The organism is Chromatiales bacterium (assembly GCA_014762505.1).
Classification (GTDB): Bacteria; Pseudomonadota; Gammaproteobacteria; order SpSt-1174; family SpSt-1174; genus SpSt-1174.
In genome coordinates this window covers 52,004-162,519 of record JABURS010000032.1, presented here as the reverse complement: position 1 = coordinate 162,519, position 110,516 = coordinate 52,004, and the positions used below count along the sequence as shown (strand labels likewise).

At 68.3% G+C, this 110,516-nt stretch carries 110 protein-coding genes and 1 tRNA gene (2 of these 111 running past the window's edge); 48 read left to right on the top strand and 63 right to left on the bottom strand.

Going from position 1 to position 110,516, the window contains the following annotated elements; genetic code table 11:
• The 6 genes from thiO to HUJ28_05695 all read right to left on the bottom strand — a co-directional run.
• Positions 1–871, bottom strand: partial view of a glycine oxidase ThiO gene (gene thiO, locus HUJ28_05720; protein ID MBD3618951.1) — the 5' portion only. The gene continues 224 nt to the left of window position 1, outside the view; 871 of the gene's 1,095 nt are visible here — the first part of the coding sequence; the start codon lies at positions 869–871; its stop codon lies off the left edge, out of view.
• A gap of 29 nt (positions 872–900) precedes the next feature.
• Positions 901–974, bottom strand: a tRNA-Gly gene (locus HUJ28_05715).
• 60 nt (positions 975–1,034) lie between these two features.
• Positions 1,035–1,796, bottom strand: coding sequence for a metal ABC transporter permease (locus tag HUJ28_05710; GenBank protein MBD3618950.1), 762 nt, complete (start codon positions 1,794–1,796; stop codon positions 1,035–1,037).
• Positions 1,793–2,692 carry a zinc ABC transporter substrate-binding protein gene (locus tag HUJ28_05705; protein MBD3618949.1) on the bottom strand — a complete coding sequence of 300 codons (900 nt, stop codon included), beginning with the start codon at positions 2,690–2,692 and terminating at the stop codon, positions 1,793–1,795. Before HUJ28_05705 ends, HUJ28_05710 begins: the two co-directional genes overlap by 4 nt.
• A 9-nt stretch (positions 2,693–2,701) precedes the next feature.
• Positions 2,702–4,054 carry a hypothetical protein gene (locus HUJ28_05700; GenBank protein MBD3618948.1) on the bottom strand — a complete coding sequence of 451 codons (1,353 nt, stop codon included), beginning with the start codon at positions 4,052–4,054 and terminating at the stop codon, positions 2,702–2,704.
• A gap of 85 nt (positions 4,055–4,139) precedes the next feature.
• Complete coding sequence (locus tag HUJ28_05695) at positions 4,140–4,424, bottom strand: hypothetical protein (GenBank protein MBD3618947.1); 285 nt, start codon at positions 4,422–4,424, stop codon at positions 4,140–4,142.
• Positions 4,425–4,551: 127 nt separating this feature from the next.
• Between HUJ28_05695 and thiS the strand changes: the two genes are divergently transcribed.
• The 3 genes from thiS to trmB are packed head-to-tail and all read left to right on the top strand — an operon-like array spanning position 4,552 to position 6,318.
• The gene (thiS, locus tag HUJ28_05690) at positions 4,552–4,752 is read left to right on the top strand and encodes a sulfur carrier protein ThiS (GenBank protein MBD3618946.1); all 201 of its coding nucleotides are present in this window, start codon (positions 4,552–4,554) and stop codon (positions 4,750–4,752) included.
• A gap of 43 nt (positions 4,753–4,795) precedes the next feature.
• Positions 4,796–5,608: a thiazole synthase gene (locus tag HUJ28_05685; GenBank protein MBD3618945.1), complete on the top strand. Its 813-nt coding sequence runs from the start codon at positions 4,796–4,798 to the stop codon at positions 5,606–5,608.
• A gap of 20 nt (positions 5,609–5,628) precedes the next feature.
• A complete protein-coding gene (gene trmB / locus HUJ28_05680; protein MBD3618944.1) occupies positions 5,629–6,318 on the top strand; it encodes a tRNA (guanosine(46)-N7)-methyltransferase TrmB in 690 nt (229 codons plus the stop codon).
• 106 nt (positions 6,319–6,424) lie between these two features.
• On the opposite strand, the gene nhaD is transcribed toward trmB, so the two are convergent.
• Positions 6,425–7,882 carry a sodium:proton antiporter NhaD gene (gene nhaD / locus HUJ28_05675; protein ID MBD3618943.1) on the bottom strand — a complete coding sequence of 486 codons (1,458 nt, stop codon included), beginning with the start codon at positions 7,880–7,882 and terminating at the stop codon, positions 6,425–6,427.
• Between the two features lie 230 nt (positions 7,883–8,112).
• Here nhaD and HUJ28_05670 point away from each other — a divergent pair, with 230 nt between their 5' ends.
• Positions 8,113–9,972, top strand: a complete 1,860-nt coding sequence (locus HUJ28_05670; GenBank protein ID MBD3618942.1) for an SLC13 family permease — start codon at positions 8,113–8,115, stop codon at positions 9,970–9,972.
• A 104-nt stretch (positions 9,973–10,076) separates the two neighbouring features.
• Positions 10,077–10,964 carry a phosphoribulokinase gene (locus tag HUJ28_05665; GenBank protein ID MBD3618941.1) on the top strand — a complete coding sequence of 296 codons (888 nt, stop codon included), beginning with the start codon at positions 10,077–10,079 and terminating at the stop codon, positions 10,962–10,964.
• A gap of 89 nt (positions 10,965–11,053) precedes the next feature.
• Here HUJ28_05665 and HUJ28_05660 read toward each other — a convergent pair whose 3' ends face one another.
• A complete protein-coding gene (locus HUJ28_05660; GenBank protein MBD3618940.1) occupies positions 11,054–12,058 on the bottom strand; it encodes an MBL fold metallo-hydrolase in 1,005 nt (334 codons plus the stop codon).
• Positions 12,059–12,284: 226 nt separating this feature from the next.
• Positions 12,285–12,587, bottom strand: a complete 303-nt coding sequence (locus HUJ28_05655) for a DUF3817 domain-containing protein (protein ID MBD3618939.1) — start codon at positions 12,585–12,587, stop codon at positions 12,285–12,287.
• Positions 12,588–12,774: 187 nt separating this feature from the next.
• Here HUJ28_05655 and HUJ28_05650 point away from each other — a divergent pair, with 187 nt between their 5' ends.
• The 12 genes from HUJ28_05650 (at position 12,775) to HUJ28_05595 (ending at position 25,805) form a co-directional block, all read left to right on the top strand.
• Positions 12,775–13,227: a hypothetical protein gene (locus tag HUJ28_05650; GenBank protein MBD3618938.1), complete on the top strand. Its 453-nt coding sequence runs from the start codon at positions 12,775–12,777 to the stop codon at positions 13,225–13,227.
• Complete coding sequence (locus tag HUJ28_05645; GenBank protein MBD3618937.1) at positions 13,224–14,321, top strand: FIST C-terminal domain-containing protein; 1,098 nt, start codon at positions 13,224–13,226, stop codon at positions 14,319–14,321. The genes HUJ28_05650 and HUJ28_05645 overlap by 4 nt, the downstream gene beginning before the upstream one ends.
• 119 nt (positions 14,322–14,440) lie before the next feature.
• Positions 14,441–15,673 carry a TolC family protein gene (locus HUJ28_05640; GenBank protein MBD3618936.1) on the top strand — a complete coding sequence of 411 codons (1,233 nt, stop codon included), beginning with the start codon at positions 14,441–14,443 and terminating at the stop codon, positions 15,671–15,673.
• Positions 15,670–16,836 carry an efflux RND transporter periplasmic adaptor subunit gene (locus HUJ28_05635; GenBank protein MBD3618935.1) on the top strand — a complete coding sequence of 389 codons (1,167 nt, stop codon included), beginning with the start codon at positions 15,670–15,672 and terminating at the stop codon, positions 16,834–16,836. Before HUJ28_05640 ends, HUJ28_05635 begins: the two co-directional genes overlap by 4 nt.
• On the top strand, positions 16,836–19,919 hold the full coding sequence (locus tag HUJ28_05630) for an efflux RND transporter permease subunit (GenBank protein MBD3618934.1): 3,084 nt from the start codon (positions 16,836–16,838) through the stop codon (positions 19,917–19,919). The genes HUJ28_05635 and HUJ28_05630 overlap by 1 nt, the downstream gene beginning before the upstream one ends.
• A complete protein-coding gene (locus HUJ28_05625) occupies positions 19,916–20,218 on the top strand; it encodes a DUF3240 family protein (GenBank protein ID MBD3618933.1) in 303 nt (100 codons plus the stop codon). The genes HUJ28_05630 and HUJ28_05625 overlap by 4 nt, the downstream gene beginning before the upstream one ends.
• Positions 20,219–20,305: 87 nt before the next feature.
• Positions 20,306–21,343, top strand: a complete 1,038-nt coding sequence (locus HUJ28_05620; protein MBD3618932.1) for an NADP(H)-dependent aldo-keto reductase — start codon at positions 20,306–20,308, stop codon at positions 21,341–21,343.
• Positions 21,343–21,819, top strand: a complete 477-nt coding sequence (locus tag HUJ28_05615) for a hypothetical protein (GenBank protein MBD3618931.1) — start codon at positions 21,343–21,345, stop codon at positions 21,817–21,819. Before HUJ28_05620 ends, HUJ28_05615 begins: the two co-directional genes overlap by 1 nt.
• On the top strand, positions 21,816–22,604 hold the full coding sequence (locus HUJ28_05610; GenBank protein ID MBD3618930.1) for a TatD family hydrolase: 789 nt from the start codon (positions 21,816–21,818) through the stop codon (positions 22,602–22,604). The genes HUJ28_05615 and HUJ28_05610 overlap by 4 nt, the downstream gene beginning before the upstream one ends.
• Positions 22,601–23,062: a hypothetical protein gene (locus HUJ28_05605; protein MBD3618929.1), complete on the top strand. Its 462-nt coding sequence runs from the start codon at positions 22,601–22,603 to the stop codon at positions 23,060–23,062. Before HUJ28_05610 ends, HUJ28_05605 begins: the two co-directional genes overlap by 4 nt.
• Before the next feature lie 132 nt (positions 23,063–23,194).
• Positions 23,195–23,569: a hypothetical protein gene (locus HUJ28_05600; GenBank protein ID MBD3618928.1), complete on the top strand. Its 375-nt coding sequence runs from the start codon at positions 23,195–23,197 to the stop codon at positions 23,567–23,569.
• A 112-nt stretch (positions 23,570–23,681) separates the two neighbouring features.
• The gene (locus HUJ28_05595; GenBank protein MBD3618927.1) at positions 23,682–25,805 is read left to right on the top strand and encodes an EAL domain-containing protein; all 2,124 of its coding nucleotides are present in this window, start codon (positions 23,682–23,684) and stop codon (positions 25,803–25,805) included.
• A 46-nt stretch (positions 25,806–25,851) separates the two neighbouring features.
• Here HUJ28_05595 and HUJ28_05590 read toward each other — a convergent pair whose 3' ends face one another.
• From HUJ28_05590 to glyQ, 5 genes are all read right to left on the bottom strand, one after another.
• Complete coding sequence (locus HUJ28_05590; protein ID MBD3618926.1) at positions 25,852–26,478, bottom strand: hypothetical protein; 627 nt, start codon at positions 26,476–26,478, stop codon at positions 25,852–25,854.
• Positions 26,479–26,622: 144 nt separating this feature from the next.
• Positions 26,623–27,372, bottom strand: coding sequence for a 1-acyl-sn-glycerol-3-phosphate acyltransferase (locus HUJ28_05585; protein ID MBD3618925.1), 750 nt, complete (start codon positions 27,370–27,372; stop codon positions 26,623–26,625).
• Entirely contained in the window at positions 27,369–27,917 is a 549-nt protein-coding gene (gmhB, locus tag HUJ28_05580; protein ID MBD3618924.1) for a D-glycero-beta-D-manno-heptose 1,7-bisphosphate 7-phosphatase, read from the bottom strand. The genes HUJ28_05585 and gmhB overlap by 4 nt, the downstream gene beginning before the upstream one ends.
• A gap of 11 nt (positions 27,918–27,928) precedes the next feature.
• Positions 27,929–30,004: a glycine--tRNA ligase subunit beta gene (locus tag HUJ28_05575; protein MBD3618923.1), complete on the bottom strand. Its 2,076-nt coding sequence runs from the start codon at positions 30,002–30,004 to the stop codon at positions 27,929–27,931.
• Positions 29,997–30,917, bottom strand: a complete 921-nt coding sequence (gene glyQ, locus HUJ28_05570; GenBank protein MBD3618922.1) for a glycine--tRNA ligase subunit alpha — start codon at positions 30,915–30,917, stop codon at positions 29,997–29,999. Before glyQ ends, HUJ28_05575 begins: the two co-directional genes overlap by 8 nt.
• 160 nt (positions 30,918–31,077) lie before the next feature.
• Here glyQ and HUJ28_05565 point away from each other — a divergent pair, with 160 nt between their 5' ends.
• Both HUJ28_05565 and HUJ28_05560 read left to right on the top strand, forming a co-directional pair.
• A complete protein-coding gene (locus tag HUJ28_05565) occupies positions 31,078–31,659 on the top strand; it encodes a hypothetical protein (GenBank protein MBD3618921.1) in 582 nt (193 codons plus the stop codon).
• 228 nt (positions 31,660–31,887) lie between these two features.
• Entirely contained in the window at positions 31,888–32,937 is a 1,050-nt protein-coding gene (locus tag HUJ28_05560; protein MBD3618920.1) for a tRNA (5-methylaminomethyl-2-thiouridylate)-methyltransferase, read from the top strand.
• A gap of 54 nt (positions 32,938–32,991) precedes the next feature.
• Here HUJ28_05560 and HUJ28_05555 read toward each other — a convergent pair whose 3' ends face one another.
• Both HUJ28_05555 and HUJ28_05550 read right to left on the bottom strand, forming a co-directional pair.
• Positions 32,992–33,543 (bottom strand): porin family protein, encoded by a 552-nt coding sequence (locus tag HUJ28_05555; GenBank protein MBD3618919.1) that lies wholly within the window; start codon positions 33,541–33,543, stop codon positions 32,992–32,994.
• A 204-nt stretch (positions 33,544–33,747) separates the two neighbouring features.
• On the bottom strand, positions 33,748–34,329 hold the full coding sequence (locus HUJ28_05550) for a porin family protein (protein MBD3618918.1): 582 nt from the start codon (positions 34,327–34,329) through the stop codon (positions 33,748–33,750).
• A 130-nt stretch (positions 34,330–34,459) separates the two neighbouring features.
• Here HUJ28_05550 and HUJ28_05545 point away from each other — a divergent pair, with 130 nt between their 5' ends.
• From HUJ28_05545 to HUJ28_05535, 3 genes are all read left to right on the top strand, one after another.
• Complete coding sequence (locus HUJ28_05545) at positions 34,460–35,005, top strand: TRAP transporter small permease subunit (protein MBD3618917.1); 546 nt, start codon at positions 34,460–34,462, stop codon at positions 35,003–35,005.
• The gene (locus tag HUJ28_05540) at positions 35,002–36,387 is read left to right on the top strand and encodes a TRAP transporter large permease subunit (protein MBD3618916.1); all 1,386 of its coding nucleotides are present in this window, start codon (positions 35,002–35,004) and stop codon (positions 36,385–36,387) included. Before HUJ28_05545 ends, HUJ28_05540 begins: the two co-directional genes overlap by 4 nt.
• Positions 36,388–36,708: 321 nt before the next feature.
• On the top strand, positions 36,709–37,587 hold the full coding sequence (locus HUJ28_05535; protein ID MBD3618915.1) for a crotonase/enoyl-CoA hydratase family protein: 879 nt from the start codon (positions 36,709–36,711) through the stop codon (positions 37,585–37,587).
• A gap of 11 nt (positions 37,588–37,598) precedes the next feature.
• On the opposite strand, the gene HUJ28_05530 is transcribed toward HUJ28_05535, so the two are convergent.
• From HUJ28_05530 to HUJ28_05515, 4 genes are all read right to left on the bottom strand, one after another.
• Positions 37,599–40,169, bottom strand: a complete 2,571-nt coding sequence (locus HUJ28_05530) for a response regulator (GenBank protein MBD3618914.1) — start codon at positions 40,167–40,169, stop codon at positions 37,599–37,601.
• A gap of 28 nt (positions 40,170–40,197) precedes the next feature.
• Complete coding sequence (locus HUJ28_05525; GenBank protein ID MBD3618913.1) at positions 40,198–41,301, bottom strand: response regulator; 1,104 nt, start codon at positions 41,299–41,301, stop codon at positions 40,198–40,200.
• A 221-nt stretch (positions 41,302–41,522) separates the two neighbouring features.
• A complete protein-coding gene (locus HUJ28_05520; protein MBD3618912.1) occupies positions 41,523–42,119 on the bottom strand; it encodes a DUF938 domain-containing protein in 597 nt (198 codons plus the stop codon).
• Positions 42,120–42,196: 77 nt separating this feature from the next.
• Positions 42,197–42,766, bottom strand: a complete 570-nt coding sequence (locus HUJ28_05515; protein MBD3618911.1) for a DUF805 domain-containing protein — start codon at positions 42,764–42,766, stop codon at positions 42,197–42,199.
• A 188-nt stretch (positions 42,767–42,954) separates the two neighbouring features.
• On the opposite strand from HUJ28_05515, the gene HUJ28_05510 reads away from it, so the two are divergent.
• Positions 42,955–43,455 (top strand): outer membrane beta-barrel protein, encoded by a 501-nt coding sequence (locus HUJ28_05510; protein ID MBD3618910.1) that lies wholly within the window; start codon positions 42,955–42,957, stop codon positions 43,453–43,455.
• Between the two features lie 62 nt (positions 43,456–43,517).
• On the opposite strand, the gene dctP is transcribed toward HUJ28_05510, so the two are convergent.
• Positions 43,518–44,630 (bottom strand): TRAP transporter substrate-binding protein DctP, encoded by a 1,113-nt coding sequence (gene dctP / locus HUJ28_05505; protein MBD3618909.1) that lies wholly within the window; start codon positions 44,628–44,630, stop codon positions 43,518–43,520.
• 46 nt (positions 44,631–44,676) lie between these two features.
• The gene (gene uvrD, locus HUJ28_05500; protein MBD3618908.1) at positions 44,677–46,845 is read right to left on the bottom strand and encodes a DNA helicase II; all 2,169 of its coding nucleotides are present in this window, start codon (positions 46,843–46,845) and stop codon (positions 44,677–44,679) included.
• A gap of 118 nt (positions 46,846–46,963) precedes the next feature.
• On the opposite strand from uvrD, the gene HUJ28_05495 reads away from it, so the two are divergent.
• From HUJ28_05495 to lpdA, 3 genes are read left to right on the top strand one after another with little or no spacing between them, the layout of a single operon-like run.
• The gene (locus HUJ28_05495; protein MBD3618907.1) at positions 46,964–49,828 is read left to right on the top strand and encodes a 2-oxoglutarate dehydrogenase E1 component; all 2,865 of its coding nucleotides are present in this window, start codon (positions 46,964–46,966) and stop codon (positions 49,826–49,828) included.
• Positions 49,829–49,858: 30 nt separating this feature from the next.
• The gene (odhB, locus tag HUJ28_05490) at positions 49,859–51,079 is read left to right on the top strand and encodes a 2-oxoglutarate dehydrogenase complex dihydrolipoyllysine-residue succinyltransferase (GenBank protein MBD3618906.1); all 1,221 of its coding nucleotides are present in this window, start codon (positions 49,859–49,861) and stop codon (positions 51,077–51,079) included.
• Positions 51,080–51,134: 55 nt separating this feature from the next.
• Positions 51,135–52,586, top strand: coding sequence for a dihydrolipoyl dehydrogenase (gene lpdA / locus HUJ28_05485; GenBank protein MBD3618905.1), 1,452 nt, complete (start codon positions 51,135–51,137; stop codon positions 52,584–52,586).
• 84 nt (positions 52,587–52,670) lie between these two features.
• On the opposite strand, the gene HUJ28_05480 is transcribed toward lpdA, so the two are convergent.
• Entirely contained in the window at positions 52,671–53,162 is a 492-nt protein-coding gene (locus HUJ28_05480) for a DUF2059 domain-containing protein (protein ID MBD3618904.1), read from the bottom strand.
• Positions 53,163–53,251: 89 nt separating this feature from the next.
• Between HUJ28_05480 and HUJ28_05475 the strand changes: the two genes are divergently transcribed.
• Both HUJ28_05475 and HUJ28_05470 read left to right on the top strand, forming a co-directional pair.
• A protein-coding gene (locus tag HUJ28_05475) for an IS3 family transposase (protein MBD3618903.1) occupies positions 53,252–54,363 on the top strand; the annotation gives its coding sequence in 2 pieces (ribosomal slippage) (positions 53,252–53,504 and positions 53,504–54,363; 1,113 coding nt in all).
• 194 nt (positions 54,364–54,557) lie between these two features.
• A complete protein-coding gene (locus tag HUJ28_05470) occupies positions 54,558–54,956 on the top strand; it encodes a GFA family protein (GenBank protein ID MBD3618902.1) in 399 nt (132 codons plus the stop codon).
• A gap of 150 nt (positions 54,957–55,106) precedes the next feature.
• On the opposite strand, the gene HUJ28_05465 is transcribed toward HUJ28_05470, so the two are convergent.
• Positions 55,107–55,544: a hypothetical protein gene (locus tag HUJ28_05465; protein ID MBD3618901.1), complete on the bottom strand. Its 438-nt coding sequence runs from the start codon at positions 55,542–55,544 to the stop codon at positions 55,107–55,109.
• Positions 55,545–55,688: 144 nt separating this feature from the next.
• Here HUJ28_05465 and HUJ28_05460 point away from each other — a divergent pair, with 144 nt between their 5' ends.
• The 4 genes from HUJ28_05460 to HUJ28_05445 all read left to right on the top strand — a co-directional run bounded on the left by HUJ28_05460 (position 55,689) and on the right by HUJ28_05445 (position 58,675).
• Positions 55,689–56,210, top strand: a complete 522-nt coding sequence (locus tag HUJ28_05460) for an N-acetyltransferase (protein ID MBD3618900.1) — start codon at positions 55,689–55,691, stop codon at positions 56,208–56,210.
• 64 nt (positions 56,211–56,274) lie between these two features.
• Positions 56,275–57,483, top strand: a complete 1,209-nt coding sequence (locus tag HUJ28_05455; GenBank protein ID MBD3618899.1) for a methyltransferase — start codon at positions 56,275–56,277, stop codon at positions 57,481–57,483.
• 94 nt (positions 57,484–57,577) lie between these two features.
• Positions 57,578–57,817 (top strand): hypothetical protein, encoded by a 240-nt coding sequence (locus tag HUJ28_05450; protein MBD3618898.1) that lies wholly within the window; start codon positions 57,578–57,580, stop codon positions 57,815–57,817.
• Positions 57,818–57,973: 156 nt separating this feature from the next.
• A complete protein-coding gene (locus HUJ28_05445) occupies positions 57,974–58,675 on the top strand; it encodes a M15 family metallopeptidase (protein ID MBD3618897.1) in 702 nt (233 codons plus the stop codon).
• On the opposite strand, the gene HUJ28_05440 is transcribed toward HUJ28_05445, so the two are convergent.
• From HUJ28_05440 to HUJ28_05405, 8 genes are all read right to left on the bottom strand, one after another.
• Positions 58,672–59,058: a hypothetical protein gene (locus HUJ28_05440; protein ID MBD3618896.1), complete on the bottom strand. Its 387-nt coding sequence runs from the start codon at positions 59,056–59,058 to the stop codon at positions 58,672–58,674. The two genes, HUJ28_05445 and HUJ28_05440, sit on opposite strands and share 4 nt — an antisense overlap.
• A gap of 12 nt (positions 59,059–59,070) precedes the next feature.
• The gene (locus tag HUJ28_05435) at positions 59,071–59,538 is read right to left on the bottom strand and encodes a hypothetical protein (protein ID MBD3618895.1); all 468 of its coding nucleotides are present in this window, start codon (positions 59,536–59,538) and stop codon (positions 59,071–59,073) included.
• A 20-nt stretch (positions 59,539–59,558) separates the two neighbouring features.
• Positions 59,559–60,506, bottom strand: coding sequence for a ceramidase domain-containing protein (locus HUJ28_05430; GenBank protein ID MBD3618894.1), 948 nt, complete (start codon positions 60,504–60,506; stop codon positions 59,559–59,561).
• Positions 60,507–60,629: 123 nt separating this feature from the next.
• Positions 60,630–61,373: a ferredoxin--NADP reductase gene (locus HUJ28_05425; protein ID MBD3618893.1), complete on the bottom strand. Its 744-nt coding sequence runs from the start codon at positions 61,371–61,373 to the stop codon at positions 60,630–60,632.
• A gap of 120 nt (positions 61,374–61,493) precedes the next feature.
• Positions 61,494–62,279 (bottom strand): ABC transporter ATP-binding protein, encoded by a 786-nt coding sequence (locus tag HUJ28_05420; GenBank protein MBD3618892.1) that lies wholly within the window; start codon positions 62,277–62,279, stop codon positions 61,494–61,496.
• A complete protein-coding gene (locus tag HUJ28_05415) occupies positions 62,266–62,823 on the bottom strand; it encodes an ABC transporter permease (protein ID MBD3618891.1) in 558 nt (185 codons plus the stop codon). The genes HUJ28_05420 and HUJ28_05415 overlap by 14 nt, the downstream gene beginning before the upstream one ends.
• On the bottom strand, positions 62,820–63,464 hold the full coding sequence (locus tag HUJ28_05410; protein ID MBD3618890.1) for an energy-coupling factor ABC transporter permease: 645 nt from the start codon (positions 63,462–63,464) through the stop codon (positions 62,820–62,822). The genes HUJ28_05415 and HUJ28_05410 overlap by 4 nt, the downstream gene beginning before the upstream one ends.
• 3 nt (positions 63,465–63,467) lie before the next feature.
• Complete coding sequence (locus HUJ28_05405; protein ID MBD3618889.1) at positions 63,468–63,620, bottom strand: hypothetical protein; 153 nt, start codon at positions 63,618–63,620, stop codon at positions 63,468–63,470.
• 3 nt (positions 63,621–63,623) lie between these two features.
• On the opposite strand from HUJ28_05405, the gene HUJ28_05400 reads away from it, so the two are divergent.
• Positions 63,624–64,349, top strand: a complete 726-nt coding sequence (locus HUJ28_05400; GenBank protein MBD3618888.1) for a DUF2784 domain-containing protein — start codon at positions 63,624–63,626, stop codon at positions 64,347–64,349.
• Here the strand turns inward: HUJ28_05400 and HUJ28_05395 are convergent.
• Positions 64,337–64,738, bottom strand: a complete 402-nt coding sequence (locus tag HUJ28_05395) for a hypothetical protein (protein ID MBD3618887.1) — start codon at positions 64,736–64,738, stop codon at positions 64,337–64,339. The two genes, HUJ28_05400 and HUJ28_05395, sit on opposite strands and share 13 nt — an antisense overlap.
• Before the next feature lie 82 nt (positions 64,739–64,820).
• On the opposite strand from HUJ28_05395, the gene HUJ28_05390 reads away from it, so the two are divergent.
• Together HUJ28_05390 and HUJ28_05385 are read left to right on the top strand one after the other, a co-directional pair.
• Positions 64,821–67,022 carry a transglycosylase domain-containing protein gene (locus HUJ28_05390; protein ID MBD3618886.1) on the top strand — a complete coding sequence of 734 codons (2,202 nt, stop codon included), beginning with the start codon at positions 64,821–64,823 and terminating at the stop codon, positions 67,020–67,022.
• A gap of 111 nt (positions 67,023–67,133) precedes the next feature.
• Positions 67,134–67,409, top strand: a complete 276-nt coding sequence (locus HUJ28_05385; protein ID MBD3618885.1) for a cupin domain-containing protein — start codon at positions 67,134–67,136, stop codon at positions 67,407–67,409.
• Positions 67,410–67,489: 80 nt separating this feature from the next.
• Here the strand turns inward: HUJ28_05385 and HUJ28_05380 are convergent, their stop codons facing one another.
• The 4 genes from HUJ28_05380 to HUJ28_05365 all read right to left on the bottom strand — a co-directional run bounded on the left by HUJ28_05380 (position 67,490) and on the right by HUJ28_05365 (position 73,283).
• Positions 67,490–67,885: an SCP-2 sterol transfer family protein gene (locus tag HUJ28_05380; GenBank protein MBD3618884.1), complete on the bottom strand. Its 396-nt coding sequence runs from the start codon at positions 67,883–67,885 to the stop codon at positions 67,490–67,492.
• A 568-nt stretch (positions 67,886–68,453) separates the two neighbouring features.
• Complete coding sequence (locus HUJ28_05375; GenBank protein MBD3618883.1) at positions 68,454–69,044, bottom strand: SPOR domain-containing protein; 591 nt, start codon at positions 69,042–69,044, stop codon at positions 68,454–68,456.
• Positions 69,044–70,804 carry an arginine--tRNA ligase gene (locus tag HUJ28_05370; protein ID MBD3618882.1) on the bottom strand — a complete coding sequence of 587 codons (1,761 nt, stop codon included), beginning with the start codon at positions 70,802–70,804 and terminating at the stop codon, positions 69,044–69,046. The genes HUJ28_05375 and HUJ28_05370 overlap by 1 nt, the downstream gene beginning before the upstream one ends.
• A 259-nt stretch (positions 70,805–71,063) precedes the next feature.
• Entirely contained in the window at positions 71,064–73,283 is a 2,220-nt protein-coding gene (locus HUJ28_05365) for a primosomal protein N' (GenBank protein MBD3618881.1), read from the bottom strand.
• A gap of 494 nt (positions 73,284–73,777) precedes the next feature.
• Between HUJ28_05365 and HUJ28_05360 the strand changes: the two genes are divergently transcribed.
• On the top strand, positions 73,778–74,743 hold the full coding sequence (locus tag HUJ28_05360; GenBank protein MBD3618880.1) for a GGDEF domain-containing protein: 966 nt from the start codon (positions 73,778–73,780) through the stop codon (positions 74,741–74,743).
• Between the two features lie 207 nt (positions 74,744–74,950).
• Here the strand turns inward: HUJ28_05360 and HUJ28_05355 are convergent, their stop codons facing one another.
• The 3 genes from HUJ28_05355 to HUJ28_05345 are packed head-to-tail and all read right to left on the bottom strand — an operon-like array spanning position 74,951 to position 77,766.
• On the bottom strand, positions 74,951–76,348 hold the full coding sequence (locus tag HUJ28_05355; protein ID MBD3618879.1) for an NAD(P)(+) transhydrogenase (Re/Si-specific) subunit beta: 1,398 nt from the start codon (positions 76,346–76,348) through the stop codon (positions 74,951–74,953).
• A complete protein-coding gene (locus tag HUJ28_05350; protein MBD3618878.1) occupies positions 76,348–76,635 on the bottom strand; it encodes an NAD(P) transhydrogenase subunit alpha in 288 nt (95 codons plus the stop codon). Before HUJ28_05350 ends, HUJ28_05355 begins: the two co-directional genes overlap by 1 nt.
• A 3-nt stretch (positions 76,636–76,638) precedes the next feature.
• The gene (locus tag HUJ28_05345) at positions 76,639–77,766 is read right to left on the bottom strand and encodes a Re/Si-specific NAD(P)(+) transhydrogenase subunit alpha (protein MBD3618877.1); all 1,128 of its coding nucleotides are present in this window, start codon (positions 77,764–77,766) and stop codon (positions 76,639–76,641) included.
• Between the two features lie 424 nt (positions 77,767–78,190).
• On the opposite strand from HUJ28_05345, the gene HUJ28_05340 reads away from it, so the two are divergent.
• The 3 genes from HUJ28_05340 to HUJ28_05330 all read left to right on the top strand — a co-directional run bounded on the left by HUJ28_05340 (position 78,191) and on the right by HUJ28_05330 (position 80,665).
• Positions 78,191–78,733, top strand: coding sequence for an HNH endonuclease (locus HUJ28_05340; protein MBD3618876.1), 543 nt, complete (start codon positions 78,191–78,193; stop codon positions 78,731–78,733).
• A gap of 76 nt (positions 78,734–78,809) precedes the next feature.
• Positions 78,810–79,922: a ferrochelatase gene (locus HUJ28_05335; protein MBD3618875.1), complete on the top strand. Its 1,113-nt coding sequence runs from the start codon at positions 78,810–78,812 to the stop codon at positions 79,920–79,922.
• A complete protein-coding gene (locus HUJ28_05330) occupies positions 79,919–80,665 on the top strand; it encodes a competence/damage-inducible protein A (protein MBD3618874.1) in 747 nt (248 codons plus the stop codon). Before HUJ28_05335 ends, HUJ28_05330 begins: the two co-directional genes overlap by 4 nt.
• Positions 80,666–80,882: 217 nt before the next feature.
• Here the strand turns inward: HUJ28_05330 and HUJ28_05325 are convergent, their stop codons facing one another.
• From HUJ28_05325 to HUJ28_05305, 5 genes are all read right to left on the bottom strand, one after another.
• A complete protein-coding gene (locus HUJ28_05325; GenBank protein MBD3618873.1) occupies positions 80,883–82,199 on the bottom strand; it encodes an ATP-binding protein in 1,317 nt (438 codons plus the stop codon).
• Positions 82,196–82,861 carry a response regulator transcription factor gene (locus HUJ28_05320; GenBank protein MBD3618872.1) on the bottom strand — a complete coding sequence of 222 codons (666 nt, stop codon included), beginning with the start codon at positions 82,859–82,861 and terminating at the stop codon, positions 82,196–82,198. The genes HUJ28_05325 and HUJ28_05320 overlap by 4 nt, the downstream gene beginning before the upstream one ends.
• 1 nt (position 82,862) lies before the next feature.
• Positions 82,863–83,162, bottom strand: a complete 300-nt coding sequence (locus tag HUJ28_05315) for a PepSY domain-containing protein (protein ID MBD3618871.1) — start codon at positions 83,160–83,162, stop codon at positions 82,863–82,865.
• Between the two features lie 152 nt (positions 83,163–83,314).
• A complete protein-coding gene (locus HUJ28_05310) occupies positions 83,315–83,653 on the bottom strand; it encodes a hypothetical protein (GenBank protein MBD3618870.1) in 339 nt (112 codons plus the stop codon).
• A 480-nt stretch (positions 83,654–84,133) separates the two neighbouring features.
• Positions 84,134–85,144: a class 1 fructose-bisphosphatase gene (locus HUJ28_05305; protein MBD3618869.1), complete on the bottom strand. Its 1,011-nt coding sequence runs from the start codon at positions 85,142–85,144 to the stop codon at positions 84,134–84,136.
• 182 nt (positions 85,145–85,326) lie between these two features.
• On the opposite strand from HUJ28_05305, the gene HUJ28_05300 reads away from it, so the two are divergent.
• Positions 85,327–86,115, top strand: coding sequence for a TIGR01458 family HAD-type hydrolase (locus HUJ28_05300; protein ID MBD3618868.1), 789 nt, complete (start codon positions 85,327–85,329; stop codon positions 86,113–86,115).
• Here the strand turns inward: HUJ28_05300 and HUJ28_05295 are convergent.
• The gene (locus tag HUJ28_05295; GenBank protein MBD3618867.1) at positions 86,112–87,125 is read right to left on the bottom strand and encodes a PA2778 family cysteine peptidase; all 1,014 of its coding nucleotides are present in this window, start codon (positions 87,123–87,125) and stop codon (positions 86,112–86,114) included. The genes HUJ28_05300 and HUJ28_05295 overlap by 4 nt on opposite strands.
• The gene (locus HUJ28_05290; protein ID MBD3618866.1) at positions 87,112–87,507 is read right to left on the bottom strand and encodes a PA2779 family protein; all 396 of its coding nucleotides are present in this window, start codon (positions 87,505–87,507) and stop codon (positions 87,112–87,114) included. Before HUJ28_05290 ends, HUJ28_05295 begins: the two co-directional genes overlap by 14 nt.
• 109 nt (positions 87,508–87,616) lie before the next feature.
• Between HUJ28_05290 and HUJ28_05285 the strand changes: the two genes are divergently transcribed.
• From HUJ28_05285 to HUJ28_05275, 3 genes are read left to right on the top strand one after another with little or no spacing between them, the layout of a single operon-like run.
• Complete coding sequence (locus HUJ28_05285) at positions 87,617–88,021, top strand: DUF1992 domain-containing protein (GenBank protein ID MBD3618865.1); 405 nt, start codon at positions 87,617–87,619, stop codon at positions 88,019–88,021.
• Positions 88,022–88,030: 9 nt separating this feature from the next.
• A complete protein-coding gene (locus tag HUJ28_05280) occupies positions 88,031–88,816 on the top strand; it encodes an alpha/beta fold hydrolase (protein MBD3618864.1) in 786 nt (261 codons plus the stop codon).
• Between the two features lie 54 nt (positions 88,817–88,870).
• Positions 88,871–89,410, top strand: coding sequence for a hypothetical protein (locus tag HUJ28_05275; GenBank protein MBD3618863.1), 540 nt, complete (start codon positions 88,871–88,873; stop codon positions 89,408–89,410).
• Positions 89,411–89,590: 180 nt separating this feature from the next.
• Here HUJ28_05275 and HUJ28_05270 read toward each other — a convergent pair whose 3' ends face one another.
• Both HUJ28_05270 and HUJ28_05265 read right to left on the bottom strand, forming a co-directional pair.
• Positions 89,591–93,661 (bottom strand): hypothetical protein, encoded by a 4,071-nt coding sequence (locus tag HUJ28_05270; protein MBD3618862.1) that lies wholly within the window; start codon positions 93,659–93,661, stop codon positions 89,591–89,593.
• 55 nt (positions 93,662–93,716) lie between these two features.
• The gene (locus tag HUJ28_05265; protein MBD3618861.1) at positions 93,717–94,613 is read right to left on the bottom strand and encodes a fructosamine kinase family protein; all 897 of its coding nucleotides are present in this window, start codon (positions 94,611–94,613) and stop codon (positions 93,717–93,719) included.
• Between the two features lie 77 nt (positions 94,614–94,690).
• Here HUJ28_05265 and HUJ28_05260 point away from each other — a divergent pair, with 77 nt between their 5' ends.
• The gene (locus HUJ28_05260; GenBank protein MBD3618860.1) at positions 94,691–95,113 is read left to right on the top strand and encodes a group III truncated hemoglobin; all 423 of its coding nucleotides are present in this window, start codon (positions 94,691–94,693) and stop codon (positions 95,111–95,113) included.
• A gap of 95 nt (positions 95,114–95,208) precedes the next feature.
• On the opposite strand, the gene HUJ28_05255 is transcribed toward HUJ28_05260, so the two are convergent.
• The 11 genes from HUJ28_05255 to rpmE all read right to left on the bottom strand — a co-directional run bounded on the left by HUJ28_05255 (position 95,209) and on the right by rpmE (position 105,155).
• A complete protein-coding gene (locus HUJ28_05255; GenBank protein MBD3618859.1) occupies positions 95,209–96,294 on the bottom strand; it encodes a succinylglutamate desuccinylase/aspartoacylase family protein in 1,086 nt (361 codons plus the stop codon).
• The gene (rimK, locus tag HUJ28_05250; GenBank protein MBD3618858.1) at positions 96,263–97,168 is read right to left on the bottom strand and encodes a 30S ribosomal protein S6--L-glutamate ligase; all 906 of its coding nucleotides are present in this window, start codon (positions 97,166–97,168) and stop codon (positions 96,263–96,265) included. Before rimK ends, HUJ28_05255 begins: the two co-directional genes overlap by 32 nt.
• Entirely contained in the window at positions 97,165–97,656 is a 492-nt protein-coding gene (locus tag HUJ28_05245) for an ATP-dependent zinc protease (protein MBD3618857.1), read from the bottom strand. Before HUJ28_05245 ends, rimK begins: the two co-directional genes overlap by 4 nt.
• Positions 97,657–97,721: 65 nt before the next feature.
• Positions 97,722–98,681 (bottom strand): hypothetical protein, encoded by a 960-nt coding sequence (locus HUJ28_05240; GenBank protein MBD3618856.1) that lies wholly within the window; start codon positions 98,679–98,681, stop codon positions 97,722–97,724.
• Positions 98,682–98,739: 58 nt separating this feature from the next.
• The gene (locus HUJ28_05235; GenBank protein MBD3618855.1) at positions 98,740–99,336 is read right to left on the bottom strand and encodes an rRNA large subunit pseudouridine synthase E; all 597 of its coding nucleotides are present in this window, start codon (positions 99,334–99,336) and stop codon (positions 98,740–98,742) included.
• A gap of 41 nt (positions 99,337–99,377) precedes the next feature.
• Positions 99,378–100,277 carry a flap endonuclease gene (locus HUJ28_05230; protein ID MBD3618854.1) on the bottom strand — a complete coding sequence of 300 codons (900 nt, stop codon included), beginning with the start codon at positions 100,275–100,277 and terminating at the stop codon, positions 99,378–99,380.
• A 67-nt stretch (positions 100,278–100,344) separates the two neighbouring features.
• Entirely contained in the window at positions 100,345–101,274 is a 930-nt protein-coding gene (gene mdh / locus HUJ28_05225) for a malate dehydrogenase (protein MBD3618853.1), read from the bottom strand.
• Between the two features lie 82 nt (positions 101,275–101,356).
• Entirely contained in the window at positions 101,357–102,607 is a 1,251-nt protein-coding gene (locus HUJ28_05220) for a malate dehydrogenase (GenBank protein ID MBD3618852.1), read from the bottom strand.
• A gap of 27 nt (positions 102,608–102,634) precedes the next feature.
• Entirely contained in the window at positions 102,635–104,092 is a 1,458-nt protein-coding gene (locus tag HUJ28_05215) for a M48 family metalloprotease (protein MBD3618851.1), read from the bottom strand.
• 49 nt (positions 104,093–104,141) lie between these two features.
• A complete protein-coding gene (locus tag HUJ28_05210) occupies positions 104,142–104,945 on the bottom strand; it encodes a thermonuclease family protein (GenBank protein MBD3618850.1) in 804 nt (267 codons plus the stop codon).
• A gap of 3 nt (positions 104,946–104,948) precedes the next feature.
• Entirely contained in the window at positions 104,949–105,155 is a 207-nt protein-coding gene (gene rpmE / locus HUJ28_05205; protein ID MBD3618849.1) for a 50S ribosomal protein L31, read from the bottom strand.
• A 416-nt stretch (positions 105,156–105,571) separates the two neighbouring features.
• Here rpmE and rimO point away from each other — a divergent pair, with 416 nt between their 5' ends.
• From rimO to HUJ28_05190, 3 genes are read left to right on the top strand one after another with little or no spacing between them, the layout of a single operon-like run.
• The gene (rimO, locus tag HUJ28_05200; protein MBD3618848.1) at positions 105,572–106,897 is read left to right on the top strand and encodes a 30S ribosomal protein S12 methylthiotransferase RimO; all 1,326 of its coding nucleotides are present in this window, start codon (positions 105,572–105,574) and stop codon (positions 106,895–106,897) included.
• Positions 106,894–107,196, top strand: coding sequence for a DUF4124 domain-containing protein (locus HUJ28_05195; GenBank protein MBD3618847.1), 303 nt, complete (start codon positions 106,894–106,896; stop codon positions 107,194–107,196). The genes rimO and HUJ28_05195 overlap by 4 nt, the downstream gene beginning before the upstream one ends.
• Positions 107,196–107,759 carry a hypothetical protein gene (locus tag HUJ28_05190; protein MBD3618846.1) on the top strand — a complete coding sequence of 188 codons (564 nt, stop codon included), beginning with the start codon at positions 107,196–107,198 and terminating at the stop codon, positions 107,757–107,759. Before HUJ28_05195 ends, HUJ28_05190 begins: the two co-directional genes overlap by 1 nt.
• 50 nt (positions 107,760–107,809) lie before the next feature.
• On the opposite strand, the gene HUJ28_05185 is transcribed toward HUJ28_05190, so the two are convergent.
• Genes HUJ28_05185 through HUJ28_05175 form a run of 3 tightly spaced genes read right to left on the bottom strand, consistent with a single transcriptional unit; the run spans position 107,810 to position 109,423 of the window.
• A complete protein-coding gene (locus tag HUJ28_05185) occupies positions 107,810–108,070 on the bottom strand; it encodes a transcriptional antiterminator, Rof (protein MBD3618845.1) in 261 nt (86 codons plus the stop codon).
• Positions 108,067–108,267, bottom strand: a complete 201-nt coding sequence (locus HUJ28_05180; GenBank protein ID MBD3618844.1) for a CPXCG motif-containing cysteine-rich protein — start codon at positions 108,265–108,267, stop codon at positions 108,067–108,069. Before HUJ28_05180 ends, HUJ28_05185 begins: the two co-directional genes overlap by 4 nt.
• A complete protein-coding gene (locus HUJ28_05175; GenBank protein MBD3618843.1) occupies positions 108,257–109,423 on the bottom strand; it encodes an oxygen-independent coproporphyrinogen III oxidase-like protein in 1,167 nt (388 codons plus the stop codon). Before HUJ28_05175 ends, HUJ28_05180 begins: the two co-directional genes overlap by 11 nt.
• Positions 109,424–109,679: 256 nt before the next feature.
• Here HUJ28_05175 and HUJ28_05170 point away from each other — a divergent pair, with 256 nt between their 5' ends.
• Positions 109,680–110,516, top strand: the 5' portion of a protein-coding gene (locus HUJ28_05170; protein MBD3618842.1) for a phosphate/phosphite/phosphonate ABC transporter substrate-binding protein. The gene runs 90 nt beyond the window's last position; the window shows 837 of its 927 coding nt (coding positions 1–837); it begins with the start codon at positions 109,680–109,682; its stop codon lies off the right edge, out of view.

The following is a 110,516-nucleotide window of genomic DNA, read 5'->3' as shown; positions in this document are numbered from 1 at the left end:
CGGCCAGCGCGGGCACGCGCTCGATGGCCGCGGCGTGCAGCTCCTCCATGGCCGCCTGGGTGGTGCCCTTGTCGAAGCCCACGTGTTCCAGGGTGCTGCCGCAGAGGATATGGCCGTCACGGCGCGGGATGAGGTAGCGGTCGTCGGCCAGCACGATGCGGCCGAGCACACCGGGCCGCGCGCCGAACAGGATCATCTGTCCGCGCACGGGCTCGACCGCGATGGCGAGCCCGGCCCCGGCCAGCAGCCCGGCGCTCCAGGCGCCGCTGGCCACCAGCACGCGCTCGGCGCGGATCTCGCCCACCGGCGTCGCCACGCCACGCACGCGACCCTGCTCGATCAGCAGGCGCTCGACCGGCGTCTGCTCGCGGCAGTCGATGCCCCGGCTGGCCAGGCTGCCGCGCAGGGCCTTCACCAGTCGCGGATTGCGAATCTGGGCGACCGCCGGCATCCACAGCCCTTCGTGCCGGCCGTCGGCCAGGGCGGGCTCGATCTCCGCCACGGCCGACGGCGCCACCCGTTCCAGCGCCAGCCCGTGGCGCTTCGCCCAGGCCAGCGCCGTCTCGGCCTCGCCCGCCTCGTCCAGCATCAGCAGGCCGCTTTGCGTCCACTCGGGGTCGACGCCGCCGGATTCCGCGGCCAGGGCCTCGGCCAGGGCGGCATAGTGCTGCTGGCCGTAGGTGGCCAGGGCAGTGACGGGGTCGGGGTAGCGCCAGGGATAGAGGGGCGAGAGGATGCCGCCGCCGGCCCAGGAGGCCTCGTGGCCGGGCACGGACTGGTCGAGCACCAGGACATCGGCGCCGGCGTCGTGCAGGTAACGCGCCGTCAGCATGCCGAGCAAGCCGCCGCCGACGATCAGGCAATCCGTCATGGGGCGTTTCCGATAGGGTAACGATGAAGTGGAGCGGGTGAAGGGAATCGAACCCTCGTATGCAGCTTGGGAAGCTGCCGTTCTACCATTGAACTACACCCGCCGCGGTGCGGCTCATTCTATGCGCGGCCCTGCCGCCGGACAAGTGGCGGACCGCCCGCGGTCACGACTGACCGCGCGTCGCCCGCCCACGCAGCGCCAGCCCCGTGACCAGGGCGGCCGCCGCCAGTGTCCAGACGATCGCCGGCCCCGCCGGCAGATCGGCCAGGGCCGCGATGACCAGACCCGCGATCCATGCCGCCACGCCCAGCGCGGCGGCCAGCCAGGCGCCGCCCCGGCCATGCACGGCCAGCGCCGGGATGATGAGGCTCGCGAACACCAGGTAGACCCCCACCAGCTGTACCGAGGCGGTGATCGCCAGGGCGAACAGCACGTAGAAGCGCGGACCACGGCGCCAGCCCGGCCGGCCGAACCACAGGGCCAGCAGCAGCGCGTACAGCACGGCGACCGGGCCGAGTCGCGACCAGTCCACCCACAGCACCTGCCCCGCCAGCAGGTCACCGACCATGCCGGCGGCATGGGGGTCTTGCGCCACCACCAGCAGGGCGGCGCTGGCCGCCAGCACGAAGGCCGTGCCGATGAAGGCCTCCTGCACGTTCGCCAGCCGCCGCTCGAAGGCCGAGAGCAGCAACGCGCCCAGCACCGCGGCGCCAAAGGCCATGGCCTGCACGGCAAGGCCCCCGCCCCAGCCCAGCACGTGACCGAGCACCACACCCAGGCCCGCGATCTGGGCCACGGCCAGGTCCATGAAGATGATGCCGCGCGCCAGCACCTCGCGCCCCAGCGGGACGTGGGTGGCGAGCACCAGCAGGCCGGCCGCGAAGGCCGGCAGCAGGATGCTCGCATCCAGCCCCTCGAGGCTCATGGCGCAACCCCCTCCAGGGCAGTGATGATGCGCTCGAACAGGGCCTGGAGATCACTCGCCTCGCCGCCCACCGTGTGCGGCAGCGCCAGCACCGGCACACCGGTACGCGCGGCCAGCCAGTCGGCGGGCCTGGAATCCTGGTAAACGGTGCGCAGGATGGCCGCCGGCGGCTGCCCGGCCAGCCCGGCCTCCAGGCGCGCCAGGTGTCCGCTGCTCGGCGGCACCCCGGGCAGCGGCTCGAGCTTGCCGACGATCTCCAGTTCCAGCCAGGCGGCCAGATACAGCCAGTCCTCGTGGTGGGCAACCACGCGCAGGCCGTGCAGCCGTGCGGCGCGCGCCTCCCAGCCGGCCAGGGCCTCGGCCCAGCGGCCCTCGAAGCCGGCCAGCCGCTCCCGGTACTGCGCCGCCCCGTCCGGGTCGAGCGCGGCCAGGCGTTCGGCCAGCACCGGGGCCAGACGGGCGATATGGCGTGGATCGAGCTGCAGATGCGGATTGCCCTCGGCATGGATATGCCCCTGCCCGCGATCGACCTGGTCCGGCGTCCCCAGCAGGGGCACGTGCTCGGCGGTCAGCAGGTGACCGGGCCGGCCCGGCTGTACGGCCGGGTTGTTGGCCCGGCGCAGCAGCATGGGCAGCCAGCCCTCCTCCAGGCCGGCGCCGGTGCAGACCAGCAGGTCCGCCCGCCGCAGCTGACTGATGAGGCTGGGCCGGGCCTGGATGTAATGCACATCCTGTTCGGCGTGGGTGGCGCTGGTGACCACCACCCGCTCGCCGCCGAGCTCGGTGGCGAGCGCCGCCCATTCGGGCTCGCAGGCGAAGACCCGCAACCCGGCCGCCTGGGCCGGGTGCAGGGCCGCCAGGGCGCCGATGAGCAGCCATGGCATGAGTGTCTTCATCGCCCCTCCTCAGAACGCGTGGGCGCCGTGGGCGCCCAGGCTCATCACGTACTGCAGGACCCAGACGTTGTTCACCCTGTCACCCAGCGTCTCGTCGCGATTGTACTGCAGGCGGATGCGGCTGAACTCGCTGGGCGAGTAGTCCACCATGGCGCCCCAGCGCTGGGGGTCGTCGCCGTCCTGCAGGCCGGACTCCTCCAGCACCTCGTCCGGCGTCAGGCCGGCGGTGAGGCCCAGCACCGTCAGGTCGTTGGCCGTCGACAGGCGCTCGTAGCGCAGCCCGGCGCGCCAGCGCGGATTGAAGCCGTACACGCCCTCCACGTACCAGCCGCGCTGGGTGCCGTCGTAGGCCAGATCGGCGCTCTCGCCGCCCTCGGCGAATTCCACCGCACCCTGCTCGTCGCGGTGGAAGTACTCGCCCTGCAGGGTGAAGCTGCGCCGACGGTAGTCACCGTCCGGCGCCCATTTCCAGACGAGATCGGCGATCAGCAGGTCGGAATCGCCGGTGAACTCGACGTCCGGCCCCACGGCGCCGCCATGGGCGTGACCACCGCCCTCGCGGCCGGCCGGACTGGCCCACAGGGCCGACAGCCCCGCCCGCCAGGCATGACTCCGGCCGACGTCGCCGCCGATGCGGGCGAAGGCCGTGGCCACGTCACCGAAGTCGGGGTCGGTCCCGCCGGGGAAGCTGCCGCCCTGGTAGAACTCCGTGCCCAGCTCCAGGTAGAGGTCGGTGGGCGCCACCCAGCTCGCGCGGATGCCGTCGTCGCCGAACTGCCCGCCGAGGAAGGCGATATAGGGCAGGGGCGCGTCGTGAAAATTCCAGGCATGCGGGTGATGCTGGTTGAGGTAGCCGATGCCCGAATAGAAACGGCCGAAACGCAGCCCGGTGCCGCCCGGCAGGCCGAGGGTGTCGAAGAAGGCCTCCTCGATGTCGAGTTCCGTCCCCTCCTCGCCGTCGTGCAGGCCCAGGGTAAGCTGGCCGGAGAACCGCTGGTCGACATTGGCCGAGAGGATGAGCTCGCTCTCGTTCAGGCTCAGGCCCTCGGGCGCGTAGTCGGTCTCCCCGCCCAGCTGGAAGCCGGCCAGCTCGCGTTCCGGCGCGTCGTCGTAGCTTGCGTAAGAGCCCATGACGATGGCCGAGATGGCCGGGTTGAAGGCATTGCTGCCAGGCGAGCGGGTGTTGCCACCCATGGCCGGCAACGCCCGCTCGGCCTCCAGGGCACGCAGCCGTGCCTCGTAATCGGCCTTCATGGCCTCCATCTCGGCCTTCAGGGCGGCCGTATCGGACTCCGCCGCCAGGGCGGTGGAAAGACTCATCACGCCGCCCAGACAGGCGGCGGCAAACAGGACAGGTTTCATACTCAATCCCCAGAAAAATCCACGGTATGGTGCACTCCCGACCAATGGAGTCGGAGTGCGTGTTCAGACAGGCTGGAACAGCAGGTCAGACCGGGGGTGCGCGGGGCGCGTAGGGATGATGGTGCGACGGGAACAGGCCATCGGCGAGGAGAACGACCGGCGCCTCGAAACGGGCATCCGGGAGGACCAGGCCGGGCGGGCTGGACGTCGGTGCGCCACCGAAGTGGGCGAGCAGGCTGGCGTCACAGGACGCGCCGTGGGCATGGGCATCGGCATCCAGGGCATGCGCGAACAGGCCCGCCTGCGCGCTGACGAACAGCAGCAGGACGAGCAGCGGCCAGCGCCAGTGTCGGATGCGGCGTGTGAACACGGGTGTCTCTCCGGACGAAGGCTCCCATCATACCCATTCGCGCGCCGGATGCACGCAATCCGATGCCTGGTTTCGTGTAAAATGCGGGCTTCGTCAATCACCCATACACCGTGCACGACCCGACACCATGCAGATCCTGCTCAACGGCGAACCCCGCGAGATCCCGGACGCGCTCACCGCGGCCGGCCTGATCACGCTCCTCGAGCTCACCGGCAAGCGCCTGGCCATGGAGGTCAACGAGGAGATCCTGCCGCGCAGCCGCTTCGAGAGCCACGTGCTCGCCGCCGGCGACAAGGTCGAGATCGTGCATGCCATCGGTGGCGGCTGAGGCCGCCATCCCGTAGCCACAGGCCCGCATCCACAGGTGACCCATGTCCAGCGTACCCGATACCGCAGCCTCCACCACCCATGACCCGCTCGTCATCGCCGGGGTCGAGTACCGCTCGCGCCTGCTGGTGGGCACCGGCAAGTACAAGGACATGGACGAGACCCGACACGCCATCGAGGCGAGCGGCGCCGAGATCATCACGGTGGCGATCCGCCGCACCAACATCGGCCAGAACCCGGACGAGCCCAACCTGCTCGACGTACTGCCGCCGGACCGGTACACCTACCTGCCGAATACCGCCGGCTGCTACTCGGCGAAGGACGCGGTGCGTACCTGCCAGCTCGCGCGCGAGCTGCTGGACGGCCACGACCTAGTGAAGCTCGAGGTGCTGGGCGACGAGAAGACCCTCTACCCGCACATCACCGAGACCCTGAAGGCGGCCGAGACACTGGTGAAGGATGGCTTCAGGATCATGGTCTACACCAACGACGACCCGATCATGGCCAGGGAACTCGAGCAGATCGGCTGCGTGGCGGTGATGCCGCTGGCCGGCCCCATCGGCTCGGGGCTCGGCATCCAGAACCGCTACAACGTGCTGGAGATCGTCGCCAATGCCTCGGTGCCGATCCTGGTGGACGCCGGCGTGGGCACCGCCTCGGACGCGGCCATCGCCATGGAGATGGGCTGCGACGGCGTGCTCATGAACACGGCGATCGCCGCCGCGCAGAACCCGGTGCTCATGGCCTCGGCCATGAAGAAGGGCATCGAGGCCGGCCGCGAGGCCTTCCTCGCCGGGCGCATGCCGCGCAAGCGCTACGCCTCGGCCTCCTCGCCCATCGACGGCACCTTCTTCTGAGCCGCCCTCCGAGCCGCGCGGTGACCGACGAGACCCCGAGAAGACGCCTCATTCGCAGCTTCGTGCGCCGCGAGGGCCGGCTCACGCCCGGACAGCAGCGCGCGCTGGACACCCTGTGGCCGCGCTTCGGTCTGGACCTGCCGGCGCAGTCCGCTGACCTGAAGGCCCTGCTGGCCGGCGAGCGCCCCGTGACGCTGGAGATCGGCTTCGGCAACGGCGCCTCGCTGGCGCAGATGGCGGCGGCCGACCCGGGGCAGCTCTTCATCGGCATCGAGGTCCACCGCCCGGGCGTCGGCCACCTGCTGCAGCTGGTGGAAAAGGGCGGGCTCGAGAACGTCCGCGTGATCTGCGACGACGCCGTCGAGGTACTGAAGGCCCACATCCCGGACGGGAGCCTCGACCGCCTGCTGCTGTTCTTCGCCGACCCCTGGCCGAAGAAGCGGCACCACAAGCGTCGTATCGTGCAGCCAAACTTCGTTGAACTGGTGGCGAAAAAGCTCAAACCCGGTGGCATCTTCCACGCGGCCACCGACTGGGAGGACTACGCCGAGCACATGCGCGAGGTGCTGGAGGCCGCCCCGGACTTCGAGAACGTGATGGGCCCCGGACAGTACAGCGAGCGCCCGGACTACCGCCCGGTCACCAAGTTCGAGCAACGCGGCCAGCGCCTGGGCCACGGCGTCCGGGACCTGCTCTACCGGCGGCGCTGACGCCTGCCGGACGACTGACACGACGACGCCCGCATGCAGCGGGCGTCGTCGTCTCGGGCGCGGCCGCCCCCTTGCCAGGTCAGGCAGGCGGCTGCATCAGGCGACCCTACATCAAATCGGCATTCACCAGGAAGTGCACCCAGATGCTGGCCGCGTAGCCCAGGGCGATGGCCCAGGTCCACTTCAGATGAGAGAAGAAGGTATAGACGCCGCGCGCCTGACCCATCAGAGCCACCCCGGCGGCGGAGCCCACCGACAGCAGCGAGCCGCCGACCCCGGCGGTGAGCGTCACCAGCAGCCACTGCCCGTCGCTCATGTCCGGCGTCATGCTCAGCACCGCGAACATCACCGGGATGTTGTCCACCACCGCCGAGAGCAGGCCGACCAGCACGTTGGCGTTGGTCGCGCCCAGCCCGTGATACATCCACTCCGAGACCAGGGCGAGGTAGCCCAGGGTGCTCAGGCCGCCCACGCAGAGGATCACGCCGTAGAAGAACATCAGCGTGTCCCACTCCGCGCGCTTCATGGAGATGAAGATGTCGAAGGGTTTCTGGCGCGGCTTGTAGTGGCGGGACAGCTCGGATGCATTGCTCTCGAAGCCCACCTCGTCCGGCCCGGACAGCGTGTCGGCCTCCCGGCCGGCCCGCAGCTCGTGGCGGCGCAGGAAGTAGCCGTACACCTTGAGCACCCCCAGCCCCATCATCATGCCGAGCATCGGCGGCAGGTGCAGCTGGTTGTGGAAGCTCACCGCCGTGGCGATGGTGGCGATGAACAGGAAGATGGTGACGAAGCCGCCCTTCTTCACCCGTACCGCCTCCTTCAGCGGCGCTGGCCGCCCCTTCTCCACCGCCAGCGACATGAACAGCGCGGGCACGAACCAGTTCACCAGGGCCGGCAGGAACAGGTGGAAGAAATCGGCAAAGGGCAGGATGCCCCGCTGCCAGACCATCAGGGTGGTGATGTCGCCAAAGGGGCTGAAGGCGCCGCCGGCATTGGCGCCCACCACGATGTTGATGCAGGCCAGCGCCACGAACTTCGGCCGATCGCCCCCCACGGCCATGACCACCGCACCCATCACCAGCGCGGTGGTGAGGTTGTCGGCCACCGGCGAGATACAGAAGGCCAGCAGCCCCGTGATCCAGAACAGGGCGCGCAGGGACAGGCCGCGCGTCACCAGCCAGGCGCGCAGGGCATCGAATACGCCGCGCTCCTCCAGGGTGTTGATGAAGGTCATCGCCGCCAGCAGGAACAGCAGCAGCTCCACGTACTCGAGCAGGTTGTGCTCCAGCGCGCCCTGCATGGCCGCCTGGGCCTCGCTGCCCTGGTAGGCCAGCCCCACCAGCAGCCAGATCAGACCGGCGGCCACCAGCACGGGCTTGGACTTGCGCAGGTGGATGAGGTCTTCGGCGATGACCAGGAGGTAGGCGATGACGAAGATGCCGACGGCCAGGTACCCGTAGGTGCTGGCGGTGAAGTCGAGCAGGGCGCCACCGCCCTCCGCGGCCAGCGCGGCGGGGGCGGCAAGCAGCAACAGCAGCGGCAGGCAGCGCAACAGACGTGACATGGGACGATCCTTTGGCGTTTTTATTCTGGGGCAGGCCGGGCGGCACCCGGCGCGGCGCATGCTACCACAGCCGGGGCGAAACACCGCCGTCGGCGATTCGCCGTCAGGCAGCCTCAACTGCCCGCCCGCAAAGGGGCAAACGGCGGCCAACTTGGAAAAACCCAGCCCCGGTGGGATAATGCGCGTCATTTTTCGCCTGCACATAAGATAACGACTCGGGGAAGCACGGCATGACTGAAGCATTGACGCTGACGCCGCAGATGATGGTGGTCCTGGGGCTTTTGGGCTTCACCATCTTCCTGTTCGTCTCGGAGATCGTCCCGGTGGACGTGGCCGCCATCATCGTCATGGTGCTGCTCGGGCTGGTTACCCTGATCCCCGGCATGGAGAACGTGGCCGACACCGCCCACCTCTTCGACGGCTTCGCCTCCAACGCGGTGATCTCGATCATCGCCGTCATGATCATCGGCGCCGGCCTGGACAAGACCGGCATCATGAGCAAGGTGGCGAGCTTCATCCTGCGCCGCGGCGGCACCACCGAGGCCCGCATCATCCCCATGATCTCGGGCACCGTGGGCATCATCTCCAGCTTCATGCAGAACGTGGGCGCGGCCGCCCTGTTCCTGCCGGTGGTCTCGCGCATCTCGGCACGCACCGGCCTGCCCATGTCCCGCCTGCTCATGCCCATGGGCTTCACCGCCATCCTCGGCGGCACCATGACCATGGTCGGTTCCAGCCCGCTGATCCTGCTCAACGACCTGCTGCCCGAGGGCATGGAACAGTTCGGCCTGTTCGACGTGTCGGCCATCGGCCTCGCCCTGGTCGCCACCGGCATCCTCTACTTCGTGCTGGCCGGGCGCTACGTGCTGCCGGCCACCAAGTCCGAGGGCGTCCAGGGCGAGAACACCATGGACTATCTCAAGCGCGTCTATGGCCTCGAATACAACCTCACCGAGATGGTGGTGCCCAAGGACAGCCCCCTGGTCGGCAAGCAGGTGCAGGAAGTCGAACGCGCCCACCGTGTGCGCCTGATCGGCCTGCTGCGCGGCAGTGACATGCGCGTGGCACCCCACCGCGAGGTCGTCATCGAGCCCGGCTCAGTGCTCGGCGTCCTGGCCCGCGCGGAAGGCTGCTCGGAATTCGCCGCCAACAACGGCCTGCAGACGCGCCGCGAGCTCGAGGCCTTCTCCGAGACCCTCATCCCCACCAAGGCAGGGATCTGCGAGGTGGTCATCCCGCCGCGCTCCGACCTGGTCGGCAAGAGCCTCAGCGAGGTCTGGATGCGCAAGACCTATGGTCTGTCGGTGCTGGCCATCCACCGTGGCGAGAAGACCCTCACCCAGAACCTGCGTGACGAGATCCTGCATGCCGGCGACACCCTGGTCTGCCACGCCTACTGGAATGCCCTGGCGCGCCTGGAGAAGGACCGCAACTTCGTGGTCGTCACCCAGAACTATCCGCACGAGGAGCTGCGCCCGCAGAAGGTGGGCTATGCCGCCGCCTTCTTCGCCATCGCCGTCGCCCTGATCCTGGCCGACCAGTTCGTGCCGGGGATCGACATCCGCCTGTCGCTGTCGCTGCTGGTCGGTGCCGTGGGCATGATCATCACCGGCGTGCTCAGCATCGAGGAGGCCTACAAGGCCGTATCCTGGAAGACCGTGTTCCTGCTCGCCTCGCTGATCCCGCTGGGCGCCGCCGTGCAGGACACCGGCACCGCCGCCTGGATCGCGCAGGAGACGCTCGCGCTGCTCGGCGACGTCTCGCCCTGGGTGCTGCAGGCCGCGATCGCCATCCTGGCCACCTTCTTCACGCTGGTGATGTCCAACGTGGGCGCCACCGTGCTGCTGGTGCCGCTGGCGGTGTCCATCGCCATGGCGGCCCAGGCCAGCGGCATCGACGCCGATCCGCGCGTGTTCGCGCTGACCGTGGCCATCGCCACCTCCAACTCCTTCCTCATCCCGACCCACCAGGTGAACGCCCTGATCATGGGTCCGGGTGGCTATCGCGTGAAGGACTACATGAAGGCCGGCGGCATCATGACCGTGCTGTTCCTCGTGGTCAGCCTCATCATGCTGAACGTGGTCTTCTAGCAAACAGACAACAGGGCCCGGCACGAACCGCCGGGCCGGCGGCCGCCACGGCGGTCCGCACCGGATTCAACGACTCAATGCAAGCTTCAAGGGAGTAGACATCCATGTCGAAAAAGCACCCGATTGTTGCCGTGACCGGTTCCTCCGGCGCCGGCACCACCACCGTCAAGCGCGCCTTCGAACACATCTTCGAACGCGAGAGCATCAAGCCGCTGATCATCGAGGGCGACAGCTATCACCGCTACAACCGCGTCGAGATGAAGGCGCAGATGAAGAAGGAAGAAGAGGCCGGCAACCGTCACTTCTCACACTTCGGCGAGAACGCCAACCTGTTCGACAAGCTGGAAGAGACCTTCCGCACCTACGCCGAGTCCGGCAAGTGCCAGCGCCGTTACTACCTGCACAGCGACGAAGAGGCCGCCGAGCACAACGCGCGCCTGGGCACCAGCCTCAACCCGGGCGAGTTCACCCCCTGGGAAGATATCAGCGAAAAGACGGACCTGCTCTTCTATGAAGGCCTGCACGGCCTGGTGAAGACCGACAAGACCGACGTCGCGCAGCACGTCGACCTGGGCGTGGGCGTGGTGCCCATCGTCAACCTGGAGTGGATCCAGAAGATCTTCCGCGACAACGCCGAGCGCGGCTACGACGCGGAGGTCATCGTCGACACCATCCTGCGTCGCATGCCCGACTACGTGAACTGCATCACCCCGCAGTTCGGGCTCACCGACATCAACTTCCAGCGCGTGGCCACGGTGGACACCTCCAACCCGTTCATCGCCCGCGACATCCCCACCCCGGACGAGAGCTTCGTCATCGTCCGCTTCCAGGACCCGGCCAAGTTCGGCGTGGACTTCCCCTACCTGCTGAACATGATCCCGAATTCCTTCATGTCGCGCCGCAACACCATCGTGGTGCCGGGCAGCAAGATGGGCTACACCATGGAACTGGTGCTGGCACCGATCATCGGCGAGATGATCAGCAAGCGGTAAGCCGTTAGGGGTGAGGCGTGGAGCGACAGGTGAAAACCTTCCGCCTCACGCCTCACGCCTCACTCCTCTCTCCTCTCTCCTCCCGGCCCTCAAAAAAGCGCCATCTCCATCTCGAGATAGACGAAGCTCGCGTTGCGCCGGTGGTTTTCCTCGTACAGGCGGCTGCCTTCCCATTCCGGGAAGTGCGAGCGGTTCACCGCCTCGCTCAGGCTCAGCCCGTTCTCGATCGCCGCGGCCATCTCATCGCGCAGGCGCTGCACGTAGGCGCGGGTGTCGGTGACCATGGGGAACGGCGCGGTCTGTGCACTGCCGTGGCCGGGGACCATGAGCTGCGCATCCGCGAAGGTCTCCAGCAGCCAGTCCTGCCCCTCGATGATCTGCCGGCTGTCGCCGTCACCCATGAAGGTGGTGCGCTGGTTGAAGGCGAGATCCGAGATCCAGACGATGTCCGCATCGACCTGATGCACGACCAGGTCACCATGGGAATGGTGTTTGCCGGCATTGTAGAGATCGAAGCGCCGGCCACCCAGCTCGATGCGATGCGGCTCGCCCAGCCGTGGCCGGTCGACCAGCACGTCGGGACGCACGGCCTCGAAGCCCGCCATGTCCTCGCCGATCAGGTCGCGGCGGTAATCGGCCGATTCGGCCAGGGTCTCGGAGCCGAGATAATCGAGCACACCGGGATGCCCCACGATGGTGACGCCACCGAGTTCGCGAAACGCCACCGCCCCATAGGCATGATCCGGATGGCTGTGGGTGAGGATCAGGTAGCGCACCGGCCGGTCGGTCACCTGGCGGATGGTGGCGATCATGCGTCGCGCGAGCCGCGGCGTGCCCAGGCTGTCTATCACCAACACGCCCCCGGGGGTCACCACGAAACCGGCGTTGCCGTTGAAACCCCGGTTGTGTTCGTCCACCTGGGCGATGTTGCCGTAGAAGAAGTAGGTATCCGGGGCGAGCCGGTAGTAGGGCAGCGGCGCATCGTCCGGGGCATCGGCGCCCACCACGATGTTGGGCAGCGTCTGCGTGTCGATCGCGCTGGGCGGAAGGACGTTGTCCGGATGTTGCCCGGCGTATTCGGGATTCTGCAGCACGCCGGGCTGCGCACCGGCTGCTGTCGCCAGCAGCAGAAGGCATGCGAGAAAAACGTGCCGGGTTGCCGTGGATGTGAACATGGTGCCTCCTCGGGCCCGGGTCACGATGGCAGCGCCCATGACCTGGGCCGTCGCCCGCGCGCCGGCTGGCGCACGAACGCCTGATGGATTCGGGTAACCGGAGAGTCTAGTTCACGTGCCGCGCACTGCAGGCGGCGTGTGGGATTCAGGCCGCCTCGGCTGCAAGCTCCGAACGCATGGCACGCCGCAGGCGATAATCCACCACCAGGAAGCCGAAGGGAATCACGCCGAGCAGGAAGATCAGCAGCCAGTAGCCGATGGACCAGCCCTGCAGGTGGCTGACGCCCAGCGCCATGCCGGCATAGAGCAGGAACAGGATGCCGTGGGTCATGCCGACATAGAACACGGGCTCGGGCATGCCGGCGTAGTACTTGAGCGGCATGGCGACGAACAGCAGGGCCAGCAGTGAGCAGCCCTCGATCAGGCTGACGAGGCGAAACAGTTTCATGGCAGGCGTCCGATGGCGATGGTGTCGTGATGCCAGCCTACCGGAATCCGCCTGCCCGGGCGAGCTGGCTTCGGCCTGACCGGCCGAGCACGCCCGACGAGCGGCGCGTCATCCCCCTGCGGGGCGTCGGGTAGTGACGCGCGCGGCAGATGTTATGCTTGATACATTTCCACACGACGTCTCGATCATGCCGCTGTTTCGCCGCAAGCCGGACCCCGCCACCCAGCTCGACGCCTTTTTTGCCCGTTTCGCCGGCAGGCACCTGGTCGTGCACCGTGGCTTTCCGGACAGCTGGCTGGAAGAACTCATGAAGCAGGCCGGCGGCGCCGGCTATTTCCGCCTCGACCTGCGCCAGGTGGATCGCCGCAGGCCCGCCCCCGTCGAATGGGTGGCGCAGACCTTCCTGGAACCGCTGGAGCTGCCCCTGCCGCTGTTCGTCCTCGTACGCGAGGACGAGCTGCTGGTACGTCACCTCACGCGCGGCGGCCAGGCCGTGCACCCCAGCGAGATCCTGTGGTTCCTGGACGAGATCGGGACACGCCACCACGCGCGGCTGGCACGCCGGGCACCGGGGGTGCTGGAGACCACGCGCGGCATCCCCGTCGAGGACAACGAACCCGAAGCCATGCTCAATCTATGACCACCACCTTCACGCTCGCCCATACCACCGGCACCGACGCCGGTCCGCTGGCCCGCCAGCTGCTGGACCAGCTCGGCGACCTGCCCGAGGAGGCCAATGTCGGCTTCATCTATGCCACCGATGCCCTGGCCCGCGAGCTGCCCGCCCTGCTGCGGCTGCTGAAGGACGGCACGGGCATCGACACCTGGGTCGGCACGGTGGGCATCGCCATCAGCGTGACGGCGCATGAATACTACGACCAGCCGGCCGTGGCGGTCCTGGCGGGTCGGCTGCCGGCGGACAGCTTCCACCTGATCGGCCCGGCCACCGAACACACCCCGGAGCTGCCGGCCGACACCGCCTTCGCCCTGGTCCACGGCGACCCGGCCAATCCCGCCACCCCGGCCCTGGTCGAGGGCCTGGGCCGTCATCCCGGCGCCTTCGTCAACGGCGGCATCACCTCCTCGCAGAGCGACAACCTGCAGGTGGCCGGCGAGATCTGCCAGGGCGGCATCTCCGGCATCGCCCTTACCCCGGCGGTGTCGGTCATCACCAGTCACACCCAGGGCTGCACGCCCATCGGCCCGCGGCACCGCATCACCGACTGCCAGCGCAACATCCTCGCCGGACTGGACCAGCGCCCCGCGCTCGACGTGTTCGTCGACGACATCGGCGAGGTGCTGGCCAAGGACCTCAACCGGGTGGGCGGCTACATCTTCGCGGCCTTCCCCATCGCCGGCTCCGACACCGGCGACTACCTGGTGCGCAACCTCATCGGCATCGACACCGGCCAGAAGCTCATCGCCATCGGCGACTACCCGGAAGAAGACGCGCAGATCATGTTCTGCCGGCGCGACGGCAACACCGCGCGCACGGACATGCGCCGCATGCTCGAGGACCTCAAGACCCGCGCCGCCGGCCGCGAGATCGCCGGTGGCATCTATGTCTCCTGCCTCGGCCGCGGCCGCCACCAGTTCGGCGATGACTCCGAGGAACTGCGCCTGATCAGCGACGTGCTGGGCGAGTTCCCGCTGGTCGGCTTCTTCGCCAACGGCGAGATCTTCAACAGCCGCCTCTATGGCTACACCGGCGTCCTGACGCTGTTCCTGCGCTAGCCGTAACAGATCCCGCCCCTGCCTGGCCGACCGACTGAACCGGCTTTCAGTTTGGTTTAAGCCTGTCCCGCTCTAATACGGCACATCCGGACCCGGTTCCCCAGACCCAAGGATGTGCCATGCACCGTTTCACCCGATCGCTACTGCTCCCGGCGCTGCTGCTGACGGCCGCGCTGTCGGCCTCGGCCGCGCCACCCCTGCCCGACGAGACGGCCAGCCCGGCCGCCGACCTCGCGCAGGCCGTCGATGCCGCGCTGCAGCGCCACCCCGCGTACCAGACCCTGGCCGCCGCCGACTACGAGGCCAGCGCGCTGGATCGCCGCGCCCGCACCCTCGTCAGCGACCAGCCCAGCCTGTCCCTGCACCTGCAGGATGACCGCCTGGCCAGTGACACCGGCCTTCGCGAATGGGAGGCGGGCCTCGACCTGCCGCTGTGGCGGCCCGGCCAGCGGCGCGCCGCCCGCGACCTCGGGGACAGCGCCCGCGACGAGGCCGCACTGCGTCACCGCGCCCTGGCCCTGCAGGTGGCCGGCGAGGTGCGCGAGGCCGCCTGGACGCTGGCCATCACCCGCAACCGCGCGCGCCTGGCCGAACAGGAGCCCGTCACCGCGCGCGAACTCGAGGCCCAGGTGCAGACCCTGCTCGCGAGCGGCGCCGTGCCCCGCACCGACCTGCTGCTGGCCCGCGAGGAGACCCTGCAGCGCGAGGCCGCCTTCAATACCGCCCACACCGAGGCCCACCACGCCCTGATGGCCTGGCGGGCGCTCACCGGCACCACCGACCTGCCCGCCCGGCTCGCCGAGCCCCGTGCGAGCGCCGACCTCGCGACCAACCCACTGCTGGCCGAGGCCCAGGCCCAGGCTGCCCGTGCCCTGGCCGAACAGGCCCTGGTACGCGAGCAGGCCGGCGGCGCCCCCGTCCTCACGGTTGGCGGGCGCAGCGAGGACGACGGGTTCGGCCAGACGCGCGACAGCCTGGGCGTGGGGCTCTCCATCCCGCTGGGACTCAAATCGCATCGCGGTCCGGCCGACGGTGCCGCCGCGCGCCAGCTCGCCGCCGCACAGGCCGAGCGCGACCGCCAGCACCGCCAGCTGTCGCTGGCCGTGGCAGAGGCCGAGGAGGCCATTGCCATGAGCACGCAGACGCTCACCATCGCCCGGGCCCGCCACGAACTCGCCGCCGAGAACCTGCGCCTGGCCCGCAAGGCCTACGCCCTCGGCGAGACCGGGCTCGCCGACCTGCTGCGCGTGCAGGCCCGCGCCTTTTCCGCCGAACGCGACACCGTGCTGCGCGAACTCGAACGCGACCGCGCCATCGCCCGCTACAACCAAGCCCTGGGAGTTGCCCCATGAATCGCCTCAGCCGACGCCCGCCGCAAGGGCGCGCCGATCATACACAAGCAAATCGCCTGCTCACCGCCCTTGCCCTGGGCACCGCCCTGCTGCTGGCCTCCGCCGTCGGCCTGGCCAATCCTGGACCGGCCGGGGAGATCGCCTTCTCGCCGGCGCAGATCGAGGCGCTGGGCATCGCCACGGCACGGCCGCTCGCCGTCAGCGACGCCGCCGGTCCGCTGGTCGCCGCCCGCGTGGTGATCCCGCCGGGCCAGGCCAGCGTGGTCGCCGCGCCCCTGGACGGACTGGTGGACACGCTGCTGGTGGCCGAGGGCCAGGCCGTCACTGCCGGCCAGGCACTGGCCACCCTGCGCAGCCCCGGCCTGCTGGCGCTGCAGCGCAGCTACCTCGAGGCCCTGGCCCGCGACCGCCTCGCCCGCCAGCAGCTCGGCCGCGACGAGGCCCTGTTCAAGGACGGGATCATCGCCGAGCGCCGCCTGCTGGAGACCCGCAGCACCGCCGCGGAGGCCCGCGCCGCCGCCAACGCCCAGCGCCAGACCCTGGAGCTGTCGGGTATCGCCGACAGCGACCTCGATGCCCTGGCCCGCAGCGGCCGGATCGGTTCCAGCCTGACCCTGCGCGCCCCGCGCGACGGCGTGATCCTCGAGGTCATGGCGGTGACCGGCCAGCGCCTGGAGGCGTCCGCCCCCGTGCTGCGCCTGGCCGCCCTGGACCGCCTGTGGCTGGAGCTGCACCTGCCCGTCGAACGGCTCGGCGGCCTGGCCGTCGGTGATGCCGTGGCCACCGCCGACGGCAACGCCCGCGGCCAGGTGCGCCTCATCGGCGGCACCGTCAGCAGCGGGGACGAGACCGTGCTGGTGCGGGTCGAGGTCGAGTCCGGCGTCGAACACCTGCGCCCCGGCCAGTTCGTGCAGGCCCGCGTGCTGGGCTCGCAGGGTACCGACAGCTTCAGCATCCCCGCCAGCGCCGTGGTGCGCCGCACGGACGGCGATTACGTCTTCGTGCGCCGCGCGGCCGGCTTTGCCGCGGTCGCGGTGGAACGCATCGCCGCCGACGGCGACCGGCTGGTGGTGCGCGGCCCGTTGACGGTGGATGACGCGATCGCCGTCAGCGGGGTGGCCGCCATCAAGGGCGCCTGGATGGGCATCGGGGGGGGCGAATGATGCTCGCACACTTGGTCCGTTTCGCACTGGCCCAGCGGCTGTTCATGCTGCTGATGGTGGTGCTGCTCGTGGTGCTCGGTGCACTGGCCTTCAACCGCCTGCCCATCGACGCCTTTCCCGACGTCTCCACCCCGCAGGTGAAGATCGTCATCAAGGCCCCGGGCATGACGCCGGAGGAGGTGGAGGCCCGCATCACCGCCCCCATCGAGGTGGAGATGCTCGGCATCCCCGACCAGGCGATGCTGCGCTCGGTGGCCAAGTACGGTCTCACCGACATCACCATCGACTTCGCCGAGGGCACCGACATCTACTGGGCCCGCCAGCAGGTGAGCGAACGCCTCTCCGGTATCTGGGGCGACCTGCCGGCCGACATCAGCGGCGGCATGGCGCCCATCACCACCCCGCTGGGCGAGATGTTCATGTTCGTCATCGAGGGCGGCGAGCTGAGCCTGCCCGAGCGCCGCGCCCTGCTCGACTGGGTGATCCGCCCGGCCCTACGCACCGTGCCCGGCGTGGCCGACGTCAACGCCCTGGGCGGCCAGGTGGCGACCTTCGAGGTGGTGCCGGACGTCACGCGCCTGAACGCGCGGGGCATCACCCTGGCCGACCTGGAGGACGCCCTGGTCCAGAACAACCGCAACGACGGCGCCGGCCGCCTGCGCGAGGGCGAGGAGACGCTGCTGGTGCGCGTCGAGGGCAGCATCCGCACCCTGGACGACCTGCGCCACACCGTGATCAGCGCCACCCCCGGTGGCACGCCGATCCGCGTGACCGATGTCGCCGAGGTGCGCATGGGCAGCCTGACGCGCTACGGCGCGGTCACGCAGAACGGTGTCGGGGAGACCGTCGAGGGCCTGGTCCTGGGCCTGCGCGGCGCCAACGCCCGCGAGGTGGTGGAAGGCGTGCAGCAACGCCTGGACGAGCTCGCCCCCACCCTGCCCGAGGGCGTCTCGGTGCGCGTGTTCTATAACCGCGGCAGCCTGGTCGAGCGCGCCGTGCACACCGTGAGCAAGGCCCTGGGCGAGGCCATCGTGCTGGTGCTCATCCTGCTGGCGGTGTTCCTCGGCAACCTGCGCGCGGCGGTGACCGTCGCGCTCATCCTGCCGCTGGCCGCACTGGCCACCTTCATCCTCATGGACGCGGTGGGCATGTCCGCCAACCTCATGAGCCTGGGGGGGCTGGCCATCGCCATCGGCATGCTGGTGGACGCCGCCGTGGTGGTGGTGGAGAACGTGGTGGCACACCTGGCGCAGGGCCAGTCCACCCGCCGCCTGCCGCGCCTGCACGTGATCTACCGCGCGGTGCGCGAGGTGGCCGGCCCGGTGAGCTCGGGCATCCTCATCATCGTCATCGTCTTCCTGCCCCTGCTCACCCTGGAGGGACTGGAGGGCAAGCTCTTCATCCCGGTGGCGCTCACCATCGTCTTCGCGCTGGGCGCCTCGCTGCTGCTCTCGCTCACCGCCATCCCCGTGATCAGCTCCTACCTTCTCGGCAAGGTGTCCCACGAGGAGCCGTGGCTGGTTCGCAAGCTGCAGGCGGTCTATGCCCCGACCCTGCGCTGGGCGCTCGCCCACCCGAGGCAGGTGGGCGGCGTGGCGGTGGCCGCGCTGCTGGCCGCGTCCGTGATCTACACCCAGGTGGGCAAGAGCTTCATGCCGACCATGGACGAGGGCGACCTCATCGTGCAGCTGGAGAAGCTGCCCTCCATCAGCCTGGAGGAGTCCATCGCCATCGACCAGCGGGTACAGCGCGCCCTGATGGCCCGTGTCCCCGAGGTCGCCGGCATGGTGGCGCGCACGGGCTCGGACGACCTGGGCATGGACCCGATGGGCCTCAACCAGACCGACGGCTTCCTGCTGCTCAAGCCGCGCGAGGAATGGCGCTTCGACAGCAAGGACGAACTGCAGGACGCCATCCGCGAGGTGCTGGCCGACTTCCCGGGCGTGGCCTACGCCTTCACCCAGCCCATCGAGATGCGCGTCTCCGAGATGCTCACCGGCGTGCGCGGCGACCTGGCCATCAAGCTGTTCGGCGCGGACCTCGACGTGCTCAACGCGCGGGCGGCCGACATCGCCGCCGTGGTCGGGCAGATCGCGGGCGCGGAGGACGTCTACTACACCCGCAACGAGGGCGTGCAGTACCTGCGCGTGGACGTCGACCGCGTCGCGGCCGGCCGCCTCGGCCTGTCGGTGGAGGCGCTGGAGCAGCTGCTGCGCGCCCAGCTCGAGGGACGGCGCGTGGGCACCATCTACGAGGGCATGCGCCGCACGCCGCTGGTGATCCGCGGCAGCGAGGACGTGCAGAACTCGCCCGACGCCTTCGCCGGCCTGCTGGTGAGCCTGCCGGACGGGCGCAGCGTGCCGCTGTCCTCGGTGACCCGCATCCAGCGCATCGAGGGCCCGGTGGAGATCAAGCGCGAACTGGGCGCGCGCAACGTGGTGGTCATCGCCAACGTCAGCGGCCGCGACCTGGTGAGCTTCGTCGAGGACGCCCGCGCCGCCGTGGCCGCCCAGGTGCAGCTCGAGCCGGGCTATCGCCTGGCCTGGGGCGGCGAGTTCGAGAACCAGCAGCGCGCCGCGCAGCGCCTCTCCATCGTGGTGCCGGCGGCCGTGGGGCTCATCTTCCTGCTGCTGTTCTCCACCTTCGGCTCGGTGCGCCAGGCCGTGCTGGTGCTGCTCAACATCCCCTTCGCCCTGATCGGCGGCATCGTCGCCCTGTGGCTCTCGGGCGAATACCTGTCGGTGCCGGCCTCGGTGGGCTTCATCGCCCTGCTCGGCATCGCCGTGCTCAACGGCGTGGTGCTGGTGAGCTACTTCAACCAGCTGCGCGCACTGGGCATGTCGCTGTCCGAGGTGGTGATCGAGGGGGCGCGCCGCCGCCTGCGCCCGGTGATGATGACGGCGAGCATCGCGGCCTTCGGCCTGGTGCCGCTGCTGTTCGCCACCGGCCCGGGATCGGAGATCCAGCGCCCGCTCGCGGTGGTGGTGATCGGCGGGCTGGTGACCTCCACCCTGCTCACCCTGGTGCTGCTGCCCGTACTCTACGAACGCTTCGGTGAACCGAGAAAAGGAGCCCTGTCATGAACCCGACCCTGCTGATCCTGGTCGCCGATCCCGAGAACGAGGAGACCGTCGTCGACTGGCTGCTGGCGCAGGACGCCATTGGCGGCTTCACCGGCCACCGCGGCTTCGGCCACAGCACCGAGCACGGCCGCTTCTCCCTGGCCGAGCAGGTGACGGGCCGGCAGGACCGCGTGCTGTTCCACGTCGAGAGCGATGCCGCCACGGCGGCGCGCCTGCTCGACGGCCTGCGCGCGGAGCTGCCCGGGCTCAGCATCCGCTACTGGCTCATGCCCCTGGCCGGGGCCGGACGCATCGGCTGAGAAGGCCGCACCCCGCCCGCGGGCAATCGGCAAGCCGCGGCCCGTCGCGTTATCATGAGTGATCCATCCATGAGCGACGGGTCCGCGATGATCTACAACACCCTGGGCAACACCGATCTGGACGTCAGCCGCATCTGCCTCGGCACCATGACCTTCGGCGAGCAGAACACCGAGGCCGAGGCCCACGACCAGCTGGACCTGGCCGTGGAACGCGGCATCAACTTCATCGACACCGCCGAGATGTACCCGGTGCCGCCGAAGGCGGAGACCCAGGGCCGCACCGAGGCCTACATCGGCAGCTGGCTGGCCAAGCGCGGGCGGCGCGACGAGCTGGTCATCGCCTCCAAGGTGGCCGGCCCGGCCGACTGGATGGACTACCTGCGAGGCGGCCCGCGCCTCACGCGCGATTACATGGAACAGGCGCTCAACGACAGCCTCGTGCGCCTGCAGACCGACTACCTCGACCTCTACCAGGTCCACTGGCCGGCGCGCAGCACCAACTTCTTCGGCAAGCTCGGCTACCAGCACGACCTGGACGAGCAGGCCACCCCCATCGAGGAGACGCTGGAGGTGCTGGCCGACTTCGTCGAGCAGGGCAAGGTACGCCACATCGGCGTGTCCAACGAGACCCCCTGGGGCGTGATGCGCTACCTGGCGCTGGCCGACCGCCACGGCTGGCCGCGCATCGTCAGCATCCAGAACCCCTACAACCTGCTCAACCGCAGCTTCGAGGTAGGCCTGGCCGAGATCGCCCACCGCGAACACACGGGCTTGCTGGCCTACTCGCCACTCGGTTTCGGCGTGCTCACGGGCAAGTACGTCGGTGGCCGCAAGCCGGACGGGGCACGCCTTTCGCTGTTCGACCGCTTCACCCGCTACACCAACCCGGAGGGCATCGCGGCCACCGAGGCCTACGTGGAACTGGCGCGCGACCACGGCCTGTCGCCGGCCCAGATGGCGCTGGCCTTCGTCAACAGCCGGCCCTTCCTCACCAGCAACATCATCGGCGCCACCTCGCTGGCGCAGCTCGCCGAGGACATCGACAGCATCGGGATCCGGCTCTCCGACGAGCTACTGGACGCCATCGAGGCCATCCACACCCGCCAGCCCAACCCCTGTCCCTGATGCCGCGCCGCCCGCTCATCGCCAGCCTGCTCGCCCTGTTGCTGTTGCCCGCACCGGGCCTGCAGGCAAACGAGCTGGAGGTACTGCTGGCCAGCGAAACGCCGCCGCATGGCGTCGTCTTCGAGTTCGCCAGCGGCGACCAGAACCTGCTCGAACAGCACCTGCCGGCCCTGCGTGCCGACATCGCGCGCCTGCGCGCCCGCTTCCCGGGGCTGCCCATCGAGATCGTGAGCCATGGCCTGGAGGTCCTCTCGCTCACCATCGAGAACGAGGACTTCTATCCCTGGACCCACGACATCACCCGCGAGCTCGCAGGCGAGGGCATCCCCTTCACCATCTGTGGCGCCTATGCCGAGAGCTTCGGCGTGTTCGCCGAGGAATTCCCGCCCTACGTGCAGGTGCTGCCCAGCGGCCCGGCCCACCTCGACAACCTGCTGCAGCTGGACTACATCCTGGTGCGTTACCCCCCGCGATGACCCTGCGCCTGATCGACTCCCACTGCCACCTGGACGATGCGGCCTTCGACGCCGACCGCGCGGCCGTGCTCGCACGCGCGGCCGCCGTCGGCATCGAGGCCATCGTGCTGCCGGCCGTCACCGCCGCCAGCTGGCCGCGCATGCGCACGGTGGCGGCCAGCGACCCGCGGCTGTACGCGAGCTACGGCCTGCACCCGATGTTCATGGCCAAGCACCGCCCGGAACACCTGGACGCCCTTCCGGGCTGGCTGGAGCGCGAGCGGCCCGTGGCCGTGGGCGAATGCGGCCTGGACTTCTACATCGACGATCCCGACCGTGCGGCGCAGGAACGGTACTTCGATGCCCAGCTCGGCATCGCCCGCGACTTCGACCTTCCGGTGATCGTGCACTCGCGCAAGGCCAACGACGAGGTCACCAAGTACATCCGCCGCCATCCCGGCGTGCGCGGGGTGATCCACAGCTTCTCCGGCAGCGAACAGCAGGCCCGCCGGCTCATCGACCTGGGGTTTTGTCTCGGCCTCGGCGGCCCCATCACCCACGCGCGCGCCCGACGCCTGCACCGGCTGGTGGCCGAGCTGCCGCTCGAGGCCCTGCTGGCGGAGACCGACGCCCCGGACCAGCCGGGCAGCGCACACCGCGGCCAGCGCAACGAACCGGGCTTCCTGCCGGAGGTGATCGAGACCATGGCCCGCCTGCGCGACGTGGCCCCGGAGGACATCGCCGCCGCGACCTGCGAGAATGCCCGCCGCCTCTTCAACCTGCCGCTACAGGACCGCCCTGCATGAAACGCCTCGCCGTGGTCGTGATGGTCATCGTCATGAGCATCCCGGTGCTCTATATCGGTTCGACCTTCTACGCCGCCTACTTCTTCGAGCACGACTTCACCCCCATCGAGACAAAGGGGCCGGAGACCATCCACGAGCTGCGCCACTGGCTGGGCCCGCAGGCCGACGGCATCACGGAGGCGCACGGCCTGCGCTACAAGACCGGCATGCCACCCAGGCCGCTGTTCTTCTACCGCTTCGATGCCGGGCCGGCGGTAGTCGCCACCCTGCGCGCGCGCTTCGCCCTGGAAGCACGCCCGCTGCCGGCCGAACCGCCGCGCGGTGAACGCCTGCCCGCCTGGTGGCAACCCCCCGTCGAAGGGGCCGCACAGCACTACCGCGGCCTCGACCGGGGCAACCCGGTCTGGCTCTGGATCGAAGGCGGGCGCATCCACCTGCATATCCGCGCCGACGGTTAGTCGCACCGGCGGCATCATGCGTTAGCATGACGCGCGTCAAACTTGCCCCGTCCGCAGTGGCGCATACTTTCAGCAACCCTGGAACACCAGGGCATCAGGACGCCCCCCACTCATCACAAGGAGCAATACACCATGAAAAAATCGCTGATCAATGTCATCGGCGCCGCACTGCTCGTCACTGCTGCCAGTTTCCCGCTCTACGCCCAGGACGAGGACGTGATCTACGGCCGCCAGCTCATGACCGAGCAGGAGATCCAGGAACACCGCAACCAGATGCGCAGCTTCCAGACCGAACAGGAACGCGAGCAGTACCGCCTGGAGCATCACCAGCGCATGCAGGAACGCGCCCGTGAACAGGGCGTGACCCTGCCCGACGAGCCCCCGGCCCGCGGCAAGGGGATGGGCCAGGGCCAGGGTCCCGGCAAGGGCCAGGGCATGGGCTATGGCCAGAACCAGGGCCAGGGCAAGTCGCAGGGTCAGGGCAAGGGCTACGGCTCGGGCAACTGATCCGCACCTGCGGTAACATCAACCCCATCGCGGGGCGCCATGGCGCCCCGCACCCGCCACAGCGGATGTGTTAGGGTCTTACCAAAACCTCCGAGAGGAGCCGTCAGCCCCGATGAGCACATCACCCGCCAGCGACGGCGAGAGCGCCGCGGTCTTTCTCGACAACCTGCCGGACGGCTTCTTCATCCTCGACGCCGAGGGCCGTTTCCTCGAGGCCAACCCGGCCCTGCTCGAGCTGCTGCAGCAAACCCACGACGACCTGCTGGGCAGACACCTGAGCGAGGTGGAGGACGCGCTGGAGGAAAACACCCGGCGCCGCCTGCACTGGTTGCTGCACGATGGCGCGCTGCGCTACGAGACCCGCCTGCGTACCGGCAACAACCACTGGGTGGAGGTCGAGGTCGCCGCCCGCGTGGTGCATGACGACGACACGCCCTACATCCACGGCTTCGTGCACGACATCCATGCCCGCCGCCAGCTGGAGACGGAGAGCCGCCGCTTCACCAACTACCTGCAGCTGCTGCTCGATTCTGCCGGCGAGGGCATCTACAGCGTCGACCTCGACGGGCGCTGCACCTTCATCAACCGCGCCGGCCAGTCCCTGCTCGGCTATCCCCTGCACGAGGTGCTCGGGCGCCACATGCACGAGCTCGTCCACCACACCCAGGACGAAGGCCCGGTGGCCCCCGAACTCTCGGCCGTCCAGCGCGCCGTCAGCCAGGGTCATGGCGTGCGCGTGGACGACGAGGTCATCTGGCGCAAGAACGGCACCTCCTTCGCCGCCGAATACTCCTCCTTCCCCATCATGGAAAAGGGCCGCGTGACCGGCGCGGTGGTGGTGTTCCGCGACGTCACCGAGGCCCGCTCCATGGCCATGCAGCTCGAGTACCAGGCGGGCCACGACGCCCTGACCGGGCTCGCCAACCGTCGCGAGTTCCAGGCACGGCTGGAGTCGGCCCTGCAGCGCGCCCGGCACGAAGACAGCAGCCACGTGCTGCTGTTCCTCGACCTGGACCAGTTCAAGGTGATAAACGACGCCTCCGGCCACGCCGCCGGCGACGAACTGCTGCGTACCCTGTCGGACACCCTGGAGGGCCTGATCCGCAAGGGCGACACGCTGGCACGCCTGGGCGGCGACGAGTTCGGCGTATTGCTGGAGGACTGTGACGAGACGGTGGGGCTCGAGATCGCGGAAAAGATCCGCCGCACCGTGCGCGACTTCCGCTTCTCCTGGGAGGGCAACGCCTTCACCATCGGCGTGAGCATCGGCCTGGTCACCATCACGTCCGAGACGCCCAGTGTGACATCGGCCCTGAGCGCCGCCGACGCGGCCTGTTACTCGGCCAAGGACCTCGGCCGCAACCGCGTGCGCGTGTACAGCCCCGACGACACCCAGCTGATGCGCCGCCAGGGCGACATGCGCTGGGTCGGGCAGGTCCACCAGGCCCTGAAGGAGGGCCGGCTGGAGCTCTTCTACCAGCTGATCGAACCGCTGACCACACCGGACCATCCGGGCCTGCACATGGAAATGCTGCTGAAGATGCGCGACTTCCACGGCAAGCTCGTGCCGCCCGGGGCCTTCCTGCCGGCCGCCGAGCGCGCCGGCCTCACCCCCGAGATCGACCGCTGGGTGATCAGCACCACCCTGGGCTGGCTGAGCGGCCTGGGCCGCGCGGTGGACCGCATCGGCCTGTGCTCCATCAACCTCTCCGGCCACTCGCTCAGCGACAAGAACTTCCTCGACTTCATCCTGCGCCAGATCGACGAGGCCGGTGTCTCGCCCCACAAGCTCTGCTTCGAGGTGACCGAGACGACCGCCATCGCCAACCTCACCAATGCGCGCCGGCTGTTCACCACCCTGGCCCAGCGCGGCTGCCGCTTCGCCCTGGACGACTTCGGCACCGGCATGTCGTCCTACAGCTACCTCAAGACCCTGCCGGTGGACTACCTCAAGATCGACGGCAGCTTCGTCAAGGACGTGGTCACCGACCCCATCGACCTCGCCATGGTGAAATCCATCAACGACATCGGCCACGTGATGGGCAAGCGCACCATCGCCGAGTTCGTGGAGAGTGGGGAGATACTCGAGAAACTGAAGGAATTGCGCGTGGACTACGCGCAGGGCTATTTCATCGCGCGCGAGCGGCCGGTGGGCGAACTGGTACTGGAGAACGACGGGCCGCCCACGGGCGTGCATCGGCAGGGCGGCAACCCGGCGGACCCGCCGGCCTCATAGGCACCGGGCCCCGGTCCTGGAGACCGGGGCCGACCCGCTGCCGGCGCTAGTCCAGCGACTCGGCGATGCGCCGGTTCACGGCCTCGGCCGCGCCGGGACCGAACCGCGTGACCCCCGGCTCGAAGACATCGGTGAAGGCATAGTCGAAGGCCACGTCCTGCAGCCCCAGGGCACCGAACATGCGGCTCTCCATCGAGTAGTCGTCCTCCTGAAAGACCAGCGTCGGCCAGCCATCCTCGCCCGGCGACAGCACGGGACCGAAGAACAGGATCCCGGGCTTGTTGCGGCAGCGCAGCACGCAACTCCCCTCCGTCACCCCGGCCATGGGCAGGAAGTCCATGGTGCGGGTGAACTTGCTCTTGCGGTCGAGCTTGATATCGATGACCCCGTCGATGGCCGGCACCTCGGCCTCGAAGGCCATGGCCTCGGCGCCGCTGACCTCGCGCCAGCGATCCACGTCCCGCGCCCCGCGGTGGCTGGGGAAGTAGATGAACTTCAGCGGGGCAACCGCGGTGAGCGCCTCCAGCGTGGCCGTATCGAAGGGCGGCGTATTGATGAGCACGCCCTGCACGTCCCTGTCGACCAGGTAGTAGACGGCCGGGGAGGAACCCTCGAGGAAATAGACGCTGCGGTCACGCAGCTCGAGAATCTTCTGCAGCATGTCGGATGTCATTGCGGGTGAAAGACGCCATCATCGCCGCCGGCCGCGCGCCGGACAAGAAACGCCACAACCGGCGGGTATTTAGCAGGATGTTGAAAAAGGGCTTTCCTGCCTTTTTCAACTCGGCACGTCGCGAAGTGAATTCGCGACGGCCTGTTAGGCGCGGTAGTGCCGGCTGATCTCGTGCATCTGCCCCTCGATCCAGGCCTGCACCTCCTCGGTGAGGGCCTCGGGGGTCTTGCCCTGCGACTCGATGGGTGCGCCGATGCGCACCACGATCTCGCCCGGGTGCTTGATCAGGCTGTGCCGGGGCCAGAAGTCGCCCGCATTGTGGGCGATGGGAATCACCGGATGGCCGCTCTCGGTGGCCAGCACCGAACCGCCGATCTTGTAGCGCCGCTGCTCCCCCGGCGGCACGCGCGTGCCCTCGGGGAAGATCACCACCCAGATGCCGTCGGCCAGGCGCTGCTTACCCTGCTCCAGCAGCTGCTGCACGGCCTGTCGTCCGGCCGCACGGTCGATGGCGATGGGCAGCAGCACCGAGGCCCCCCAGCCGAAGAAGGGGATGCGCATGAGCTCCCGCTTGAGCACATAGGTCTGGCGCGGCAGGAAGCGGTTGAAGGCGATGGTCTCCCAGGTGGACTGGTGCTTGGCGAGCACCACGGCCGCCCCGTCCACGCCCTGCACGTGTTCCCGCCCCTCGATACGGTATTTCAGGCCGCAGGTCACCCGCAGCCACCAGAGGTTGAACGCCGGCCAGCCGCGGGCAATGGCGTAGCGTGCGTTGTTCGGCAGCGGCAGCAGCAGGGTCACGAGCAGGCCGAAGAACACGGTGGAGGAGGCAAAGCCCAGCCAGAACAGGCCGCCACGCAGGTACAGCAGGGGTCGGGTACGAAACAGGTTCATGCGCTCCTCTCCTCGGCCAGCAGGGCGTCGACGGCCGCGGCCAGGTCGTCGACGATCAGGGTGTGCCCGGGCAGGCCGCCCGCGGCGATACTGGCCGCGCCCTCGCCGGTGCACACCAGCACGGGGCGGGCGCCGACCGCGGCTGCCGCCTCGAGGTCGCAGCGCGAGTCGCCGATCACCGGGACCGCCCGCAGCGGGGTGTTCAGCCGGGCGGCGATCTCACGGTAGAGCCCGGGCCGGGGCTTGCGGCAATCGCAGCCCTCGTCCGGCCCATGCGGGCAGAACACGATGCCATCCACGCGCCCACCTACCTGGGCGAGCTGGCGCGCCAGCTTCTCGTGCACGGCGTGCAGGGTCTCGACGTCGTACAGCCCCTGCGCGATACCGGGCTGGTTGCTGGCCACCATCACCGTATAACCGGCCTGGTTCAGGCGGGCGATGGCCTCAAGGCTGCCGGGCAGGGGCTGCCAGTCGTCCGGCGACGTGATACCGGACGCCGGTCGCCGGTTGATCACGCCGTCACGGCCGAGGATGACGAGCTTCATGCCCCCACCGGTCAGCCCTGCAGCCGCGAGAGGTCGGCCGTGCGCAGGAACAGGCCGCCGAGTGTGTTGAGCAGGGCGATGCGGTTGTTGCGCAGGGCCTCATCCTCGGCCATCACCATCACCTCGTCGAAGAAGCGGTCCACCGCCTCGCGCAGTGCCGCGAGCTTGGTCAGCCCAGCCGCGTAGTCGCCGTTGGCGAAGTCGGGGGCGACGGCCTCGCTGAGCGCCGCCAGGCGGTCGGCCAGCTCGGCCTCGGCCGGCTCCTGCAGGAGCCCCCGGTCGATGGTCGTGGCCGGCTCGCCCTCGACCTTCTTCAGGATGTTCTGGATGCGCTTGTTGGCGGCCGCCAGGCTCGCGGCCTCCGGCAGCTTGCGGAAGGCCTCCACCGCACGCACGCGCTGGTCGAAATCCAGCGGCCGCGTGGGACGCTGGGCCATGACCGCGTCGATCACGTCCGCGGCGATGCCGCGATCGGTGTAGTAGGCCTTGAGGCGTTCGAGGATGTAGTCGAAGGTCTCGCCCACGGCCTTCTTCGCCTCGACCTTGTCCGTCAGCCCCTCGGCGGCCTTGTTCAGCAGCACCTCGAGATCCAGGTCGCGCCCCTTCTCGATGATGGTGCGCAGCACGCCGAGCGCGGCACGGCGCAGGGCGAAGGGGTCCTTGGTGCCGGTCGGCTTCTGACCGATGGCGAAGATACCGAGCAGCGTGTCGAGCCGGTCGGCCAGCGACAGCACCTGGCCGATGTCGCCAGCCGGCAGGTCATCGCCCGCATGGCGCGGCATGTACTGCTCGTCCAGGGCATTGGCCACGGCCTCGGGCTCGCCGGCATGGCGCGCGTAGTAGCGGCCCATGATGCCCTGCAGCTCCGGGAACTCGTAGACCATGGAGGTGACCAGGTCGCACTTGGCGAGCTCCGCCGCGCGCATGGCCTGCCCCTTGTCGGCGCCGATGATCTGGGCGATGAAGCCCGCGAGCTTCGCCACGCGCTGCGACTTCTCCCACACCGTGCCCAGATCCTTCTGGAAGACGATGGTCTTCAGGTTCTCGGCGTAATCGGCCAGCGGCTTCTTCCGGTCCTGCGTCCAGAAGAAGGCGGCGTCGGCGAAGCGCGGACGGATGACGCGCTCGTTGCCCTCGCGCACCTTCTCCGGGTCGCGGCTCTCGATGTTGCTGATGGTGATGAAGTGCGGCATCAGGGCGCCTGTCTTGTCCACCACCGCAAAGTACTTCTGGTTGTCCTGCATGGTGGAGATCAGGGCCTCCTGCGGCACGTCCAGGAAGGTCTTCTCGAAGCCGCCGCTCACCGCGCTCGGCCATTCCACCAGCGCGGTCACCTCGTCGAGCAGGTCCTCGTCGATCAGCGCGGTGCCGCCCAGCCGGTGCGCGGCCTCCTGCACCTGGCCGTAGATGGCCTCGCGGCGCGCCGCGAAGTCGGGCATCACGTGGCCCTCGGTCTGCAGCATCGGTGCATAGCTCTTCGGCTCGGCGATGGACAGCGGCTCGGGGTGATGGAAGCGGTGCCCACGGGTTTCGCGCCCGGCCCGCACGCCGAGGATGCCGGCGTCGATCACCTGGTCACCGAACAGCAGCACCACCCAGTGCACCGGGCGCACGAACTCGGCCTCGCCCGCACCCCAGCGCATGCGCTTGGGTATGGGCAGCCCGGCCAGGGCCTTTTCCACGATCGCCGGCACCAGCTCGGCCGTGGCCTTGCCCGGCTGCTCGAGCTTGTAGGAGAGCCAGGCGCCCTTGTCGGTCTCGAGCTTCTCGAGGTCCGACACCTCGACCCCGCAGGAGGCGGCGAAGCCCTCGGCCGCCTTGGTCGGCACGCCCTCTTCGTCGAAGGCCGCCTGCAGGGCCGGCCCGCGGCGCTCGATCACCTGGTCGGCCTGCTTCTCCGCCACGCCCTCGACCAGCAGCGCCAGCCGGCGCGGCGCGGCATACAGCGTCAGGGCCCCGGGCGTGAGACCGGCCTGCGCCAGGCCATCCATCACCCCCGCACCGAAGGCCTCGGACAGGGTCTTCAGGGCCCTGGGCGGCAGCTCCTCGGTACCGATCTCGATCAGAAGGTCGCGGGTATCAGCCATGGGCGGCATCCTTCTGTTCCTTCAGCATGGGGAAACCGAGCGTCTCGCGGGCAGCGTAATAGGCCTCGGCCACGGCGCGGGCCAGGGCGCGCACGCGCAGGATGTAGCGCTGGCGCTCGGTGACGGAGATGGCCTGGCGGGCGTCGAGCAGGTTGAAGCTGTGCGAGGCCTTGAGCACCTGCTCGTAGGCCGGCAGCGGCAGGCCCGCCTCGATCAGGCGCTGGCTCTCCTTCTCGCAGTTGTCGAACCAGGCGAACAGCGAGTCGGTGTCGGCGTGCTCGAAGTTGTAGGTCGACTGCTCGACCTCGTTCTGGTGGAACACGTCGCCGTAGGTGACGGTGCCCTGCGGGCCCCTGGTCCACACCAGGTCGTACACGCTCTCCACGCCCTGCAGGTACATGGCGATGCGCTCCAGCCCGTAGGTGATCTCACCGGTCACCGGGCGGCAGTCGAGCCCGCCGACCTGCTGGAAGTAGGTGAACTGGGTGACCTCCATGCCGTTGAGCCACACCTCCCAGCCCAGTCCCCAGGCGCCGAGCGTCGGCGATTCCCAGTTGTCCTCGACGAAGCGGATGTCGTGCACCAGCGGATCGATGCCCAGCGCCTTCAGCGAACCGAGATACAGCTCCTGGATCTGAAGCGGCGAGGGCTTGAGGATGACCTGGAACTGGTAGTAGTGCTGCAGGCGGTTGGGGTTCTCGCCGTAGCGCCCGTCGGTGGGACGGCGCGAGGGCTGCACGTAGGCCGTGCGCCAGGGCTCGGGGCCGATGGCCCGCAGGAAGGTGGCCGGGTGGAAGGTGCCGGCACCCATCTCCATGTCGTAGGGCTGGAGCAGCACGCAGCCCTGCCCGGCCCAGTAGTCCTGCAGACCCAGGATCAGGCCCTGAAAGGTCGAAACGTCGTACTTGGACATCGTCTTCGAGGGGTTTGGGAAAAGGCGGCCAGTATAGCGGCAGACCCCCGGAGCTACCACCCGAAAGGCTGGAAAATCAAGCCGTTCGGCCGATAACCCGACCATGAGCGGCACGTTACGTGCTAGACAAATAGGCAGGCCACGACGCGGAGGAACTGCCATGCCCGATACCAACAGCCGGCTCATCGTCGAACCCACGAGCACCGCCGAATGGCAGCGGCTCGTCCGCGAGGCCGAGCAACGCGCGGCCCGTGAACTGGACGAGGACCTGGAGAGCTATCTCGTCATGCTGCTCGGCCGCAGCCTGCACGAGGTCGACGCACTCTCCCGTGTAGTTGCCCTCGACTACCTGCACAGCCTCGATGCGACGAGGGGCGAACGTGCCAGCGGCCTGCGCGATGTCGGCGACCGCTGCCTGCTCACTGCCGGCCTGTTCCCGCACCGGGCCGAGAAGCGCCTGGTACGCATCAGCTACTTCGTCGATCTGGGCCGGTCGGCCTACGACCAGGTGGCAGAGCAACTGGGTCGCGCGGCAGCCGAACTCTTCCACCATCTCGCCCGGGCCTTCGTCCCGCTGATGGAGGTCCTGCAGGCAATGCGCACCCTGGACGGACGCCCGGCCCTGAACGCCCTGGAGGCCGCCGAACTCATCCAGGACACGGGCAGCAAGGCAGCGCGGCGCGAGCTGGCGCGATACACCGACGGGCTGCTCGCACCGGAGATCTCGCGTCAGCGGCACTGAAACACCTGAGGATTTGCCACAGAGGACACAGAAGTGAAGTGTTGCCGGTAGGAGCGCTGCAAGGCGCGATTGGTGGCCGAGGACCACAAGAACTGATCGCGCCTTGCAGCGCTCCTACGGTTGGGTATACGAGTGCCTCCCAGACCTTCCCAATACCCGATCAACCAGGTCTGCTATAATCCGCGACCCGATTTTCAGCCGGCCCAGCAGGGCCTTCGAGCCGTTCTCATGAGCAACACCCAACGCAAAGCCGTCGCCCTGATCTCCGGTGGCCTGGACTCCATGCTGGCCGCCCGCACCATCATGGAGCAGGGCATCCACGTGGAGGGCATCAACTTCTTCACCGGCTTCTGCGTGGAGGGGCATACCCACGCCATCCGCAAGAAGGATCAGGCAAAGCCCAAGCGCAACAATGCGCTGTGGGTGGCCGAGCAGCTCGGCATCAAGCTCCACATCGTCGACATCGTCGAGGAATACAAGGACGTGGTGCTCAACCCCAAGCACGGCTACGGCGCCAACCTCAACCCCTGCCTGGACTGCAAGGTCTTCATGGTCAACAAGGCGAGGCAGTGGATCGAGGAGAACGGCTTCGACTTCATCATCACCGGCGAGGTGATCGGCCAGCGTCCGATGTCGCAGCGCAAGGACACCATGCGCATCGTGGTGCGCGACTCCGGCGCCGACGACCGCCTGCTGCGCCCGCTGTGCGCGAAGAACCTGGCCCCCACCCTGCCCGAGCGCGAGGGCTGGGTGGACCGCGAGAAGCTGCACGACTTCTCCGGCCGCGGCCGCAAGCCACAGATGGCCATGGCCAAACGCTTCGGCTTCGACGACTACGCCCAGCCGGCAGGCGGCTGCTGCTTCCTCACCGACGAGAGCTACGCGAAGAAACTCGGCGACCTGTGGGAACACCGCGGCAAGCGCGACTACGACCTCGACGACATCATGCTGCTGAAGGTGGGCCGCCACCTGCGCCCGGCCGACCACTACAAGGTGATCGTGGCGCGCGAGGAGGGCGAGGGGAAGTTCCTCGAGGGCTACCGCAAGCAGTTCACCCACATCCGCACCCTGAGCCACCCCGGCCCGCTGGTGCTGGTGGACGGCCACGACATCGGTGCCGAGGACCTGATGACCGCGGCGCGGCTGGCGGCCCGCTTCAGCAAGGGCAAGGACGCCGAGGCCGTGGAGGTGGCGATCACCGTCAGGGGCGAGGAGCCCCGCCCGGTGACCGTCACGCCGCTCAGGCCCGACGACATCCCGCAGGCCTGGTACGTCTGACGCAAAAGGCGCCCCTAGGGGCGCCTTTTGCGTTACAGGGACGGAAGCCCCGGCCTAGAAATTGAAGTTCACGCCCGCGTTCACGCTCGTGGCCTCGAAGCCCGGGCCGTCGGGATAGACCACGTACTCGGCATTCACGCTGACGGTCTCGCCGAAATAGAACTCGACGCCGCCACCGTAGGTGAGACCGGTCTCACGGGCAGTATCCGTCACACCCAGGGACTCACCCTTCACCTCGCCCTGACCCCAGCCGGCCATGCCGTAGATGGCGGCCACCGAGCCCATCGGCAGACGACCGAGGCCGTACACGCCGGTGAAGTTCTCGAGCTCGACACTCACATCCACGCCCCCGACCGACTGGGTATCGTCATTCAGCGCAATGCCGCGACGGGCCTCCAGGCCGATGTAGTCGGTGAAGTAATGCCCGAGGCGGAACATCAGGGTGCCGGGCTCGAAATCGGCGTTGAGCCCATCGTCCTTGTACTCCAGTGCCGCGTACTGGACACCGAAATAGCTGTCGCCCGCCTTGCCGGCGGCCAGGGCCTGCCCCGAGGCCAGCACCATCGTGGCGGCAACCACGGCCGCTGCCAACTGCCTGTTCTTCATCGCGAGTTCCTTGTATTTGTCGTTGTGTTTCCGGGAATGGGTTCGGGAAGCCTGCGCCCGCCTCACGATTGAATCACACATTCCCTGTAGCAACAAACCTGCAACCGTCAGGACAATGCGCCATGCATGATGCAATATCGTCCCGCAAACGGAAGAGGCGCCCCCACTCACGCGGGGGCGCCTCTTTTCAGCGGGCCAGGGTGATCAGAACTTGAACGACGCCCCGATTGCAAAACCGCTGACGTCATACGCCGACTCGTCCAGGTACTGGGCATACTCGGCATTGAGGCTCAGGGTCTCGTTCAGGCTGAAATCCAGACCAAAACCGAAGGAAAGCCCCGTATCGCTCTCGGTGATACTGACGTTGCCAGCCGAGCCAGTAAGTTCGCCACGGGTAAAGCCCAGCATCCCGTAGACAGAGGCGCTGTTCGACACCGGCAAATGCGCCATACCATAGACGCCCATGAAGTTGTCGAGCTCGACATCGACGTCGACACCGAGCACGTTCACCGTGTCATCGGCAACACCGAACCCGACACGGCCTTCCACCGCCAGATTGTCGGTGAAGAAGTGCCCGAACCGGCCAGTCAGGGCACCCAGATCCGCCTCCGGCACACCGGATTCATCGTAGGTGAGGAACGCATAACCCACGCCGACGTAGTTATCACCGGCCGACCCAGCCGCCAGAACGTTCGTCGAAGCCCCGGCAAGAAGCCCCATGGTCAGCGCGGCACAACCCCAATATTTGGCTTTCATCATAATCTCCATATTTTCGTCTTTATCCATTGATCGATGGCGTTCGACCCTCACTGTCCGGGCCGAACGCGCGCATCTTACTCGAAACACTGGTATCAGGCCCAGTACAGTTCTAACAGGATTTCCCGTGCGGGATGGTTTCCGGTATCTTTCGCGGATCATGGACGCCGTACTCGCCCGCTTCGCCGCTGTTGTCGACACCCTCAACGAGTGGGTGGGTCGCACCATCGCCTGGCTGACCCTGGTCATGGTGCTGCTGATGTTCACCATGGTGGTGCTGCGCTACGGCTTCGACTGGAATTCCCTCGCCCTGCAGGAATCCGTGACCTACCTGCATGCCCTGGTGTTCATGGCCGGGGTGGCCTACACCCTGCGCCACGACGAGCACGTGCGGGTGGACATCTTCTACCGGCAGATGAGCCCCCGCCGCCAGGCCCTGGTGAATCTGCTCGGCGCCCTTCTGTTACTGGTACCGGTCTGCCTGTTCATCCTGGTGGAGAGCTGGGACTACGTCGCCCGCGCCTGGCGCATCCTGGAAGGCTCGCGCCAGACCGGCGGGCTGCCGCTGGTGTTCCTGCTCAAGTCCTTCATCCCGCTGATGGCCGGCCTGCTGCTGCTGCAGGGCCTGGCCCAGGCCGCCCACGCGCTGCGCGTACTGCGCGGGCGGGAGACCCCGGCCGACCACCAGGCGGAGGACCGGTTCTGATGGAATGGCTCGCGCTGCTGATGTTCGCGGCGGTCATCGTCGTGCTGCTGGCGGGCTACCCCGTGGCGCTGACCCTGGCCGGCGTGGCCCTGGCCTTTGCCGGGCTGGGCATGCTGGTCGGCGGCTTCGACTCGGGCCTGCTCGTCACCATGCCGGCGCGGCTGGCCGGCATCATGGAGAACGAGACGCTCATCGCCGTGCCGCTGTTCGTCTTCATGGGCGTGATGCTGGAACGGTCGCGCGTGGCCGAGAACCTGCTCGACACCATGGCCATGCTGTTCGGCCCCCTGCGCGGCGGGCTCGGCATCTCGGTGATCCTGGTCGGCATGCTGCTCGCCGCCAGCACAGGCATCGTCGGCGCCACCGTGGTGACCATGGGCCTGCTGTCCCTGCCCACCATGCTCCGGCGCGGCTACAGCCCGGCACTGGCCAGCGGCACCATCTGCGCCTCGGGCACCCTGGGCCAGATCATCCCCCCGTCCATCATCCTGGTGCTGCTGGGCGACGTGCTCTCCTCGGCCTACCAGAAGGCCCAGCTCGACCAGGGCATCTTTTCGCCCCAGACCGTCTCGGTCGGCGACCTGTTCATCGGCGCCGTGATCCCGGGCCTGCTGCTGGTGGGGCTGTACCTGCTCTTCCTCATCGGCATGGCCTGGTGGCGCCCGGCGAGCATGCCGGCCATGCCCGCGGCCGAGCGCGACATCCCCGGCGGCGAACTCTTCGTCCGCGCGATCAAGGCCCTGCTGCCGCCGCTGGTGCTGATCCTCGCCGTGCTCGGCTCCATCATGGCGGGCCTGGCCACGCCCACCGAGGCCGCCTCGGTGGGGGCCGTGGGCGCGCTGCTGCTGGCCCTGATCAACCGGCAGCTGGACCTGGCCCGACTGCGCGAGGTGATGCGCTCCACGGTGCGCGTCACCAGCATGGTGTTTCTCATCTTCATCGGCGCCTCCCTGTTCTCGCTGGTGTTTCGCGGCTTCGGCGGCGACGAGCTGGTGCACGAGCTGCTGAGCGACCTGCCGGGAGGCGTCTTCACCGCCGTGCTCATCGTCATGCTGGTGATGTTCCTGCTCGGCTTCGTGCTCGACTTCATCGAGATCACCTTCGTGGTCGTGCCCATCGTCGGCCCCGTGCTGCTGGCCATGGGCCTGGACCCGGTGTGGCTGGGCGTGATGATCGCCATCAACCTGCAGACCTCCTTCCTCACCCCGCCCTTCGGCTTCGCCCTGTTCTACCTGCGCGGCGTCGCCCCGGCGGAGCTCGCCACCCGCGACATCTACCGCGGGGCCATTCCCTTCATCGTCATCCAGCTCATCGCACTGGGCCTGCTGGCCCTGTGGCCCGGGCTCGCCACCTGGCTGCCCGGCGTCGTCTACGGCAGCTGATCCGACGCCTGTCGGAGTTTTCTTACAAAGCCTGTCGGCCTTTTGTGTAGGACGGGCCTGATACCCTCATCACGCGATCTGTGATTAGGTTCACTCAGCGGAACCGCTCGACGGGCGACCATGAAAAGGTCTGCATCAGACAACGGATTCCGTCACGCTCCGCTGATCCATCGCCATCGGAAAAACCGGAAAGAAGAAATGCTGACTAAGCTCTAGGAATTGCGGCTGCACACTGGGGGGTGGGTAACGCCGCTGGAAACCAAGGTCCTGAACGGACCCCGTAAACCAGTCCCGTATCGCCATTTCGCAGGAGAGTACGCCATGAACAGCCAGACCGCCGCCACTGCCAAGCTCACCGACCTTCGCAACAGCAAGCGCTACACCAACCTGAAGACCCACTACGACGCCAAGCACGAGGTCGCCTGGTGCTACATGCATGCCCAGCCGCGCCCGAGCTTCACGCCCGCCCTGCTCGAGGACCTGAACGCCTGGTGCGACCAGCTGGCCTCGGGCCAGGCCTGCAACGGCCAGCCCATCGCCTATCACGTGCTCGCCTCCGACGTGCCCGGCGTCTACAACCTGGGTGGCGACCTCGCCCTGTTCCGCCAGCTGGTCGAGGCCGGCGACCGCGAGGGCCTGCTGCATTACGCCCGCCGCTGCATCGACGCCATGCATGCCAACATCCGTCATTTCGACCGCGACATCACCACCATCTCGCTGGTACAGGGCGATGCCCTGGGCGGGGGCTTCGAGACGGCCATGTCCAGCGATGTGCTGATCGCCGAGAAGGGCAGCAAGCTCGGCCTGCCGGAGGTGCTGTTCAACCTGTTCCCGGGCATGGGCGCCTACAGCCTGCTGTCGCGCAAACTCACCCCGGCCCAGGCCGAGCGCCTGATCCTGAGCGGCCGCATCTTCACCGCCGAGGAACTCTACGACATGGGTGTGGTGGACGTGCTGGCGGAGGCCGGCGAGGGGGAGATGGCCGTGTATGAGTACATCAAGCGCGAGAACCGTGCACGCAACGGCTTCCGTGCCCTGCGCAAGGTGCGTGCCCACGTGGACCCGGTCACCTACCAGGAGCTGGCAGACATCACCGATATCTGGGTGGACGCGGCCCTCGCGCTCAACGGCCGCGACCTGCGCATGATGGAACGCCTGGTCAGCCGTCAGTCGCAGAAGGCCGACACCGAAGCGGCCTGAGACCCGGGGCCTCAGGTCATGGCATCCCGTCGCGCCGAGACATAGGCCTCCAGCGCCAGCAGGACCTCCTCGAACGCCGCATGGATCTGGTCCGCCAGATCCTGCGGCCGTTCCCCGCCCATATCCAGCGCCCTTAGCTGCCTCGCCTCGAGGCAGAGCCCGACCAGCCGCTCGGCGCCCAGCTCGCTGGAGCTGCCGCGCAGGGCGTGCACGGCATCCTGAAAGGCCGGGTAATCCCCCTCGCGTACCGCCTCGGCCAGACCCTCGAGCTGCCGGCGACCGTCCCGCGTGTAGCCGCGGATCAGGTCGCGCAGGAAGTCCATGCCGGAACCCAGCTGCACCAGTCCGTCCAGGATGTCCCGGTCGATCACCCCCGCCGCGCCGGCCTTCCCCTTTCCCCGGCGGCCCCCGGCATCGTCACCGTAGGGCGGCCGATCCTCCCGCACGTCGTCGCCCCTCGCAGCGGCGGGCGTGCCATGCCGGGCGATCGTCTCGAGCAGCTTGCGCGCGTTCACCGGCTTGGTCAGATAGGCCGTGGCCCCGGCCTCCTCGCAGGCGCGCAGGGCATCCACGGTCGCGTCCGCGGTGAGGATGATGGCGGGGATCGGTTTCCTGCGGGCCATGAAGCGATAGGCGCGCAGCACCTCCACGCCGCCCATGTTCGGCATGTTCATGTCCAGCACCATCATGTCGAACCGCGCATCGTCCTCGAGCAGGTCCATGGCCTTCTGCCCGTCGTCGACCACGGTGACCTGATGGCCACCGCGCGCGAGGATGCCGCGGATCACCTGCTGGTTGGTCTCGTTGTCCTCCGCCACCAGGATGCGCATGCCGCCCCGCTGGCGCTTCTGGAACTGCTCGGCCAGCGACACCACGTTACCGCCGGTCTCGTGCTGGCAGTTGGCGGCGTGCAGGGCATTGAACAGGAGCGTCTTGTCGATCGGCGCATGGATCACCGCCGAATAGCCCGCCTGCAGCCAGGCCTCGTCGTCCTCGCTCGCCGTCACGGGCTGCAGCAGCACCAGGGCGACATGGCGCAGGGCGCGTTCGGCCCGCACGTCATGCGCGAACTCGATGGCAGAACGCCCCAGCACCTGTCGCTCGATCAGTGCGACGGTGTAGGGGTCGCCGCCCGCCGCGGCCGCGTGCAGCTCGGCGAGCGTGCGGGCACCACTGGCCACGCGGCGGGACTCCAGCCCCCAGCCCCCGAGGTGCTGCGCCAGCTTGCCGGCCGTGGTCTCGCTGGCCAGCATCAGCACGTGCGGCGTACCCAGCGCCTCCACCGGGGTCGCGTCCACCGTGACGCCGGGCTGCAGGTCGAAGGGCAGCTCGAACCAGAACAGCGAACCCTTGCCGTACTCGCTGGACAGGCCCATACGCCCGCCCATGAGCTCGACCAGCTGGCGCGAGATCGCCGTACCCAGGCCCGTGCCGCCATAGCGGCGTGTCGTCGATGTGTCCGCCTGCTGGAAGCTGTCGAAGATGCGCTGCTGGTCCTCGGGGCGGATGCCTATGCCGGTATCGATGACGTCGAAGCGGATCTTCACGCCCTCCTCCCGCTCGGTGGCGTAGACACGCAGCTCCACGCGCCCCTCCTGCGTGAACTTGACCGCGTTGCCGACGATGTTGATCAGCACCTGGCGGATGTGATGCGGATCGCCGCGCAGCAGGAAGGGCGTGCTCGGCGAGACGTGCGCGGAAAAGGACAGCCCCTTCTCCTCGGCCTGGTGCTCGAACATCCCGGCGGTCTTCGCCACCAGGGCGTGCAGGTCGAAGTCCGTGGTCTCGAGCGTGAGCTTGCCGGCCTCGATCTTGGAGAAGTCGAGGATGTCCTCGATGAGCTGCAGCAGGGTGTCGCCGGAGCTGTGGATGGTCTGCGCCAGCTCCCGCTGCTCGCTGTTGAGCTCGGTATCCATCAGCAGGTCGGTCATGCCGATCACGCCGTTGAGCGGCGTGCGCAGTTCATGACTCATGTTGGCCAGGAACTGGCTCTTGGCCTTGTTGGCCGCCTCGGCCCGCTCGATGGCGGCATTGAGCTTGCGCAGCAGGGTCGCCATGTACATCGGCAGCACCGCCAGGATGAGCATGATGCTGATGCTGAGCACCGGGCTGTCCGCCCAGAACGGCGTGCTCAGGTAGACATAGCTGAAGCCCGCGATGCTGAGCACCGTGCCGGCGGCCAGATAGGGAATCCCGTAGCGGAAGCCGTTGCCCATGGTGACCCAGAGATACACCGCCACCAGCGGGGTGCCCGCCTCGCCGCTCAGGGACATCAGTGCGCTGGTCACGATCATGTCGCCCAGCAGGCCGATCAGCCTGCGCAGCGGCGAAATGGCCGGCGAGATCACGATGGAGAGGAAGATGCCGAACGAGACCAGGATGTAGAAGACACCGATGCCGACGACGATGTGGGCAGTGTGTTCGTTGAGCTCGGAGAACCAGGGCGAGAACAGGTAGATCGCAAACAGCAGAACCAGGCCGATGCGTACCAGGGCCTGCTCGTGCTCGCTGTCGGGGCGCTGTCTCAGGCGCACCCGCAGACGGGCGAGCAGACCGGGATCGGACGAGGGGACAGGCTGCATGCGCGTTGGGATCTCCTGGCCGCCGGGCTTACGCGTGGTCGGCGTAGCGTTGCTGGATCTCGCGCACCTGCCCGATGCCCTGCAGGAAGGCATCCACGCAGGTCGGGTCCAGGGCACGACCACTGAGCTCCCGCAGGCGGGCCGTGGCCTCGCTGAGCGACAGGGCCGTCTTGTACGGACGTCGCGCCGTCAGCTCCTCGAAGGTATCGGCCACCGCGACGATGCGCGCCGCCAGCGGAATTTCCTCACCGCTCAGACCATTAGGATAGCCGGTTCCGTCGTAGTGCTCATGATGACCCAGTGCGATCTCGGCACCGCGACGGATGTAGCGTGACGGGCTGTCCTTGAGGATCTCGTAGCCGATCACGGTATGTCCCTGCAGGATCTCGACCTCGGCCGCGCTCAGCGAGCCCTGCTTGTGCAGCACGCTGTCCGGCAGACCGGTCTTGCCCACGTCGTGCAGGGTGGCCGCCATCTCGATCTCCAGGCAGTCGGCCAGCGGCAGCTGCAGGCCTTCGGCGATCAGGCGGGAGAAGGCCGCGATGCGGTGGATGTGGTTGCCGGTACTCTCGCAGCGGTATTCGCCCGCCCGCGCCAGCCGCAGCAGGGCCTCGCGTTCGCGCGCCCGGATCTCGCGGGTGGCCACGGCCACCTGGTCCTCCAGCCAGCGGCTGCGGTCGCGCAGCAGCCTCTGCTGCCGGCGCAGCGCGAGCAGGTTGCGGCAGCGTGCACGGCATTCGTGGGGATCGATGGGGCGGTTCAGGAAGTCGGTGACACCGGCATCCAGCGCGCGGTAACGCAACGCGCGGTCGTCGACCACGGTCACCATCACCACGGGCAGGTCCTGGCCATCGGGCAGCTGGCGCAGGCGGCGCACCAGCTCGATGCCGTCCATGCCCGGCATCCGGTAATCGGTCAGCACCAGGTCGGGCAGGCGCCCGCCGCAGGCCGCCAGTGCCGTCTCGGCGTCGGGATAGCCCACCACCTCCACGGCGTCGTCGAGCGAGCGCAACAGCTCCTCGAGGATGCGGCGGCCGGTGAGCTGGTCGTCGATGACGACCACCTGGGATTTGCGGCGCGAGTCCGTTGACCGCACTTGGCTGCAGTGTCCGCCGAGGCCGTCGGCCGGCATGGCGGCACTGCGCAGCCCACCCGGCTCGAGTCTCCGGATATGGGTCATCTCTGTCTTCCTTTGGCTGCGCCCGCGGGCGCTCAACGGCGGATCGGTGTCCGCTCTGTTCAGATATGGGCGCGATTTTACGCAGGCCGGCGGGGGCGGGCAAAGAAATCGGGCGCAAAACCGCGATTTGGGCGATTTGCCCATACGCGTCGCTGGCGCCACGCGGGTTGGGCTCAGGCCGGCCGTTCCCAGCAGAGGATGGCGTTGTTGGCGGGCATGGCGATGTCCTGCGCGAGCACCAGTCCCTCGGCCCGTGCCAGGGCATCCAGGGCCTCCAGGTCGCGCACGCCGCTACCCGGATCGCGCGCCTTCAGCCAGGCATCGAAGCGCGCATTGCTCTCGCTGGTGTAGCGCCCCTCGCGGTTGAAGGGCCCGTAGAGCGCAAAGCGCCCGCCGGCGCCCAGCACCCGGCCGATGCCGGCGAACATCGCCTCCACCGCGGCCCAGTGCATGATGTGCGCGGTATTGGCGGAGAAGACGTAGTCGTAGGGCCCGGCCGGCCACGGGTCCGCACATACGTCCAGCGCCAGCGGCTCCCGCACGTTGGGCAGGCCGGCCTCGGCCAGCCACAGCCGGATGCCCGGCAGGGCCCCGGCCACGTCCGTCGGCTGCCAGTCCAGCTGCGGCAGATGCAGCGGGAAATACACCGCGTGCTGGCCGGTCCCCGACCCCAGCTCCAGCACCCGCCCCGGCCGGTCGAAGAGCGCGACCAGCACCTCGAGGATGGGGCCGCGGTTCTGTTCACAGGATTCGGCAAAGGGCTTGTTCATACGGGACTCCCGGGCAGGCGCAGAAAGACGAACGGCCGGAAACCCGGCCGTTCGTCCGTTCAGCATAGCGCGGCCGGTCAGCGGTTGTAACCGTCCATCTGCATCTGCTGCGCACGCTCGACATAGTCCTGGTAGGCCGGGATCGCGATCGCCGCCAGCACACCGACGACAAAGATCATGACCACCGGCACGGCCAGGGCCATCAGGTAGACGCCCGTCGTATTCGGCTTGGGCGGCAGGCCATAAGCGTTCTCGCCGTCCGTCCCCGGCGCGAAGAGCATGAACAGCGACATGAGGATGTTGACGATCGGCACCAGCAGCAGCAGCCACAGCCAGCCGCTGTAGCCCATGTCGTGCAGACGCTGCACGCCGAGGAATACGGAAATCACGATACTGAGGATGACGACCGCCCCATAGACGGCCATGATGGTCGCGCCGGCCGCCTCGGGGCTGGCGCTCATCATCGGCGTCAGCACCGCCCCGGCGATACCCAGCACGACGAAGAGCAGGAGCGAGAACAGGACGCTGTAACCGAAATAGCGCAGGCGACCCAGGCGCCCGGTACCGAAGAACTTCGGCTCGGCAAAGGCCACGGTGGCATCGGCCACCGCGCTGCCCGGCGCGGTATACGGATTTGCTTCAGACATGGTGTTTCTCCCTGTGTTGTTATGGTTCCAGCAGTTGCCGCCCGACGGACGGCATCCCCCCTGGCCCTGCGATGCTATCACCACACCGGGGCCGCGGGTATCCGGGCCCGTGCATTCGTGAGACGGGTCGCAGCGCCTACCGGTCCGGCCGGCTAGACTGGGTCAAACCACCCAACGAGGACGACCCGATGACACACCGCATCTCCCACGCCCTGCTCGCTGCCGCCCTGCTCGCCGGTCCCGGTGCCGCCCTGGCCGATGGCTGGTACCTCGGCGCCAAGGCCGGCCTCATGGCCACCGACGCCAACGGCTTCGATGACGCCACCAATGCCGGGGTCGTGATCGGTCGCGACATCGCCGGCCTGGTGGCCGGCGACCTGAGCCTGGAGGGGGAATACACCACCACCGTCGACGAGGGCAGCGGCTTTGGCAACAGCGACTGGGAGATCGACACCCTGGGCGGCTACGCCGTGTTCCGCTCCGCCGGGCCCGCCTACCTCAAGGCCAAGGGCGGCATCGTGCGCTCCGACGTCTCCGTCGGCAGCTTCTCGCAGACCAGCACCGACCCCTCCGCCGGACTGGGCGTGGGCTTCAGCCTGGGCGTCGCCCAGCTCGAGCTGGAATACACCCGCATCGACGGCGACGATGCCGACGTCGACTTCATCAGCCTGACGGTCAATCTGTTCTGAGACATGAGGAGGGTGGAGTGAGGCGTGAGGGATAGAGACCCTAACTCCTCACCCCTAACTCCTCACCCCCCACGCACCTCGAAATAGGCGCGTTCCGAGATGTCGTGCCACTGGACGGCCTGGTCGCGGAAGCTCCCGTAGGAGTCGTACACGCGCCGGGCGAAGTCGTTGTTGCCGACCAGCTCGCCCACCACCTCTTCCGACAGCCCGCGCAGGCGTTCCAGCACGTCGTCCGGCAGGCGGCGCACGTCCACCCCGTGCTCCTTCACCAGGGTCTGCAGGGCGTCGTGGTTGCGCGCGGTGTAGAGATTGAGCATGTCCTGGTTCACCACGCGGCAGGCGTTGATGACGATGCTCTGCAGGTCGGCCGGCAGCTTGTCGAAGGCGGCCTGGTTGATGATGGCCTCGAGCGTGGTGCCCGGCTCGTGCCAGCCCGGGTAGTAGTAGTACTTCGCCACCTTGTGCAGGCCGAAGGCGAGGTCGTTGTAGGGGCCGACCCATTCCAGCGCGTCCAGCGCGCCGGTCTGCATGGCCAGGAACAGCTCGCCGCCGGCCATGTTCACCGGCGTGCCGCCGGCGCGCTGGAGCACCTCGCCGCCCAGGCCCGGGATGCGCATCTTCAGGCCCCGCAGGTCCTCCAGGCGGTTGATCTCCTTGTTGAACCAGCCGGCCATCTGCACGCCGGTATTGCCGGCCGCCGCCGGGATCACGCCATAGGGGGCGTAGGCCTCCTTCCACAGCTCCAGCCCGCCGCCGTAGTGCAGCCAGGCATTCATCTCCTCGGCATTCATGCCGAAGGGCACGGTGGAGAAGAAGGGGAAGACGTCGCTCTTGCTCTTCCAGTAGTAGGCCGCGCCGTGGCCCATCTCGGCCCCGCCCTGGCTCACGGTGTCGAACACATCCAGCGCCGGCACCAGCTCGCCGCCGCCGAAGACGCGGATGGTGAGCCGCCCGCCCGACATCTCGCCGATGAGGCTGGCGAGCTTCTCGGCGCTGGTGCCCATGCCCGGGAAGTTCTTCGGCCAGGTGGTGACCATCTTCCACTCGAAGGTCTCCTGCGAGCGCGCCGCCGCGGGGGTGGCGCCCGCCTCGTCGCGGTTGCAGCCCGACAGCGCCGAGGCGCCCACGGCAAACGCGCCGACGCCGGCGCCCTTGAGAAAGTCGCGTCGTTTCATGAAACAGGCCTCCTTGGTATGTGTTCTCGTTCCGGTGTCTGCAGATCTAGAGCGGTTGCAGGTTCGCGTAGGCCAGCACCAGCCACTTGTCGCCCGCGTCGGCAAAGTTTACCTGCACGCGGGCGTGGCTGCCCTGCCCCTCGTAGTCGATCACCAGGCCCTCGCCGAACTTGGGATGACGCACGCGCTGGCCGACGCCCAGCCCCGGCTCGGGCGGCGGGTCGACCGGCCTGTGGGCCGCCGGCCGGTACACCGGCTGGGAGATCGACACCCGCGGGCGGATCTCCTCGATGAGCTCGCCCGGGATCTCGCCGATGAACTGCGAAGGCAGATTGTAGCGCTCCGAGCCGTGCAGGCGACGGCGCTCGGCGCAGCTGAGGTAGAGCAGGCGGCGCGCGCGGGTGATGCCCACGTAGCAGAGCCGGCGCTCCTCCTCCAGCCGCCCCGGCTCGTCCAGCGACATCTGGTGCGGGAACAGCCCCTCCTCCATGCCGGCCAGGAACACCAGCGGGAACTCCAGGCCCTTGGCCGCGTGCAGGGTCATCATCTGCACGCAGTCCTCCCAGGCCGCCCCCTGGCCCTCGCCGGCCTCCAGCGCGGCGTGGGAGAGAAAGGCCGACAGCGCGTCCATGTGTTCATGCACCTCGGGGTCGAGCACGAAGCCCTGCGCCGCGTTAACCAGCTCGTCCAGGTTGTCCAGCCGCGCCTGGCCCTTCTCGCCCTTCTCCTTGCCGTAGTGTTCCTTCAGCCCCGAGTGCGCGACCACGTGCTCGACCTGCTCGGCCAGCGGCAGGTCGCCGACGGCCGCGGCCATGGCCTCGATCAGGGCGGTGAAGCCGCGCAGGGCATTGGCCGCGCGCGCGGTCAGGGCCTGGTGCGCCAGCAGGGTCTCGGCGGCCTGCCACAGCGGCACGTCATCGTGGCGCGCCCGTTCGCGGATCTGTGCCAGGGTACGCTCGCCCAGGCCGCGCGCCGGCTGGTTGACCACACGCTCGAAGGAGGCGTCGTCGTTGCGGTTGGCCACCAGGCGCAGGTAGGCCAGCGCGTCGCGGATCTCGGCGCGCTCGAAGAAGCGCAGCCCCCCGTACACGCGGTAGGGGATGCCCAGCGCCATGAAGGTCTCCTCGAACACGCGCGACTGGGCGTTGGAGCGGTAGAGGATGGCCGCCTCGTCGCGGCGATGGCCCTGCGCCACCCAGTCGCGGATGCGGTCGGCGACGAAGCGCGCCTCGTCCTGCTCGTTGTAGGCCGTGTACAGGCGGATCGGCTCGCCGCGCTCGCCCTCGGTCCACAGGTTCTTGCCCATGCGCCCGTCGTTGTTCTCGATCAGGGCATTGGCGGCATCCAGGATGGTCTGGGTGGAGCGGTAGTTCTGTTCCAGGCGCACGGTCTGCGCCTGCGGGAAGTCGCGGGTGAAGCTCTGGATGTTCTCGATGCGCGCGCCGCGCCAGCCGTAGATGGACTGGTCGTCGTCGCCCACGGCGAAGATCGGGTTCTTTTCGCCGGCGAGCAGCCGCAGCCAGGCGTACTGCAGGCCGTTGGTGTCCTGGAACTCGTCCACCAGGATGTGGCGGAAGCGCTGCTGGTAGTGGTGCAGCAGCGAGGCGTTGTCGCGCAACAGCTCCAGCGCACGCAGCAGCAGCTCGGCGAAGTCCACCGCGCCGGCGCGGCGGCAGGCGGCCTCGTAGGCGCTGTAGATGCGCACCATCTGGCGCACGAAGGGGTCGCCGGTGTCCGGGATGTGTTCAGGGCGCTGACCCTCGTCCTTGCGGCCGTTGATGTACCACATGGCCTGCTTGGGCGGCCAGCGCGACTCGTCCACCTCCAGCTCGCGCATCACGCGCTTGACCATGCGCAGCTGGTCGTCGGCGTCGATGATCTGGAAGCCCTGCGGCAGGTCGGCCTCGCGCCAGTGGGCGCGCAGCAGGCGGTGCGCCAGGCCGTGGAAGGTGCCCACCCACATGCCGCCGGCCGGCACGCCCAGCAGCGCCTCGATGCGCCCGCGCATCTCTCCGGCCGCCTTGTTGGTGAAGGTCACGGCCATGATGGCGTAGGGGGACACATTCTCCACCTGGATCAGCCAGGCGATGCGGTGCACCAGTACGCGGGTCTTGCCGGAGCCGGCACCGGCAAGCACCAGTACCGGCTGGGGAGGCGCGGTGACGGCCTCGCGCTGGGCGGCGTTGAGGGGATCGATGATCGGAGTGACGTCCATCGGCGGAATTCTACCAGATGCACCGGCCGCACCCGACAAAACACCAACAGGCGGAACATGTCCTGCTTTGGCTACACTATATAAAGACAAACGACATACAGACGACCCGCAACCCTCGATGAGCCAGGACGACAACCCCAAGAGCATGCAGGACCTGTGGCGCAGCTCGCCACTGGCCGGCGCCAACGCCGCCTACCTCGAAACCCTCTACGAGCGCTACCTGCAGGACCCCGCCTCGGTGGCGGCCCGCTGGCGCGACGTCTTCGACGGCCTGCCGCGCGTGAACGGCACCGAGATCGACGTGCCGCATTCCGAGATCCGCCGCGAGTTTCGCAACCTCGCCCGGCACCGCCGCCCGGGCGCGGCCGAGCGGCCGGTGGACGCCGTCACCCTGGACCACGAACGCAAGCAGGTGCGGGTGCTGCAGCTCATCAACGCCTACCGCTTCCGCGGCCACCAGCTCGCCGAGCTCGACCCGCTGGGCCTGGCGAAGACCCCCGACATCCCGGAACTCACCCTCGCCCACCACGGCCTGGGCGAGGCCGACCTCAACCTGCGTTTTCACACCGGCTCGCTCACCGGCCCGCGCGAGGCGACGCTGGCCGAGATCCTCGACACCCTCAGGCGCACGTACTGCCACCACATCGGCGTGGAGTACATGCACATCACCAACACCGAGGAGAAACGCTGGCTGCAGCAACGCGTGGAAAGCACCCGCGCCAACCCGGCGCTGGATGCCGACGCGCGCCGGCGCCTGCTGTATAAGCTCTCCGCGGCCGAAGGCCTGGAGCAGTACCTGCACGCGAAGTACGTCGGCCAGAAACGCTTCTCGCTGGAAGGGGGCGAGAGCCTCATCCCCCTGCTCGACCGCCTGGTGCAGCGCGCCGGCGAGCACGGGGCGAAGGAGATCGTGCTGGGCATGGCCCACCGCGGCCGGCTCAACGTGCTGGTGAACGTGCTGAGCAAGACCCCGCGCGAGCTGTTCCAGGAATTCGAGGGCAGGAACCACAACGGCGAACGCACCGGCGACGTGAAATACCACCAGGGCTTCTCCTCCGATGTGCAGACCCCGGGCGGCCCGGTGCACCTGGCACTGGCCTTCAACCCCTCGCACCTGGAGATCGTCAACCCGGTGGTGGAGGGCTCGGTGCGCGCCCGCCAGGAGCGGCGCGACGACCGCCACGGCCAGCAGGTGCTGCCGGTGCTGATCCACGGCGATGCGGCCTTTGCCGGCCAGGGCGTGGTGATGGAGACGCTCAACATGTCGCAGACGCGCGGCTTCTCCACCAAGGGCACGGTGCACATCGTCATCAACAACCAGATCGGCTTCACCACCAGCACGCAGAAGGACGCCCGCTCCACCTACTACTGCACCGACGTGGTGAAGATGGTCAACGCCCCCATCCTGCACGTGAACGGTGACGACCCCGAGGCCGTGGCCTTCGTCACCCAGCTCGCGCTCGACTTCCGCATGACCTTCCGCAAGGACGTGGTCATCGACCTGTTCTGCTACCGCCGTCACGGCCACAACGAGGCCGACGAGCCGGCCGCCACCCAGCCGATGATGTACCAGCGCATCCGCGCCCTGCCGACCACGCGCGCCCTCTATGCCGAGCGCCTGACCGCGGAGGGCGTGCTGGCCGAGGGCGAGGCCGAACAGCTGCAGAAGGACGTGCGCGCACGGCTGGAGGCGGGCGACTGCATGGTGGACGAATGGCTGCCGCCGGAGCGGGCCGAGCGGGCCTTCTCCGTCGACTGGTCGCGCTATGCCGGCCACGAGTGGACGGAGCCCGCCGAGACCGCCGTGCCGCAAAAGCGCATCCGCGAGCTGGCCGAGCGCATGCTGGCCCTGCCCGAGGGCTTCGAGGTGAATGCGCGCGTGGCCAAGATCCTCGACGACCGGCGCAAGATGGCCCAGGGGGCGCTGGCGGTGGACTGGGGCTTCGCCGAGAACATGGCCTATGCCACGCTGGTCACCGAGGGCTATGCCGTGCGCCTCTCCGGCCAGGACGCGGGACGCGGCACCTTCGTCCACCGCCACGCCGTGCTGCACAACCAGCAGCGTTACGGCACCCACGTGCCGCTGCGCCATCTCGCCGATGACCAGGCGAACTTCCTCGTCATCGATTCCCTGCTGTCGGAAGAGGGCGTGCTCGGCTTCGAATACGGCTACGCCACCGCCGCCCCCGAGACGCTGGTGATCTGGGAGGCGCAGTTCGGCGACTTCGCCAACGGCGCCCAGGTCGTCATCGACCAGTTCATCAGCTCGGGCGAACAGAAGTGGGGGCGGCTCTGCGGGCTCACCATGCTGCTGCCCCACGGCTTCGAGGGCCAGGGCCCGGAGCACTCCTCCGCACGCCTGGAACGCTACCTGCAGCTCTGCGCCCAGCACAACATGCAGGTCTGCGTGCCCACCACGCCGGCACAGGTCTTCCACATGCTGCGCCGGCAGATGCTGCGCCCCTACCGCAAGCCCCTGGTGGTCATGTCGCCCAAGAGCCTGCTGCGCCACAAGCTCGCGGTCAACGCGCTCGAGGACCTCACCGAGGGCGGCTTCCAGGCCGTGATCGACGAGATCGACGACATCGATCCGAAGGGAGTGCGGCGCATCGTGATGTGCAGCGGCAAGGTCTACTACGACCTGCTGGAGCGCCGGCGCGAACTCGAGCGCGAGGACATCGTCATCCTCCGCATCGAGCAGCTCTACCCCTTCCCGCACGAGGCGCTGAAAAAGACCCTGGCGCGCTACAAACAGGCCGACTGCTTCATCTGGTGCCAGGAAGAACCGCTCAACCAGGGCGCCTGGTACAACTCACAGCACCACATCCGGGAGGCGCTCGGCGCGCAGAACTACCTGCACCACGTCACACGCCCCGACTCCGCATCGCCGGCCGTGGGTTACCACAGCATGCACGTGGCGCAGCAGAAACGCCTGGTCGACGAGGCCCTGGGGCTCGTCCCCAACAGCCATGAATGCGACTGACGCAGACAACGAACAAGAAACGAGACCGACATGAGCACTGAGATCAAGATCCCGCCACTCCCCGAATCGGTGGCCGACGCCACCATCGTCACCTGGCACAAGCAGCCGGGCGAACGCGTCGAGCAGGACGAGAACCTGGTCGACATCGAGACCGACAAGGTCGTGCTGGAGGTGCCGGCCCCGGCCGCCGGCGTGCTCAAGCAGATCGACCAGGACGAGGGCGCGACGGTCACCGCCGGCCAGGTCATCGGCCTGCTGGAGGCGAGGGAGACAGGGAAGCCGGCCGACGCGGGCGAGGAAAAGACCGCCGCCCGGGCCGCCCCGGCGCTGAGCCCCGCCGTGCGCAAGCTGCTGCACGAGCACGAACTCGATCCTGCGAAGATCGATGGCAGCGGCAAGGACGGGCGCATCCTCAAGGAAGACGTGCTGGCCCACCTCGAGGCCCGGCAGCAGGAGAAACCGGCGCCCCAACCGGCAGCAAGACAGGAAACGCCGCCCGCCGCAGACACTCCGGCAGCCAAACCCGCTGCAGCGCCCGCCGCCAGCGACGAGCGCACCGAGAAGCGCGTGCCCATGACGCGCCTGCGCAAGCGCATCGCCGAGCGCCTCATCGAGGCCCAGCAGACGGCCGCCATGCTCACCACCTTCAACGAGGTGAACATGGCCCCCGTGATGGCGCTGCGCAAGACCCATCGCGACCGTTTCGAGAAGGCCCACGGCGTGCGTCTGGGTTTCATGTCCTTCTTCGTCAAGGCCTGCGTCGAGGCCCTGCGCCGCTTCCCCGAGGTGAACGCCTCCATCGACGGCGACGACATCGTCTACCACGGCTTCTTCGACATCGGCGTGGCCGTCTCCTCGCCGCGCGGCCTGGTGGTGCCGATCCTGCGCGCTGCCGACCAGCTCGGCTTCGCCGACATCGAGAAGCGGATCGCCGACCTCGGCCAGCGCGCGCAGGACGGCAAGCTGGACATGGACGAGCTCACCGGCGGCACCTTCACCATCTCCAACGGCGGCGTGTTCGGTTCGCTGCTGTCCACGCCCATCCTCAACCCGCCGCAAAGCGGCATCCTCGGCATGCACAAGATCGAGGAACGCCCGGTGGTGGAAAACGGCGAGATCGTGATCCGGCCGATGATGTACCTGGCGCTGTCCTACGACCATCGCCTGATCGACGGCAGCAGCGCGGTGCGCTTCCTCGTCACCGTCAAGGACATGCTGGAAGACCCGGCGCGCCTGCTCCTGGAAGTCTGACGAAGCCCGCGCCCCGCGGGGCGCCCACCCAACCAGCGACGAAGACACGGACATCATGAGCGCAGACTACGACATCCTCATCATCGGCGCCGGCCCGGCCGGCTACGTGGCCGCCATTCGCGCCGCCCAGCTCGGCATGAAGACCGCCTGCATCGATCGCTGGCTCACGCCCGAGGGCAGGCCCGCCCTCGGCGGCACCTGCCTCAACGCCGGCTGCATCCCCTCCAAGGCCCTGCTCGAATCCAGCGAACATTACGAGATGGCCGCCGGGCACTGCGCCGATCACGGCATCCGCATCGGCAAGCTCGAGCTGGACCTCGCCGCCATGCACGCGCGCAAGCAGGGCGTGGTCGACCACCTCACCCAGGGCATCGAGACCCTGTTCAAGGGCAACGGCATCACCTGGCTGCAGGGCGCAGGCCGCCTGCTCGGACCGGGCAAGGTCGCCTTCACCCCCCATGGCAAACAGAAGCCCCGCGAACTCACCGCCGCGCACGTCATCATCGCCACCGGCTCCACCCCCATCGAACTCGGCGGCGCACCGCTGGATGGCGATGTCGTCGTCGACTCCACCGGCGCCCTGGCCTTCGACCAGGTACCGAAACGCCTGGCCGTGATCGGCGCCGGGGTCATCGGCCTGGAGCTCGGCAGCGTCTGGCGTCGCCTCGGTGCCGAGGTCGTGATGCTCGAGGCCCAGGACCGCTTCCTGCCCGTGGCCGACGGCCAGGTCGGCAAGACCGCACTCAAGCTCTTCCGCGACCAGGGCCTGGACATCCGCCTCGGCTGCCGGCTGATGACCACCCGCGTCACGAAGTCAGGCGCCAGCCTCGACTACACCGACGCCGACGGCAAGACACACACGCTCAAGACCGACCGCGTGGTCGTCGCCGTCGGCCGCCGCCCGCTGTCGGACGACGTCCACACCCCCGAGAGCGGGCTGCTGCTCGACGAGCGGGGTTACATCCACGTCAACGAACACTGCGAGACCAACCTGCCCGGCGTGTATGCCATCGGCGACGTGGTGCGCGGCCCCATGCTGGCCCACAAGGGATCGGAAGAAGGCATCATGGTCGTCGAGCGCATCAACGGCCAGGCCTCCACGCTGGACTACTGCTGCATCCCCTCGGTGATCTACACCCAGCCGGAGATCGCCTGGGTCGGGCGTAGCGAGGAAGAACTCACTGCCGCTGGCGAGGCCTACCACAAGGGCGTCTTCCCCCTCGCCGCCAGCGGCCGTGCCCAGGCCCGTGGCGAGACCGACGGCTTCGTCAAACTGCTCGCCGCCGCCGCCACCGACCGCCTCCTCGGCGCCCACATCGTCGGCCCCAGCGCGTCCGAACTCATCAGCGAGGCCACCATCGCCATGGAACTCCAGGCCTCGGCCGAAGACCTCGCCCGCACCTGCTTCGCCCACCCGACGTTATCGGAGGCGGTGCACGAAGCCGCGCTTGCGATCGAGGGGCGGGCGATACATGTGGTGACGAAGAAGCCGGGGCGGAAGGGCTGATACACTGCTTTAACTCGTTCGCCTGCAATGGGCATGGAGATGCCCTGACTCACTGCCATATCGGAAAATGGCCACTCTGTGCGATCAGAGTGGATACCCTTCTTCCGCCAGCCTCGTCCTTATTCTCTCTTCCATAACACTCTCCAGCCCTCTGCCCCATGCTTGCCCGGCCTCCATAGACTCTTTCATAAGCATGGGCATCGTCCTGACTATCTTTTTACCGAGATCTGTTGAGTGGAACTCAATCATTTGCTTGATCTCTTCGGCAGTGAAGTGTTTGTGGTAGATAGGGATGACATGCTCTACGAAATCTGGAAGATTCTCTCTAATCACACGATTAATTTCTTCAGTCAGACCTTCTATCACATGCGACGGAACATTCGGTCTTTCTCTTTTCAGATAAGCCATCATCTGCATGTTGAATGCCTCGCTCATCTGTTGAGCGAGAGCCAGCGAGTTACTCACTTCCAGTAGCTCTTCGATATCAGCACGCTTTTCGTCTGTCAGCTCCTCAGAAAATGCGGGAGTTATATAAAAGACAGATGCCGCCAGAAGAAGTCCAATAATAACTTTCATCTCTCTCCCTCATGAATGATCGTAAGCTTCCCCAATAAGTAGACCACTCTGAAGTGGATATTTGGCAAAATATCACGAGGAGAGGTCATATGAAAAAGTCCCGATTTACGGAAACACAGATTGTTTCGATCCTGAACGAGGCGGAAGCGGGTTTGCCGGTGAAGGACGTGTGCCGCAAGCATGGCATCAGCTCGGCGTGTTACTACCAGTGGAAGGCCAAGTACGGCGGCCTGGGCGCCTCCGAACTGAAGCGGCTGAAGGAGCTGGAAGCGGAGAATGCGAAGCTCAAGCACATGTACGCCGAGATGGCGCTGGAAAACAACGCCATGAAGAACCTGATCGCAAAAAAGCTCTAAGGCCGCCGGAGAATCGCGCAGCGGTGCAGTTCCTGCTCGATGAAGAGGGCCTGTCCGTCCGGCAGGCCTGCCGCTGCGTTGGGCTTAGCCGTGCGGCCTGGTATCGGCCCTTAACCGATTGGATGGCGCGAGACCGTCCGGTAGCGGAGGCGCTGCTGGCCTTGTCCGCCGAGAAGCCGGGACTGGGTTTTTGGAAGCTGTTCCGGCGCTTGCGCCGTCATGGCCACCGCTGGAACCACAAGCGAGTGCACCGGATTTACTGCCGCCTACGGCTGAACCAGGGCGCGCGCACCAGGAAACGGCTCCCCAGCCGGGATCCTCAGCCGCTCATGGTGCCGCAGCGCCCCAATCAGGTGTGGTCGGCCGACTTCATGAGCGATGCGTTATACAACGGCACGCGTTTTCGCACCTTCAACGTGCTCGACGACTTCAACCGGGAGGCGCTGGCGATCGAGATCGACACATCCTTGCCGAGTGCCCGTCTGGTGCGGGTGTTTGAGCAGCTCAAAGCGGAACGTGGCCTACCGGACGTGCTGCGGACCGACAATGGCCCGGAGTTTCTCGGCGAGGTCTTCACCCAGTGGTGCCAGGACAATGGTGTCATGATCGACTACATCGAGCCCGGCAAGCCGAATCAGAACGCCTATATCGAACGGTTCAACCGCAGTTACCGGACGGAGGTACTGAACACCTGGCTGTTCCGTGACCTGGACGAGGTGCGCGAGCTGACCTGGGCCTGGATGATCGAGTACAACGAAGAGCGCGACCACGACAGCCTCGGCGGGCTCACGCCGGCAGAGGTGCTCAAGCAGGCAAGTGATTCTACTTTTGGGTTGTCTACTTGACGGGGAAGCTTACGGTATACCTAATACGGTGGTCGTCAAATGTTTATCGGCATGTTGCCCCTGGGTTTCTCGAAGGCGGAATATATGGCAGCGGAAACCCGGGTCAGAGAGCAATAATCTTTAATATTAGAAGGGATTCCTCTCCGACCCGGTTTTTTGCTAGGTCGTGCCGACAAATTCAGGTGGGTGATGCTGTGAAACATACTGGTGGATGTCTATGCGGGGCGATTAGCTTCGAGGTGACCGGGCCCTTTGAGGGTTTCTTTCTTTGCCATTGTTCGCGTTGCCGGAAAGACACGGGCTCATCCAACGCCGCTAATCTTTTCTCTAAGGTTGCTGAACTGCGTTGGCTGTCTGGAGAATCGCAAGTCACCATCTATAACTTGCCTGAAACGCGCCACGTTAGAAGCTTTTGTGCGGTTTGTGGTTCGGCGCTGCCAAGTCTGCAAACGAACGGCACGTTACTCGTGCCTGCTGGGAGCCTTGATACAGATGTGCCGCTCCGACCCCAAGGGCATATATTCATGGACAGCAGGGCGAATTGGGATGAAAAGTTGGAGGCTCTTCCTAAATATGCTTCCTTTCCAGCCTAGTATTCCGGGGCTATTTGATTGCAATGTTGAGCAGAGCCCGCAAACAGCCAATTAACAAGTCGTTACAGCGGGCGTTTGACCCGACGCGCACTTTCGCTAATGCAAAAGCACGCGCAGAAAGCCCGGGTCAGAGGGCAATATTCTTTGATGTTACAAGGAATTCCTCTCTGACCCGGTTTTTTGGCTCTCAGACTCCACCCCTTCCTCCTCCCGGCTCCCGCTCAGCAACCGCCCGTCCCGGTCGGTGTAGCAGCTGAAGCGGTAGCTCGCCTCCGCGCCGTCTGCCCCCATGTGGCCGATCTCCACGCCCTCGATGTAGTAGCCGTCCCGGGTTTCGTGCACCTTGCCTTCCTGCCGCAGCCGCGCGGTTTCGGGGCGGTCGGCCGCGCCCAGGGCGGCGCGCTGGCAGGCCTCGGTGGCGGCGAGGCGGCCGGGGTCGGTGAGTTGCTGGTACCAGCGGTTCACGGCTGGTACCTCCTGCACGAGGATGTAGCCGCCGGAGGCGGCGATGATGAGGATCGGCAGCAGGCGGTTGAGCTGTCGGCGTGGGTTGTTGCGGCGGCGGGTGTCGGGGGTGGGCTGCTGCATGCGGCGCGGGCCTCTCGGTTGATGGGGGGCGGGGTTGGTCGCCGTGGTGGTTGCCGCAGCGGTGCTGGTCTCATGGTAGACGATGGGGCGTGCTTTGAGAGCCCCGCTGCTATCATGCATGCATCTTTATCGAGGGGGATTACCGTGCAGATACGCGAGGCGGTGGCGGCCGATCACGCGGCGATCAGGGCCCTGCATCTTCCCCTCTTCGGCGAGGAGGGCGAGGCGGTGGCAGCGCTCGCCCTGGCGCTGCTGGCGGACGAGACGGCCAGGCCGGTACTCGCGCTGGTGGCCGAGTCGGAGGGCGAGGTGGTCGGGAGCGTGATCTTCAGTGCCGTGCAGGTGACGGGCCGGGAGGACGTGCCGGCCCGGATCCTGGCGCCGCTGGCGGTGGCGGGGCGCTGCCAGCGCCAGGGCATCGGGCGGGCGCTGGTCGAACAGGGGCTGGAGCGGCTGCGGGCGCAGGGTGTCCGGCTGGTGTTCGTGCTGGGCGATCCGCAGTACTACGGCCGCTTCGGCTTCAGCCACCGGCACCGGGTGCAGGCGCCGTACACGCCGGTGTTTCCGGAGGCATGGATGGCCCTGGCCTTGCAGGACGAGGCGCTGGATGCGGTTGGCGGCCGGCTGCGGTGTGCGCGCTCGCTGGATCGCCCCGAGCTCTGGTAGGCGCGCCGCCGGCCGGTCGCAAATCCAGCGCGTGGGTCGGCAGCCGGGCTGCTATGATCCGCCGATGTCCTCGCCCTCCCTGGAACAGCGTCTTGCCCACCTCGCCCGTGTCGTCGGCGAGACGGCCCCGCTGTGGCGGCCGGCGCCGTTTTACCATCCCCGCCTTCCCTGGGAGGCCGACCACCCCGAACTCGCCGCCGCCCTGCGGGCGCTGACGGACGAGGAGATCGCGGCCTATGCCGCCGACGATGCGGCCCTGCGGGCCTGGCTCGCCAACTGGCTGCCCGCCCTCGGCACGCTCGAACCCCTGCTGGCCTTCCCCCTGCGCGACGCGCCCCTGCCGGCACCGGCGGACCGGCATGCCCCCAGCCGGGACGTGCCGGGGCGCAAGTGGTCGCAGATCGAGCGCTTCGCCGCGGCGGTGTTATCCACCGGGCCCTTGCGGGCCGCGCGCATCGTGGACTGGTGCGGCGGCAAGTCGCACCTCGGCCGGCTACTGGCGATGCACAGTGGCCGGCCGGTGGTGCTGTATGAGCGCGACGCCGCGCTCTGCGCACAGGCGGACGCCCTGGCGCGCCGCGACCGGGTGGCGCTTAAGGCCGTGCAGGGCGATGTGCTTGCGCGGGCCGACACGCTCCCGGCGGACAGCCAGGTGGTGGCCCTGCATGCCTGCGGCGACCTGCATCTGCACCTGCTGGACCTCGCCGGTGCCGCGTCGGTGGAACACCTCGCGCTGTCCCCCTGCTGTTATCACCGCACCCGGCACGCCGCCTGGCACTGGCGCTCGCCGGCCGGGCGGGCGAGCGGGCTCGTGCTGGGGCGCGAGGACCTGCGCCTCGCCGTGCTGGAGTCCGTGACCTCGGCCCCGCGCGAGCGGGCACAGGCGCGGGCACGGCAGCAGGGGCTGCTGGCGCTGCTGGGCTGGGCGCAGGCCAGCGGCCAGCCGCTGGCCTCGGTGGCGGGGCTGGACTGGCGGCGGGACGAGGACGTGCCGGCCAACCTGCGTCGCCTCGCGCAGGCCGCGCACCTGCCGCTGCCCGATGCCGACGAGGCCATGCACCTGTGGACCATGGCGGCCGGGCGCGCCCGCGAGGTGCGTGCCTTCGAGCTGCTGCGCCATGCCATCCGCCGCCCGCTGGAGGCCCTGCTGGTGATCGACATGGCGCTGGGGCTCGAGGCGCAGGGCTACGCAGTGTCGCTGACCGCCTTCTGCCCGCGCGCCCTCACGCCGCGCAACCTGCTGCTGATGGCGCGGCCGGCGGGGCCGGCATGAGGCCGCAGGTTTGCCTGCCGAGGCGGCAGGCGGTAGAAAGACACACGGGTTCGTGTCGACAGGCATCAACAGGAATGGAAAGAGGAATCGAGGCATGATCGCCGAATTCTTTCGCAGTGAACTGCACATCGGGCTCAAGATCCTGGTGACGAGCCTGGTGGTGGGCATGCTCTGCTGGATGCCGCTGCTGCTGTACATCCCCTTCGGTCCGGCGGATGGCAATCCCATCGGCCTCGGCCTGCTGGCCATGGCGGGCACGCTGCTCGCGGTGCTCGGCATGGGTGTGGGGCTGCTGTGGTGGGTGTTCGGCCTGCTGATGCGCCCGCGGGTCTGAGCGACGACCCGGTGTGAGGCCGCCGGCGGGCCGCAGCCGTGCGGCTGAGGGTGCGACCGATGCCTGGTCTATACTCACACCCGATGTGAGCGGCGGCGCCATCGCGGCGTGCCATCGGCGTGTATACGGACGTTAATCTGCAAAGGGAGGGGCGATATGTCGAGCATCCAGGCATCGGTCGGTCGGGGCGGTCTGAATCACGCCGAGGACACGAGACAGATCCAGACCCTGTTGAACCGCCATCCGGACCTGCCCGGTGTGCCGCTGCTGGTGGATGGCGTGATCGGCCCCGTGACCATCGCGGCCATCGAGACATTCCAGGGCCGGCACGTGGGGATGGCGCTGCCCGATGGCCGGGTCGACCCGGGCGGTCGCACCCTGTCGCTGCTCTCTGCGGCGCCGGTCGCCGGCGGGCAGGAAGACTGGACGGGCGACAGCGCGCAGTGGCCGGAGAAAAAGAAGCTGCTCAGCTTGCACCCGTCCATGCGTCGGGCCGTGGAGCTCATGCTCGAGAAGCTGCGCGCCAGGGGGTTCCGGCCGAAGATCTTCTATGCCTGGCGTTCGCTGGGGCTGCAGCAGGCGTTGTACGAGACGGGGCGCAGCCAGGTCGCCTTCAGCTTTCACAACGCCACCCGCCCCGATGGCCACCCCGAGGCGCTGGCGGTGGACATCATCGACTCACGCTATGGCTGGGAGGACCGGCCGGAGACGGCCGCCTTCTGGCAGGCGCTGGGGGAAGAGGCCGCGATACTGGGCCTCTACTGGGGCGGCAGCTGGGAGAGCTTCAGGGATTACGCCCACGTGCAGTTCTACGACAATGACCGCCTGGCCGAGATCCGGCGGCTGCACGGCCTCTAGCGCTGCAGACCCACCGGCCAGAAGATGGCCCCGGCGGCATAGCCCGCAAACACCATCACGAACGGAAACCAGCCGGAGACGCTCTCGGTGGGGATCACCAGGAAGCTGAGCAGGCCGACCAGGAGCGTGAGCCCGCCGAAGATGATGTAGTTCCAGGGGAAGCCGATCACGCCGAAGCCGGGCTTCAAGTCATCCACCGGATGGAACCAGTGCCCGACGAACAGGGCGACCACCCAGGCGATGAACGGGGTGGCGCCCGAGGAGCGCATGGCATCGACCAGTTCGTTGCCCGCGCCCGGGCCGACGAAGATCACATCGAGCAGCACCACGGCGATGGGCGCCATGCCGACGCCAAAGTGTGTCATGAACTGTTTGCTGAGCATGTCGGTTTCTCCCTATGCCGGCCAGGTGATGATGCCAGTTGCAAAGCCCAGGGCCACGATCAGCCACGGCCAGATGCGTTTTCCCTTCTTCCTCAGTACATCGCCCAGCACGATGATCCCCCAGGTCAGCGCCATCAGCAGCACGGGACCGAAGAGACCCAGTGGGGATTCGAGTCCGTCCACCGGATGGAACCAGCGGCCCATGTAGACGGAAAGCGCCCATGGATAGAAGGTGCTGTTGAGCGTGCTCTCGCGCAGCAGCTCGCTGAAGGTGTTGCCCGGAATGCTGTCGCCGAAGGAGGCGATGGAGGTGAGCACCAGCAGGGTGGCGACGAAGACCAGCCCGACGATGCCGATGATCCATGCCCCGGCGGTGGTCTGTATCCACTGCGGTGCGAACAGGGCCAGGAACATGGCCAGCGCGAGCGAGCAGAACAGGATGAGGTGCGTGATGATCCGGTTGCGTGTGGTGGCTTCCATGGATGGGTCGTCCTTGTCGATCAGGGCCGGGACTCGGCGCGGAAGTGCAGGAAGAAGAGGAATGGCACGAGGCCCATGGCGAGGAGGTGCCAGCCGCCGTGGCCCTGCCAGAAGGAGTCCGTGACGCACAGGCTGCGGCCGGTCTCGGAGGCGAACCAGAGGAAGAAGGCCAGGCCGAACCCGACCAGGATGGCGAAGAAATAGCCGAAGTTGCGCCGCAGGCGATTGATGCCGCCGGCCGCCGTCGCGATGATGAGCACGAGCTCGACGATGACCAGCACCACCAGCGTCGCCATGCTCACCTCATCGGTGAGGCCGAAGACGAAGATGGCGACCAGGGCGGCGGCCACCAGCAGAGCGAAACCGAGCAGGAAGACGATCAGGCCCCAGCGGGTCGCATCGGCCAGCGAGGCGCGCCAGATGCCGTAGAGCGCGGCAAAGATGGCGAACAGGCTGATGGAGAGCGGGTCGAAGCGGCTGATCACCTCGGTCATGCTCACATGAAAGGCCATGCTGCCGGGCCCCAGCAGCAGCACGATGCTGCCGAAGAGCAGTGCATAGACGCTGCCGGTCTTCATGGGGTTGCCGTCGCGGCGGCCGGACAGGCGGTCGATGTCTGCCCAGCCCAGGATGAGCAGGCCGCTGATGATGGGGGCAAAGGCCGTGAGCGTGCTCACCGGCTGGGCGATGGCCATGGGCGTGCCGAGCAGGGGCAGGTTTTCGCAGTAACACTTGCCGGCCGCAATGCAGCCGTTCAGTTCCATGCCCTGCCACTGGCTGCCCATGCCGATGCCGAGCAGGACCGCGCAGAGCAGGGTGAGGACAAGCCCGGTCAGCATGCCGGCATGTTTCCACCAGGGCCTGCCCTGGGTGTCGCGCCAGATCAGCCAGATGATGCCGGCGAGGAGGGTGACTGCGTTGAAGACGATGAAGAGGACTACGGCGAGGGTCTGGTCCATCGTGGCCATGCGGATCGTTCTTCCCTGATGCTGGTTGGCGTCATGACCGTGCGAGGTCAGAGCATGTATAGCATAAACCGGCGAGCCGGACAGGGTGGGCAGCAGGCCGTGTATGCGTGATCCGTGTGGCGCTCACCAGTATTTTTCGGTGGTGATGTGGCCGGGCTCGTTGCGCCGGTTACGCCTGAAGCCGCGATCCTTCAGGTGTTCGCTGGCGTCCGTGATCATGCCCTGGTTGCCGCAGAGCATGATCTGCGCGCGTTCGGGGGCAAGCCGCAGGTTGATCGCCTCTTCCAGACTGCCGTCGGCCAGCAGGGGCGGGATGCGTCCGTGCAGGGTGCCGGGACGCTGTTCGCGGCTGAGCACCGGCACGAAGGTGAACTGCCCGGTGTGCCGTGACGCGATGCGTGCCAGCGTGTCGTCGTAGGTGAGTTCGTCGGCCTGGCGCACGCCCTGCACCAGCACCACGTCGCGAAAGCGCTGCCAGGGCTCGTCCGTCTTCAGCAGGGAGAGAAACACGCCCAGCGCGGTGCCGGTGGAGAACAGCCACAGCTGCTCCGCCTCCGGGACCTCGTCCAGGGTGAAGAAGCCGCGCGGGGTGCGGTCCACCCAGAGGCGGTCGCCGGGTTCGAGCGCGGACAGGCGCGGGCTCAGCGGGCCCTCCGGCACCTCGTTGAAGTAGATCTCCAGCGGCCGTTCGTCCGGCGCGTTCACCAGCGAATAGGGACGCCCGACGCGCTCGCCGTCGATGTCCAGCGCCACGCGCGTGAACTGCCCGGCGCGGAACTCCCCGAGCGGCGCCTCGAAGCGCAGTGTATGCAGGCGCCCGGTCCAGCGCCGCCGTTCCACCACCCTGCCTTCCAGCCAGTCGGTCATGGTCCTGTCCCGGTTGAGGTCTGTCTACTCAGTGTGGTGCCCGGGCGGGGGAATTCAACCATGGGGATGTTGCGCCTTATGGCGCATGGGGTTTATCGGCAACATGCGTTGCCTTCGGGCTCATTCCCAATCGTGGATGTGGAAATGCCGGTGGCTGGTGTCGCCGTGGCGGTGCCGGTGGCTGTGCACCAGGTTGGCCTCGATGAGCAGCCCGCGGTCTTTGAGGAAGGGCTCGATGGGGCCGTCGTGGAGCAGGCGGTGGTCCTCGCCGAGCACCAGGGCGCGTTCGCCCAGCTCGGGCGCCATGGAGAGGTTGTGGGTGGCGGTGAGGGTGGTGATGTGCAGCTCCTGCAGCAGGTCGATGAGCCAGCCGGTGGAGCGCGGGTCCAGTGCTGCGGTGGGCTCGTCGAGCAGCAGGACCCTTGGTTCCAGCGCCAGCAGGGCGGCGAGGCAGACCTTCTGCTTCTCCCCGCCCGACAGGCTGAAGGGCGGGCGGTGCAGCTGCCCGCCCAGGCCGACCACCCCGGCCCAGTGCTGCACGCGCTCGCCCACGTCCCCTTCGTCGTCTGGCAGGAGCTGGCGCAGGCCGAAGGCGATCTCGTCGAACACGGTGGGATTGAAGAGCATGCTGTCCGGGTTCTGGAACAGCAGGGCGACCTCGCGGCGGAAGCGGCGGTTGAAGTCGGCCCGTTTCAGCTGCGCGGGCGTGATGGCGGTGCCGTCGTAGGCATAGCGGCCGGCGACGGGGAACAGGAGGCCGTCGACGAGCTTGAGCAGGGTGGACTTGCCGCTGCCGTTGGCGCCGAGCAGCACGACCTGTTCGCCGGGCATGATCTCGAGGCTCACGTCGCACAGGGTCGGCGTGCCGTCGTCGACCGCGTGGCTCACGCCCTCAAGCCGGATCATTGAAGAACCCCCGCGAGCGCATGGCCTGGGCCGATTCCGTGGCGTTGGACAGGGCCTTTTCGACGAAGAACGAGCCGCTGGCCGCACCATGGCGATAGACCTGGCGCAGGCCGGGCCGGCCCAGCGTGCGGCTGGTCAGTGCCAGGCGCATGTCCTGGTAGAGGCGGCGAAAGCCGAGGTACTGCGTGCTGGCCAGGGTGAGCAGGTAGGACAGCGTGGGCGAGAAGGCCAGGGCCTTGAAGATATTGATGCGCGCGATGAGCAGGAAGGTCATGGCGGTGATGAGCAGCACCCGCAGGTTCATCAGCAGCAGGTAGTGCCAGGCGAGGTCGCCGCGCAGCCAGCCGAGGATCACGTAGGAGACGCTCACCAGCAGGTTGAAGGCGAGCACGGCCAGCAGCGCGCGGCGGAACACGTCCGCGGCGCGGCGCCAGGCGAGTAGGGCGACGAGCCCGAGTCCGGCGGCGAGCAGGGGAATGGCGTGTACCAGGGTGGCGGCGAGCACCGCGGCCAGATACACGCCGAGCAGCAGCCGGTCTCTCATGCCGTGACCCCGCGCAGCCGGGTGAGAAAGCGGTACAGCAGCACGGTGAGCACGCCCTCGCCCGGCGCCACGGCCAGGTGCGGCAGCAGCACGGCCGGCAGGGTGATGGCGAGGCCGAAGGGGAAGAACAGGGGCGTGCCGTCCGCGCGCTGGGCGATCAGTGGCTGGATGCCGAGCACCACGGCCACCAGCGCGGCGGCCACCAGCACGGCAGCGGCCGCGCCGAGGAACAGGGCGAGGGTCTCGCTGCGCGGGCGCAGCAGGCGATACAGGCCGGCGGCCGTGACGCTGCCGGCCAGTCCCATGGCCAGGGCGGCGAGCGGCAGGGCGGTGACGCCGCCGTTGCCGAACAGCAGGGCCTGCATGAGGAACACCAGCGACAGGCAGAGAAAGGCCGTCCAGGGGCCGAACAGGATGGCGAGCAGGCCGATGCCGGTGGCATGCACGGTGGCACCGCCGGGCAGGGGCAGGGCGATCATGTGGAGCACGAAGGCCAGTGCGGTGACCACGGCCAGCAGCGGGATGGTCTCCTCGTCGAGCCGCCGGCGCACGCGGCGCAGGCCGACGGCCCAGGCCGCCCCCGCCACGGCGTAGAGCGGCAGAAAGGTCTGGGGCGAGAGAAAGCCGTCCGGGATGTGCATGGCTCAGACGGGCCGGCGCCGGTAGAACAGCATGAGCAGCCCGAACAGGCCGAAGAGGATGCCGACGCCGGCCACCAGCCGCGCATGGCGCTCGACCAGTGGCGCTTCGGCATGGGCGCTGGCGAGCGAGTCGTCCACCTGCACGTCGAGGTTCACGCCATGGCCGTCGGCCGTGAAGACGCTGACCCGGTAGCTGCCTGGTGTGCGCGGGGCGAAGGCGATGCGGCCGTCGCGATCCGTCCAGCCCATCTGCACCGGGTCGGCCTCGCCCTGCGGGCGGATTTCGTAGGGGGCGCCGGCCACGCTAACATCGTCGCTGTAGCGGATTGTGATGATGGTGGCGCTGGACTGGGTGAGCACGTGTTGCACCTCGTGGGCCTGGGCGATGCCGGTGACGATCAGGAGCAGGCAGGGGAGCAGGAGGCGCATGATGGGAAGGCGGTATGTGTTCCGGGTCGATTCAGGTCCACACTACGATGTGACCATGATCTTCGCAAGCGTGGTGGGCGCGTGAGCTATCTGTGGCTGGCCAACGCGGTGCTGTTGCTGCACCTGGGCTTCATCCTGTTCGTGATCTTCGGCGGCCTGCTCGCCCTGCGTGACGGGCGCTGGGCCTTGTTGCACGTGCCGGTGTTCGTCTGGGGCGCGCTGGTGAACCTGATGCACTGGGTGTGTCCGCTCACGCCCTGGGAGAACCGCCTGCGCGCGCTCGCCGGCGAGTCGGGTTACAGCGGCGGGTTCATCCAGCACTACGTGGGTGCCGTGGTCTACCCGCAGATCCCGTCCGAGCAGCTGGGGCTTGTGCTGGGGCTGGCGGCGCTGGCGTGGAACGCGGGGGTGTACGGGTTCGTGCTCTGGCGCCGCCGCCGGCATCAGGGGCGATAATGGATGGTGAAGTCCTCGAGCTGCGCGCGCTGGCGGATGGGCTCGCCGGCCGCGTCGGCGGGCAGGCCGCCGATCTCCAGGCGGCGGGCGTCGCGCCAGGTCAGCGTGATACCGTCCACCACCTGGCGGGTGGCGAGCACGTTGCCCGGCAGGTGATTGAACTCGCGCCCGGCACGCACGATGCTCACCTGGGTGGAGGGTTCGGTGCCGTCCCCGCAGTCGCGGGTGAAGAGCACGGCCGCATGGGCCGCATCCGGCGACACCACGCGGCCAAGCTCGGTGTTGCGGCAATCGGCCCTGATGCCCTGCGTGGCCTGCTGCGCCACGGCCAGCAGCAGGAGCGAGACCACCAGGACGATGGCGCCGAGGGTCTTCACGTATTGCCGCATGCGGGGCTCCAGGTCGGCCGATGAGAACAGATACATGATAACCACGGGTTGCCGGCGGTGCAGGGGAGAGGGGCGCATTTTCATGACGCAGCGACGACGGCAGGGCCCGGGACGGTGGCGCTGGGGGATTGCCGGCCTGGCCGTTCTTGCGGGCGCGGCGGGGCTGCTGGCCGTGGCCACCCGGCTGGCCATCGAGCCGCCGCCCGCGCGGCTGGTGACGGCCGGGGACGCCCGGCCCCAGTATCGCGACCGTCACGGCGAGGTGCTCACCGTCACCTACGCCAACCGCTGGAACCTGCACGAGCAGGTGGCCCTGCATGCCGTGCCGCCGTTGCTGGTCGAGGCCTTCGTCCTTTCCGAGGACCGGCGCTTCTTCGCCCACGACGGTGTGGACTGGCTCGCGCGCGGCCACGCGCTCTGGCAGAACCTGCGCGCCGGTGGCGTGGTGCGCGGCGCCAGTACGCTCACCGAGCAGTCCGTGCGCCTGCTGCATCCGCGGCCGCGCACGCCCTGGTCGCGCTGGCTGGAGGGCTTCGAGGCGGGGGCGCTGGAGGGGCGCTTCAGCAAGGGCGAGATCCTCGAGTTCTATCTCAACCAGGTGCCCTACGGGGCGCGCCGGCGCGGCGTGGCGCAGGCGGCCCGTTACTACTTCGATCGCGACCTCGACGCCCTCTCGGCGAAGGAGATGCTGGCCCTGGTGGTGCTGGTGCGCGCCCCCGGCGCCTGGGACCCCTATCGCCATCCCGGTCGCCTGGAGGCCCCGCTGCGGCGCCTGGCCGCGCGGCTGCACGCGGACGGCCGGCTCGATGCGGCCGCCTACGCCCGCATCCTGGAGACCCCGCTGGTGTTTCGTGCCTCGCCGCCCCTGCCGGTGGCCGCGCCCGAGTTCATCCAGTACCTGGAACGCCGGCAGGGGCAGGCATCGGCGCTGCGCCACACCACGCTGGATGCCCGGCTGCAGCAGGCGGTGCAGGGCATACTCGACGCCCGTCTCGCGGCGCTGGCCACGCAGGATGTCGGCCATGCCGCCGCCCTGGTGGTGGACCACGAGAGCGGCGAGATCCTGGCCTGGGCGAACGCGCGCCGTGATGCGGCGCAGGGGCTGGGGATCGACGCCGTGCGCACGCCGCGCCAGCCCGGCTCCACCCTCAAGCCCTTCGTCTACGCCCTGGCGCTGGAGCGGGGCTGGACCGCGGCCACGCTCATCGACGACGCCCCCGTCTCCGCCTGGATCGGCCACGGCTCGCACCGCTACCGCAACTACAGCAACACCCACTACGGCCCGCTGCGCCTGCGCGAGGCCCTGGGCAACTCGCTCAACATCCCGGCCGTGCGCGCCGCGCAGTTCGTGGGCGTGGAGGCGCTGCTCGCGCGCCTGCACGCGCTGGGCATCGAGAGCCTGTCGGCCCACCCGGACCACTACGGCGACGGCCTGGCGCTGGGCAACGGCGAGGTGAGCCTCTACGAGCTGGTGGGGGCCTACGCCGCACTCGCCCGCCGGGGGCAGTACCGGCCCTTCACCGGCCTGATGGAGGAGGCCGTCCTGCGGCCGGCACGCGCGGTCATCGATCCGCAGGCGGCCTCGCTGATCGGCAACATCCTCGCCGACCCCGAGGCGCGCCGGCTCGAGTTCGGCGGCGGCGGCCTGCTGCGCCTGCCGGTGGAGACCGCGCTCAAGACCGGCACCTCCAGCGACTACCGCGACGCCTGGACCCTGGGCTACAACCACCGCTACACGGTGGGCGTGTGGATGGGCAATCTGGACTACCGGCCCATGCGCGAGGTCACCGGTGCCAGCGGCCCCGCGCTCGTGCTGCGCGCCATCTTCGCCGAGCTCAACCGCTTCGAGACCACGCGCCCGCTGTGGCTGAGCCCGCGGCTGCAACGCCGGGCGATCTGCCGCGAGGACGGGCGCGCGGCCGACGGCGACTGCGCCAGCCGTCACGAATGGTTCCTGGCCGGTACCGCGCCGCAGAGCGCACCCGAACCCGTGCGCCTGGCCCCCGAACTGCGCCTGGCCGAACCGAGCCCCGGCCTCCTGCTGGCCATGGACCCGCGCATCCCCGACGGCCACGAGGCCTTCGCCCTGACCCTGGTGGACGGCGTGCAGCCGCAGCGCACCGAGTGGTGGGTGGACGGGGAGCGGGTGGCCACCACGGGGGCGGGGGTGACCCGCTGGCTGTGGCCGGTGCGTCGCGGCGAACACGAGGCCGCCGCGCGGGTGTGGCTGGCGGACTCGGAGACGGCCACGCCCACGCCGATGGTGCACTTCCGGGTGAAATAGGCATGAAAAACAGCGGGTTATGGCGTTGATTCGGGCGGGGAAAAAAGGTTTGTCACGGCCCCGTCGGGGCCTTTACCCTTGGGGTTTGACGCAACCGGACGAGGTCAGCCCATGAGCGAGATCAAGGTCGTACGCAACCCCGACGAGGCCACCCTGAATGCACTGGGCGTCCACGACTGGCCCATCTGGACCAAGGAGGCCTCTATCTTCCCCTGGACCTACGTCGACGAGGAGACCTGCTACTTCCTGGAAGGCGCGGTCACCGTCACCCCCAATGGCGGCGAGCCCGTCGAGGTCGGCGCCGGGGATCTCGTCACCTTCCCCGAGGGCCTGTCCTGCACCTGGAGCGTGAGCCGGCCGGTGAAGAAGCACTACACCTTCGGCTAGCGGCGCGGCGCATCCGAAAAAAAGAATGCGCAAAAAGAAAGCGCCCCTCGGGGCGCTTTCTCGTTTAGCTGGCGGGATGTCTAGATGCGCGACATCACGTCGAAGCTCTTGACGAAGGGCCCGGCCATGCGCGGGTCCTTCACCATCGCGCTGTAGTCGCCCTTCTTGAACTTGAGCTTGCCCGTGGTGAAGGCCAGGCCGAGGCCGGTCATGCCCGGTCCCTTCTGCATCCAGTGCTGCCACTGGTCGGGGCTGGCACGCAGGTCCCAGTTCAGGTCCTCGCCGTCGTAGGCCCCGGCCTTCACCGCCTGGCCGTTCTCCACGTGAAGCACACCGCGCGGCGTCTCATCCTCCGGGTAGCCGTAGCCGATCACGGAATTGAAGCCGATCTTGCCCAGGGCCTCGGCCAGTTCCTTCTCACCGTTCCATTCGTTCTGGAACTTTTCCATCCACGTGGCAGTAAACAGATCACTCATGACTTGCTCCTTTGGTTTCCATGTCTTGTTTCTTGTTATTCCACGCCCGGCATCACAGCCGGACAGGTCGAGGCTGCCGAAGCCGGCCCGAGCCTTCAAGGTGGAGGTCACCGTAGTGGGAGTCGTGTCACATACAGGTGTGAGGTGGAAAGTCCGTGTGCCACAGAGGTCACAGAGCAGGACGTTGTCTCGTAGGAGCGCCGCGAGGCGCGATCAGGACTGGCACATTGCCCCAGGCATGGACAATCGCGGCTCGCACCCGGAGGGCATAAACACCGCACCAACAACCCCCTTTGCTCGTAGCCGAGCCCTCTCGGCGATAACGACCAGGCTGGCTGCATAACCCCATCGGCCAGGGGGCTGGCCTCCTGCGGCGGTGTGTGATGCAGGAGGGGAGAGGAGCGGTGTCGGGCGTGGGCGGCGCTGCGCGCCTGAGGCTGCTTTAGCCACAGAGGGCACATACACAAAGGTAAACCGGGCTATGTTGTTCCTCTGTGATCTCTGTGATCTCTGTGATCTCTGTGATCTCTGTGATCTCTGTGATCTCTGTGGCGCTTGGACTTTCCGCCTAACGCGCCTTCAACAGCATCGTGTCGATGTCGTTGGCCTTGAGGCGGGAGCGGATGTCGTTGATCTCGGCGAGGCTGGCGATGGGGCCGATGCGCACGCGGTGCCAGGTGTCGTCGTTGACCTCGACCTTCTGGATGTGGGCCTGCACGCCGAGCAGGGCGAGGCTGGCCTTGAGGCGGTCGGCCTCTTCGAACTTGCGGAAGGAGCCGGCCTGCAGGATGAACCGGCCGCCCTCGGTCATCACCTTGGGGGCGGCCTCGCGCGACTCGGGCGTGCGCTCGCCGCTGATCTCGTCTTCCGGCACCACCACTTCCAGCTCGGGCAGCAGGGTGTAGAAGTCGAAGCGCGGCTTGGGCGGCGGGGGGATCTCCTCGGCGTCGGGCTTGCGCACGTCGCGGGTGTCCTGCGTGCCCTTGCTCACGCTGATGCTCGGCGTGGCCGTGACCGTCTCGGGCGTGGGCGCGTCCTTCAGGTACACGAGCAGGGCGACGAACAGGCCGATGGCCAGGCCGGAGAGCAGCCACACCCAGCCGGGCAGCGCGGGCTTCTGCTTCTTCCTGCCGGAGTGCTTGTAGTCGCGGGTGGCCATTACATCTCTTCGGGGGCGCCGACGCCGAGAAGTTCCAGACCGTTGCGGATCACCTGGCGGGTGGCCTCGCAGAGATTCAGGCGCGCATCGCGCAGAGCGGCGTCGTCCACCAGGAACTGGTGGGCGTTGTAGTAGGTGTGGAAGGCGTTGGCCACGTCGCGCAGGAAGTGCGCGAGCTGGTGCGGCTCTTCGGAGAGCGCGGCGGCCTCGACCACCTCGGGGTAGCGGGCGAGCAGGGTGATGAGGTCCTGTTCGTGCTCCTCGGTGAGCCGCTCCACGTTGGCGCTGCCGCGCGCCGGGTCACGTTCGAGCTGTTTCTCGGCGAGCTGGCGCAGCACGCTGCACACGCGGGCGTGGGCGTACTGGATGTAGTAGACGGGGTTGTCGGCCGACTGCGACTTGGCCAGATCCAGGTCGAAGTCCAGGTGCTGCTCGCACTTGCGCATCACGTAGAAGAAGCGCGCGGCGTCGTTGCCGACCTCGTCGCGCAGCTCGCGCAGGGTGACGAAGGAGCCGGAGCGGGTGGACATCTGCACGCGCTCGCCGCCGCGGTACAGGATGGCGAACTGCACCAGCAGCACGTCGAGCTTCGCGTCGTCGTCGCCCAGCGCCTGGAGCGCGGCCTTCACGCGCGGCACGTAGCCGTGGTGGTCGGCGCCCCACACGTCGATCACGCGGTCGAAGCCGCGCTCCATCTTGTCCATGTGGTAGGCGATGTCGGAGGCGAAATAGGTGGTCTGGCCGTTGTCGCGCTGCACCACGCGGTCCTTCTCGTCGCCGAACTCGGTGGAGCGGAACCAGAGCGCGCCGTCCTGCTCGTAGACGTGGCCGGCGTCGCGCAGGCGCTCCAGGGCCTTGTTCACGGCGCCCTTGTCGGTGAGCGAGCGCTCGGAATACCACTCGTCGTAGGTGACGCCGAACTCGGCCAGGTCGTCGCGGATGTCGTCGAGGATGCTGTTGAGCCCCAGTTCGAAGACGTAGCGGTAGCGGTTGTCGCCCAGCAGGTGGCGGGCGCGCTCGACCACGGCGTCGATGTGTACCTCCTTGTCGCCGCCGGCCGGCTCGTCGGGCGGCAGGTCGTGCATGGCCTCCTCGGCGGTGCAGGCCCACTGGTCGCCGTGCTCGTCGAAGAGGATGCCGGCGATGTCGCGCACGTATTCGCCCTTGTAGCCGTTGCTCGGGAAGGTGAGTTTCACGCCGCAGTGTTCGAGGTAGCGCAGCCACACGCTGGCGGCGAGGATGTTCATCTGCCGGCCGGCGTCGTTGACGTAGTACTCGCGGTGCACCCGGAAGCCGACGGCGGCCAGCAGGTTGGCCACCGTGGCGCCGTAGGCCGCGCCGCGGCCGTGGCCCACGTGCAGCGGCCCGGTGGGGTTGGCGGAGACGAATTCCACCTGCACGCGCTTGCCGGCGCCCAGCTCGCTGCGCCCGTAGCGCTCGCCCTGCTCGCGGATGCGGTCGATGACCTTCAGGGTGCTGGAGGGATCGATGAAGAAGTTGATGAATCCGGGGCCGGCGATGTCGACCTTCGTCACCAGGTCGGAGGCCGGCAGGTGGTCGACGATGGCCTGGGCGACGTCGCGTGGGCTGCGGCGTGCCGGCTTGGCGAGCTGCATGGCGATGTTGCAGGCGAAGTCGCCGTGCGTCTTGTCGCGGGTGCGCGTGACCTGGATCTCCGGGTCGGCATCGGCGGGCAGCACGCCGGCGGTCTTGAGGCCGCCGAGGGCGAGTCGGACGAGGGATTCGAGTTGCTCTTTCAAGGGGCGATTCCTGGTTTCTTGCAAAGCCGGGCGCGGGGCGCCTGCGCGAAAGCTGCATTCTAAAGAAATGCGGGCGGGACAGAAACAGCGGGGGTGATAAACCCTGCGGTTTCCCCAGCAGCTGTTGAAAAACGACTGCGGTGGACCATCTGCTGCGTTGCGCGGTGCTCGCTCCCTCGCCTATCTATTTGATATGTCTCGGTCGCTGCGCTCCGTGCGTCTTGCATCTGGTCATCCTCGCTACGTTTTTCAACGGCTGCTAGAACATCTCCTGCGGGTCGACATCCAGCGACCAGCGCACGCGGCGGGCCTCGGGCAGCTCGGCCAGCGTGGGCATGACGGTGCGCAGCAGCGCATGCAGCGGGCGGCGCTCGCGAGCCATGAGGAGCAACTGGGCGCGGTAGCGGCCGGCGCGCTTTTCCATCGGCGCCGGTATGGGGCCGAGCACGCTCACCTCCCCGGTGGTGCCCAGGCGGTTGCGCACGGCCTGCAGGAAGCCCGCCGGCGCCTCGGGGCCCGGCGCCTCGGCGCGGAACAGGGCGAGGTGGCCGTAGGGCGGCAGGCCGGCGGCCTGGCGTTCGGCCAGGGCCTGGGCGGCGAAGGCGCGGTAGCCGCCCTCCAGCAGGGTGAGCAGCAGCGGGTGGTCCGGGTGATGGGTCTGGATGATCACCTCGCCCGGTTTCTCGCCGCGTCCGGCGCGTCCGGCCACCTGCACGATGAGCTGGGCCATGCGCTCGGCCCCGCGAAAGTCGGCGCTGAACAGGCCCTGATCGATGTCGATGAGGCCCACCAGGGTGACCCCCGGGAAGTCGTGGCCCTTGGCCAGCATCTGCGTGCCGATGAGCAGCTGGTGCTCGCCGCTGTGCACGCCCGCGAGCTTCTCGGCCATGGCGTGCTTGCGTCGCGTGGTGTCGCGGTCGATGCGCACGATGCCGGTGTCCGGGAAGAGGCGTTTCAGCGCGGCCTCCAGGCGCTCGGTGCCCTGGCCCAGGGTGCGCAGGTCGGTGCTGCCGCAGTCCGGGCACTGGTGGTTCACCGCCCGCTCGGCGCCGCAGTGGTGGCAGCGCAGGCGCTGGCCGCGGGCGTGGTAGGTCATGTGCGCGTCGCAGCGCTGGCAGTCGGCCACCCAGCCGCACTCGTGGCAGAGCAGGGTGGGGGCATAGCCGCGGCGGTTGAGGAACAGCAGCACCTGCCCGCCGGCGGCCAGGGTCTGAGCCACGCCCTGGATCAGCGCAGGGGCGAGGCCCTCGTCCAGCGGCTGGGCGCGCAGGTCCAGCAGACGCACCCGCGGCGGTCGGGCGGCGCCGGCCCGGCTCGGCAGGTGCAGGCGCGTGTAGAGCCCCCGCTCCGCGTTGGCCAGCGACTCCAGCGAGGGCGTGGCCGAGCCGAGCACCACGGGGATGCCGGCGTTGCGGGCGCGCACCAGGGCGAGGTCGCGGGCGTGGTAGCGAAAGCCGTCCTGCTGCTTGAAGGAGGCGTCGTGCTCCTCGTCCACCACGATCAGGCCGAGCCGCGGCAGGGGCGTGAACACCGCCGAGCGCGTGCCGATGACGATGGGCGCGCGCCCGGTACGGGCCATGTTCCAGGCACAGAGGCGCTCGCGGTCGTTGAGCCCGGAGTGCATCACGGCGATGGGCACGGCGAAGCGGGCACGAAAGCGGGCGAGCAGCTGGGGGGTGAGGCCGATCTCGGGCACCAGCACCAGCACCTGGCGCCCGGAGGCCAGGGCCGCGTCGATCGCGGCCAGGTAGACCTCGGTCTTGCCCGAGCCGGTCACGCCCTCCACCAGCAGGGGGGCGAAGCCGCCCAGGGCCCCGGTGATCGCCTCGACGGCGGCGGCCTGCTCCGCGTTGAGCGCGGGTGCGGCGGCGGGGTGGTCGGTGGCGGCCAGCAGGCAGTCGCGCTGCACGCGTTCGATCAGCCCCTTGTCCGCCAGCGCCTTCGCCGCCGGCCGCCAGTGCTCGAGCGCGGCGCCGATGGCGTCGGCCGTGAGCCCGTCTGTTTGTCGTTTGAGAAGCGCGAACAGCTGCTGCTGGCGCGGTGCGCGGGCCAGGGTCGCGGGATCGGTGTCCTCGCCGGTCCGGGTGAGGCGCCAGCCTTCCACGCCCGGTACCTCGGGGGGCTCCCCCTGGCGCAGCAGCACGGGCAGGGCGGTGGCGATCACCTCGCCGAGGGGATGCTGATAATAGTCGGCGGCCCAGCGCAGCAGGTCGAGGCTGTCCCCGGGCAGCAGCCCCTGCGGGTCGAGCAGGGCGCTGGCGGGTTTCAGGCGCTCGCGCGGAAGGTCGGAGGTCGCGGCCGTCTCGACCACCACGCCCGTGACGCTGCGCCGCCCGAAGGGCACGCGCACCCGCGCACCCGGCTGTATGCGATCCTGCGTACGGACGGGCGGCAGGTAATCGAACAGGCGCGGCAGGGGCGTGGGGACGGCCACCCGCAGGATGGGCGCCGCCGGCTGCTTGGGTGAGTTAGTCTTCAAACCTCAAGTATCTTCTCACAAGTTCAGCTAAGCGCCGAGATATTTTGGGGTTTTCCGCTTGTCCACAGAACCTGTGGATAACTTTGTGGATACATTGTCGCAAAATCCGTCCCGGGCCGGCGTATGTTGCATGGGCGTTAAACTGGTCAAAAAATAGCCAAACTATATTTTGTATAAAAAACAACCGGTTGCGTTGTTGCCTGCGCGGATGCGCGCCCTGCGATACGTATTCATGCAAGCCCTTGACCCGGTGATGCAGACTGTGCATAAGCCGGAAAAATTTGCGTTTCAGGGGCTTGACAATGGCCTGTATTAGCGAGCCCTTATGTGTCTGCGGCCGGGGCCTGGGCCGGTTCACGCAGAGAAGGCAAAGCGTGACGTTCATCACATTTATTTCGCCGCCTGTCCGGGAAAGGGGGCGAACCCGGCGGCAGGGCGCGTAACATCGGCGAAAAGTTCGACAAGAACAACGATCGACCCACGGGCACCACCACATGAGCACAACCCGGGAAACCGGCGCCATCGACTACCTCGATGCCCTCGGCGAACTCGCGCTCTTCCAGGGCGTGGCGGCGTCCGAGATCGCCCCCTGCCTGCAGGAGGCCAGCGTGCGGGAGCTGGCCCCGGGGGACGTGCTGCTGGAGAAGGACCAGCACAGTCCCTATGTCTTCATCCTGCTCGAGGGGCGGGTCTCCGTCCACACGCAGCTGGACAGCGACGCCATTGCGCTGCTGGAGGCCGGCGATGTGGTGGGGGACATGTCGGTGGTGACCGGTCAGCCGGCCTCGGCCTTTGCGCGTGCCGACACGCACTGCCGCCTGATCGAGTTCCCCGCCGGCTCCCTGTGGGGTGTGTTCCGGCAGAGCCAGGCCTTCGCCTGCAACCTGTTGCAGCTCTACGCGCGGCGCATCGCCAACCTGAACCTGGTGATCCACTCGGCCCAGCGCCTGCAGCAGGAGTACCGGGTGCATGCCACCACCGACCCGCTCACCGGCCTGTACAATCGTCGCTGGCTCAACGAGAGCCTGGCCTTCGAGATCTCGCGTGCCCAGTTGCGCAAGCGGGCCTTGTCGGTGCTGGTGGCCGACCTCGATCACTTCAAGCAGTACAACGACCAGCATGGCCACGTGGCCGGCGACCAGGCCCTGAAGGCCGTGGCCGCCGCGGTGCTGGTGGCTCTGCGCGGCAGCGACATGGCGGTGCGTTACGGTGGCGAGGAGCTGGTGGTGATCCTCCCGGGTGCCGACCTGGTGGAGGCGCACAAGGTCGCCGCCCGCCTGCATCAGGCCGTGGCCGACCAGCCCATCATCGCCCACGACGATACCGCCCTGCCGCCGGTGACGCTCTCCATCGGCCTGGCCGCCATGGTCGGCGGCGATTCCCCCGACCAGCTCATCGCCCGCGCCGACCAGGCCCTGTACCGGGCCAAGCAGCAGGGACGCAACTGTACGGCGGAATGAAGCCGGTCAGTTGTGCAAAGACGCACAGGCGCTTTTCTGGCCACAGAGGACACAGAGGAAGCATATAAACCGGTTTGTCTCCGTGAGCTCTGTGCCCTCTGTGGCGCCTGGATTTTCGCCCAACGCCCAAGGCCTGACTCCTCTCGCCCACAAAAAAGCCCGGCTCGATGGCCGGGCTTTTTTGTGCCTGCAGAGGCAATGGATCCCTTACAGCTCCTTGGTGTTGGCCACCAGGTCGGCGGCGACCTTCTGGCCGTCGCCGTAGAGCATGCGGGTGTTGTCGGCGAAGAACAGGTGGTTCTCGATGCCCGAGAAGCCGGCGCCCTTGCCGCGCTTGATGACGATGCAGTTCTTCGCCTTGTCGGCGTTGAGGATCGGCATGCCGTAGATCGGGCTGTCCGGGTTGGTGCGGGCCACCGGGTTGACCACGTCGTTGGCGCCGATCACCAGCGCCACGTCGGCGGTGGCGAACTCGTCGTTGATCTCGTCGAGGTCGTAGATGATGTCGTAGGGCACGCCGGCCTCGGCGAGCAGCACGTTCATGTGGCCCGGCATGCGGCCGGCCACCGGGTGGATGGCGAACTTCACGTCCACGCCCTTGTTGCGCAGGGCCTGGGTGAGTTCCCAGATCTTGTGCTGGGCCTGGGCCACGGCCATGCCGTAACCGGGGACGATGATCACCTTCTCCGCGTAGGCCATCATCACCGCGGCGTCGGAGGCCTCGATCTCCTTCATGGAGCCGGTGACCTCCTCGCCCTCGCCGCCACCGCTGGCGCCGAACTGGGTGAACAGCACGTTGGTGATCGGGCGGTTCATGGCCTTGGCCATCAGCTGGGTCAGCAGGGTACCGGCCGAACCCACCACGATACCGGCGATCATCATGGCCGGGTTGCCCAGCACGAAACCCTCGAAGCCGACCGCAAGACCGGTCAGGGCGTTGTACAGGGAGATGACCACCGGCATGTCGGCGCCGCCGATGGGCAGCGTCATCATCACGCCGAAGACCAGCGCCAGCACGAAGAAGGCGGTCAGGACCACCGGGCTGTATTCCACGCCCGAGAAGGCGATGATGGCGCCGGTGATGACGGTGGCGGCGAACAGGATGCCGTTGACCAGCTGGATGCCGCCGAAGCGCACGGTCTTGCGCAGGATGCCCTGCAGCTTGGCGTAGGCGATCAGCGAGCCGGAGAAGGCGACGGTGCCGATGAGCGCGCCGAGCACCGCCAGGATCTGCACGGTCTGCGTCATCTCGGTGAACTTCACCAGCTCCACCGCGGCGATCGCGGCGGCCGCGCCGCCACCCATGCCGTTGTACAGCGCGATCATCTGCGGCATGTCGGTCATGGCGACCTTCTTGCCGGTGTACCAGGCCAGGCCGCCGGCGACGGCGATGGCGATCACGATCAGCGCGTAGTTGGTGAAGATGACGTCGTCGGGGGCGTGCAGCAGGGTCGGGTGTACGAAGGTCACCAGCGTGGCGATGACCATGCCCACGCCGGCCCAGACGATGCCGTTACGCGCCGTCTTCGGCGAGGACATCTTCTTCAGGCCGAGGATGAAGAGGACGGCCGCGGCGAAGTAGGAGGCCTTGATGATGAAATCCATTACTTGTCCCCCTTGCTGCTCTTGAACATCTCGAGCATGCGCTCGGTGACGACGTAACCGCCGGCGGCGTTACCCGCGGCCAGCAGCACGGCGATGAAGCCGATGGTCTGTTCCAGCGGGGTCTCGGCATGGCCCAGGGCGACCATGGCGCCGACCACGACGATGCCGTGCACGAAGTTCGAACCCGACATCAGCGGCGTGTGCAGGATGACCGGCACCTTGGAGATCACCTCGTAACCGGTGAAGGCGGCCAGCATGAAGATATACAGTGCGATGAAACCTTCCATTCCTTACGCTCCTTCCACCAGTTTGCGGGTGGCCTCGTGCTTGATGGCACCCTCATGGGTGAGCACGCTCTCGGCGATGACCTCGTCGTTCCAGTCGGGCTTGAACTCGCCTTCCTGAATCATCGGGGTGATGAAGTTGAGCAGGTTCTTGGCGAACATCTCGCTGGCGTGCAGCGGCACCTGGCTCGGTACGTTGAGCGGCGCGTGGATGACCACGCCCTGGTGCTCGATGGTCTTGCCGGGCTGGGTCAGCTCGCAGTTGCCGCCGCCCTCGGCCGCCAGGTCGATGATGACCGCGCCTTCCTTCATGCCTTCCACCGTGGCGTTGGGGATGATCTTCGGCGAGGGGCGGCCCGGCACGGCGGCGGTGGTGATGAGCACGTCGGCCTTGGCGATGTACTCGGCCAGCTCTTCCTGCTGACGCTTCTTTTCCTCGTCGGTCAGCTCGCGGGCGTAACCGCCTTCGCCTTCCGCCTTGATCTCCAGCTCGATGAACTTGGCGCCCAGCGACTCGACCTGTTCCTTGGTGGCGGAACGCACGTCATAGCCCTCCACCATCGCGCCCAGGCGCTTGGCGGTGGCGATGGCCTGCAGGCCGGCCACGCCGGCGCCGATCACCAGCACCTTGGAGGGGCGGATGGTGCCGGCGGCGGTGGTGAGCATGGGGAAGAAACGGCAGGAGAGGTCCGCGCCCATGATGGCGGCCTTGTAGCCGGCGACGGCGGCCTGCGAGGACAGCACGTCCATCGCCTGGGCACGAGAGATGCGCGGGATCAGTTCCATGGCGAAGGCGGTGATTCTGCCGTCGCGCAGCTTCGCCACCCGCTCCGGGTGCTTGTGCGGGAACATCATGCCCATCACCGTGGTGCCCTCGCGCATCTGCGCGATCTCCTCCTCGGAGGGCGGCTGGATCTTGAAGACGATATCGGCCTCCTGGTACAGCGCGGCGGCATTTTCCACGACGCGGGCGCCGACGAAGTCCTCGTCGGCCAGGCGGGCAGACAGGCCGGCGCCTTTCTCCAGCAGGACCTCGCAGCCCAGGGCGGTCAGCTTCTTGACCACGGCCGGGTCCATCGCGACGCGACGTTCACCCTCCGCGGTCTCTCTCGGAATAGCCACTTTGATCGGCATGCTTCTTCACTCCCATTTGCCCTGTTCGTCAGGGCACTCATGGCCGGGGCGACGCTGGCGGTCGCCGTCTTGTTCATTGCTACGGGGGTCCGGATACGCTGGCGAGCGGGTATCCCCGGTCAGTCGGCCGACGCGCAGGGCGCCTGCCAAAAAGGGCGTTATCTTAGCGGATAATGCCCGCCGTTTGAATATCGCACCCGCTTTGCATGGTTTTGGCCCGGGTCCGCCATTTTCCGCAATTCAGATTTCATTTTTCTGTCATATCAACCAGTTGCAAACCAAACAGGTTTGCGGATACATTGGCACAGCGCTTGCGTAATCGCGGCGTGGCGCCGCGAGCGCGGGCTCCTTTTGACGGCAGGAGCCGAAGGAGGAGGACGTGTACGACCTCAGCCAGCAGGTCTTGAGGACCGATGTGTCCGGCATGCCCCTGGAGTGGATCACCTACCAGGAGGCGGTCAAGCTCTACCACGCCGAGCAGGTGGCCTACAGCCTCGGTTCGGTGCTCTATCGCCTGCACGGGGGCATCAGCGCCCTCACCGGCCGGCGCAGCGTGGTCGACGTCAACTCCATCGTCGCCACCTACGGCAACAACCGCGCCCTCCACGACGCCTACGTCCCGCCCCTCAACAACCCGGCCCTGTTCAAGCGCGACGCCCACCTCTGTCTCTACTGTGGTCAGCCCTTCTCCCGCGCCGACCTCTCGCGCGATCACGTCACCCCGGTGAGCCAGGAGGGCGAGGACTGCTGGACCAACGTGGTCACCGCCTGCAAGCGCTGCAACAACCACAAGGCCGGCCGCACCCCGGAAGAGGCCGGCATGGAGCTGCTGGCCGTGCCCTTCACGCCCACCCATGCCGAATACGTCTACCTGCAGGGCCGCCGCGTGCTGGCCGACCAGATGGAGTTCCTGCGCGCCCACTTCCCGCGTAGCAGCCCCCTGCGCAGCCGCGCCCTGGAGGCCTGATCCCCGCCCTGTTGGCACCCGCCCCGCGTCCGTCTATGCTGGACGCCCTGTTCCCACAACGCCACAAGCCGACGCCATGAGCCTTTATCGCGGAGAGACCGCCTTTACCCATGCCGAGACCGGCTGCACCGGCATCCTGGTCACCAACCTCGGCACCCCGGATGCCCCGGAGCCCGGCGCCCTGCGCCGCTACCTCAAGCAGTTCCTGTGGGACCCGCGGGTGGTGGAGGTCTCCCGGCCGATCTGGTGGCTGATCCTCAACGGCATCATCCTCAACGTGCGTCCGCGCCGCAGCGCGAAGGCCTACCAGAGCGTGTGGACCGAGGAGGGCTCGCCGCTGCTCACCATCTCGAAGCGCCAGCGTGACGCCCTGGAGACGGCCCTGGGCGAGCGCGTGCCCGGCCCCGTGAAGGTGGTCCTGGCCATGCGCTACGGCAACCCCTCCATCGAGGCCGGGCTCGAGGCGCTCAAGGCCGCCGGGGCGCGCCGCATCCTGGTGCTGCCGCTCTACCCACAGTATGCGGGCGCTACCACCGGCTCCACCTTCGATGCGGTGGCCGACGTGCTGAAGCAGTGGCGCTGGGTGCCGGAGCTGCGCTTCATCAACCACTACCACGACGAGCCGGCCTACATCGGCGCCCTGGTGCAGGGCATCCAGCGGCACTGGGCCCAGCACCCGCGCGGCGAGCTGCTGGTGTTTTCCTTTCACGGCATCCCGCAGCGCTATTTCCACGACGGCGATCCCTACTTCTGCCACTGCCAGAAGACCGCGCGCCTGGTGGCCGAGGGACTGGGGCTGTCCGAGGGCGAGTACCGCGTCACCTTCCAGTCGCGCGTGGGCCGCGAGGAATGGCTCAAGCCCTATACCGACGAGACCATGAAGGCCCTGCCGCGGGCCGGTGTGAAGCGCGTGGACGTGGTCTGCCCCGGGTTCTCCGCCGACTGCCTGGAGACCATCGAGGAGATCGGCGAGGAGAACCGCGGCTATTTCATGGAGGCGGGCGGCGAGGCCTATCACTACATCCCGGCCCTGAACGACGATGCCGCCCATATCGACGCCCTGGCGGACCTGGTCTGTCACCATGGCCAGGGCTGGCCGGAATTCTCCGAGGTCTATGCCGAGACGGCCGCACAGGCAGCGGCCGAGGCACGCGTGGCACGCGCCCGGGCCATGGGCGCCACCGAATGAGCCTGCGCAACCGGCGTATCGGGCTGGTACTGATCGGCGACGAGCTGCTCAGCGGCAAGCGCACCGACAAGCACATGGGCAAGACCATCGAACTGCTGGCCGCGCGCGGCCTGCAGCTCTCCTGGGTGCGCATGGTCGGCGATGACGTCGCCCTGCTCACCGACACCCTGCGCCAGTCCTTTGCCGAAGGCGACATCGTTTTCAGCTTCGGCGGCATCGGTGCCACCCCGGACGACGTCACCCGCCAGTGCGCCGCGGCCGCGGCCGACGTCGAGCTGGCCCTGCACCCCGAGGCCGCGGCCATCATCGAGGAGCGCTTCGGCGAGGAGGCCTATCCGAACCGCATCCTCATGGCCGAGTTTCCCGAAGGGGCCGATCTCATTCCCAACCCGGTGAACCAGATCGCCGGCTTCTCCTATCGCCACCATCACTTCCTGCCCGGTTTCCCCAACATGGCCTGGCCGATGCTGGAGTGGGTGCTGGAATACTGGTACCGCGACATCTTCAATCAGACGCCGCCCGTCGAGCGGCTGATGCTGCTGCAAAACGTCGCCGAGTCCGAACTCATCCCCCTGATGGAGGCCTGTATCAAACGCCATCCGGAGGTGCGCCTGGCCAGCCTGCCCAGCACCGAGAACCGCCGCCAGATCGAGATCGGCCTGAAGGGCGAGGCCGCGCAGGTGGCCGCCGCCAGCGAATGGTTCGCCGAGGAGTTGCGCCGGATGGGGGTGAGCTGGCGTTAGGGTGTGCCAGTGTCCTGGGGGGCTCTTTTTGCCAGAGGGGGCACGGAGCAGGGCCCGGTGTCTCGTAGGAGCGGTGAAAGCCGCGATGCCCATGTCAGCCGATGCCACCATCCCCGATCGTCCCGATCGCACCTCGCAGCGCTCCTGCGGGAAGCAGGACCAGATTACAGATTATTAAGAGCAGAGTAAGCCGTTTATCCGCGACGACCGGATCGTCCTAGACGCCCTGCCGGGGCAGGCAGATCCTCAACTCCAGACCACCCAGCGCGCTGCGTTCCAGCGCCAGCTCCCCGCCGTATTCCTTCACGATGTCCTGCATGATGGCCAGTCCCAGGCCGTGGCCCGGTACGTTCTCGTCCAGGCGGGTGCCGCGTTCGAGGAGCTGGGCGGACTCGGCGGGGTCGATGCCGGGGCCGTCGTCCTCGATGGAGAGGCACTGCCGGGTGGCGGTGTCGGTGCAGCGCACCCGGACCCGCTGACGCGCCCACTTTGCGGCGTTGTCCAGGGCGTTGCCGAACAGCTCGCTCAGGTCGGCGGCATCGCCGATCAGCACGTGTCCTGGCGGGATGTCGATGTCGAACGCGAGATTCCGCTCGCCATGGATCTTGCCCAGCACGCCGCTCAGGTCCTGCAGGAGTTCACGGGTGTGGATGCGATGCCGGGCGAGGGCGCCGCCGGCCAGGCGGGCGCGCTTGAGTTCGCGCGAGACGGACTGGTCGATGCGCTCGATGGCCGCGTCGAGGTCGCCCCGGCGGGCCTCGGGCAGGTCCTGCAGGCTCTGGCGGGCAAGGGCCAGCGGGGTCTTGATGGCGTGGGCGAGGTTGCCCAGCGCGGTGCGCGAGCGTTCCAGGCGACGGGTGTGGCTGCGATTGAGGTTGTTGATCTCGTGGGTGAGCGGTGCGATCTCGTCGGGCACGCGGGTGTCGATGGTCTCGCGCTCGCCGGCCTGCATGGCGCGCAGCTGCGACACCGTCGCGCGCACGGGGCGCAGCGATTGCCGGATCAGCAGATGCAGCATGGCCAGCAGCAGGAGCAGCAGGAGGCCGCCGGCCAGGCCGAAACCGAGGAGAAAGCGCCGTGCCATCTCGCGTAATTCGCTCACGTCCTCGGCCACGAGGATGGTGACCGGCTCGCCCGCCTTCTCGTAACGCATGCGTACCGCCAGCACGGGCTGGGCGAGCGGGCCTTCCATGTGAAACGGCTTGCCCGGGGTCGTGTGCGCGGGGAGGGTGAGCGTCTCGTCCCAGAGCGAGCGCGAACGCAGGGTCTCCCGCGGCGTGGTGAGCACGAAGTAGTGGCCGGAGAAGACGCGGTCGTAGATCGGCGTGATGCGCGCCGTGTCGAGCCGGGCATGGCCATCCGTGTCGAAACCGAGGGCCAGCAGCAGATTCTCGGCGTCGTGTTCCAGCCGGGTGTGGATGTAGGTCTCGGTGAGGCTGCGGGCGGCCAGCATGCCGCCGAGCCAGGCGAGCGCCACCAGCACGACGAGACTCGCCGACAGCCAGAGGAAGAAGCGCGCACGCAGCGAGTTCATGCCGGCCCGCCGTAGACGTAGCCCTGGCCGCGGCGGGTGACGATGCGTTCCCGGCCGATGAGCTGGCGCAGGCGGTTGATGTAGACCTCGATGACGTTGCTGTCGCGCTCGTCGTCGTATTCGTAGAGATGCTCGGCCAGGCGGGTCTTGGACAGCACCTTGCCCTCGTTGAGCAGGAAATAGTGCAGCAGGCGGTATTCCATGGCGGTGAGCTGGGTCTGCGTCCCGTCGGGCAGGCGCAGGGACTGGTCGTTCTCGTCGAGCACCAGGCCATGGCTCTCGATGACGGGACTGGCCCGGCCGTGGGCGCGGCGGATCAGGGCCTGCAGGCGCACGATCACCTCCTCCTCGTGAAAGGGCTTGGTGACGTAGTCGTCGGCGCCGAGCTTGAAGGCGGCGATCTTGTCCTGCCAGGCGTCGCGCGCGGTGAGTACCAGTACCGGGAAGTCGCGGCCGGCGGCACGCCAGCTCCCGAGCACCTCCACGCCGGACTTCTGCGGCAGGCCGAGGTCGAGCACGGCCACGTCGTAGGCCTCCTCGCGTCCCAGGTGCTCGGCGTCGATGCCGTTGCCGGCGATGTCCACCGCAAAGCCCTCGACACGAAGACGCTGGCCGAGCGACTCGGCCAGCGCGTGATCGTCCTCGACCAGCAGCAGGCGCACGTCAGTCCCTGCGTTTGGACTTCAGCAGCTCGCCGGTGGCGGCGTCGAAATAGCCCTTGCGGTGCTCGCCGTCGCGGGTGAGGTATTCGATTTCGTACACGTAACGCCCGTCCTCGCGCTCGAACTCGGCCTCCAGGATGCGTGCGTCACGCAGCTCCGGACTGTCGGTGATGAGCGTGACCAGGGGCAGGATGTCGCCGGCCTCGCGCAGTTCGCGGACCTTGTCGTGGGAATCGGCCTGGGCGCCCATGCTCAGGGCGGCGAACAGGGCGGCGGTGGCGGCAGCAAGTTTCAGTTTCATGGCAGTACTCCGTGGGTTCGTGGCGGTCGAGCTCGACCAACGGGGGCCATGCTAGCCGCCCATCCTGAAACCAGGCTTAAAGCGTAGGCGATGTCCCGGAAACGAGAAAGCGGGCCGGCGGCCCGCTTTCCCGGAGAACCGTTGTGTCCGGCTCAGCCGAACATCCAGGTGGCCGGTTGGGGCACGGCCTGGTTCTTGTCCAGGTACATCAGGCCCTTCACGCAGCGCACGATGTGCCAGACCAGCAGGAACAGAAGGATCAGGTAGCCGACGAAGATGATCACGGTGATGATGCCGAGGACGGCATACAGCAAGCCGATCCAGAAGGTGCGGATCTGGAAGGTGTAGTGGCTCTGCAGCCACTCGGGGGCCTGGCCACGATTCACATAGGCCATGATCAGGCCGATGATGTTGAGCAGGGGGATGATGAGGCTGGCCAGGTAGAGGATGTAGACGACCTTGGCGGTGCCCGAATTGGTGGTGTCGTTCATTTATTCTTCTCCAGAGGATTTATTGTTGGTCGGCACGGCTGGATCGATGCCCCCCATCGCGTGCCGGTGACCAGACTAGCGCGGCGGTCAGGGCGGCGCAACGGCCCTGAACGTGACGAGGTAGGGCGGGCGGGTTTGCCACAGAGGACACAGAGTGCACAGAGGAAATCGAGACGCCCTGGCTCGGTGATCTCCGTAACTTCTGTCGTGCATGGACGTCCCTGCCCGGGATCTGAACCCGGACGGATAGGGCGGGCCGTGCCCGCCGCCAGCGTGATGGTGAATAGGACCGGCAGGACCACGGCGGCCATGGGCCGCCCTATGGATCATCGTCTCGGGGTGAAAGCGGGCTTGCCACAGAGGACGTAGAGCAGACGAAGGAAAACTGCCTCCCTGGACCTCTGTGATCTCTGTGTCCTCTGTGGCACAAAAAAGGCCCGGCATTGCCGGGCCTTTCTGCGAAGCGCTTGTGTGGTGGACTTACTCGCTGTGGTAGCGGGTCACCAGTTCCACTTCGTTCTTCGAGCCCAGCACCACGGGCACGCGCTGGTGCAGTTCCTTCGGCTGGATGTCCAGGATGCGCTCGCGGCCGGTGGTGGAGGCGCCGCCGGCCTGTTCGACGATGAAGCTCATCGGGTTGGCCTCGTACATCAGGCGCAGCTTGCCTTCCTTGCCGGCGGCGCGGGTCTTCTCGTCGATCGGGTACATGAAGATGCCGCCACGGGTCAGGATGCGGTGCACCTCGGCGACCATGGAGGCCACCCAGCGCATGTTGAAGTCCTTGCCGCGCGGGCCTTCCTTGCCGGCCAGGCACTCGTCGATGTAGCGCTTCACCGGGGCCTCCCAGTGGCGGGAGTTGGAGGCGTTGATCGCGAATTCCTTGGTGTCTTCCGGGATCTTCACGTCGTCACGGGTCATGATGAACTCGCCCATGTCGCGGTCCAGGGTGAACATCTTCACGCCCTGGCCGGTGGTGATGACCATGATGGAGGACGGACCGTAGAGGCAGTAGCCGGCGGCGACCTGGGTGGTGCCGGGCTGCATGAAGTCGCTGGCGGAGGGGTTCTCGACGCCCTTGGGGGCCTTGAGGATGGAGAAGATGGTGCCCACCGAGACGTTCACGTCCATGTTGGAGGAACCGTCGAGCGGGTCGAAGGTGACCATGTAGTGGCCACGCGGCTTGTCGGCCGCCAGATTGTAGACATCTTCCATTTCCTCGGAGGCCAGCGCGGCGACATGGCCGTTGTTCTCCAGGGCTTCGATGAACACCTCGTTGGTGATGATGTCCATCTTCTTCTGTTCTTCGCCCTGCACGTTCTCGGAGCCGGCGGCGCCCAGTACGCCGATCAGATCGCCCTTGTCGACCAGGGAGGCGATCTTCTTGCAGGCGGTGGCGATGTCGTTCAGCAGGCCGGTGAATTCGCCGGTGGCGCCTTCGATGCCGCGCTGGGTCTCGATGATGTAGTTGGTCAGCGTCTTACCGATATGCATGGTCAGCTTCCGTTTCGAGGTTGAAAAATACGGTGTCGTTGGCCGGCGCGGTGCGCGCCCGGGCCTGGAATCCGGCGGGACGCGGCGCCTGGCGCCGGCCCAAGGCCGCGTATGATAGCAGAATCCGTCACGGGCTTCCCTCGTTCCCGGTGGGCCCGCGCCCGGGCGGCTAGAATCAGGCCATGACGATCAGGGGCATACTGCTGGACCTCTCGGGGGTGCTGTACGTGGGCAGCCGGGCCGTGCCCGGCGCGCCGCAGGCCCTCGCCGCCCTGCGGGAGACGGGGCTGCCGCTGCGCTTTGTCACCAACACCACCCGCAGCACGCGCGCGGCCATCGGCGAGAAGCTGCGCGGGCTCGGGTTTGCCATCGAGGACGGGGAGATCTTCACGGCGCCGGCCGCGGTGCGTGCCCACCTGCTGGAGCAGGGGCGGCGGCCCTTTCTGCTCATCCATCCGGAGCTCGCCCCGGAGTTTGCCGATCTGGATACGACCGACCCCGATGCCGTGGTACTGGGCGATGCCGGCGAGGCATTCGACTACGCGCACCTGAATGCGGCCTTCCGCCTGCTGATGGCGGGTGCCCCGCTCATCGCCATGGGCGACAACCGCTACTTCATGGAGGATTCGGGCCTGAGTCTCGACATCGGCCCCTTCCTGCGCGCCCTGGAATACGCGGCCGATACCCGGGCCCTGGTGCTCGGCAAGCCCGCCGCCGGCTTCTTCCTGGGGGCGGTCGAGGCCCTGGGCTGTGCGCCGGACGAGGTGGTGATGGTGGGCGACGACGCCCTCGCCGACGTGCAGGGCGCGCTGGCAGCTGGGCTTGCGGGCGTGCTGGTGCAGACCGGCAAGTACCGGCCGGGCGACGAGGCGCGGATCGAGCGGCCCGGGGCGGCCCTGGCCCGGGACTTCCCGGCCTGGGTGGCGGACCTCCTGGCGGGCCGGGACGGGGCGCCGCTGGAAAACGGCTAGTCCAGCGGACAGCGGATGACCGGGCAGGCGGGATCACCCGGTACGGGCGGGGCGTCGCGCAGCTCGGCCAGCGTGCCGGCGATGGTCGCATCCTGCGGCGCGAGCCGGCGCGCACAATCCGCCGCCAGCAGCGCCTCGCCATGACAGCCGCTGCCCTGCAGGGCATAGGCGAGGTTGTTCCAGGCAGGGGCGAAGTCCGGGTCGAGGGCCGTGGCCTGCAGGTAGTGGGCCCTGGCCGCCTGCGGCTCGTCGGTCCCCATCAGGGCATTGGCCAGGCTGAACTGTGCCAGGGCCGCATCCGGCCAGCGGTTGGCGATGGCGCGGTAACTCGTCAGCGCCGGGGCCCCGCGGCCGGTCTCCTCCAGGTCGGCGGTGGCGCGCAGCATGGCCAGCAGGTCGGCGGAGGGCGGCACCACGCCCGGGCGCACGGCCACCACGGCCCAGTGGTCACCGCGTTGCCAGGTGCGCTCGAAGACCCGGAACGCGGTGGTCCAGCGTTCGGTGGTGCCGGAGCGCAGCACCAGCTGCCGGCGGTCGAGGTCGTAGCCCACCACCACGGCGTAGTGCCACCTGGGGTACCAGTCGAGGCCGAGGTTCTGCAGCACCAGCACGGGGTGGCCGGCATCGATCTCCTCGAGGATGGCGGACAGCTCGCGCGGCAGCACCACCGGCAGCAGCCCGCGCTTGCGGATGGCGGCCAGCATCTCCGGCTGCAGGCTGCCCTGGCGCGCGGGCAGGTAGACCTCGCCGACCAGTGCCTCGGGGCTGGTATCCACCCCCAGGGGGGTGAGCAGGGTGGCGAGCGCCGCGGGGCCGCACTGGTAGTCTTCCTGGGGATAGAAGGGCGTGTCGGCGAGTTCGCGCGCGGGTGGCAGTGTCGCCGGCGGCGCCTCCAGCAGGGCGCGGGTCTGCGGCGTGCCGGCACAGCCGCTGGCCAGCAGCCACACAAAAAGCGCGCCCGCCAGGAGGCGGGCGCGCGACGGGCCTGGGGCGTGCTTAGCGCACCGGATTGATGAACGGGAAGATGTCGGTCGCACCGAGCACGTCCGTGATGACGAAGACCAGGAAGATGACCAGGATCACGCCCAGGGCATCACCACCGGCCGGCAGTTCGCCGATGCGCTGGTTGAGTTCGGCGATCTCGGCATCGGTCATGGCGGCCACGCGTTCGGCGGCCATTGCCTGGTCGACGCCCATGGACTCGAGCTGGCTGCGCACGTCCTCGCGCTCCAGGGCGGCCAGCAGCTGGGCGCGGTCGACGCGCGACTGCTCGGCCTGGACCACCTGCTGGGTGCCGACCATGGCGGCCTGCACGGGGACGATCTGGGCGCCCATCAGGCCCATGCCGACGACGGCCAGACCGAGATTGCGGGAGAAGTTGGACAGTACCATGGTGGATCTCCTCTGCGGGTTGGATTGTTCTTGGTCTCGCCCGAGTCTAGCGGGAAGCAGGCGGGAAAGGTAGTGAACCCCGTCATGGCATAGCGGTTAGAATGCCCGGATGGGACTACTCGACGACATCGTGGAGCAGCGTCTGGCCGAGGCGGCGGCGCGTGGCGAGTTCGACGACCTGCCGGGGGCGGGCCGGCCGCTGCCGCAGGAGCCCGACGCCCCCTTTGTCGCCCCGGAACTGCGCATGGCCTACCGCATCCTGAAGAATGCCGGGTTCGTGCCCGAGGAGGTGCGCCTGCGCCGCGAGATCCACGACGTCGAGACCCTGATCCGCGAGGCGGCCGATCCCGATGCCCGCGAGGCCGCCAGCCGTCGCCTGCGCCTGCTCATGAATCGCCTGGGTGCGGGCCGCGGCGGCCCGCTGGTCCTTGAGCAGGCCTACTATGAGCAGATGGTGGAACGGTTGTCGGACGAGGGGCAGGCGTCCCGGTCCGTTCTCGAGAACCGCAACTGATACCCTGGCATGTCACCGATCTCCCTGTACACGCGCGACTACGACGCTGCCACGGGCGCCACGCCCGTGGTCTTGCTGCACGGCTTTCTCGGCTCCGGGGTGAACTGGCACAGCATCGCCCGGCAGCTTGCCGAGGCCGGGCCCGTGCTGGTGCCGGACCGGCGGCACCACGGCCAGTCGCCCCATGCCGAGCCCCTGGACTACCCGGCCATGGCGGCGGACCTCGCCGCACTCTTCGCCGCCCGCGGGCTCGACGAGGTGGTGCTGGTGGGGCACAGCATGGGCGGCAAGCTCGCCATGGAGTTCGCCCTGCGTCATCCCGCGCAGGTGGCCCGCCTGGCGGTGGTGGACATCGCGCCGGTGCGTTACACCCATGGCTTCGAGGCCATCTTCCGCGCCCTGCGCGGGGTGGACCTCGGGCAGGTGCGCAGCCGCCGCGATGCCAACGAGCAGCTGCGCGCGCAGCTCGGCCCCGAGGCCCTGCGCCAGTTCCTCCTGCAGAACCTGGAGAAGCAGGGAGAGCGCTGGGGCTGGCGCATCGACCTCGACGCCCTCGAGGCGGCCGTGCCCGTCATCCAGGAGGTGCCCCCGGCCCTGGCGTCCGGGCATTACGCCGGCCCGGCCTGCTTCCTCCACGGCACCCGCTCGGACTACGTGACCGAGGCGGCCCTGCCCGTGATCCAGGCCCATTTCCCCGCGGCCACGCTGCAGGGCATCGAGGGGGCGGGGCACTGGGTCTACGCCGAGCAGCCCGAGGCCTTTCTCGAGGCCCTCTGGTCCTTCCTCAAAGCGTGAACTGGTTCAAGTTCCCGGGCCCTGCGGGTTGCCGGGTGGTGGCCGGCGGCCAGAATGGAAGACTCCCCGGATACCCTGCAGGACACCACCATGCCCAGGCTGGTCGCCACAGGTTGTCTCGCGGCCTTCATCGCCCTGCCCGTGGCCGGGCCGGCCGCCGAGATGCAGCTAACCATGGAAGACGCCATCGAGGTGATGCGCGCGGCCACCACCGTGCTGGCCGTCGAACGGGGGCTGGAAGAGGGGATGCGTCACTGCCGGGAACGTCATGCCGAGCTGGCGCGACCCGGGCGTGCCAGTCTCGATGCCTGGGCCCGGCGCAACGAACCGGCCCTGGTGCGCAGCCGCCAGCTCAGCGAGCGGGTGATGGAGGCGGTTGCCGCGCGCTCGGGCGAGGCGCAGGCCAGCCGCCTGCGCGCCCGCCTGCACGAGGACACCCACCACCAGGCCCGTGAACTGGCCGCCACCCTGCAGGCCCGCCCGGACGCGTCGCAGGACTACCTCTGCAACCGCTTCATCGAGGCCATCGAGCAGGGACAATGGGACATCGCCGCCAGCCAGCCGCAGGCCTATCGCATCCTGATGGCGCGGTAGCCGGGGCGGTCTGGCGCCCCGGGTGCATGGGTGTTTTCTGCCACAGAGGGCACGGAGTCCACAGGGGAAAACCCGTTCCAGTCACTTCTGTTTCCCCGGTTCCCGTCCTCCCCTGCCGCCTGGATCCCGGGGCATGGCCTTCTCTGTGTCCTCTGTGGCAAAGTGCTTCCGTTGCCGGACTCAGGCCTTGTCGTCTTCGGGCTGCGCGGGCTTGGCCTTTTTCTCCACCAACTGCACCTTTTTCCACAGGCCGTTCCGGCTGAAGCATTGCCAGCCCCAGCGCAGCCAGCCCAGCAGGGCGAAGGCGAGCCATAGCGCCCAGGCGAGCATGAGCAGGCGGTAGGCCATGAGTGGGGCCGAGAGCACCCAGGCCTGGGGCAGGGTGCTCTCGGCGCGGTCGGCGTACCAGTTGAGCTGCCAGGCGCTGGAGCCGTTGCCGGCGATCTGCATCTCGGGCAGGCCGAGCAGGCCGCGTTCCACGGCGAAGACCAGGGCGGCGAGGGCCATGAGCGTGAGCATGCCGAGGCCGAGCTGCAGGCTGTTGAAGAGCAGCGGGTCACTGTCGGCCCGGAGGCGTGCGCGGGCGCCCAGGGCCAGCAGCCAGCCGACGACGATGACGCCGACGATGACCGGCACCTGGCTCAGGCCCACGCCGAGCAGCAGCCAGGAGAGGGTGCGCAGCGGGGTGAGCGGCACGCGGGCCAGTCCGGCGGCGACGATGACGAGCACGATGAGCACGCCCCAGAACAGCACGGCGGGTCCGAGCAGCGGGCCCTGGGTCCACAGCACCCAGCGGTCGCGGCCCGGTTCGATCACGAGCTCGGCGTTGACGCTGGGCAGGCCCAGGTCCACCGCCGGGCTGCGCAGGCTCGCGCCGATGCCCTCGGGACTGCGCCAGTCCAGGCGGGCCTCCTGCGTGCCGGGGCGCAGGGGCAGGGTGACGCGCCGCCCTTCCTGGCGTATGGGCTGGACGAGGCCGTCGAGGGTGACGGTCTGCAGGGTCGCGTCCTCCGGCAGCAGGATGTCGTGCTGGCCGCCGCGGCTGCTGCGCAGGGTGAGTGCCAGCGAGGCGTCGGTGGCGCGCTGGCCCGGGCGCAGGGTCAGGCGGCTGTGGTCGATGGTGAGCGTGGGTCCGGGCACGCCGTCCGGGCGGGTGACGTGCAGCGTCACGGACTCGCCCGGCCAGGGGCGCCACTCGGGCAGCCAGCGACCGCCCGGGGCCTGGTGGTGCACCACCGGGATGCCGTCGAGTTCGGCGTGCCAGAGGGTGCCGATGTCCGCCCGCCAGGTCTCCGTCCAGCGGGCGGTGTCGGGGGCGGTGAGCGTGAGCGCCCCGACCGGTTCCAGCACCGAGCGCCACTGCAGGCTGCCCTCGCGCAGGTTCACGCGTACCTGTCCGTCCTCCACGCGGATGCCCTCGGTGAGCACGGACTCGCCGGGCAGCAGGGGTATGGCCAGCACGGCCGCCTCGCCGGGCGGGCCGAGGCGGCGCACCTCGGTTCGCGCCTCCCACTCCAGCCCCAGGCGCAGGTGGCGGGTCACCTGCACGAAGGGCGGCAGGGTGGTGGGTTCCAGCATCGGCAGCTCGCCGGCGGCGGCCTCCTCGATGCGGGTGAGCTGCAGCTGGCGCTCGGGCACGCCCGTCTCGCGCACGCCTTCCACGCTCCAGCCGCGGGCCTCGATCTCGACGCGGTGCGGCGGCAGCGGCAGGTTGAGCTGCAGGCTGTCGCCGGCGGGCAGCCCGCCGGCGATCAGCACCTGGTGCCGGCCCGGGGCGAGGTCCAGCCAGTAGGCCCCCGTGCTGTCGCGGCGCAGGCCGGTGGCGGGCTGGCCATCGACCAGCACCCGGCTGGCGAGCCACTGGTCGCGCTGGCCCGGCAGGGGCACGGCCACGGCCTCCCGGGCGTGCACCTCCAGGCGCAGCTGCAGGGCCTGCGGGGCGGCGCTGAGGTACATGCGGGGGATCTGGGCGCATTGCGGCAGGCAGGGGGCCGGCTCGACGAGGCGCTGGCGCAGCTCCTCCAGCAGGGCCGGGTCCGGGATCTCGGCGCGGGCCGGTGCGGGCAGCAGACCGGTGACACCGGCCAGCAGCAGGACGGCGGCGGCGCCGGTCTGGCGGGCGCCGAAGGAGCCGCTGCGATCGGGACGCGGCGGCATCAGGCGGCCGCCGGGCCGCCAGCCCGCCAGCAACAGGGCGAGCACCACGACCAGCAGCACGCGCAGGGCGTTGAGTAGCAGGTGGCCGGTGGGCGAGAGCAGGGTCAGCCCGATGTGCTGCTCCTGTGCCACCGGGCCGCTCCAGCCGAGCGGGATGCGGGTCCAGGACCACTGCGGCAGGCCGGGGCCGGTCTGCAGGGCGGCGTCCGGGTCGATCTCGGTGAGCGGCGGGGTCGCCGGGGCCGGCAGCCGGGTGCGCGCATCCGCCATCTCGGACTTGGCCGGTTCGCGGGCCTGCAGGGCCTCCTCCATCACCACCCCGGCCTGGGGCACGGTCTGGTAGACGTCTGCGCGTTTCAACGCGGTGGCCATCTGGCCCGGGCGTTCGAGCTGCGGATAGAGGCCGTGGCGCACCTGGTCGACCAGGAACGGCAGCGCGATCAGCACCAGCACCAGCAGGGAGAGGTGGCGGTAGCCGGTGACCAGCCGGCGGAACAGGCCCTCCGGCAGCACGCGCAGCAGGGCGATGGCCGCCAGCAGGTTGAGCCAGACCACGCGCGGGGCGTCGGGCTCGTGCCAGATCAGGGCCAGGGTGACCAGCGCCAGTGCCGCCCAGCGCCAGGACCAGAGACGGCCGACGGCGGCCGCCGCGATCAGCACCACGAACAGGTCGAGCAGGGTCCAGCGCTGCAGCCAGGTGCCCGGCACCTGGTCCACGCCCGAGGCGGCCAGCAGGGTCCAGCCCGGCGGCAGGTGCAGGGTGGCGGAGAGCTGCTGCACGTCCTGTTGCCAGCCCACCGCCGGCAGGCGGCGGGTGTCGCCCTCGATACGGCTGTCGGCCGCGAGGTTGAGCTCGCCGCGGCGCACCTCCACGCCCAGCGGCCCGTCTTCGCCGCGCCGGGTGATGAACTGCAGCTGGTCGTCGATGCTCACCCGCCCGAGTTCCAGGGCGGGATCGGCCTCCAGGCGCCAGCCCTGCGAGAGCTGGCCGCCGATGCGGTCGCTCAGCGTGTAGCCCGTGCCGTCGAAGTCCAGCCAGATGTCGCGGTGGAGCGTGAGGCGGTTAGGTTCGGGCTCGGGGTCGCCGCGGCGGATGGTCGTGAAGCCGAGACGCTCGCCGGCCGTGAGCCGGTAGGCCGGCAGGTCCTGCCATTCGCGCGGCAGGTTGGTCTGGCGCGGATCGACGGCGGCCACGCCCTCGATCTCCACCAGGCGCAGGGCCGGACGGGCGTCGAACACCCAGACCTCGGTCCCGGGCCAGGGGGCGGTGTTGTCGGTCGGGGCGAGCGCCTCCACCGGAGCCGGGTGGCGGCTGGTCAGGTCGATGCGAAAGCTGCCGGGCCGCAGTTGCACGCGCAGGCGGCCGTCGGGTTCCAGGCGCGCGGGCAGCGGGCTGTCCAGGCGCACCGGGATGGCGTCGGCCAGCAGGGCCCGGCCCAGCACCACCTCGCGCGGGGCGCCCGAGACCCTGAGCTCGATGCGGGTGACCACCTGCAGTGGCACCTCGTCGATCACGCGGCGGAAGACCTCCACGCCCAGCCGGTCGCCCGCCGTATCCAGGGCATCGCGCTGGCGCTCGCCCAGCCAGAGACGGCCCTGGGTGTCGAGGTCCGGGCGCCCGATGGCACGGCCGTTCACCTGCAGTTGCACCAGGCCGGTGTCATGCGGCACGGCCAGCTGCTCGGGCAGGGACGGCCAGAGGAAGCGGCCCTCGATGCGGTGCCTGCCGGGCCCGGCGTGGACGGCGGGGCGGCCGTTGCGCTCGACCACCACCGCGGGCGCGCCGTTCAGGGTGACGTCCTGGGGCCAGCGCTCGGCATCCCCCGGCAGCGCCAGCCAGCCCTCGAGATAGTTCTGCCAGTCCTGGGTGAAGCGCGCCCCCGTGGCCGAGGCCTCGACGACCAGGGTGGTCGGCCAGGCGCACTGGCGGGTGCTGGCGTTGTTGTAGAGGAAGGGGCAGGCGAGGTCCTCGTGGCCCTTGAGCACCCAGGCCTGCCAGGGCCTGAGCGGTTCCGGGATGGTCGCCGGGTCGGTGGCGGCGTGGCCGCCGGGGCTCATCACGAGCAGGGTGAACAGGACCAGTAATGCACGCATGGGGCGTCCCTTCGGTGGTGATTGTTGTTGTTTTGCGTAGAGAGTGTAGGGCGTTTCAGCGCAGTTCGGCCAGCAGGCGGTCGGTCATGCGCTCGGCCTGGCCGGCGTAGCCGCCGCCGAACAGGTTGTAGTGGTTGAGGATGTGGTAGAGGTTGTAGAGCGTCTTGCGCAGGCCGTAGCCGGGGTCCAGCGGCCAGGCGGCGTCGTAGGCCCGGTAGAAGTCTCCGCCCGGGCCGCCGAAGAGTTCGGTCATGGCCAGATCGGCCTCGCGGTCACCGTAGTAGACGGCCGGGTCGAAGATCACCGGGCGACCCCCGGTATCCGTGTCCATGTTGCCGCCCCAGAGGTCGCCGTGCAGCAGCGAGGGCGCCGGGCGGTAGTCGGTGAAGAAGCCGGGCAGCCGATCCATCAGTTCGCGGCCGCGCGCGATGAGACGGCTGCCCGCCCCCCGGCGGGCGGCCAGGTCGAGCTGGAAGCCCAGGCGCTGTTCGCGCCAGAAGACCACCCAGTCGTCCTGCCAGGCGTTCGGCTGCGGGGTGGCGCCGATGGTGTTGTCCCGCTGCCAGCCGTAGCGTTCGGCGGTCCTGCGGTGCAGGGCGGCCAGTGCCTCGCCGAAGCGGGCGCCGGTGCCGCGCCCGCCGAGCGCGAGGTGTTCCATGACCAGGAATGCCCGCCCGCCGGCCGTGCCCGTGGCCACCGGGCGCGGCACGCGGATGGCCTCGGCGGCGCGCAGCTCGGCCAGGCCCGCGGCCTCGGCCTCGAACATGGCAAGGCGCGCGGCGTCGTTCAGCTTGACGAAGTAGCGTCGGCCGTCGCCACCCAGGGTGTATGCCTGGTTGATGCAGCCGCCGCCCACGGCCTGCCGCTCGCGCGGCGTGAAGTCGTTGCCCTCGGCCGCGCGGATGCGGTCGGTGATGGTCTCCCAGAGCGGCTTGTCCCGGTCTGCGTCCATGTCGGTCTCTGCGGTGGGGGTTGTCATGGGTGATAGAATGTTACCCATTCATTCCCCAGAAGCCCAAAGGCAGTCCCATGGTGCGCAAACTCATCCCCCTGTGCGAGAAGATCGGCCGCGAGCGTATCGAGCAGCAGATCCATCGTTTCTATGAAAAGCTGCAGAACGACGAGGAGATGAAGGGCTTCTTCGCCCACATCCCGGACTTCGCGGAGCACGAGCAGCGCATTGCCGATTTCTGGTGGACGGCCATGGGCGGCCGGCTCGACCACGACCCGGGCATCGACATGGTGGGCCGGCACATGCCGCTGGGTATCGAGGACCGGCACATCGGCCGCTGGCTGGCCTATTTCCGCGAGACGCTGTTCGAGGTGATGGAGCCGGAGCTGGCCGAGCAGTGGTTCATGATGGCCGAGGGCATCGCCATGCGCCTGCGCCAGGTGGTGGTGCAGGGCGAGATGCCGGGGATGCCGCGCAGGCCGTCCGAACCGCGGGGCTGACTGAAAGGCGGTTTGCCACAGAGGAAGGACATACCCCGTCCTGTCCACCGCCGTGTCCTCCGTGGCTAGAAGTACCAGGCCCCGGGTCTTTCGCGTCAGCGGATCTCCGTCTCGTCCGGCGGCAGGCCTTCGTGGAAGTCGTGCAGCTCGGCCACCGCCACGGCGGCATGCTCGCCCTGCCTGGAGCGATCGAAGCGAGCCACGTGGAACAGGGCGTCGCCCTCGTTCACCAGCGGCAGGTTGGCGCGGCCGATGACGATGCCCGAGTTGGGGCTCAGGATCGGCTCCTCCTCCACGCCCATCGGGTCCGAGACCATGCCGAGCACGGTGTCGCGCTCGATCCATTCCCCCAGGCGCACGAAGGCGCGGAAGATGCCGCCCTGCGGGGCGCGTATCCATGAGCTGGCCCTCGCGGTGATGGGGTCCTGGCGCGGCCTGTGCGGTTTCTTGTGCCGGGCGGCGATCATGCCCAGCTCGCGCATCACGTTCAGTATCCCCGCCACGCCCACGCGGATGCTCACCTCGTCGAAGCGCAGCGCCTCGCCGGCCTCGTAGAGCAGCATCTTGATCCCGGATTCGTCCGCCGCCTGGCGCAGCGAGCCGTCACGCAGCACCGAGTTGAGCAGCACCGGCACGCCGAAGGCGCGTGCCAGGCGCGCGGTCTCCTCGTCGTCCATGTGGGCGCGGATCTGCGGCAGGTTGTCGCGGTGCAGGGCGCCGGTGTGCAGGTCGATGCCGTGCGTGCACTTGGCGACGATCTCCTCCATGAACAGGTGGGCCAGGCGCGCGGTGAGCGAGCCGTGGTCCGAGCCAGGGAAGCTGCGGTTGAGGTCGCGCCGGTCCGGCAGGTAACGCGAGTGGTTGAGCACGCCGAAGACGTTGACGATGGGCACGGCGATGAGCGTGCCGCGCAGGTGCCGCAGTGCGCTGGACTTGAGCAGGCGGCGGATGATCTCGATGCCGTTGAGCTCGTCGCCGTGGATCGCCGCGCTGATGAACAGCCGCGGTCCCGGACGCTTGCCGCAGATCACGTGTACCGGCATCTCCACCGGGTTGCTGGTGTAGAGCACGGTCACCGGCAGCAGCACCAGCGCGCGGTTGCCCGGCCTGACGGTGACGTCGCCGATGGTGACCGGCTGGTTGACGGGGTCAGCCGTGACCACGGGTGCGCGTCTTGCCATGCTTGGCGTTCTTCTCGAGGAATTCGATGATCTGGCCGGCCACGTCCTTGCCGGTGGCGGCCTCGATGCCTTCCAGCCCCGGCGAGGAGTTGACCTCCAGCACCAGCGGGCCGTCCTTGCCGCGCAGGATGTCCACGCCGGCCACGTTGAGTCCCATGGTCTTCGCCGCCCTGACGGCGGTGGCGCGTTCGCGCGGGGTGAGCTTGACCACGGTGGCGGTGCCGCCTCGGTGCAGGTTGGAGCGGAACTCCCCTTCCTTGGCCTGGCGCATCATCGCGGCGACCACGCGGTTGCCGATGACGAAACAGCGGATGTCGGCCCCCTTGGCCTCCTTCACGAACTCCTGCACCAGGAAGTTGGCGTCCAGCTCGCGGAAGGCGTCGATCACGCTCTCGCCGGCCTTGGCGGTCTCGGCCAGCACCACGCCGCGCCCCTGGGTGCCTTCCAGCAGCTTGATCACCAGCGGCGCCCCGCCCACCAGCTTGATGAGCGCACTGGTGTCGGTGGGCGAATGGGCAAAGCCGGTGACCGGCAGGCCGATGCCGGCGCGCGCCAGCAGCTGATGGGCGCGCAGCTTGTCGCGGGAGCGGCCGATGGCCACCGATTCGTTCACGGAGTAGACGCCCATCATCTCGAACTGGCGCACCACGGCCAGGCCGTAGAAGGTGATAGAGGCACCGATGCGCGGGACGACGGCGTCATAGTCCTCCAGGGTCTCGCCCTTGTACCAGATGGCGGGCCTGGCGGAGGTGATGTCCATGGTGCACTTGAGCGTGTCGATGACGTGCGCCTCGTGGCCACGCGCCTCGGCGGCCTCCACCAGGCGGTGGGTGGAGTAGAGCCTCTTGTTGCGGGAAAGGATGGCGATCTTCATTCGATTTCGGCCTGTTCTTCTTCGGTTTCCCATTCCTGGGAGGTGAGTTCGAGTCGTTCCTGACAGTAGGAGCGCTGCGGGTCGACGATGAAATGATCGTACATCGCCGTGCGTCCGAGCAGCATGCGGAACTTCATGTTGTCGCGGTTGGTGAGCGTGAGCTCGATGGTATAGCGCTGCTTGCCCACCACGATACCGGCATCGATGACATAGCGCAGGGTGCGGTGTCCGCCCGAGTCCGTGACCCAGCGGCGGTCCTTCACCGGTGCCTCGCAGACCACCTCGGTGTGCCGGTCGCCCTGGTGGGGGTGGACGTGAAAGCGCACCCAGCGCACGCCCCGGCGGCGAAAGCCCTTCACCTTGAAGGCGTGCAGGCAGGAGGTGCGGGCCCCCGTGTCGATCTTGGCCTTGATGTGCGGCAGGCCCAGATCGGGCAGCGCGATCCATTCGCGCCAGCCCAGTACCGCCTTCTGGTTGGTCTCGCTCATGCCATTTGCCATGGGTGGTCGTGTGGCTGCGACTATAACGCGAATCGCCGATCCGGAGCAGCCGCTCAGATCCAGTGCTTGAGACGCAGCAGCAGCAGGGCGGCCAGGCCCAGCGCAGTCATGCCGATGGCCGTGGCCCAGAAGCCGAGGGCGTGATCGAGCAGGGGCATCTGCTCGAAGTTCATGCCGAAGATGCCGGCGATGAGGTTCAGCGGGAGGAAGATCACCGAGATGATGGTGAGCAGCTGCACGATGCTGTTGGTGCGCTGGCCGGTGATGGAGAAGTAGATCTGCATCATGCCCTCGATGTCGTGCTGCAGGGCATCGATGTCATGGGTCGTGCGCTTGATGTGCTCCATCACGTCGTTCATGCGCACGCCGACGTGCTCGCTGATATACAGCTCGGTCTCGCTGCGCCACAGGGTGAGGCTGGAGAGCTGTTCGGCGAGCAGGGTGGAAAACCGGCGCAGGCGTCCGCGCAGTTCCAGCAGGGGCTGCCAGTCCTCGATGCTGCCGGTGCTGCCGAGCAGGCGCTGCTGCCAGAGCTCGAGCTGCATGGCCAGCGGGCCGCGCACGCGCATCTGTTCCTCGACGATGCGGTGCAGCAGGGCGTGGGCCAGGCCGACCACCGTCTCCGGCTGTCGCGGGGTCTGGCTTTGCAGGCGCCGGCCGACGTCCTCGAACAGGCCGTTGTCGGGCGCGCGGATGGTGACCAGCCCGTGGGCGAACATCAGCAGCGTGCAGGCGCGGGTCTCCAGGCTCAGGTCGGCGGTCTGCATGCCGGCCAGCGGGCGGAAGATGAGCATCTCGTAATCGGAGGTGGCGTCGTAGTAGGGCGGATGCGCGAGGTTCACGCTGTCCTTCACGTGGCGTTCGTGCACGGCATGGCCACCCAGGCGCTCGAGCACGGCAGGCCAGTCGTCCTCGTGATGGGTGAAGTCCAGCCAGAACAGCGTCTCGCCATCCAGGCGATCCGCCTCGGTCATCTCGCGCCAGCGACCGTCGATGTGCAGGTATCCGATCACGTCCCTTCCCCGAACAGGATTCGCCATCGAGTGTGTCGCATCCCCCGGGCCTTGTAAATCAGGCCTCGCGCCACTCGCCCGGGGCGAGTCCGTCGAGTGTCCAGGAACCGATGCGATAGCGGATCAGGCGCAGGGTGGGATGGCCGACGGCGGCCGTCATGCGCCGCACCTGCCGGTTGCGTCCCTCGCCGATGGTGATCTCCAGCCAGCAGGTGGGGATGTGCCGGCGTTCGCGAATCGGCGGCGTGCGCGGCCACAGCAGGTAGGGCGCGTCGATGCGCCTCACGCGCGCGGGCTGTGTCATGCCGTCCTTCAGTTCCACCCCCTCGCGCAGGTCCTTGAGCGCTGCCTCGTCCGGGATGCCCTCCACCTGCGCCCAGTAGGTCTTGCTCATCTTGTTGTCCGGGTGCGTGATGCGGTGCTGCAGTTCGCCGTCGTCGGTGAGCACCATCAGCCCCTCGCTGTCGCGATCCAGGCGACCGGCTGCGTACACGCCTTCTACCGGGATGTAGTCGGCGAGCGTGCGCCGGCCCTCGCTGTCCGTGAACTGGCTGAGGACGTCATAAGGCTTGTTGAACAGGATGGTGTGCATGAGACGGTTGCTGGTCAGTTGTCCGTGATCAGTGGTTGCAAGGCAGCAGTCAGGCGCTGGCATGTCTGGGACCTGGAGAGGACTGGCGCGGTGGTGACGAACGGCTATCCCCCGTGCAGCTCGTCGAGCAGGCGTTCCCAGCGCGCGCGCCGTTCTGGGGACATGTCCAGCTCGTCGCAGGTGGCGTCGAAGGCGTCCTGTTCGGGTGGTCGGGGCGCGAGCTGGAGATCGGCGGGCAGGTCGGCCTCGAGGTGGATACCGGTGAGCTGGCGGGCCAGGCGGATGGTGTCCTGGTGTTCGTCGATCAGTCCCATCAGCCGCTTGGCGCCGCGCACCTTCATCTGGGCGATCTCGGGGATGCGGCTCAGCAGGATCTCGACGCTGTCGAACTTGCGCAGCAGGCAGGCGGCCGTGGCCATGCCCACACCGGGCACGCCCGGGATGTTGTCCACCTTGTCGCCGGCGATGGCGAGCTGGTCGGCGATCTGGTCGGGACGCACGCCGAAGCGCTTCTGGATGCCCTTCGCGTCCATGCGCTGATCCTTGCCGAACTCCCACCACAGATCCCGTTCGTGTATGAGCTGCGCCAGGTCCTTGTCGCCGGTGACGATCACCAGGCGCTGTCCCTGTTCACGCTCGATGCGTGCCAGGGTGCCGATGAGGTCGTCGGCCTCGTAGCGGTTGCTGCCGAACTCGCTGATGCCGATGCCGCGCAGGAAGCGGCGGGCAAGCTGGAACTGGTGCTTGAGCTCGGCCGGCGCGCTCTCGCGGTTGGCCTTGTAGGCCGGGTAGATCGCGTTGCGGTGCGAGGTGGTGAGGCTCTCGTCGAAGCCGAAGCCGATGCGCGCCGGGCGCTCCTGCTTCAGCAGCCTGTAGACGACATCGGAGAAGCCGAACACGGCATTGGCGGGATTGCCCGCCGCGTCTGTGATGGAGGCGGGCAGGGTGAACCAGGCACGAAAGACGTAGATGCTGGAGTCGACCAGGTAGGTGGTGTTGGGCATGAGCTCTGGACGTTAGGCGCGAGGCACTAGTGTATCGTCTTACCGCTCACTCCTCACTCCTCGCCCCTCACGTCCCATTCAGGCGCTCGATGTCCGCCACCACACCGGCCAGCGATTCGTCGAACATCGTGTGTTCTTCGTGGTTGAGTTCGAGTGCCACGACTTCTTCCATGCCGTTCCTGCCGAGTACGCAGGGGACGCCCATGGCGACGTTGTCATAGCCGTATTCGCCATCGAGGATGGCGACGGTGGGCAGGACCTGGCGGCGTTCGCGCACGATGGCGTCGACCATCTCGGCGATGGCGGCGGCCGGGGCGTCGTAGGCGCTGGAGGTCTGCTTCAGGGCCAGGATCTCGGCGCCGCCGTGGCGGGTGCGCTCGATGATGCGGTCGATCACGTCGCGGTCGAGGAAGTGTTCGATGGGGATGCCGGAGATGGTGGTGTAACGGATCAGCGGCACCATGGCGTCACCGTGGCCGCCGAGTACCATGGCATGGATGTTCTTCACCGACAGCCCGGTCTCGCTGGCGACGAAGTAGGCCATGCGCGAGGAGTCGAGCACGCCGGCCTGGCCGAACACGCGGTTGCGCGGCCAGCCGCTCTTTTTCCAGGCGCGGTAGGTGAGCACGTCCACGGGGTTGGAGACCACCAGCACCATGGCGTCAGGGGCGTGCTTCACCACGTCTTCCATCACCTTGTCGATGATGGCGACGTTGGTGTCCAGCACGTCCGAGCGCGACATGCCCGGCTTGCGCGGGATGCCCGCGGTGATGATGACGAGCCCCGAGCCGGCCATCGCCGCCCCGTCGGTCGCCCCCGACAGGCGCGTGTCGAAACCGAACAGCGGTGCGGTTTCCTGGATGTCCAGCGCCGCGCCCTGTGGCACGCCGTCCTTCACGTCGATGAGCACGATCTCGCGGCAGAGGTTTTCCTTGGCCAGGAACTGCGCCGTGGACTCGCCCACACGGCCGGCACCGACGATCGATATCTTCTGCATGACGCCCTCCTGTGATGGCCCTCTTCCTTGAGTGTAGACAGTCGATCTGGCGCCGGGTGCCGCCGGCAAGGTGCACGATGGCTCAGTCTTTCTGCCTCGAGGCCTCCACCAGCTCCATGCGGGCCACGCCGGAGTCGATCGCTGCCTGCGCGACCGCGGCCGGGATGCGCTCGGCCAGGCGCGGGTCCAGCGGCTTGGGGATGATGTAGTCGGGGCCGTATTCCAGCGCGTCGATCTCGTAGGCCTCGAGCACTTCCTGCGGCACGGGTTCGTGGGTGAGTTCGGCCAGGGCGCGGGTGCAGGCGACCAGCATCTCGGTGTTGATGGCGGTGGCACGTACGTCGAGTGCGCCGCGGAAGATGTAGGGGAAGCCCAGCACGTTGTTGACCTGGTTGGGGTAGTCGCTGCGCCCGGTGGCCATGAGCACGTCGTCGCGGGTCTTGAAGGCGAGCTCGGGCAGGATCTCCGGGTCCGGGTTGGATAGCGCGAAGACGATGGGCTTTGGCGCCATGGCGCGCAGCATGTCCTGGGTCATGAGATCGGGACCGGAGACGCCGATGAAGACGTCGGCATCGGTGCAGGCGTCCATCAGGGTGCGCTTGTCGGTGTGCACGGCGAAGGCCTGCTTGTATTCGTTGAGGTCGTCGCGGCCATCGTGGATCACGCCCTTGCGGTCGACCATGAAGAGGTTTTCCTTCTTCGCGCCCAGGGCCACCAGCAGGTTCATGGAGGCGATGCCGGCGGCGCCGGCGCCGAGGCAGACCACGCGGGCGTCTGCCAGGCGCTTGCCCTGCAGTTCCAGTGCGTTGAGCAGGCCGGCGGCGATGATCACGGCGGTACCGTGCTGGTCGTCGTGGAAGACGGGGATGTCGAGCATCTCGCCCAGGCGGCGTTCGATCTCGAAGCAGCGGGGGGCCGCGATGTCTTCGAGGTTGATGCCGCCGAAGCCCGAGGCGATGCGCGCCACGGTGTCGATGAAGTCGTCCGGGTTGTCGGCGTCCACCTCGATGTCGAAGACGTCGATGCCGCCGAACTTCTTGAACAGCACGCCCTTGCCTTCCATCACCGGCTTGCCGGCCAGCGCGCCGACGTTGCCCAGGCCGAGCACGGCGGTGCCGTCGGTGATGACGGCGACCAGGTTGCCCTTGGCGGTGTAGCGGTAGGCATCCTCCGGGTGATGGTGGATGCGGCGCACGGGTTCGGCCACGCCCGGGGTGTAGGCCAGCGACAGATCCTTCTGCGTGCGCGTCGGCTTGGTGATCTCGATGCCGATCTTGCCGGGGCGCGGCTCGGCGTGATAACGCAGTGCAGCTTCTTTGAATTCGTCGCTCATGGGTAACCTTCTGGTTGTCGGTCGCGGTTATTTGATGATCTTGATTCGTTGTCCCGGGCGGGGCTCGCCATCCGGGTACATGCCGTTGAGCAGGCGCAGGATCTCTTCGGCGTGGTGGTTGAGGTCCGTCTCGCGGGCCAGCCGGGCGAAGCTGTCGCCGGTCTTTGCGGTGATCACGCGGATGCGGCGCGGCTCGGCCAGGGCGGCCTCGTCGCTGCGCAGTCCGCGCAGGCTTTGTATGGTAGCAAGGAACGCACTGTCCTGCCGCGGGCGCGCGCCCTCGGTCTTGCTCGCGGCGAGAAACTGGTAGACGTTCTTCCCGTGCAGGATGACGGCGACGCGGGTGGCACGCTGGCCGAAGGGGGTGTCGAGACTGGCGAGCGCGGTGTGCCCGTCCAGGCCGCCCAGGTCGAGGGCGCGCGACTCGCGCAGATTGGCCGCGCCGAACTTCGCCTCGAGGAGCTGGCGGGCGGACTGGCGCTGGTTGAGCGGCTCCAGCGTGAGCTGCAGCAGGGCGCTGTTGTCGTGCGGCAGGCTGAGCAGGCGGTCGGGCAGGTTCTCCACGCGCCAGTCCGGCGGAAAGCGCAGGGTGATGCCCAGATCCCGGTGGTAGAAGTCGCGTCCGCGCAACACGCCCTGCGCCGCGCCGGGCCCCCAGACCATGCCGTCGATCATACCGAGGTAGGTGTCGCGCCCGGCGGGGCGGGTGGTCGTGCCCTTGAGCCGGTCGGCGGCGTGTATCACCTCCTGCAGGCGGGCGTCGTTGTCCGGATGGGTGGAGAACACGCCGTGGTAGATGCGCGGTTCGCGGCCCTCCTCGGCGGCGCGCTGTTTCTCGAATTCCTCCTGGTCCTTGAGGATGCCGACCACGCCGAGCATCTCCTGCGGATCGTAGCCCAGGCGGGCGAGGTATTCGGCGCCGAGGCGGTCGGCCTCCAGCTCGTGCTCGCGGCCGTAGCCCCGGATAAGGGCGGTGCCGAGCATGTTGCTGAGGTCGCCGACGGCCTGGCTGCCGGCGCGTGCCGTGATCACCGCGCCGAGGATGCCGGTGACGGTGGCCGCGCTCTGCTGGCGCACGCCGTGGCGTGCGGTTACGTGCCCGATCTCGTGACCCAGCACCCCGGCCAGCTCCGCCTCGGAGTTCATGTAGGCCATGATGCCGCGGGTGATGTAGACGTAACCGCCGGGCAGGGCGAAGGCGTTGACGTCCTGCGAGTCCAGCACCGTGAAGTGGAAGACCAGGTCGCTGCGGTGGCTGTTGCGCGCCAGTTCGTCACCCAGGCGGCTGACGTAGGCCTGCAGGCGTTCGTCCTCGTAGACGGGATACTGCTTGAGCAGCTGCTGATGATACTGGCGGCCCGTGGCGATCTCCTGGTCCTGGGTCATGAGGACGAAGTCCGGATCGCCGGTGACGGGGTTGGTCGCACAGCCGCCGAGGGCGGCCAGGGCGAGCAGTAGCAGGCTGAGGCGGAGTCGAGGTGACATGGCTTCCCGTGATCTGCGTGGGGGTGCCGATGATTCTAGCCCGATGCGTTCAGGAATTCGCCTCCCCGGGCAGGCTCAGCGCGGCGGGGTGGCGCAGGCGCAGCATGCGGCTGCCGTCGCGGCGCGGGTGCAGCCAGCCGCGCACCTCGATGCGCCGGCCGGTGAGGGCGTCCCAGTCCATGTCGCCGAAATGCACGTAGTCTTCTTCGCCGATCTTCACCGCCACGCGGCCCTCGAGGTTGAGCCAGAGCGTGTGGCGGCCGCGACCGATGCGTTCGACCCGCCCCTGCAGGATGTGGAAGCCTTCGGCACCCCTGGGCAGGCTGGCGGTGGGTCGGGGCGCGTAGGCCGGCAGCGACCAGATGCCACGCCCGGCACGGCGTGCCTCGGCCTCGGCGGCGGCATAGCAGTCGAGCAGGGCCGTATTGGGCGGGACCACCAGCTGGGTGGCCAGGCCCTCGCGCAGCAGGACCTCGGTGAGACTGGTGCCGTCGGGCAGGGCGGGGTGGGCGAGCAGGCGGCCGTGGCGGTCCCGGCGCTCGCGGTCGTACTGCAGCTGCAGGCGGTTGTCCTGGGCGGTGAGCAGTCCGATGAGGCGTTCGCGGGCGGCGCGGGCATAGGGCTGGCCGGGGCGGCCGTCGCGGCCCATCTCCGGGGTATCCAGGCCGACGAAGCGCAGACGGCGGCCGTCGGTGAGGCGCAGGGTGTCGCCGTCGTAGACGTAGTCGGCACTGGCCCGTTCGTCGACGCGCTGCAGCTCGCAGGCAGCCTGGGCCTGGACGGCGGCCAGCCAGCCGGCCACGAAAAAGGCGCCCGCAAGGAGCGCCTTTCGCGTCAGCCAGGACTGCGGCACGGCTTACTTCATGCCGTAGCGGCGACGGAACTTGTCGACCTGGCCCGCGGTGTCCATCAGCTTCTGCTTGCCGGTGAAGAACGGGTGGCAGGCAGCGCAGACTTCAACCTGCATCTCGTCCTTGCCCATGGTCGAACGGGTCTTGAAGCTGTTGCCGCAGCTGCAGACGACGTTGATTTCGCTGTACTCGGGGTGAATCTCCGGCTTCATGGAACCGTCCTCGAAAAATTCGGTGTGTCGCGGATCGAAAAGGAGAGGCATCATACTGAAAGGCGGCATCGCGGGCAAGTGGGAAATGACGATTTTCACGTAAGCCCCTGTAAGATTTTGGGTTTCCGGTTTTTCCACAAAACCTGTGGATAACTTTGTGGACGAGGCGGGAGATTCGCTGCCGGGTTCGCGGTATAGTTGCATTCCTGTTACATTGGCTATTTTTTAGCCACATGTTTAACTAAATGATTTATATGGGAAAAACATTTTCCTCATGCGCCTGGCGTGCAATTTGCACTGTTTGGTGCATGCCGACCGGGGGGCGCACGGTTTGTGTGCATAAAAACCCGCCGAGGGGCCTTGAGGGGCGCTGGCGGATATGGTATCGAGGCGCTCCGCTTTTCAGGTAAATCCCCATGACAGACATCCAACGCAAGGTCGGTTTCATCTCCCTGGGCTGCCCCAAGGCCCTGGTGGACTCCGAGCGCATCCTCACCCAGCTGCGCGCCGAGGGCTACGAGATCGCCCCGGATTACGACGGCGCCGACCTGGTGGTGGTCAACACCTGCGGCTTCATCGATGCCGCCGTGCAGGAGTCGCTGGATGCCATCGGCGAGGCCCTGGACGAGAACGGCAAGGTGATCGTCACCGGCTGTCTCGGGGCGGACGCCGGCAAGGTGCGCGCGGCACACCCCAACGTGCTGGCCGTGACCGGGCCGCACGCCTATGAAGAGGTGATGGCGGCGGTGCACGACAACCTGCCGGCCCCGCACGACCCCTACACCGACCTGGTGCCGCCCGCCGGCATCAAGCTCACGCCGCGCCACTATGCCTATCTGAAGATCTCCGAGGGCTGCAACCACCGCTGCAGCTTCTGCATCATCCCCAGCATGCGCGGGGATCTCGTGAGCCGGCCCATCGGCGAGGTGATGCAGGAGGCCGAGAACCTCGTGGCCGCCGGGGTGAAGGAGCTGCTGGTGATCTCGCAGGACACCAGCGCCTACGGCGTGGACGTGAAGTACCGCACCGGCTTCTGGCAGGGGCGGCCGCTCAAGACCCACATGCAGCAGCTGGCCGAGGCCCTGGGCTCGCTGGGTGTATGGGTGCGCATGCATTACGTGTACCCCTACCCGCACGTGGACAACCTCATCCCGCTGATGGCCGACGGCCTGGTGCTGCCCTACCTGGACGTGCCGCTGCAGCACGGCAGCCCGAGGATCCTCAAGGCCATGAAGCGCCCGGCGGCGGCGGAGAAGGCGCTGGAGCGCATCGCCCGCTGGCGCGAGATCTGCCCGGACATCACCCTGCGCTCGACCTTCATCGTCGGCTTCCCGGGCGAGACCGAGGAGGACTTCGAGACCCTGCTCGAATTCATCGAAGAGGCCCGGCTCGACCGCGTGGGCGCCTTCGCCTACTCGCCGGTGGAGGGGGCGGCGGCCAATGCGCTGCCGGGGGCGGTGCCCGAGGAGGAAAAGCAGGAGCGCCTGGAGCGCTTCATGGAGCTGCAGGCCGCCATCAGCCAGGACCGCCTGGCCGAGCAGGTCGGCCGGCGCATCACCGTGCTGGTGGACGAGCAGGACGCGCATGGCAGCATCGCCCGCGGACCGGGTGATGCGCCGGAGATCGACGGCGTGGTCTACATCGAGGGCGAATTCCTGGCCCCCGGCGAGTTCGTGGAGGTGGAGATCACCGGCAGCGGCGAGCACGACCTGTGGGCCCGGCCCGTGGAGGCGGCGCGATGAAGCGTGCCGTCCTCGTCGCCCTGCTGCTGCTCGTACTGGCCGTCCTGGCTGCACCCTTCTTCGCCTTCGGCCCGGACGGCGGGCCGCTGCTGACACCGGGCCACCTCCTCGAGCCGCGGCTCGCGGTCGAGCGGGTGCGCGAGCGGCTCAGCGCCCGCGAGACCGTGGTCTACAAGTGGCGCGACGCATCCGGTGCCTGGGTGTATGGCGAGGAGCCCCCGGCCGGTGTCGAGGCCGAGACCGTCACGGTGCACTCGCAGACCAACGTGCTGCCCGCCACGCCGGGGCAGGCCGACTGATGCCCGCCCGTCCCGCCATGCGACTGTCCCTGGTCCTCCTCCTGGGCTTCTGGCTGGCCCTGTCCGGCCTGCCGGCCCAGGCGAAGGACGATGCGGCGGATGCCGTGGCGGCCTACCGGGGGGTGGCGGACGAGCTGCGCCAGCGCTTGCTGCCGGCCCTGCGGACGCAGATCAGGGGCTTGCGTGCCGAATCCGCGGCGGGGATCGACGCCGTGGGTGCCGGTGCGACGCTGGACGACATGGAGGCGGCGCTGGTCGCCATGGATGCCGCCCTCGGGCAGGGCGTCGCGGCACTGGGCGATGAGCGTCTGGTGCTGGCCGAGGTCACGGCGGCGGCGGACCGCTTCACCCGCGCGGCCGCCAGCTTCGGCAGCCTGACCGAGGCCCTGGTCGGCGGCGAGCCCCGCTTCGAGCCGCTGCGACTCGAGGACGCCGCCGCCCGCCGCCGCCTGCTCGCCCTGGCCGATGCCTATAACGGATTCTCCAGCGGGGTGTCGCGGCTGCTCGGGCTGCTGCCCGATGCCATCGAGGCGCGCCATCGCGCGCTGAGCGCCCCGCGCTAGTCGCGTTTCCCTCCCCCGACGCCCGTCGGGTCTGCTAAAAGCCCCCGAAGCTAGACCAGCCTCGTGCCCGACTCGATGATCTCCGCGTGCCGGATGCGGTCCAGGCGCAGCACGTGGCGCCTGCCGTCGGCCTTTTTCGCGATCATGAATTCCTGCTGGGCGCGGGTGCGCAGGTTCTCGGGCTGCAGGGTCTCGACATGCGAGACACCGCAGCCGTCCACCCAGGAGACGCGTAGCGTCTGGGCGCGCAGGATGGCCAGCTCGTATTCGCTGTACAGGGCGCAGGAGATGGGCTCGTAGGGCCTTTTCATGCGTCGTCCCGTTCCGCCCGCAGCTCGGCCAGCCCGCCGGCGTGGTCCAGCGCGTAGTGGATCACCATGGGCCGGCAGCAGACCTGGCAGTCCTCGATGTAGTCCTGCCCACCCGCCGAGAGATCCAGCACCGTGTCGATCGCCTCCCCGCAGTAGGGGCAGTCGAGGGTCACCGCTTGCAGGAGTTCAGTCGTCATCGGGCAGGAAGCGTTCGATCAGGTCATTGAGAAAGCGCCGTCCGAGGTCGGTGGGCCGCAGGCGCGGGCCCTCGCGCACCAGCAGTTCGCCGGCGATGGCCTGCTCGATGCGCGGTGCGATGGACGCCAGGGGCAGGCCGCTGCGCTCGGCATAGAGCCCCTCCTCGAAGCCGTCGGTCAGGCGCAGGGCATTGAGCATGAACTCGAAGGGCAGGGCGGCCGGGGCGAGTGTCTCGCGCGCGATGGTCGCGCCGCCACCGGCGGCGGTGTCCATGTAGGCGGCGGGCTGCTTCTGCTTGTGGTAGCGCACGATGGTCCCCGTGGCGGCATCGCTGTGCTTGCCGTGGGCGCCGGCGCCGATGCCGAGGTAGTCGCCGAACTCCCAGTAGTTGAGGTTGTGCCGGCAGCGCCGGCCGGGCCGGGCATAGGCCGAGACCTCGTACTGAGTATAGCCAGCGGCGGCCAGCGTCTCCTGGCCGGCCTCCTGCATGTCCCAGCGGGCGTCGTCGTCCGGCAGTGCCGGGGGCCGGGCGTGAAACAGCGTGTTCGGCTCCAGCGTGAGCTGGTAGTAGGAGACGTGGTCGGGCTCGGCCTGCACGGCCTGGCGCACGTCGGCCAGGGCCTGGGCAGGTGTCTGCCCGGGCAGGCCGAACATGAGGTCCAGGTTCAGGTTGTCGAAGCCCGCGGCCTGGGCGATCTCCACCGCACGGCGGGATTCGAAGCCGTTGTGTATGCGGCCGATGCGCTCGAGCATTGCGTCGTCGAAGCTCTGGATGCCGATGGACAGGCGGTTGATGCCCAGTGCGCGAAACTCCGCGAACCTGCCCTGCTCGAAGGTGCCCGGGTTGGCCTCCAGGGTGATCTCGGTGTCCGGGCGCAGCGGCAGGCGCTGAGCGATGCCGGTCAGCAGCCTGTCCAGTGCCTCGGGCGAGAACAGGCTGGGCGTGCCGCCGCCGATGAACACGCTCTCGATGCGCCGCCCCCACACACCGGGCAGTTCGGCCTCCAGGTCCGCGATCACGGCATCCACGTAGCGGCGTTCGGGCAGCTCCTCGCGAATGGCATGCGAGTTGAAGTCGCAGTAGGGACACTTGCGCACGCACCAGGGGATGTGGACGTAGACGCTAAGCGGGATGGGGGCGGTGAACTGGGGCATGGGGCGATTCTACCGGCTCCGGCGGGTGGACGGCTAAAGTTGCGTGTGGCCGCTGCCGCCATAATGGCGGACGGGGCTGGCCGTCCGCCGGTCGGGCAGACACCGCCCTCCGTCGCCCGGTGGCCGCGGGCCCGGGCCGGCGGCCTGTACTATGTCAGCGTAGTTTTTGTGGCTATTATCAAAAAAACAGCCGCCGCAATGTACGGCGGCCCGGCCGGGCAACAGTTACGGCCATTGCCAGGACAGTGACGCACGCATGACCGCTATTTCCCGGATATCGTTGCCCGGTTTGGGGCTCTGCCTGTGGCTGCTCGCCGCGCTCGCCGGCTGCAACCAGGAGGCCGAGCCCACCCTGCCGCAGTACGGCGAGGCGCCGGTGCCGGAGCAGCCCGTCTACCGCTTCGGTATCCACCCTCTGCACAACCCGGCGCGCCTGCACGAGATCTTCTCCCCGCTCATCGACTACCTCAATCGCCACGTCGATGCCGCCGAGTTCCGTTTCGAGGCCTCGCGCAACTACGCGGCCTACGACGACAAGCTGTTTGCCGGCGAATTCGCCTTTTCCCTGCCCAACCCCTATCAGACCGTCGAGTCCCTGAAGCATGGCTACCGGGTCTTCGGCAAGATGGGCGACGACGAGGATTTTCGCGGCATCATCCTGGTGCGCAGGGACAGCGGCATCGACGAGTTCAGCGACCTGCGCGGCAAGATCGTGGCCTATCCCGCCCCCTCCGCGCTGGCGGCCACCATGCTGCCGCAGCACTTCCTGCACAGTCACGGCATCGACGTCTTCCACGAGCTGGACAACCGCTATGTGGGCTCGCAGGAGTCGGCCATCATGAACGTGTACCTCGGCGAGGCGGCGGCCGGTGCCACCTGGATACCGCCCTGGCGCACGCTGTCACGCGAGCGGCCGGAGCTGGCCGCGGCGCTGGAGGTGCGCTGGCAGACCGACAACCTGCCGAACAACGGGCTGGTGGTGCGCGAAGACGTGCCGCCGGCCATCGCGGCCGAGGTGGGCGAGCTGCTCTTTGACCTGCACAACCACGAGGAAGGGCGCGCCATCCTCGCGCGCATGGCCCTGTCGCGCTTC

Coding starts and splice junctions, on each gene's coding strand:
- HUJ28_05710 (MBD3618950.1), bottom strand. CDS start 1,796: ATGAGCCTCGAGGGGCTGGATGCGAGCATCCTGCTGCCGGCCTTCGCG.
- HUJ28_05705 (MBD3618949.1), bottom strand. CDS start 2,692: ATGAAGACACTCATGCCATGGCTGCTCATCGGCGCCCTGGCGGCCCTG.
- HUJ28_05700 (MBD3618948.1), bottom strand. CDS start 4,054: ATGAAACCTGTCCTGTTTGCCGCCGCCTGTCTGGGCGGCGTGATGAGT.
- thiS (MBD3618946.1), top strand. CDS start 4,552: ATGCAGATCCTGCTCAACGGCGAACCCCGCGAGATCCCGGACGCGCTC.
- HUJ28_05685 (MBD3618945.1), top strand. CDS start 4,796: ATGTCCAGCGTACCCGATACCGCAGCCTCCACCACCCATGACCCGCTC.
- nhaD (MBD3618943.1), bottom strand. CDS start 7,882: ATGTCACGTCTGTTGCGCTGCCTGCCGCTGCTGTTGCTGCTTGCCGCC.
- HUJ28_05670 (MBD3618942.1), top strand. CDS start 8,113: ATGACTGAAGCATTGACGCTGACGCCGCAGATGATGGTGGTCCTGGGG.
- HUJ28_05665 (MBD3618941.1), top strand. CDS start 10,077: ATGTCGAAAAAGCACCCGATTGTTGCCGTGACCGGTTCCTCCGGCGCC.
- HUJ28_05655 (MBD3618939.1), bottom strand. CDS start 12,587: ATGAAACTGTTTCGCCTCGTCAGCCTGATCGAGGGCTGCTCACTGCTG.
- HUJ28_05650 (MBD3618938.1), top strand. CDS start 12,775: ATGCCGCTGTTTCGCCGCAAGCCGGACCCCGCCACCCAGCTCGACGCC.
- HUJ28_05645 (MBD3618937.1), top strand. CDS start 13,224: ATGACCACCACCTTCACGCTCGCCCATACCACCGGCACCGACGCCGGT.
- HUJ28_05640 (MBD3618936.1), top strand. CDS start 14,441: ATGCACCGTTTCACCCGATCGCTACTGCTCCCGGCGCTGCTGCTGACG.
- HUJ28_05635 (MBD3618935.1), top strand. CDS start 15,670: ATGAATCGCCTCAGCCGACGCCCGCCGCAAGGGCGCGCCGATCATACA.
- HUJ28_05630 (MBD3618934.1), top strand. CDS start 16,836: ATGCTCGCACACTTGGTCCGTTTCGCACTGGCCCAGCGGCTGTTCATG.
- HUJ28_05625 (MBD3618933.1), top strand. CDS start 19,916: ATGAACCCGACCCTGCTGATCCTGGTCGCCGATCCCGAGAACGAGGAG.
- HUJ28_05620 (MBD3618932.1), top strand. CDS start 20,306: ATGATCTACAACACCCTGGGCAACACCGATCTGGACGTCAGCCGCATC.
- HUJ28_05615 (MBD3618931.1), top strand. CDS start 21,343: ATGCCGCGCCGCCCGCTCATCGCCAGCCTGCTCGCCCTGTTGCTGTTG.
- HUJ28_05610 (MBD3618930.1), top strand. CDS start 21,816: ATGACCCTGCGCCTGATCGACTCCCACTGCCACCTGGACGATGCGGCC.
- HUJ28_05605 (MBD3618929.1), top strand. CDS start 22,601: ATGAAACGCCTCGCCGTGGTCGTGATGGTCATCGTCATGAGCATCCCG.
- HUJ28_05600 (MBD3618928.1), top strand. CDS start 23,195: ATGAAAAAATCGCTGATCAATGTCATCGGCGCCGCACTGCTCGTCACT.
- HUJ28_05595 (MBD3618927.1), top strand. CDS start 23,682: ATGAGCACATCACCCGCCAGCGACGGCGAGAGCGCCGCGGTCTTTCTC.
- HUJ28_05590 (MBD3618926.1), bottom strand. CDS start 26,478: ATGACATCCGACATGCTGCAGAAGATTCTCGAGCTGCGTGACCGCAGC.
- HUJ28_05585 (MBD3618925.1), bottom strand. CDS start 27,372: ATGAACCTGTTTCGTACCCGACCCCTGCTGTACCTGCGTGGCGGCCTG.
- gmhB (MBD3618924.1), bottom strand. CDS start 27,917: ATGAAGCTCGTCATCCTCGGCCGTGACGGCGTGATCAACCGGCGACCG.
- HUJ28_05575 (MBD3618923.1), bottom strand. CDS start 30,004: ATGGCTGATACCCGCGACCTTCTGATCGAGATCGGTACCGAGGAGCTG.
- glyQ (MBD3618922.1), bottom strand. CDS start 30,917: ATGTCCAAGTACGACGTTTCGACCTTTCAGGGCCTGATCCTGGGTCTG.
- HUJ28_05565 (MBD3618921.1), top strand. CDS start 31,078: ATGCCCGATACCAACAGCCGGCTCATCGTCGAACCCACGAGCACCGCC.
- HUJ28_05560 (MBD3618920.1), top strand. CDS start 31,888: ATGAGCAACACCCAACGCAAAGCCGTCGCCCTGATCTCCGGTGGCCTG.
- HUJ28_05555 (MBD3618919.1), bottom strand. CDS start 33,543: ATGAAGAACAGGCAGTTGGCAGCGGCCGTGGTTGCCGCCACGATGGTG.
- HUJ28_05550 (MBD3618918.1), bottom strand. CDS start 34,329: ATGGATAAAGACGAAAATATGGAGATTATGATGAAAGCCAAATATTGG.
- HUJ28_05545 (MBD3618917.1), top strand. CDS start 34,460: ATGGACGCCGTACTCGCCCGCTTCGCCGCTGTTGTCGACACCCTCAAC.
- HUJ28_05535 (MBD3618915.1), top strand. CDS start 36,709: ATGAACAGCCAGACCGCCGCCACTGCCAAGCTCACCGACCTTCGCAAC.
- HUJ28_05530 (MBD3618914.1), bottom strand. CDS start 40,169: ATGCAGCCTGTCCCCTCGTCCGATCCCGGTCTGCTCGCCCGTCTGCGG.
- HUJ28_05525 (MBD3618913.1), bottom strand. CDS start 41,301: ATGCCGGCCGACGGCCTCGGCGGACACTGCAGCCAAGTGCGGTCAACG.
- HUJ28_05520 (MBD3618912.1), bottom strand. CDS start 42,119: ATGAACAAGCCCTTTGCCGAATCCTGTGAACAGAACCGCGGCCCCATC.
- HUJ28_05515 (MBD3618911.1), bottom strand. CDS start 42,766: ATGTCTGAAGCAAATCCGTATACCGCGCCGGGCAGCGCGGTGGCCGAT.
- HUJ28_05510 (MBD3618910.1), top strand. CDS start 42,955: ATGACACACCGCATCTCCCACGCCCTGCTCGCTGCCGCCCTGCTCGCC.
- dctP (MBD3618909.1), bottom strand. CDS start 44,630: ATGAAACGACGCGACTTTCTCAAGGGCGCCGGCGTCGGCGCGTTTGCC.
- uvrD (MBD3618908.1), bottom strand. CDS start 46,845: ATGGACGTCACTCCGATCATCGATCCCCTCAACGCCGCCCAGCGCGAG.
- HUJ28_05495 (MBD3618907.1), top strand. CDS start 46,964: ATGAGCCAGGACGACAACCCCAAGAGCATGCAGGACCTGTGGCGCAGC.
- odhB (MBD3618906.1), top strand. CDS start 49,859: ATGAGCACTGAGATCAAGATCCCGCCACTCCCCGAATCGGTGGCCGAC.
- lpdA (MBD3618905.1), top strand. CDS start 51,135: ATGAGCGCAGACTACGACATCCTCATCATCGGCGCCGGCCCGGCCGGC.
- HUJ28_05480 (MBD3618904.1), bottom strand. CDS start 53,162: ATGAAAGTTATTATTGGACTTCTTCTGGCGGCATCTGTCTTTTATATA.
- HUJ28_05465 (MBD3618901.1), bottom strand. CDS start 55,544: ATGCAGCAGCCCACCCCCGACACCCGCCGCCGCAACAACCCACGCCGA.
- HUJ28_05455 (MBD3618899.1), top strand. CDS start 56,275: ATGTCCTCGCCCTCCCTGGAACAGCGTCTTGCCCACCTCGCCCGTGTC.
- HUJ28_05450 (MBD3618898.1), top strand. CDS start 57,578: ATGATCGCCGAATTCTTTCGCAGTGAACTGCACATCGGGCTCAAGATC.
- HUJ28_05445 (MBD3618897.1), top strand. CDS start 57,974: ATGTCGAGCATCCAGGCATCGGTCGGTCGGGGCGGTCTGAATCACGCC.
- HUJ28_05440 (MBD3618896.1), bottom strand. CDS start 59,058: ATGCTCAGCAAACAGTTCATGACACACTTTGGCGTCGGCATGGCGCCC.
- HUJ28_05435 (MBD3618895.1), bottom strand. CDS start 59,538: ATGGAAGCCACCACACGCAACCGGATCATCACGCACCTCATCCTGTTC.
- HUJ28_05430 (MBD3618894.1), bottom strand. CDS start 60,506: ATGGCCACGATGGACCAGACCCTCGCCGTAGTCCTCTTCATCGTCTTC.
- HUJ28_05425 (MBD3618893.1), bottom strand. CDS start 61,373: ATGACCGACTGGCTGGAAGGCAGGGTGGTGGAACGGCGGCGCTGGACC.
- HUJ28_05420 (MBD3618892.1), bottom strand. CDS start 62,279: ATGATCCGGCTTGAGGGCGTGAGCCACGCGGTCGACGACGGCACGCCG.
- HUJ28_05415 (MBD3618891.1), bottom strand. CDS start 62,823: ATGAGAGACCGGCTGCTGCTCGGCGTGTATCTGGCCGCGGTGCTCGCC.
- HUJ28_05410 (MBD3618890.1), bottom strand. CDS start 63,464: ATGCACATCCCGGACGGCTTTCTCTCGCCCCAGACCTTTCTGCCGCTC.
- HUJ28_05400 (MBD3618888.1), top strand. CDS start 63,624: ATGGCCGTCGGCCGTGAAGACGCTGACCCGGTAGCTGCCTGGTGTGCG.
- HUJ28_05395 (MBD3618887.1), bottom strand. CDS start 64,738: ATGCGGCAATACGTGAAGACCCTCGGCGCCATCGTCCTGGTGGTCTCG.
- HUJ28_05390 (MBD3618886.1), top strand. CDS start 64,821: ATGACGCAGCGACGACGGCAGGGCCCGGGACGGTGGCGCTGGGGGATT.
- HUJ28_05385 (MBD3618885.1), top strand. CDS start 67,134: ATGAGCGAGATCAAGGTCGTACGCAACCCCGACGAGGCCACCCTGAAT.
- HUJ28_05380 (MBD3618884.1), bottom strand. CDS start 67,885: ATGAGTGATCTGTTTACTGCCACGTGGATGGAAAAGTTCCAGAACGAA.
- HUJ28_05375 (MBD3618883.1), bottom strand. CDS start 69,044: ATGGCCACCCGCGACTACAAGCACTCCGGCAGGAAGAAGCAGAAGCCC.
- HUJ28_05360 (MBD3618880.1), top strand. CDS start 73,778: ATGAGCACAACCCGGGAAACCGGCGCCATCGACTACCTCGATGCCCTC.
- HUJ28_05355 (MBD3618879.1), bottom strand. CDS start 76,348: ATGGATTTCATCATCAAGGCCTCCTACTTCGCCGCGGCCGTCCTCTTC.
- HUJ28_05350 (MBD3618878.1), bottom strand. CDS start 76,635: ATGGAAGGTTTCATCGCACTGTATATCTTCATGCTGGCCGCCTTCACC.
- HUJ28_05345 (MBD3618877.1), bottom strand. CDS start 77,766: ATGCCGATCAAAGTGGCTATTCCGAGAGAGACCGCGGAGGGTGAACGT.
- HUJ28_05340 (MBD3618876.1), top strand. CDS start 78,191: ATGCCCCTGGAGTGGATCACCTACCAGGAGGCGGTCAAGCTCTACCAC.
- HUJ28_05335 (MBD3618875.1), top strand. CDS start 78,810: ATGAGCCTTTATCGCGGAGAGACCGCCTTTACCCATGCCGAGACCGGC.
- HUJ28_05330 (MBD3618874.1), top strand. CDS start 79,919: ATGAGCCTGCGCAACCGGCGTATCGGGCTGGTACTGATCGGCGACGAG.
- HUJ28_05325 (MBD3618873.1), bottom strand. CDS start 82,199: ATGAACTCGCTGCGTGCGCGCTTCTTCCTCTGGCTGTCGGCGAGTCTC.
- HUJ28_05315 (MBD3618871.1), bottom strand. CDS start 83,162: ATGAAACTGAAACTTGCTGCCGCCACCGCCGCCCTGTTCGCCGCCCTG.
- HUJ28_05310 (MBD3618870.1), bottom strand. CDS start 83,653: ATGAACGACACCACCAATTCGGGCACCGCCAAGGTCGTCTACATCCTC.
- HUJ28_05305 (MBD3618869.1), bottom strand. CDS start 85,144: ATGCATATCGGTAAGACGCTGACCAACTACATCATCGAGACCCAGCGC.
- HUJ28_05300 (MBD3618868.1), top strand. CDS start 85,327: ATGACGATCAGGGGCATACTGCTGGACCTCTCGGGGGTGCTGTACGTG.
- HUJ28_05290 (MBD3618866.1), bottom strand. CDS start 87,507: ATGGTACTGTCCAACTTCTCCCGCAATCTCGGTCTGGCCGTCGTCGGC.
- HUJ28_05285 (MBD3618865.1), top strand. CDS start 87,617: ATGGGACTACTCGACGACATCGTGGAGCAGCGTCTGGCCGAGGCGGCG.
- HUJ28_05280 (MBD3618864.1), top strand. CDS start 88,031: ATGTCACCGATCTCCCTGTACACGCGCGACTACGACGCTGCCACGGGC.
- HUJ28_05275 (MBD3618863.1), top strand. CDS start 88,871: ATGGAAGACTCCCCGGATACCCTGCAGGACACCACCATGCCCAGGCTG.
- HUJ28_05270 (MBD3618862.1), bottom strand. CDS start 93,661: ATGCGTGCATTACTGGTCCTGTTCACCCTGCTCGTGATGAGCCCCGGC.
- HUJ28_05265 (MBD3618861.1), bottom strand. CDS start 94,613: ATGGACGCAGACCGGGACAAGCCGCTCTGGGAGACCATCACCGACCGC.
- HUJ28_05260 (MBD3618860.1), top strand. CDS start 94,691: ATGGTGCGCAAACTCATCCCCCTGTGCGAGAAGATCGGCCGCGAGCGT.
- HUJ28_05255 (MBD3618859.1), bottom strand. CDS start 96,294: ATGGCAAGACGCGCACCCGTGGTCACGGCTGACCCCGTCAACCAGCCG.
- rimK (MBD3618858.1), bottom strand. CDS start 97,168: ATGAAGATCGCCATCCTTTCCCGCAACAAGAGGCTCTACTCCACCCAC.
- HUJ28_05245 (MBD3618857.1), bottom strand. CDS start 97,656: ATGAGCGAGACCAACCAGAAGGCGGTACTGGGCTGGCGCGAATGGATC.
- HUJ28_05235 (MBD3618855.1), bottom strand. CDS start 99,336: ATGCCAGCGCCTGACTGCTGCCTTGCAACCACTGATCACGGACAACTG.
- HUJ28_05230 (MBD3618854.1), bottom strand. CDS start 100,277: ATGCCCAACACCACCTACCTGGTCGACTCCAGCATCTACGTCTTTCGT.
- mdh (MBD3618853.1), bottom strand. CDS start 101,274: ATGCAGAAGATATCGATCGTCGGTGCCGGCCGTGTGGGCGAGTCCACG.
- HUJ28_05220 (MBD3618852.1), bottom strand. CDS start 102,607: ATGAGCGACGAATTCAAAGAAGCTGCACTGCGTTATCACGCCGAGCCG.
- HUJ28_05215 (MBD3618851.1), bottom strand. CDS start 104,092: ATGTCACCTCGACTCCGCCTCAGCCTGCTACTGCTCGCCCTGGCCGCC.
- rpmE (MBD3618849.1), bottom strand. CDS start 105,155: ATGAAGCCGGAGATTCACCCCGAGTACAGCGAAATCAACGTCGTCTGC.
- rimO (MBD3618848.1), top strand. CDS start 105,572: ATGACAGACATCCAACGCAAGGTCGGTTTCATCTCCCTGGGCTGCCCC.
- HUJ28_05195 (MBD3618847.1), top strand. CDS start 106,894: ATGAAGCGTGCCGTCCTCGTCGCCCTGCTGCTGCTCGTACTGGCCGTC.
- HUJ28_05190 (MBD3618846.1), top strand. CDS start 107,196: ATGCCCGCCCGTCCCGCCATGCGACTGTCCCTGGTCCTCCTCCTGGGC.
- HUJ28_05185 (MBD3618845.1), bottom strand. CDS start 108,070: ATGAAAAGGCCCTACGAGCCCATCTCCTGCGCCCTGTACAGCGAATAC.
- HUJ28_05180 (MBD3618844.1), bottom strand. CDS start 108,267: ATGACGACTGAACTCCTGCAAGCGGTGACCCTCGACTGCCCCTACTGC.
- HUJ28_05175 (MBD3618843.1), bottom strand. CDS start 109,423: ATGCCCCAGTTCACCGCCCCCATCCCGCTTAGCGTCTACGTCCACATC.